89 protein-coding genes and 1 pseudogene (1 of these 90 cut by a window edge) are annotated in these 103,984 nt (G+C 46.1%); 62 read left to right on the top strand and 28 right to left on the bottom strand.

What is annotated here, in order from left to right; translation table 11 throughout:
* The first annotated feature begins 118 nt into the window (after window positions 1-118).
* Both NDI42_RS03850 and NDI42_RS03845 read left to right on the top strand, forming a co-directional pair.
* Window positions 119-301, top strand: a complete 183-nt coding sequence (locus tag NDI42_RS03850; RefSeq protein WP_190451452.1) for a hypothetical protein — start codon at window positions 119-121, stop codon at window positions 299-301.
* A 613-nt stretch (window positions 302-914) separates the two neighbouring features.
* Complete coding sequence (locus NDI42_RS03845) at window positions 915-4,097, top strand: DUF4347 domain-containing protein (RefSeq protein WP_190451450.1); 3,183 nt, start codon at window positions 915-917, stop codon at window positions 4,095-4,097.
* A 499-nt stretch (window positions 4,098-4,596) separates the two neighbouring features.
* Here NDI42_RS03845 and NDI42_RS03840 read toward each other — a convergent pair whose 3' ends face one another.
* From NDI42_RS03840 to NDI42_RS03830, 3 genes are all read right to left on the bottom strand, one after another.
* On the bottom strand, window positions 4,597-6,183 hold the full coding sequence (locus NDI42_RS03840) for a glucose-6-phosphate isomerase (RefSeq protein ID WP_190451448.1): 1,587 nt from the start codon (window positions 6,181-6,183) through the stop codon (window positions 4,597-4,599).
* Between the two features lie 265 nt (window positions 6,184-6,448).
* Window positions 6,449-6,706: a cytotoxic translational repressor of toxin-antitoxin stability system gene (locus tag NDI42_RS03835; protein ID WP_190426896.1), complete on the bottom strand. Its 258-nt coding sequence runs from the start codon at window positions 6,704-6,706 to the stop codon at window positions 6,449-6,451.
* Window positions 6,707-6,795: 89 nt separating this feature from the next.
* Window positions 6,796-7,014: a hypothetical protein gene (locus tag NDI42_RS03830; protein WP_190426899.1), complete on the bottom strand. Its 219-nt coding sequence runs from the start codon at window positions 7,012-7,014 to the stop codon at window positions 6,796-6,798.
* Between the two features lie 142 nt (window positions 7,015-7,156).
* Between NDI42_RS03830 and NDI42_RS03825 the strand changes: the two genes are divergently transcribed.
* From NDI42_RS03825 to NDI42_RS03805, 5 genes are all read left to right on the top strand, one after another.
* Window positions 7,157-8,074 carry a branched-chain amino acid ABC transporter permease gene (locus tag NDI42_RS03825; protein ID WP_190426902.1) on the top strand — a complete coding sequence of 306 codons (918 nt, stop codon included), beginning with the start codon at window positions 7,157-7,159 and terminating at the stop codon, window positions 8,072-8,074.
* A gap of 79 nt (window positions 8,075-8,153) precedes the next feature.
* On the top strand, window positions 8,154-8,939 hold the full coding sequence (locus NDI42_RS03820) for an ABC transporter ATP-binding protein (protein WP_313930670.1): 786 nt from the start codon (window positions 8,154-8,156) through the stop codon (window positions 8,937-8,939).
* 367 nt (window positions 8,940-9,306) lie between these two features.
* The gene (locus NDI42_RS03815; protein WP_199310959.1) at window positions 9,307-11,007 is read left to right on the top strand and encodes an iron uptake porin; all 1,701 of its coding nucleotides are present in this window, start codon (window positions 9,307-9,309) and stop codon (window positions 11,005-11,007) included.
* Between the two features lie 264 nt (window positions 11,008-11,271).
* The gene (locus NDI42_RS03810) at window positions 11,272-12,741 is read left to right on the top strand and encodes an ABC transporter substrate-binding protein/permease (RefSeq protein ID WP_190451444.1); all 1,470 of its coding nucleotides are present in this window, start codon (window positions 11,272-11,274) and stop codon (window positions 12,739-12,741) included.
* Entirely contained in the window at window positions 12,707-13,456 is a 750-nt protein-coding gene (locus NDI42_RS03805; protein ID WP_190451442.1) for an amino acid ABC transporter ATP-binding protein, read from the top strand. Before NDI42_RS03810 ends, NDI42_RS03805 begins: the two co-directional genes overlap by 35 nt.
* 235 nt (window positions 13,457-13,691) lie before the next feature.
* On the opposite strand, the gene NDI42_RS03800 is transcribed toward NDI42_RS03805, so the two are convergent.
* The 6 genes from NDI42_RS03800 to NDI42_RS03775 form a co-directional block, all read right to left on the bottom strand.
* A complete protein-coding gene (locus tag NDI42_RS03800) occupies window positions 13,692-14,210 on the bottom strand; it encodes a hypothetical protein (protein WP_190451439.1) in 519 nt (172 codons plus the stop codon).
* 172 nt (window positions 14,211-14,382) lie between these two features.
* Entirely contained in the window at window positions 14,383-17,382 is a 3,000-nt protein-coding gene (locus NDI42_RS03795) for a UPF0182 family protein (protein ID WP_199310958.1), read from the bottom strand.
* A gap of 38 nt (window positions 17,383-17,420) precedes the next feature.
* Window positions 17,421-18,707: a glutamyl-tRNA reductase gene (locus tag NDI42_RS03790; RefSeq protein ID WP_190451436.1), complete on the bottom strand. Its 1,287-nt coding sequence runs from the start codon at window positions 18,705-18,707 to the stop codon at window positions 17,421-17,423.
* A 99-nt stretch (window positions 18,708-18,806) separates the two neighbouring features.
* Window positions 18,807-19,844 (bottom strand): class II fructose-bisphosphatase, encoded by a 1,038-nt coding sequence (glpX, locus tag NDI42_RS03785; protein WP_190451434.1) that lies wholly within the window; start codon window positions 19,842-19,844, stop codon window positions 18,807-18,809.
* Between the two features lie 168 nt (window positions 19,845-20,012).
* Window positions 20,013-20,930 carry an NAD(+) kinase gene (locus NDI42_RS03780; protein WP_190451484.1) on the bottom strand — a complete coding sequence of 306 codons (918 nt, stop codon included), beginning with the start codon at window positions 20,928-20,930 and terminating at the stop codon, window positions 20,013-20,015.
* 147 nt (window positions 20,931-21,077) lie between these two features.
* Window positions 21,078-22,052, bottom strand: a complete 975-nt coding sequence (locus tag NDI42_RS03775; protein ID WP_190451432.1) for an SDR family oxidoreductase — start codon at window positions 22,050-22,052, stop codon at window positions 21,078-21,080.
* 38 nt (window positions 22,053-22,090) lie between these two features.
* On the opposite strand from NDI42_RS03775, the gene NDI42_RS03770 reads away from it, so the two are divergent.
* Window positions 22,091-22,258, top strand: a complete 168-nt coding sequence (locus NDI42_RS03770) for a hypothetical protein (protein WP_348231364.1) — start codon at window positions 22,091-22,093, stop codon at window positions 22,256-22,258.
* Between the two features lie 74 nt (window positions 22,259-22,332).
* Here the strand turns inward: NDI42_RS03770 and petM are convergent, their stop codons facing one another.
* Window positions 22,333-22,446, bottom strand: coding sequence for a cytochrome b6-f complex subunit PetM (gene petM / locus NDI42_RS03765; RefSeq protein ID WP_190426950.1), 114 nt, complete (start codon window positions 22,444-22,446; stop codon window positions 22,333-22,335).
* A gap of 58 nt (window positions 22,447-22,504) precedes the next feature.
* Between petM and pdxA the strand changes: the two genes are divergently transcribed.
* The 4 genes from pdxA to NDI42_RS03745 all read left to right on the top strand — a co-directional run bounded on the left by pdxA (window position 22,505) and on the right by NDI42_RS03745 (window position 26,186).
* Window positions 22,505-23,575 carry a 4-hydroxythreonine-4-phosphate dehydrogenase PdxA gene (gene pdxA / locus NDI42_RS03760; RefSeq protein ID WP_190451430.1) on the top strand — a complete coding sequence of 357 codons (1,071 nt, stop codon included), beginning with the start codon at window positions 22,505-22,507 and terminating at the stop codon, window positions 23,573-23,575.
* A gap of 51 nt (window positions 23,576-23,626) precedes the next feature.
* Window positions 23,627-24,220 carry a Uma2 family endonuclease gene (locus tag NDI42_RS03755; RefSeq protein WP_190451482.1) on the top strand — a complete coding sequence of 198 codons (594 nt, stop codon included), beginning with the start codon at window positions 23,627-23,629 and terminating at the stop codon, window positions 24,218-24,220.
* Window positions 24,221-24,554: 334 nt separating this feature from the next.
* Window positions 24,555-25,163, top strand: coding sequence for a DUF1517 domain-containing protein (locus NDI42_RS03750; protein WP_190451427.1), 609 nt, complete (start codon window positions 24,555-24,557; stop codon window positions 25,161-25,163).
* 144 nt (window positions 25,164-25,307) lie between these two features.
* Window positions 25,308-26,186 (top strand): hypothetical protein, encoded by an 879-nt coding sequence (locus NDI42_RS03745; RefSeq protein ID WP_190451425.1) that lies wholly within the window; start codon window positions 25,308-25,310, stop codon window positions 26,184-26,186.
* A 139-nt stretch (window positions 26,187-26,325) separates the two neighbouring features.
* Here NDI42_RS03745 and NDI42_RS03740 read toward each other — a convergent pair whose 3' ends face one another.
* Window positions 26,326-27,369 (bottom strand): adenosine deaminase, encoded by a 1,044-nt coding sequence (locus NDI42_RS03740; protein WP_190451422.1) that lies wholly within the window; start codon window positions 27,367-27,369, stop codon window positions 26,326-26,328.
* 222 nt (window positions 27,370-27,591) lie between these two features.
* On the opposite strand from NDI42_RS03740, the gene NDI42_RS03735 reads away from it, so the two are divergent.
* From NDI42_RS03735 to NDI42_RS03720, 4 genes are all read left to right on the top strand, one after another.
* Window positions 27,592-28,932 carry an adenylosuccinate synthase gene (locus tag NDI42_RS03735; protein WP_190426958.1) on the top strand — a complete coding sequence of 447 codons (1,341 nt, stop codon included), beginning with the start codon at window positions 27,592-27,594 and terminating at the stop codon, window positions 28,930-28,932.
* A gap of 109 nt (window positions 28,933-29,041) precedes the next feature.
* The gene (locus NDI42_RS03730; RefSeq protein ID WP_190451420.1) at window positions 29,042-29,644 is read left to right on the top strand and encodes a 50S ribosomal protein L25/general stress protein Ctc; all 603 of its coding nucleotides are present in this window, start codon (window positions 29,042-29,044) and stop codon (window positions 29,642-29,644) included.
* A 208-nt stretch (window positions 29,645-29,852) separates the two neighbouring features.
* Entirely contained in the window at window positions 29,853-31,415 is a 1,563-nt protein-coding gene (locus NDI42_RS03725) for a bifunctional aminoglycoside phosphotransferase/ATP-binding protein (protein ID WP_190451418.1), read from the top strand.
* 116 nt (window positions 31,416-31,531) lie between these two features.
* Complete coding sequence (locus NDI42_RS03720; RefSeq protein WP_190444017.1) at window positions 31,532-31,858, top strand: hypothetical protein; 327 nt, start codon at window positions 31,532-31,534, stop codon at window positions 31,856-31,858.
* 60 nt (window positions 31,859-31,918) lie between these two features.
* Here the strand turns inward: NDI42_RS03720 and NDI42_RS03715 are convergent, their stop codons facing one another.
* Window positions 31,919-32,440: a DUF937 domain-containing protein gene (locus tag NDI42_RS03715; protein ID WP_190444018.1), complete on the bottom strand. Its 522-nt coding sequence runs from the start codon at window positions 32,438-32,440 to the stop codon at window positions 31,919-31,921.
* 84 nt (window positions 32,441-32,524) lie between these two features.
* Window positions 32,525-34,261: a sensor histidine kinase gene (locus NDI42_RS03710; RefSeq protein WP_199310955.1), complete on the bottom strand. Its 1,737-nt coding sequence runs from the start codon at window positions 34,259-34,261 to the stop codon at window positions 32,525-32,527.
* Window positions 34,262-34,537: 276 nt separating this feature from the next.
* Here NDI42_RS03710 and NDI42_RS03705 point away from each other — a divergent pair, with 276 nt between their 5' ends.
* Window positions 34,538-36,088, top strand: coding sequence for a YcjF family protein (locus tag NDI42_RS03705; protein ID WP_190451416.1), 1,551 nt, complete (start codon window positions 34,538-34,540; stop codon window positions 36,086-36,088).
* Between the two features lie 197 nt (window positions 36,089-36,285).
* On the opposite strand, the gene NDI42_RS03700 is transcribed toward NDI42_RS03705, so the two are convergent.
* From NDI42_RS03700 to NDI42_RS03690, 3 genes are all read right to left on the bottom strand, one after another.
* On the bottom strand, window positions 36,286-36,855 hold the full coding sequence (locus NDI42_RS03700) for a prolyl hydroxylase family protein (RefSeq protein WP_190451414.1): 570 nt from the start codon (window positions 36,853-36,855) through the stop codon (window positions 36,286-36,288).
* Between the two features lie 82 nt (window positions 36,856-36,937).
* Entirely contained in the window at window positions 36,938-37,879 is a 942-nt protein-coding gene (locus NDI42_RS03695) for a putative 2-dehydropantoate 2-reductase (protein WP_190451412.1), read from the bottom strand.
* Window positions 37,872-38,087: a hypothetical protein gene (locus tag NDI42_RS03690; RefSeq protein ID WP_190451410.1), complete on the bottom strand. Its 216-nt coding sequence runs from the start codon at window positions 38,085-38,087 to the stop codon at window positions 37,872-37,874. Before NDI42_RS03690 ends, NDI42_RS03695 begins: the two co-directional genes overlap by 8 nt.
* A 116-nt stretch (window positions 38,088-38,203) precedes the next feature.
* Here NDI42_RS03690 and NDI42_RS03685 point away from each other — a divergent pair, with 116 nt between their 5' ends.
* The 3 genes and pseudogenes from NDI42_RS03685 to NDI42_RS03675 all read left to right on the top strand — a co-directional run.
* Window positions 38,204-39,184: an ABC transporter ATP-binding protein gene (locus NDI42_RS03685; RefSeq protein WP_190451479.1), complete on the top strand. Its 981-nt coding sequence runs from the start codon at window positions 38,204-38,206 to the stop codon at window positions 39,182-39,184.
* Window positions 39,185-39,486: 302 nt separating this feature from the next.
* Window positions 39,487-39,897, top strand: coding sequence for a fasciclin domain-containing protein (locus NDI42_RS03680; protein WP_190444023.1), 411 nt, complete (start codon window positions 39,487-39,489; stop codon window positions 39,895-39,897).
* Window positions 39,898-40,034: 137 nt separating this feature from the next.
* A pseudogene (locus tag NDI42_RS03675) lies at window positions 40,035-40,151 on the top strand (fasciclin domain-containing protein); the annotation flags it as partial.
* A 198-nt stretch (window positions 40,152-40,349) separates the two neighbouring features.
* On the opposite strand, the gene NDI42_RS03670 reads toward NDI42_RS03675, so the two are convergent.
* Both NDI42_RS03670 and NDI42_RS03665 read right to left on the bottom strand, forming a co-directional pair.
* A complete protein-coding gene (locus NDI42_RS03670) occupies window positions 40,350-41,231 on the bottom strand; it encodes a hypothetical protein (RefSeq protein ID WP_190451408.1) in 882 nt (293 codons plus the stop codon).
* Window positions 41,232-41,490: 259 nt separating this feature from the next.
* Window positions 41,491-41,985: a DUF4385 domain-containing protein gene (locus tag NDI42_RS03665; protein WP_190451406.1), complete on the bottom strand. Its 495-nt coding sequence runs from the start codon at window positions 41,983-41,985 to the stop codon at window positions 41,491-41,493.
* Between the two features lie 83 nt (window positions 41,986-42,068).
* Here NDI42_RS03665 and NDI42_RS03660 point away from each other — a divergent pair, with 83 nt between their 5' ends.
* The 15 genes from NDI42_RS03660 (at window position 42,069) to NDI42_RS03590 (ending at window position 60,848) form a co-directional block, all read left to right on the top strand.
* Window positions 42,069-42,530, top strand: a complete 462-nt coding sequence (locus tag NDI42_RS03660) for a VOC family protein (protein WP_190451405.1) — start codon at window positions 42,069-42,071, stop codon at window positions 42,528-42,530.
* A 51-nt stretch (window positions 42,531-42,581) separates the two neighbouring features.
* Window positions 42,582-42,878 (top strand): hypothetical protein, encoded by a 297-nt coding sequence (locus NDI42_RS03655; protein WP_190451403.1) that lies wholly within the window; start codon window positions 42,582-42,584, stop codon window positions 42,876-42,878.
* Between the two features lie 61 nt (window positions 42,879-42,939).
* Window positions 42,940-43,164 carry a hypothetical protein gene (locus NDI42_RS03650; protein ID WP_190451401.1) on the top strand — a complete coding sequence of 75 codons (225 nt, stop codon included), beginning with the start codon at window positions 42,940-42,942 and terminating at the stop codon, window positions 43,162-43,164.
* A gap of 37 nt (window positions 43,165-43,201) precedes the next feature.
* Window positions 43,202-43,471, top strand: coding sequence for a hypothetical protein (locus NDI42_RS03645; RefSeq protein ID WP_190444030.1), 270 nt, complete (start codon window positions 43,202-43,204; stop codon window positions 43,469-43,471).
* Between the two features lie 34 nt (window positions 43,472-43,505).
* Complete coding sequence (gene petJ / locus NDI42_RS03640) at window positions 43,506-43,847, top strand: cytochrome c6 PetJ (protein WP_190451399.1); 342 nt, start codon at window positions 43,506-43,508, stop codon at window positions 43,845-43,847.
* A 59-nt stretch (window positions 43,848-43,906) separates the two neighbouring features.
* A complete protein-coding gene (locus tag NDI42_RS03635) occupies window positions 43,907-45,808 on the top strand; it encodes a leucine-rich repeat domain-containing protein (RefSeq protein ID WP_190451397.1) in 1,902 nt (633 codons plus the stop codon).
* Window positions 45,809-46,183: 375 nt separating this feature from the next.
* Window positions 46,184-47,203 (top strand): aldo/keto reductase, encoded by a 1,020-nt coding sequence (locus NDI42_RS03630; RefSeq protein ID WP_190451395.1) that lies wholly within the window; start codon window positions 46,184-46,186, stop codon window positions 47,201-47,203.
* 417 nt (window positions 47,204-47,620) lie between these two features.
* A complete protein-coding gene (locus NDI42_RS03625) occupies window positions 47,621-49,750 on the top strand; it encodes a VgrG-related protein (RefSeq protein ID WP_190451393.1) in 2,130 nt (709 codons plus the stop codon).
* A gap of 121 nt (window positions 49,751-49,871) precedes the next feature.
* The gene (locus tag NDI42_RS03620) at window positions 49,872-50,168 is read left to right on the top strand and encodes a PAAR domain-containing protein (protein WP_190444035.1); all 297 of its coding nucleotides are present in this window, start codon (window positions 49,872-49,874) and stop codon (window positions 50,166-50,168) included.
* A gap of 207 nt (window positions 50,169-50,375) precedes the next feature.
* On the top strand, window positions 50,376-50,792 hold the full coding sequence (locus NDI42_RS03615) for a GPW/gp25 family protein (protein ID WP_190451391.1): 417 nt from the start codon (window positions 50,376-50,378) through the stop codon (window positions 50,790-50,792).
* A 91-nt stretch (window positions 50,793-50,883) separates the two neighbouring features.
* Window positions 50,884-53,115: a putative baseplate assembly protein gene (locus NDI42_RS03610; protein WP_190451390.1), complete on the top strand. Its 2,232-nt coding sequence runs from the start codon at window positions 50,884-50,886 to the stop codon at window positions 53,113-53,115.
* Window positions 53,116-53,286: 171 nt separating this feature from the next.
* On the top strand, window positions 53,287-54,327 hold the full coding sequence (locus NDI42_RS03605) for a phage tail protein (protein ID WP_190451389.1): 1,041 nt from the start codon (window positions 53,287-53,289) through the stop codon (window positions 54,325-54,327).
* 83 nt (window positions 54,328-54,410) lie between these two features.
* Window positions 54,411-55,655 (top strand): DUF4159 domain-containing protein, encoded by a 1,245-nt coding sequence (locus tag NDI42_RS03600; RefSeq protein ID WP_190451388.1) that lies wholly within the window; start codon window positions 54,411-54,413, stop codon window positions 55,653-55,655.
* Window positions 55,656-55,719: 64 nt separating this feature from the next.
* Entirely contained in the window at window positions 55,720-57,894 is a 2,175-nt protein-coding gene (locus tag NDI42_RS03595) for a WD40 repeat domain-containing protein (RefSeq protein ID WP_190451387.1), read from the top strand.
* Between the two features lie 89 nt (window positions 57,895-57,983).
* The gene (locus tag NDI42_RS03590) at window positions 57,984-60,848 is read left to right on the top strand and encodes a COG1470 family protein (protein ID WP_199310954.1); all 2,865 of its coding nucleotides are present in this window, start codon (window positions 57,984-57,986) and stop codon (window positions 60,846-60,848) included.
* A gap of 259 nt (window positions 60,849-61,107) precedes the next feature.
* Here the strand turns inward: NDI42_RS03590 and rbp are convergent, their stop codons facing one another.
* Window positions 61,108-61,413 (bottom strand): RNA-binding regulator, encoded by a 306-nt coding sequence (rbp, locus tag NDI42_RS03585; protein ID WP_190427022.1) that lies wholly within the window; start codon window positions 61,411-61,413, stop codon window positions 61,108-61,110.
* A gap of 459 nt (window positions 61,414-61,872) precedes the next feature.
* Between rbp and NDI42_RS03580 the strand changes: the two genes are divergently transcribed.
* Window positions 61,873-63,126, top strand: a complete 1,254-nt coding sequence (locus NDI42_RS03580) for an MFS transporter (RefSeq protein ID WP_190451386.1) — start codon at window positions 61,873-61,875, stop codon at window positions 63,124-63,126.
* Window positions 63,127-63,209: 83 nt separating this feature from the next.
* Here the strand turns inward: NDI42_RS03580 and NDI42_RS03575 are convergent, their stop codons facing one another.
* Window positions 63,210-65,966 carry a putative bifunctional diguanylate cyclase/phosphodiesterase gene (locus NDI42_RS03575; RefSeq protein WP_488656606.1) on the bottom strand — a complete coding sequence of 919 codons (2,757 nt, stop codon included), beginning with the start codon at window positions 65,964-65,966 and terminating at the stop codon, window positions 63,210-63,212.
* Between the two features lie 283 nt (window positions 65,967-66,249).
* Here NDI42_RS03575 and NDI42_RS03570 point away from each other — a divergent pair, with 283 nt between their 5' ends.
* The 6 genes from NDI42_RS03570 to coaBC all read left to right on the top strand — a co-directional run bounded on the left by NDI42_RS03570 (window position 66,250) and on the right by coaBC (window position 71,479).
* The gene (locus tag NDI42_RS03570) at window positions 66,250-66,396 is read left to right on the top strand and encodes a hypothetical protein (protein ID WP_190451381.1); all 147 of its coding nucleotides are present in this window, start codon (window positions 66,250-66,252) and stop codon (window positions 66,394-66,396) included.
* Between the two features lie 109 nt (window positions 66,397-66,505).
* On the top strand, window positions 66,506-68,350 hold the full coding sequence (gene ilvB / locus NDI42_RS03565; RefSeq protein ID WP_431191427.1) for a biosynthetic-type acetolactate synthase large subunit: 1,845 nt from the start codon (window positions 66,506-66,508) through the stop codon (window positions 68,348-68,350).
* A 140-nt stretch (window positions 68,351-68,490) separates the two neighbouring features.
* On the top strand, window positions 68,491-69,150 hold the full coding sequence (locus NDI42_RS03560) for a Crp/Fnr family transcriptional regulator (RefSeq protein ID WP_190427031.1): 660 nt from the start codon (window positions 68,491-68,493) through the stop codon (window positions 69,148-69,150).
* A 28-nt stretch (window positions 69,151-69,178) separates the two neighbouring features.
* Window positions 69,179-69,805, top strand: a complete 627-nt coding sequence (locus NDI42_RS03555) for a dienelactone hydrolase family protein (RefSeq protein WP_190451469.1) — start codon at window positions 69,179-69,181, stop codon at window positions 69,803-69,805.
* Window positions 69,806-69,914: 109 nt separating this feature from the next.
* Window positions 69,915-70,127 carry a protein IsiD gene (gene isiD / locus NDI42_RS03550; RefSeq protein WP_190444045.1) on the top strand — a complete coding sequence of 71 codons (213 nt, stop codon included), beginning with the start codon at window positions 69,915-69,917 and terminating at the stop codon, window positions 70,125-70,127.
* A gap of 80 nt (window positions 70,128-70,207) precedes the next feature.
* Window positions 70,208-71,479: a bifunctional phosphopantothenoylcysteine decarboxylase/phosphopantothenate--cysteine ligase CoaBC gene (gene coaBC / locus NDI42_RS03545; protein ID WP_190451379.1), complete on the top strand. Its 1,272-nt coding sequence runs from the start codon at window positions 70,208-70,210 to the stop codon at window positions 71,477-71,479.
* Between the two features lie 109 nt (window positions 71,480-71,588).
* Here the strand turns inward: coaBC and NDI42_RS03540 are convergent, their stop codons facing one another.
* Window positions 71,589-72,965: a serine/threonine-protein kinase gene (locus NDI42_RS03540; RefSeq protein WP_190451378.1), complete on the bottom strand. Its 1,377-nt coding sequence runs from the start codon at window positions 72,963-72,965 to the stop codon at window positions 71,589-71,591.
* Between the two features lie 149 nt (window positions 72,966-73,114).
* Here NDI42_RS03540 and NDI42_RS03535 point away from each other — a divergent pair, with 149 nt between their 5' ends.
* The 4 genes from NDI42_RS03535 (at window position 73,115) to NDI42_RS03520 (ending at window position 77,196) form a co-directional block, all read left to right on the top strand.
* Window positions 73,115-74,026: a putative selenate ABC transporter substrate-binding protein gene (locus tag NDI42_RS03535; protein WP_190451376.1), complete on the top strand. Its 912-nt coding sequence runs from the start codon at window positions 73,115-73,117 to the stop codon at window positions 74,024-74,026.
* A gap of 5 nt (window positions 74,027-74,031) precedes the next feature.
* Entirely contained in the window at window positions 74,032-74,487 is a 456-nt protein-coding gene (locus NDI42_RS03530) for a GNAT family N-acetyltransferase (protein WP_190451374.1), read from the top strand.
* An 8-nt stretch (window positions 74,488-74,495) separates the two neighbouring features.
* Entirely contained in the window at window positions 74,496-75,251 is a 756-nt protein-coding gene (locus NDI42_RS03525; protein ID WP_190451372.1) for a phosphonate ABC transporter ATP-binding protein, read from the top strand.
* 64 nt (window positions 75,252-75,315) lie between these two features.
* Window positions 75,316-77,196, top strand: coding sequence for a PhnE/PtxC family ABC transporter permease (locus NDI42_RS03520; protein ID WP_313930654.1), 1,881 nt, complete (start codon window positions 75,316-75,318; stop codon window positions 77,194-77,196).
* 8 nt (window positions 77,197-77,204) lie between these two features.
* On the opposite strand, the gene murD is transcribed toward NDI42_RS03520, so the two are convergent.
* The 3 genes from murD to NDI42_RS03505 all read right to left on the bottom strand — a co-directional run bounded on the left by murD (window position 77,205) and on the right by NDI42_RS03505 (window position 82,499).
* Complete coding sequence (murD, locus tag NDI42_RS03515; protein ID WP_190451370.1) at window positions 77,205-78,554, bottom strand: UDP-N-acetylmuramoyl-L-alanine--D-glutamate ligase; 1,350 nt, start codon at window positions 78,552-78,554, stop codon at window positions 77,205-77,207.
* Window positions 78,555-78,724: 170 nt separating this feature from the next.
* Window positions 78,725-80,902 carry a glycine--tRNA ligase subunit beta gene (glyS, locus tag NDI42_RS03510; protein ID WP_190451368.1) on the bottom strand — a complete coding sequence of 726 codons (2,178 nt, stop codon included), beginning with the start codon at window positions 80,900-80,902 and terminating at the stop codon, window positions 78,725-78,727.
* 247 nt (window positions 80,903-81,149) lie between these two features.
* Window positions 81,150-82,499: a P-loop NTPase fold protein gene (locus tag NDI42_RS03505; protein WP_190451366.1), complete on the bottom strand. Its 1,350-nt coding sequence runs from the start codon at window positions 82,497-82,499 to the stop codon at window positions 81,150-81,152.
* A 761-nt stretch (window positions 82,500-83,260) separates the two neighbouring features.
* Here NDI42_RS03505 and NDI42_RS03500 point away from each other — a divergent pair.
* The 5 genes from NDI42_RS03500 to NDI42_RS03480 all read left to right on the top strand — a co-directional run bounded on the left by NDI42_RS03500 (window position 83,261) and on the right by NDI42_RS03480 (window position 88,232).
* Window positions 83,261-84,124 carry a cell division protein FtsQ/DivIB gene (locus NDI42_RS03500; protein ID WP_190451364.1) on the top strand — a complete coding sequence of 288 codons (864 nt, stop codon included), beginning with the start codon at window positions 83,261-83,263 and terminating at the stop codon, window positions 84,122-84,124.
* A 234-nt stretch (window positions 84,125-84,358) separates the two neighbouring features.
* Window positions 84,359-85,636 (top strand): cell division protein FtsZ, encoded by a 1,278-nt coding sequence (gene ftsZ, locus NDI42_RS03495; RefSeq protein WP_190427064.1) that lies wholly within the window; start codon window positions 84,359-84,361, stop codon window positions 85,634-85,636.
* Between the two features lie 283 nt (window positions 85,637-85,919).
* The gene (gene thiD, locus NDI42_RS03490) at window positions 85,920-86,747 is read left to right on the top strand and encodes a bifunctional hydroxymethylpyrimidine kinase/phosphomethylpyrimidine kinase (RefSeq protein WP_190451362.1); all 828 of its coding nucleotides are present in this window, start codon (window positions 85,920-85,922) and stop codon (window positions 86,745-86,747) included.
* 147 nt (window positions 86,748-86,894) lie between these two features.
* The gene (locus tag NDI42_RS03485) at window positions 86,895-87,506 is read left to right on the top strand and encodes an FtsB/FtsL family cell division protein (protein WP_199310953.1); all 612 of its coding nucleotides are present in this window, start codon (window positions 86,895-86,897) and stop codon (window positions 87,504-87,506) included.
* 387 nt (window positions 87,507-87,893) lie between these two features.
* The gene (locus NDI42_RS03480) at window positions 87,894-88,232 is read left to right on the top strand and encodes a P-II family nitrogen regulator (RefSeq protein ID WP_190427070.1); all 339 of its coding nucleotides are present in this window, start codon (window positions 87,894-87,896) and stop codon (window positions 88,230-88,232) included.
* 170 nt (window positions 88,233-88,402) lie between these two features.
* Here the strand turns inward: NDI42_RS03480 and rdgB are convergent, their stop codons facing one another.
* The gene (gene rdgB, locus NDI42_RS03475; RefSeq protein WP_190451360.1) at window positions 88,403-88,978 is read right to left on the bottom strand and encodes an RdgB/HAM1 family non-canonical purine NTP pyrophosphatase; all 576 of its coding nucleotides are present in this window, start codon (window positions 88,976-88,978) and stop codon (window positions 88,403-88,405) included.
* Between the two features lie 166 nt (window positions 88,979-89,144).
* On the opposite strand from rdgB, the gene NDI42_RS03470 reads away from it, so the two are divergent.
* Together NDI42_RS03470 and NDI42_RS03465 are read left to right on the top strand one after the other, a co-directional pair.
* On the top strand, window positions 89,145-90,593 hold the full coding sequence (locus NDI42_RS03470) for a DUF8738 domain-containing protein (protein WP_190451358.1): 1,449 nt from the start codon (window positions 89,145-89,147) through the stop codon (window positions 90,591-90,593).
* Between the two features lie 366 nt (window positions 90,594-90,959).
* Window positions 90,960-91,538 (top strand): gamma-glutamylcyclotransferase family protein, encoded by a 579-nt coding sequence (locus NDI42_RS03465; protein ID WP_190451356.1) that lies wholly within the window; start codon window positions 90,960-90,962, stop codon window positions 91,536-91,538.
* A 39-nt stretch (window positions 91,539-91,577) separates the two neighbouring features.
* Here the strand turns inward: NDI42_RS03465 and NDI42_RS03460 are convergent, their stop codons facing one another.
* Together NDI42_RS03460 and NDI42_RS03455 are read right to left on the bottom strand one after the other, a co-directional pair.
* A complete protein-coding gene (locus NDI42_RS03460; protein WP_190451353.1) occupies window positions 91,578-91,991 on the bottom strand; it encodes a pentapeptide repeat-containing protein in 414 nt (137 codons plus the stop codon).
* A 207-nt stretch (window positions 91,992-92,198) separates the two neighbouring features.
* On the bottom strand, window positions 92,199-93,242 hold the full coding sequence (locus NDI42_RS03455; protein ID WP_190451352.1) for a M28 family peptidase: 1,044 nt from the start codon (window positions 93,240-93,242) through the stop codon (window positions 92,199-92,201).
* Window positions 93,243-93,380: 138 nt separating this feature from the next.
* Between NDI42_RS03455 and NDI42_RS03450 the strand changes: the two genes are divergently transcribed.
* Both NDI42_RS03450 and NDI42_RS03445 read left to right on the top strand, forming a co-directional pair.
* Complete coding sequence (locus NDI42_RS03450; protein ID WP_190451351.1) at window positions 93,381-94,610, top strand: urease accessory protein UreH domain-containing protein; 1,230 nt, start codon at window positions 93,381-93,383, stop codon at window positions 94,608-94,610.
* A complete protein-coding gene (locus NDI42_RS03445; protein WP_199310952.1) occupies window positions 94,585-95,322 on the top strand; it encodes a hypothetical protein in 738 nt (245 codons plus the stop codon). Before NDI42_RS03450 ends, NDI42_RS03445 begins: the two co-directional genes overlap by 26 nt.
* A 3-nt stretch (window positions 95,323-95,325) precedes the next feature.
* Here the strand turns inward: NDI42_RS03445 and NDI42_RS03440 are convergent, their stop codons facing one another.
* On the bottom strand, window positions 95,326-96,186 hold the full coding sequence (locus NDI42_RS03440) for a WYL domain-containing protein (RefSeq protein ID WP_190451350.1): 861 nt from the start codon (window positions 96,184-96,186) through the stop codon (window positions 95,326-95,328).
* A 96-nt stretch (window positions 96,187-96,282) separates the two neighbouring features.
* Between NDI42_RS03440 and cas3 the strand changes: the two genes are divergently transcribed.
* The 7 genes from cas3 to NDI42_RS03405 form a co-directional block, all read left to right on the top strand.
* A complete protein-coding gene (gene cas3 / locus NDI42_RS03435) occupies window positions 96,283-98,466 on the top strand; it encodes a type I-D CRISPR-associated helicase Cas3' (RefSeq protein WP_190451349.1) in 2,184 nt (727 codons plus the stop codon).
* Window positions 98,467-98,890: 424 nt separating this feature from the next.
* Window positions 98,891-99,082 (top strand): hypothetical protein, encoded by a 192-nt coding sequence (locus tag NDI42_RS03430; RefSeq protein ID WP_190451348.1) that lies wholly within the window; start codon window positions 98,891-98,893, stop codon window positions 99,080-99,082.
* Window positions 99,083-99,155: 73 nt separating this feature from the next.
* Entirely contained in the window at window positions 99,156-99,401 is a 246-nt protein-coding gene (locus tag NDI42_RS03425; RefSeq protein WP_190451347.1) for a DUF433 domain-containing protein, read from the top strand.
* 22 nt (window positions 99,402-99,423) lie between these two features.
* Window positions 99,424-99,999 carry a hypothetical protein gene (locus NDI42_RS03420; protein WP_199310951.1) on the top strand — a complete coding sequence of 192 codons (576 nt, stop codon included), beginning with the start codon at window positions 99,424-99,426 and terminating at the stop codon, window positions 99,997-99,999.
* Window positions 100,000-100,026: 27 nt separating this feature from the next.
* Entirely contained in the window at window positions 100,027-100,440 is a 414-nt protein-coding gene (locus NDI42_RS03415; protein ID WP_190451346.1) for a hypothetical protein, read from the top strand.
* A gap of 34 nt (window positions 100,441-100,474) precedes the next feature.
* A complete protein-coding gene (cas10d, locus tag NDI42_RS03410; RefSeq protein ID WP_242017473.1) occupies window positions 100,475-103,954 on the top strand; it encodes a type I-D CRISPR-associated protein Cas10d/Csc3 in 3,480 nt (1,159 codons plus the stop codon).
* 21 nt (window positions 103,955-103,975) lie between these two features.
* A protein-coding gene (locus NDI42_RS03405) for a hypothetical protein (protein ID WP_190451344.1) crosses the window boundary here: on the top strand, window positions 103,976-103,984 show its 5' end (the start). It continues 600 nt past the right edge of the window; the window shows 9 of its 609 coding nt (coding positions 1-9); its start codon is at window positions 103,976-103,978; its stop codon lies beyond the right edge, outside the window.

The following is a 103,984-nucleotide window of genomic DNA, read 5'->3' as shown; positions in this document are numbered from 1 at the left end:
GGGGGATGCACGGGTTTTGAGCGATTTTACCGGTTTTTCTGGCATTTGACCAGCTAAGCAGCGCTCACCAACCTAATTAGCGCCGCTTTTTTCTCGTTATTCAGCACGCCCTAAGTAGATGGCGATCGCTCAAAGGGATGTACTGATATCGGTTTTGCAACAGCACCATCACAAAACTCCTGAAGATTACGGTTGGCGGCTCAAACGCCGACTGAGAAGCCGATTGTCAGAGGAATTAGAGGATGTTCGGTGCGATCGCGATCGCGTCATTTTTTCCTATTGGTGGAATTTATCTGAATAGTTGCTACGTTTGAAGCGATCGCCCTTCTCACTTTACCACTGCCAACGACACTGGTAGATGGGGCAGAGTTTTAACCCCTCCATGATGCCATCTAGCCATTTCGCACAATTGTTCAACAGCCATCCTTGCAGCGCTAGTAAGGGCATTGCTGCAAAAATCCTAGCGATAGGATAGCGCCCAATGATTCCCCTTACCAGGTAATTAATACGCCTCCTCTTCTGCCTACCAACGCGCCGCCTTATCCCCTAACTACCTATATTTTCCATGTTGTTCCGTATGTTTACGGTTATTGCCAAAGCCAAAAGTGCTTTACCAATAACTTGAATTACTAATAACCCTAAGTATTTATAATTAAGCACTTATCAGTTTAGATAAAAATCTCAAATCTTCACCTAAACTTTACTAAATAATTCAGCTATTTCAGTAAAGCTTCGGTTTACGCCAAGGAAATGAGCCAGTTAATTTAGGCAAGGGATAAATATTATCAATTGCTCTAAAAGGGCGGATTTATTGAGTTTTTATTGGATTCAGGGCGTTGACAATTGATACTTTTGCAAGTGCAAAAGGATCCCTATTCTGATGTTTAAACAAGATATCTACCAGAAAATCAATCATGCGAAATCTCTGGAATAACTCTTATTCTCAAAATCAAGAACTAAATCCCACTTTTAAGGGTACCAAGAGTGGTGGCAACTCAAGAGAAGTGACTTCTCTCATCTCAGCTTCCCCAAGAAAAGAAATCGTCTTCATTGACTCTACAGTTGAGGACTACCAAAGTCTTGTTGCTGGTGTCAAACCAGAAACCGAGGTAATTATCCTCGGACCTTTGCAGAATGGAGTAGTGCAAATTACACAGGTGTTGGCAAACCGCACCGACATCAGTAGCGTTCATATTGTCTCCCACGGCAGCGAAGGCAATTTGCAACTGGGGTCAACCCTGGTCAATTCTGACAACTTGGAAGCGTACACCAGCTTTTGGGAGCAGTGGACAGGTGCCTTGACAGCTGATGCCGACATTCTCCTGTATGGTTGCGATGTGGCAGCGGGCCAGGTGGGGGAAGCCTTCGTGCAACAGTTGAGTCAGTTGACAAGAGCAGTTTTCGCTGCTTCTACCAACCGTACTGGTAGTGAGGCAAAAGGCGGTGACTGGGAACTAGAATTCACCACTGGAAACATCAAAGCCGATTTGGCATTTGGGCAGTTGGCGAGGGAGGCTTACGGTGCTGTTCTTCCCATCAACCGCCTCTCCGTTGCTAGTGACGGCACTCAAGGGAATGGCTTTTCAGAGTACGCCTCTATTTCCGGTGACGGACGGTACGTGGCGTTTCAGTCTACTGCCAGCAGCTTGGTGAGTGGCGACACTAACAACACTTCCGATATTTTCGTCTACGACCGAGAGACTAACACTACTAGCCGCGTCTCCGTTGCCAGTAATGGCACTCAGGGGAATGACTATTCCTACGACCCGTTTATCTCCGCGGACGGACGTTATGTAGCGTTTGAGTCTCAGGCTAGCACTTTAGTGAGTGGCGATACCTCTGGAAGTGTCGATATTTTCGTCTACGACCGAGAGACTAACACGACTAGCCGCGTTTCCGTTGCCAGTGGCGGCACTTATAAAGGAGGTAACTCTTACGACCCCTCTCTCTCCGGCGATGGGCGCTATGTAGCGTTTTTTTCCAATGCCAGCAACTTGGTGAATGGCGATACCAACAGTCAATCCGATATTTTCGTCCACGACCGAGAGACTAACACGACCAGCCGCGTCTCGATTGCCAGCGACGGCACTCAGGGGAATAACTACTGCTACGAACCCATCATCTCCGCCGATGGACGTTATGTGGCTTTTGCTTCTTTTGCTACCAACTTGGTGAGTGGCGATACTAACACCACTTCCGATGTTTTTGTCCACGACCGAGAAACTAACACGACCCGTCGGATCTCGGTTGCCAATGACGGCACTCAGGGGAACAACTCCTCCCGCAGCCCCTCTATCTCACCTGATGGACGCTATGTGGCGTTTTATTCTAGTGCCAGCAACTTGGTGAGTGGCGATACCAACGGTCAATCCGATATTTTCGTTTACGACCAACAGACCAACACTACCAGCCGTCTCTCAGTTGCCAGCGACGGTACTCAGGGGAATAACTATTCTCTCAATCCTTCCATTTCCGCTGATGGGCGCTACGTAGCATTTAATTCTCTTGCCAGCAACTTGGTGAGTGGCGATACCAATGGTCAAAGGGATATTTTTATCCACGACCGACAGACAGGTACCACCAGTCGCCTCTCCCTCTCTAATGACAGTACTCAGGGGAATACTCACTCAGACTCCCCTTCCCTATCAGCCGATGGACGCTATGTAGCGTTTCATTCTGATGCCAGCACTCTAGTGAGTGGTGATACCAACGGTCAAAAGGATATCTTTGTCGCGGCTAACAACAGCGCCCCCGTACTGGACAACACGGGGAATCCTACCCTAACAACCATCAGCCAAGGTGATGCCAGCAATACTGGCACCCTGGTTTCTGCCCTAATTGCCAGTGGCGCTAACGGCGACCCTATTACCGACTCAGACGCAGGTGCTGTTGAAGGAATTGCCGTCACCGCCGTCAATAATACCAATGGCACCTGGCAATACTCCATTGATGATGGGAATACCTGGAATAACTTTGTGGTGTCCGCCACGAATGCCACAGTTTTGACAGACACCGCAAGCGATCGCATCCGCTTTGTTCCCGGTGCTAAGTATAGCGGTACGGTTACAAACGGCATTACTTTCCGGGCCTGGGATGCTACAGACGGACTTGCTAGCGGCACAACGGGAGTGAATGCGAGTATCAGTGACGGGGCAACGCCTTTCAGCTTCGCTGCTGAGACAGCCAGTATTACTGTCAATCCCCCACCTACTCTCAGAATCATCGGTACCAACGTCATAGAAGGCGACAGCAACACCCCCAACGCCGTTTTCACAGTTCGCCTATCAGCCGCTAGCACCCAATCGGTGACAGTCAACTATGCCACTGTCACCGGGAGTGCTACAGCTGGCTCAGACTACACCGCCACCTCTGGACAACTCATGTTTGCGCCTGGAGAAACTACCGCTACTATCAGCGTCCCGATTCTCAACGACTCCCTAAGCGAAGCGCTGGAATCTTTCAGCGTTAATCTATCCAATCCCACCAACGCCACTATCGCCACTCCAACGGGTACAGCTATGCTCACCGACTTCCTCGTGACTTCGGTTAGCACTACTCTCAGCGCTGGCATTGAAAATCTCTCGCTTGAGGGTGACAGTGCTATTAGTGGGATCGGTAACAATTCTGGCAACCTGATGATTGGGAATGCAGCTAACAACTTCCTGCGAGGAAAAGTTGGGAATGATACTCTCATTGGTGGCGCTGGCAATGACACCCTTGTAGGCAATTACAATAACGATACGCTGTTTGGTGGTACGGGCAATGATTTGCTTAAAGGCGGTAAAGGTGCAGATATCTTTGTCTTTGCCAGCCCTAGCGAAGGGATGGATACCATCGCTGATTTTAATGTTGCTGAGGATACGATCCACGTTTTCAGTGATAACTTTGGTAGCGATTTAGTTACTGGAGCTGTAATTACCGCCCAACAGTTTTGGCTGGGTGCTAGTGCATCTGATAGCAGCGATCGCTTTATCTACAACCAGAGTACGGGTGGTTTGTTCTTTGATGTTGATGGTAAAGGTGGAGCTGGACAAATCCAAATAGCTCAGGTCTCAACTGGCTTAGCGATGACTAATAATGACCTTTTTGTTGTTTGATGCTGATGCCATTAAGGCATTGATTTAGGGCGCAAAAAATTTCGGGGTAATGCTTTTAGCATTACCCCGAAATTTTAGGGTGCAATATTCCTTCTCTAGCTACCTACTGAAGTTTAGAGTCAAGCTAGGTGACTCTTGAGAGCCGAGACTTAGAAATTTGAGTACCTTTTTAACCACAAAATATTTGATTCTATGTTAGCGAGACTGACTTTGTTTCCAACCGGGAGATTTTCCACACCAACCACAGTTCCCAGATGATGAAGGGCATTAAATCACTCCAGCGATCGCCTGTTTTTAGCCTAAACTCCAGGCTGGAACCTCCCCCACAAAAACACTACCACCTCTGAAAAACCTAATCACCCAGTTTTGCCTACGTTAGCGAAGCGGCACGAAGTGCGGGAAGGGGAGCCTGTTGCCCCTCCCCTTGCTCCCGGAGAGGTTGGAGAGAGGGCAAACGAGCTATTTTCCCACCTGAGTCTGGGAACGAGAAAACGAGAAATTAGGTGGCGGAAACCATCAAAGTCGCTGGTTTGGCAAAATTGCCTTCTAAGGCGACACCCCGGTGGTTGGCATGGAGATGCCGCAGGATTTTGTAAATCGCCTCAACTTGATCGGAAGCACCAGCTTTCTGTGCTAATTGGGTAAGAGAGAGGGCAGTGCCTTCTTCCTGTAGAACTTGCAAAACTTGTTTCTGCAAGTCGAGAATGGTGGCGGCAGCTTTTTTACCAGCTTCTACACCTGGTTGGTGATAAGCATTGATATTGACAAGGATTCCATAAAATCCAACAGCCCGCTCATACAATGCAATTAACGCTCCCACCATGCGGGGATTGACTTGCCCAATCGTCACGGTGATAGAATCTCGGTGATTTTCGTAAAGAGCTTGTCGCGTTCCCTGCAAGAAACCGGATAGATAGTCGCCTGATGTGACACTAGGCTCTATTTCTGGGGAGTTGCCAGAGCGATCGCGTAACACTTCAATAAAGGTTAAGAAGAAATTCGGAACCCCATCTCGCAACTGCTGAACATAGGCGTGTTGGTCGGTTGAGCCTTTGTTGCCATAGACGGCGATGCCTTGGTGAACGATATTACCGTCGAGGTCTCTTTCCTTGCCCAAAGATTCCATCACTAGCTGTTGCAGATAGCGGCTGAATAGCAGCAGGCTGTCTTTGTAAGGCAACACCACCATGTCTTTTTCGCCTTTGCCGTTGCCAGCGAAGTACCAGCTGAGGGCAAGCAGCGCCGCTGGGTTTTCTTTCAGCTTGGGGATGCGGGTAGCGGCATCCATTTCTTTTGCACCAGCAAGCATAGCGCGGATGTCGATGCCTTGCAAAGCGGCTGGAACCAACCCCACGGCTGACATTTCCGAAGTTCGTCCTCCCACCCAGTCTTCCATTGGGAAGGTGTCTAACCAGCCTTCTGACTTTGCCTGCTGGTCTAATTTGCTGCCGTCTCCTGTGATGGCGACGGCTTGAGGGGGAAAGTTCAAATTCTGAGCAGCAAAGGCTGTTTGCACCTCAATCATGCCGTTGCGCGGTTCTGGCGTTCCCCCAGATTTGGAGATGACTAAGACTAGGGTGCTGGCTAGTCGGCCTTTGAGTTTGTTGAGGATACTGTCGATACCAGCGGGATCGCTGTTGTCGATGAAGTGAATTGCCAGGGGTGGGAAATCTGGCGCTAGGGCTTCGGCGACAAACTCAGGGCCAAGTGCTGAACCGCCAATGCCAATGGAGATAATGTCGGTAAATTTGGGGGCGTTGGGGGGTTTAATTTCCCCGCTATGGACTTTTTGGGTAAAGGCTTCAATTTTTTCTAAAGTTTTGACAATCTGTTGTTTTATTTCCGGGGTGGGGGCTAAGTCGGGATCGCGCAGCCAGTAGTGTCCGACCATGCGGTTTTCGTCAGGGTTAGCGATCGCGCCTCCCTCCAATTCTGCCATCTCCTTAAACGCCTTCTCAAACCCCGGCTGCATTGATTGGACAAACTCATCATCAAACCGCATCCGGCTGATATCGAGGTAAAATTCTAACCCCTCGTGATAGTAGAGCCAATCCTGGTACCGTTGCCAAAGTGCCACTGCATCCATAAGCGAATCTCACCAAGCGTGTTAGTCAACACAAGTGTAAGGTAAGCGATCGCATTACTTCTGTGCTTACAGTCTAAAATTCGGTATTTGTGCCGAAACAACCCAGAAGTGAAATTCTGAATTTCTTTTCGTCTCTCTAAGAGAAGGGGCTGGGGGCTGGGGACTGACTAGGGACTAGGGACTAGGTAAGAGTCCTTCCAATTCCCAATTCCCAATTCCCAATTCCCAATTCACAATTCCCAATTCCCAATTCCCAGTCCCCAACTTACAAATCCGGTTTAGGCAGAACCCGCAGGAATTTAACAATATGCCCTGTCACCTCAATTGCAATCAGATAGTCATCTATACTGAAGCGGTAGAAAATGGTATCGGAACCGAGTCGCTGTAATTCCGGTAGGTCATAAATTTGATTGATCCGCATGAACTCTTCAAAAACGAATTCATAGATGCGTTCTCTAGCCGCGTACTCTAAATTTTTAAGGTCACGCAAAAAAGACCGGGCGTAGCGCACTTCTAGTTTCACTTTCCAGCTTTAGCTTATTTTAATCGGCACACCCAATTTATTTTGCACTCTTCATGCTGCCAAACACATTTCCCCGGTGATGGAAAAACTTAGGGGAATTGCAACATACGTATAGCCTCTTCGCGAGTTAGGCTTTCCCCTGGCTGTACGCTTTGCTTCGACTCTTGGATGGCTTTGAGCATATAGAGGTCATAATAAACCTGTTGTAGAACTTGCCAAGTGTCTTCCAAGTTATCATCAGTTAGTTTCTCGATTAACTTAGGCATCTTAGCAATTAAGCGTTGTAACCGGCCTCTGACAAAATTCATACTTAAATACCACTGAACAAATTAACGTCTTCTTTCTTCGGGTGCTGTTTTCATAAAACGGTTGCCCCTTGTTAGAGGACTCTAGATAGTCTAAAGTCTAAAGTCTCAAGTCCATTGTTTCATTACGTTTCACAAGCGTGACATGATTGGCTATCTAATTTTTTTGGTAACTTTTACTGCAACCTTTGCGCTGTTTAGCCTGGGGTTAAATTTACAGTGGGGCTTTACGGGGCTAATTAATTTTGGACACGTTGCCTTTATGACTGTTGGTGCATATACCACAGTATTGTTGAGTATGAAAGGCGTACCGCTGATTTTTGCGGTTTTGATTGGTGCAGCTGTGGCGGCGCTGTTGGGTCTGTTGATTGGTTTATCGACGCTGCGGTTGCGGGAGGATTATCTGGCCATTGTTACTATTGGGGTTGCTGAGTTGCTGCGTCTGGTGGCGCTGAATGAGGAGGAGTTGACTTTTGGCAGCTTTGGGGTGCAAGCTCGTACTTCAGTAGGGAGATCGGGGTATGCGCTGCCACTAGATTCTCTGCCACTGGATTTGAATATTGGGTTGATGGTGTTGTCCCTGTTGGTGTTAGGGCTGACGTTTTGGCTGCTGGAGAGGTTGGTGCGATCGCCTTGGGGTCGAGTGCTGAAAGCTATCCGCGAAGATGAGCAAATACCGAAAGCGTTAGGAAAAAATGTTTTTTGGTACAAGTTGCAAGCGTTTATGTTGGGGGGCGCGATCGCGGGTGTCGCTGGTTCGTTCTATGCTTGGTATCTGAAAACAGTTTACCCGACTAATTTTGAGCCTCTAATTACTTTCAACGCTTGGACAATCGTGGTTTTGGGCGGTGCTGGTAGCAATCTAGGTACTATACTAGGAGCAATTATTTTCTCGGCATATTTCGAGGCAACTCGCTTTATCCTTCCCGGACTTGTTAACCTCGATAGTGCGCGTTTGGGGGCGTTGCGAATTATGCTGATTGGTTTAATCCTAATGTTGCTGATGATTTGGCGGCCGCAAGGTATCTTGGGTAAAAAAGAGGAATTGACCCTTGGCAAATAATTCTCACATTCCGCCCAATTCGGTTTCTGATGATTCTTTAAACGGTAGCGCCCACCATGTCGAAAACAGTTCGGATGTGGTGGAAGAATACCAAAAACCCCAAACAGAAATATCTTTACTAGCCGCTACTGGATTGTACAAAAGCTTCGGCGGAGTCCGGGCGGTGAATAATGCCGAAATTAGTGTAGCTCAAGGTAGCATCACTGGGCTGATTGGCCCGAATGGTGCTGGCAAAACTACTCTTTTCAACCTTTTGTCTAATTTTATTCGCCCTGATAAAGGGCGAACCATTTTTGACGGCGAACCTATTGAACACTTACAGCCGTATCAAATCGCCCAGATGGGAATGGTTCGGACGTTTCAGGTGGCGCGGGTGCTGTCGCGGCTGACGGTGATGGAAAATATGCTCTTAGGGGCGCAGAAGCAAACTGGCGAGAACTTTTGGAATGTCTGGCTTCAGCCGCATCTGGTTGTTAAAGAAGAAAAGCAACTGCGGGAACGGGCGATGAGTATGTTGGAATCTGTGGGTTTGGCTGCGAAGGCGCAGGACTACGCAGGGGCGCTGTCTGGCGGACAACGTAAGCTGCTAGAAATGGCGCGGGCGCTGATGACTCAGCCGAAGTTGATTTTGTTGGATGAACCAGCGGCGGGGGTGAATCCGACGTTGATTAATCAAATCTGCGAGTACATTACCCAATGGAATCGCGAGGGGATGACGTTTTTGATTATTGAACACAATATGGACGTGATTATGTCACTATGCGATCGCGTTTGGGTTCTCGCCGAAGGTCGCAATCTTGCTGTAGGTACTCCGATAGAAATTCAGCGCAACTCAGAAGTTTTAGAAGCTTATTTGGGGCAGTAAGCCTTTTGGAAAGGCAAAAGAAAGAAGATTATTTACTAGGTTTCTATTGTTCTGTCTAATTCCTCTTTCTTTTGCCGTTTTTTACAATTTACATATTTATTTTTTGTTCATCTATCTTATGGCTGAAATTTAATTATTTTTAAAATTAATAAATATTTATTCAAGAATGTGCATATATATTGGAAAAAATATAATATGTAATATTTATGATAATTCTACTCAATTCGGTATAAATAATAACAATGTATGAACGTGCCTTAAATGTAGATTCATACTAATTTAGACTTACGGGTGAGAAATATTCTAAGCTTTTGCATTAAGGGTTTAATTTACCCATCAATGCACTACTTAGGTGTCAGGAGAGACTATGCGGAAACATTTTGGGAAGATACCTTTTGGTATAGCTGCCCTAGTCAACACGTTGCTAATTATCAATTTTACCCAAGCAAAAGCTACTGGACAAACCACAGATTCTTTAGAAATAGACACATCCCTAGAACAAATTAATCAGTACAGCAATGATAGTCCATCAGTTTCCCCGTCCGATACAGATACGGATACGATGGATCAAGTTACCAATGTGTCCCAGTTGCGGGATGTAACGCCGACAGATTGGGCTTATGAAGCATTGCGAAGTCTTGTGGAACGTTACGGCTGTATTGCAGGATATCCTGATGGCACTTTTCGCGGAAATCGCGCTTTGAGTCGCTATGAATTTGCCGCCGGGGTAAACGCTTGTTTGACGCAAATTGAGAAATTAATTGCCGCCAGTACCGCAGATTTTGTCACTAAAGAAGATTTAGCTACGCTACAAAGGCTGATTGATGAATTTAGCACAGAACTGGCAACACTACGCGGTCGAGTCGATGTGCTGGAAGCTAGAACCAACGAAATAGAAGCTAACCAATTTTCCACAACTACCAAACTAGGCGGTGAAGTAATAACCTATACTGGCGCTGCTTTTGGTGAGAATGCTGGCGACGTAAACAATGCTACCATCGGTCATCGAACTCGCATCGACTTTAATACAAGCTTCACTGGAAAAGACCGTTTAAGAACTCGTTTTCAAATAACTAATTTGAGACAGTTTGACACTGGGGCAACATTTGGCGGAGGGCCAGATCCAGGTTTAACAGGCGAAACTCGCTTTACTCCTAGTAGCGTATCTCAAAATAGTGATGCCAGAATCAGCCAGCTAGAGTATCGCTTTCCAGTGGGAGATAAAATAAGAATTTATCTGGAAGCTGGGACAATTGATCCGTCGTATGTTACGGATACAATTACTCCTTTTATCGATACGTCTACTGGTGCTATTTCTAACTTTGGTCAAGTCAATCCTGTGTATTTTCCACTGGGAAATCGAGCAGGTATTGCGGCAAACTATGCCCTTAGCAAAGCCCTCAGTTTAGACGTTGGTTACTTTGGTGAAGACGCGCCTAATGGGCCTAGTAACCCAGGCAGAGATTCAGGTATATTTAATGGTGGTTACAGTGCTTTTGCCCAATTGGTTTATAGTGGCGATCGCTTGAAAGTTGGGTTGCTTTACCTTAACTCTTTTTCTCAAGCTTTTGGTGTCGATACTCTTGCAGGTAGCAACGCCGCCAAAGTGATCGATCTCACCGATCCTGATGGTAATCCCGTGGTGGGTAATGGTTATGGCGCACAAGTTAATTACCGCTTCAGTCCCCGCTTTGAACTCGGCGGCTGGGTGGGTTATACTGCCGCCCGCGCTGTTGGTAATATCAAGGGGGATGCAGATGTCTGGAACTATGCAGTGACGTTGGCTTTCCCTGATTTGGGGAAAAAGGGAAATTTGGGCGGTATCGTGTTAGGGATGCAGCCTAAGTTAACTGGTACTAGCAATAGTGCTTTAGCGCAGGCTATTGGTTTACCTCCCGGACAAAGAAGCGATCGCGATACGGGATATCACATCGAAGCTTTCTACAGATATCAGTTAACAGAAAATATTTCGATTACTCCTGGTTTCTTTTGGCTAACAGCGCCTAACCATGACGATCGAAATCCTGATGCTGTGATTGGTGTAGTGAGAACAAGTTTCATTTTTTAGGATAAAGCAAATATCCCTGGCAAATAAAATTCGCGGCTACACAAACAAAGTCCGCCTATGCGGTTACGCGCACGCTATGCTAACGGGGACTTTTGAAATCCGCCTTCGCGGGTTTAGTCTGTGTAGATGGGAATTCTATTCGCCCTTTTTACTTATGTAATTGTAACTTTTCATTAATAAAATCTCATCCTTAAGATAGTAGAAATCATCCTATAGTTAAAGGGTTAAATGTTGATAATCAAAACTATTAAGGAATTCCTAGCCATGCCAAAAAGGAAATGGCTCTTCTTCATCCTATTTTCTGTCGCGCTGACGATAAGTTTGGTTTTTGGAGGTTGGAGAAGCGATCGCGTCTTAGGACAATCGCCCCAATATCAAGGTAAAAAATTTGTGATGGTCACTTCAGCGGACTATCCACCTTATGAATTTCGAGATACTGCTAGTGGTAGCGCTGATATTGTTGGTTTTGACGTAGATATTGCCAACTATATTGCCAAAGAGTTAGGGTTTCAACTTGAGATTAAAGATACAGATTTCAGCGGCATAATTCCTGCTGTGCAATCAGGTCGGGCTGACTTTGCGATGGCTGGAATGACACCGACAGCAGAACGGAGGCAAAATGTAGATTTTTCCGATATTTACTATGAAGCCAAAAACACAATTGTTGCCCAAAAAGGTAGCAACCTAACCACACCTGAAAGTTTAGCAGGGAAAAAAGTCGGCGTTCAATTGGGTTCAACTCAAGAAAAAGCTGCTAAAGAAATAAAAGGCGCAAATCTTGTCGCACTAAACAAGACTGGGGAGATCATCCAAGAAGTTAAATCAAATCGTATCGACGCTGCAATTATCGAAGATACAATCGCCAAAGGTTTTATCGCCAATAACCCAGATTTGGAATTTAATACTGTTCCCAATACTGGAGAAGCAGGGAGTGCGATCGCGTTTGCCAAAGGTTCGCCGCTAGTCAATGACTTCAACCGCGTTCTGGCAGAAATGAAACAGAACGGGGAAATAGACAGGTTGGTGACAAAGTGGTTTGAAAACAATGGTAAAGCTGAAACCCCAGCTAGTAGTTCCAGCTTAGCTTTTGCTAAAATAACGCCCCGGATTCCTTTCATTTTAAAAGGAATATTAATTACTCTTCAATTTACTGCCATCTCAGCAGTTTTAGGATTCATTTGGGGAACAATCCTATCGTTGTTTAAGATTTCTACCTTCAAGCCGTTGGTTTGGTTCGCCACAGCTTACACGTCTATCTTTCGCGGCACACCACTACTGCTGCAAATCGCTTTAGTTTATTACGCAACGCCTCAATTGATTGGCTACAATATCCCCGCCTTGTTAGCAGGTGTAATTACCTTTACTCTCAACTCAGGTGCTTACATTTCTGAGACAATTCGCGGCGGTATTCTGGCAGTTGACAAAGGACAACGGGAAGCAGCTTTATCGCTTGGCGTTCCCTACAAACCAATGATGCTGGATATTATCTTGCCACAGGCGATAAAAAACATTTTGCCAGCATTGGTAAATGAGAGTATTGCACTACTGAAAGACTCAGCATTAGTCTCTACAATTGGTGTAACTGACTTGTTACGCCGCGCCCAAATTGTGGGAGCAGAACAATATATCTACTTTGAACCTTTGCTATTTGCAGGTGCAATTTACTATTTAATGGTCATGAGTTTAACATGGGGGGGTTATGCACTTGAACGAAGATTACAACGCAGCAGTTAAGGTTGATAACTTGCATAAATCTTTTGGCAACCTCAAGGTTTTGCAAGGAATTTCTACTGAGATTGGACATGGGGAAGTTGTGGCAGTTATTGGGCCTTCGGGTTCTGGTAAATCCACTTTCTTGAGGTGCATGAATTTACTAGAAGTGCCAACTTCAGGTAAGATTTACATCCAAGGAGCAGACATCACCTCGCAAAAAACTGACATTATGAAAGTTCGTCAGAATGTCGGGATGGTATTTCAACATTTCCATTTATTCCCTCACAAAACTGTCCTTTCTAATGTGACGTATGCACCAAAAAAGGTGAAAAATATTTCGCCGGAGGAGGCGCGGCGAGAAGGAATGGAGTTGTTGAGTAAAGTTGGTTTGGCAGAAAAGGCTGATGTTTATCCTTCTAAGTTGTCAGGGGGACAGAAACAGCGGGTAGCGATCGCGCGTTCCTTGGCAATGAAGCCTGATATTATGTTGTTTGACGAACCCACCTCCGCACTCGACCCAGAAATGGTGAAAGAGGTGCTGGAAGTGATGAAAGACCTTACAAAAACTGGGATCACAATGGCAATTGTCACCCACGAAATGGGATTTGCGCGAGAAGTTGCCAATCGAATTTTGTTTTTGGATAAAGGGATGCTGGCGGAAGATTCACCGCCTAGCAAGTTCTTTACAAATCCAGAATGCGATCGCGCTAAGCAATTTCTTGAGAAGATGCTATAAAAAATACTGGATGAGCGTAGGCGCGCCTTTCCGAAAGGTAAAGGGCAGAAAAAAGTCTGCTGGCTCAGGCTTTTACAGCGCTTTTCGGGTGAGTACACAGATACGCGGCTTCTTCAAGAAGTCGGGGATCTCTCTACATAGCCTGTACTTCATCCGGCTGCAAGCCGCTGTTTATTACAATAAAGTATCCGTAGCCGGACAAGAGTTTGTGTAGCGCCATCCTTTAGGGTGAGCGCTAACTAACATTCTTGGCAGATTCATGAAGCTGACTTTTGAGCTTTCTACAGTGAGCCGTAACTTCATTAGCTTGTTGTCTAAGCCTGTTAGATCGAGCTTGAAGTTTATCACTTTGCTCTGCCAGCGATGTAAACTTAGCTCTAAGTTCACCTCCCCTGAGAGGGTCAGGTGCATTATTAGGGTGAGCGTTTGTCAGACAAGTAATAGAACTTGCTGTGTCTATTTGCTGCAACTCATCGGCTTTGACTGGAGTACCATAGATAGCACTGAGGAGTTCACACAGAGATTCGCCAGTAATATTCTGGCTTGCCAAAATGCTTTTAGCTAATTCCTTAGCCTCATCAAGAGTTAGCTGCTTCACTGCGAGTACAGCACATAGCTCCTGATTTGTAAAAATCAATTCTTGCTGTATCTGTTGCAGTTCTAACTCTTTGTAATCCAGCTCTTGCTTTAAGCTTTCTACTTGCTCTTGCAAAAGCTCTACGGTATCCTCAATTTCCGTTCTGTATGCGTACATCTACTTCAATAGCGACTTCTTTAACTTGTTTTAGTAGTAGCGATCGCGTATCAAGAGCAATAGACTTGTTGCACCTTTACGCCAGGCTTTTGTATTTAGTATATAGTTTTGAAAATCCTTGTTCTGTCCGATACCGTACTCTAGGTATAAATCGCTGCTGGTGCCTTTGGTGCTATAAAGCTGGCTCCTCCACTGGACGGATAATTGGAGGAGTTGACGGGTTTTCTGGTTGGAAGATAGCCTGGAGTGCTTGATCGAGAGTTTCTGCCATGATGATGCGGTTCTCATAGGCAACAATCACGCGCACTAAAGTCGGTAAACTGTTTCTTTCTGCTTCTAAATAAAGAGGTTCAACATAAAGCAGCGATTCTTCAATTGGAATTACCAATAAATTCCCTTGAATTGCTCTTGAACCTTGACGATTCCACAGAGAAATTTGTTGGGAAATAACCGGATCTTGGTTAATCAACGCTTCAATTTGCTCGGTTCCATAGATTAATTCCTGCTTAGGAAATTGGTAGAGTAACAGCTTACCGTAGTTATCACCATCGGAACGCGCCGCTAACCAAGCAATTAAGTTATTGCGTTGAATAGGGGTGAAGGGTAACAGCAGGATAAATTCTTCTTCCTGGGCTGTTGGCAGTCTCATAATTAGAAAGTAGGGTTCTACTGCTTGCTGTTCGGCGGCGTAAATTTCCATCGGAATGCGCCACTGATCTTCGCGGTTGTAGAACACCTGCTGGTCTGTCATGTGGTATGTTAGTAATCGTTCCGATTGGGTGGTGAAAAAGTCCATCGGATAACGAATATGACTGCGTAAGGTAGCTGGCATCTCGTTTAAGGGTTTGAATAGTCCCGGAAAGATAGCACTCCAGCTATTAATAATTGGGTCTGTAGGATCGGCAATGTAGAAGTTAGCAGAACCGTTGTAAGCATCGATAACAACTTTCACGGAATTCCGCATATAGTTAAAGTCATACTTGCCTGGATCTGAGTAGGGATAGCGATCGCTTGTTGTATAAGCATCCACAATCCAGTACAAGTAACTTTGAGTCTCGCTGTCGCCAGTATTAGCAGCTACCAAATAAGGTTCGCCATCGTATCGTAAAAAAGGCGCGATCGCTCGAATTCTCTGATTAATATTACGGCGAAACAACAACTTAGTTTCTGGCGTAAAGTCCCGCGTCAGCAGCATTTGCCAGTCTTTCAAATACTCGGCAAACAACAACCGCCGCCACCAAGAACCGATAGAAATACCGCCGCGACCATCATAAGTATTGTAAACATTATCGTCGCCACTCGGAAAATCTAACTCTCTAGCTCTTGTTGATGTCATTACATAGGTGTTGCTAATTTCACCGTAGTAAATCCGAGGCGTTTCAATAGGAATACTAGCTCGAACTGCTTCGCTAGATGTCTTTAAAGTGCCAGCTTCACCCGCCTCCGTGCCAATATCTTTTACAAAATAGTCTGGTAGTCCGCCTGGGCCTACTGTATTTACTGGAGAAAGGGTAAAACCATAACCGTGAGTGTAAACTAGGTGTTCGTTTACCCAAGTCTGCGCTTGTTGGGGAACGGCGGTATAGTCTAATTCTCGTGCAGCGATGAGTACCTGTTGTCTTGATGTTGGGGGCGTTTTTGGAGCAATAGCCTCACTTTTTAAAGTATATCTATCGATATCAGCATCGGGAAATTTGTAATAAAGTCTGATTTGCTGTAACTGGCGATTAGTTTGCAAAAGTGGTCGTGTATCCCAAAGGCGAATATTATCGATCGTTAGATTGTTATTCTGCAAATCAGCTGCGGTGAGTTGATCTGTGGGATTAAAGGTTTGTACTTCAATATCCTCTAGATCGAATGCTTGACGTGTGAAAGCGATGCTGCGTTTAATAAAAGGTGTTTCTCGGCGGAGTTCGTTAGGCTGAACAACTAAGCGTTGTACTACGAAGGGTAAGACAATGAAAAATGAAATATGAAGGCTTAAGAATGCAATTAAAAAGAATTTTAATTTTAAAATTTTTAGTTTAAATTGCCTTGTTCGCCAAAACAGGAAAAGCGCGATCGCTACCGCCAAAATGCTCAAACCTGTATTCAACGGCAACTTCACTGCGACATCAGTGTAACTGGCACCATAGCTAACGCCACTGGTGGAATACAACAATTGATAGCGCGACAGCCAATAATGCAGGGACAGCGCGCTAAATAAACATCCCCCCAGTCCGTACAAATGCCGCAGTTGCGCTTTAGAAAATCCCGGAAATATGCCTTGACTAATACTGTTCCCGGAGGTTAAGTATGTCAGAGTTACTGCTACTAAACCAAATAAAGATAGTCCGAAAAGCCCAAAATCCAATAACTCCCAAATTGGCAAACTAAATACGTAAAAGCTGATATCGCGTCCAAATAAGGGGTCAATGCTATTAAAACTTATGGGATGAAAAAACTGTAAAACTCTCGCTGAATGACTTGAGAGAACCAACCCAAAAAATAAACTTATGACAACAGCGATCGCTGTTACCAAAAACTGCGGAAAACTAAAAACTAGCGCCGCGGATATCAACACTACAACTATCTGCCAGCTGTTAGATAGTATCTTCCTAATCTGAACCAAAATCAACTCTGGCTTAATCCACACTGGCACGGGTGGAGATATATTAGGCAAGTTGAGATTTGGATGCCAATAGCTTACGGCTATTTGACCATAGTGCAGCAACATTAACCCAATCAGCAAACTGAGGGCGATGGTGATTACTAGAAGCGATCGCAATTTCAGTGCTGAGGATTGGGGATTGGAGGCTGGGGATTGGGGACTGGGGATTGGGGATTGGGGACTGGGTGAAAAAAAGGATTCTCCCCTATATTCGGTTAAGATTTGATCCCCCCTAGCTCCTCTTGAAAAGAGGGGAGAAAAGCCCCCCTTTTTTAGGAGGGTTGAAGGAATCTCGTTGGGATATTTGAGACGATGGGCGAGATATAAATTGCCCAGTAAAAAGCCTGCTGTAACGATAAATGCGATCGCCCCCAACAACAGCTGAGTTTTTATCCTCAGAAGAAACGCCGCTAAATACCCGACTTCCTGAAACCAAAAAACATCTGCTACTAGGTGTGCGACTAGATCGAAACCTAGCCAAACCCCCAGTAGCAGTACAATTAATCGGAAAATTCGATTCATTATGTTAATTGCTAATGGCTGTTCATAGCCATTGACCATTAGCTAAATTGTTCACCTACATCCAGGTTAAACAATACTTGCAGCGATTGCATCGCTTTGCGTCTGGCATCGATATCTTGCTGCGATCGCAACTGTACCATCGGATCGTGCAGAATCTTATTAACAATTCCGCGAGTTAGTGCTTCGATGACTTCTTGATGTCTTTCTGCAAACTCAGTCCCCAAGCGGGATAGAGCTTTTTCTAACTCTTGGGCGCGGATAGTTTCCATCTTGTCGCGCAGACAGCTAATAGTGGGAACAGTTTCCAGCGATCGCCACCAGACATCAAAGGCATCCACCTCCTCTTCTAGCAGCCCTTGCGCTTCCATTGCCATCTTGCGACGGCTTTCGTGATTTTGCGCCACTACCGCCTTCAAATCATCCACATTGAACGCCTGCACGTTCTGCATTTCCTTGACATCCCCGTCCACATTGCGCGGTACGGAAATATCAAATATCATCAAAGACCGATGCGCCTCTATGTGAATTTCCAGCTTTGAGCGGTTCAATAGGGGTTCAACAGAAGCGGTACTGGTAAACACCAAATCCGATTGGGCGATCGCGCTCATCATTTCTGACAGCGGATACAGTTGAAACTGCGCCTCTGGGAACTGACGCGCCAATTCTTGCGCCCGATCCACAGTTCGGTTAAGAATTGTGATGTGGACAGCTCCCTTTGCAACTAAATGCTGCACCAAAAGCCGTGACATTTTCCCAGCGCCAACAATTGCCACCCGACAAGCTGCTAAATTCTGCGCTTTAACTTGAGCTAATTCTACAGCCGCCGAGCTGATCGAGACTGCCCCAGTACCGATACTGGTTTCGGTGCGGACGCGCTTCCCAGCCGTGAGCGCACTTTTAAACAAACGATTCAGGACGCTGCCGATACCCTTGTATTGCTGCCCCAATTTGTGAGTATGTTTCACCTGAGCTAGGATTTGCCCTTCTCCTAGCACCAGACTATCTAACCCAGCTGCCACCCGCATCAAGTGCATTACAGCATCTTGGTGCAGCAACATAAACAAATGTTGCCGCAACTGGTGCATAGGTAACTTGCTGTATTCCGAGAGAAACTGGATAACTTCCCGGACTCCCTGTTCAGTTTCTTGAGCGACGATGTAGATTTCCAGACGATTACAGGTGCTAAGTATCGCTACCTCTTGAATATGAGGGTAGCTGGTAACGTGGGCGATCGCACCTTCATACGCTGCCTCTGGAATACTGAGTTTTTCCCGAATTTCAACTGGCGCTGTCTTATGGCTAAGACCTACGACTGCAATATTCATTTGCTAAATTGCTAATTACTAATTGCTAATTACTAATGACTAATTGCTAATGACTAATGGCTAATTGTAATTAACCATTAGCCATTAGTCATTAACGTATTACCTCAATTGCAGCTGCTTTGGCTCTTCAAACATATGGATAGTATCCACAAACCGAGCCGTGCGCGACTGACTGGAAATTACCAGGCTTTGAGTCCTTGCTCCTCCCTTGAAGAACCGGACACCTTCCATGAGTGTTCCAGGGGTAATGCCACAAGCTGCAAACAGAACCGTCTTGCCAGAGGCTAGTTCGTCAGCGTTGTAAACTTTGTCTGGGTCTGTGATACCCATCCCGTTGAGTCGCGCAATGTTGCTTTCTCTGCTCTCCCCAATCAAGCCTGTTTTCACCACATCTGGATCGTAGATCAATTGGCCCTGGAAGTGTCCACCTAGACAGCGCAGGGCGGCGGCTGAGATAACGCCTTCTGGTGCAGCACCAATTCCCATCAAAGCGTGGATATTAGTACCGGAGAAGGCGCAGGAGATGGCAGCAGAGACATCACCATCGGTGATCAGGCGCACTCTAGCACCAGCTTGCCGGATTTCCTGAATCAACTCTTTGTGACGGGGACGATCCATCACTACTACCACCAGTTCCTCAATCGAGCGGTTCAGACACTCGGAGAGAATTTTCAGGTTTTGGGTAGCGGACTTGTTAATATCTACATGACCCCGTGCCACTGGCGGCGCTGCCAGCTTTTTCATGTAAAAGTCAGGAGCTGCAAACAAACCGCCTTTTTCAGCGATCGCCAGCACTGCCATTGAACCATTTTGACCGTAGGCAACCAAGTTGGTGCCTTCGCAAGGGTCAACGGCAATGTCAATCTCCATCAATTCATCTGGGTTGCAGAAAGTTTTGGCATCTTCGCGGGTGCAAATGCCAACTTCTTCCCCGATATACAACATGGGAGCGTCGTCCCGTTCGCCTTCGCCGATGACAATGCGACCCCGCATATAAATTTTGTTCATCCGCTCCCGCATAGCTTCCACGGCTACTTGGTCAGCCGTGTTCTTTTCGCCTTTGCCCATCCATCGGGACGATGCGATCGCAGCTTGCTCAACTACCTCTATAATTTCTAATCCCAGCGTATTTTCCACGAAGACTGTCCTCCCAAGTGCTTGATTTGGCGACGTTTTATCTGGCGATTCCAGTTAGAAGTCTATCAGAGGGGGGATACCGAAAGCTGGAGATTTTCCGGCTTATTTATGTTAACTTTTGCTAAAGGCTAATAGCTAAAGGCTTTCTGAGCCTTTAGCTATTAGCTTTTATGGCAACTCAACCGATGTTGGTTTAGCAATGTGAGGCAAACCCCAGCCGAGTTTTTCCCGCAAAATCCGGAAAAACTCAGGTGGTTGCAGGCGAATGAAATGAGCCGAATAAGGCGATCGCTGCATCTGTACCCGATCTTCTGGCAACACATAACACCCTGCATTCCCATCGACCACCATCACCAGTGGATTAGAATTAGCTGGGAAAATTGTCACCGTTTCGCTATCAGCAAACACCAAAGCCCTAGATGCCAGCGAATGCGGACAAATCGGCACCAACTGTAGAGTCGGCACCCCTGGTGTCACCACTGGCCCTCCAGCACTCAACGAGTAAGCCGTCGAACCAGTCGGAGTAGAGATAATCAAACCATCTGCCGCAATATCCACAGGCGCATGACGACCTATCACCACCTCAAAATGGCACATACTCGTTAACGGTTCACGGTGAATCACCATTTCATTCAGACAAAGCGCTTCCCACAACAGGCAATCATCCCGAAACAGCTGCACCGACAGCATCGCCCGTTGTTCAATTTCAAATTCTCCAGTCTTCAACATTTCCAGGGCGGCCGGCAACTGGTTCACATAAGCTTCAGTTAAGAAACCCATGTGTCCCGTATTTACCGCCAGCAAGGGAATCCCGCAGGGTGCCACTTGGCGAAATGCCGCCAACACTGTGCCATCTCCCCCCAACACCACCGCAAAGGACATCTCGGCATCAAATCCAGGGGGAGCCAACGAATCAATCGGTGTATGACAAACTAGACCACCCGGGCGAGAGTAACCCAAAATCCCACCGGAACCCGTTGCCATGCAAACTTCCCAACCATCTGCCGCCAGCTTGTCTTTCAACTCCACTGCCGCACGACAAGCTACAGGTTTGATGTCATTGTAGATAATCCCTGCTTTAGGCACGCTTCGAGTCCGGTAATGGTTCATTATTTGCTATTTGTTTATCTTGGTTTTTAGTTATCTAATAACTAAAAATTAACAAGTAAGCAACTAACTTGGGATCGGTAATTAGTAGGGTGGACAATGCCACCCTACTGCTGTAAATTTAGCTCAGAATGTAAAAGGCATCTTTTTCTTCTGCTTTTTATTTTTGGATGTTTGGTAATCTATTTCCTTAAGCTTTTTCAAAATTCGACTAAAGTAGTCTTGCAGGTACGCTTCTAAGGTTGTGATTTCTTCTTTGTCTATCCCGAAGACAGGATAAACTTCATCCATCGAGGAACTTAGCGGCTTGCCACTGGCCAAAACTTCGGCAAAAGCTAGTCTATCAGCTAAATTCCAGCCCCATTCAAAAAAGCGGGCAGTGGAACGAACCCCACGTAGTAAACCCAGAGGCAACCGCGATACCTTTGCCTGCCGCCCCGAAAGTCGTTCGCACAAGCGGATGATTTCGTATGCACCCCAAGCACGAGATCCTACCACTGGAAAAGATTTCTTTTCTGTTTCCGAAAGCCGCAGAGCCGCAACTGCAAACTTAGCGATATCCTGAGTATCCATGTAGGCAATAGGAGAGGTGTCACCCGTCACCCACACCGCTTGCCCATCCAAAATCGGCACCGCATATTGACCAATTAGCCCTTGCATAAAGCCGCTTGGTCGCAAAATTGTGTAATTTAATCCTGATTGGGCTAAAAAAAGTTCTGTACACCGCTTGATTTCCATCAGCGGCACATTGGGGTACTTTTCGGCATCCAATATTGAGAAGAAGATAAAACGCTCAATACCCGCCGCCGCAGCTGCTTGAATCAGTGCAACTTTGCCATCCCAGTCTACCTGTCTCATACTCAGGGAGTCGGTGGGGCGAGAGGTTGCTGCATCAATCACAGCGGTTACTCCGCTGAGGGCAGCTTTGAGGGTTTCCGGTTCGCAGAGGTTGCCTGGTACAAGTTCAGCGCCCCATTCTTTTAAGAATGCGGCTTTTTTAGCACTTCGTACCATACAGCGTACTTGATAGCCCTCTTCTATTGCCCGACGAGCCACCTGTCTTCCTAAGGTGCCGGTGGCACCGACTATTAATACGGTCATCTAGATAAATTAGTAAGGAATCTTAATCTTTCTATAAGATGTTATCAGAAATCTCAGGTTTAACTCTAAGAAAGTTTACAAAAGCCGGGAAGCTGGGATCAATGGCAGGAAGGATGCGATCGCGTAACATAGGGGCTATCTGTGCTGTTCCCCACTGTCAAAACAGGAAATTTTCGCCTCATGGCAATGCCACAGGCGAGTTATAAAATTAAACAAGTATCGCAAAAGGCGACACGCAGCTTTAAGCGTGTCGCCTTTTGTGCGAATGAAGAATTTTCCCCTACAAGGACTCGTTTTCGCCGCCTTGGATTTTGAGTAACAAAAAGCCCATGCCCAGACCCACTAAAATCAAGGAAAAGGACAATATAGCTGCCTTGACAATCTCTTCGGTCATCGGTTGCAAACTCCAACGTTGGTGAATTTAAAGTTAGTCGTATTTTAAACTGAAAGCTGTGACAAGTTTCTTTACAAAAAGTTCAACCAATTTCACACAACAGCAAACTCGTCCCCGGTTGGCTGTTACATTAGGAGATCCAGCCGGGATTGGGCCAGAAGTGGTGCTAAAGGCGCTGGCAGATCCGGATGTCACTAAAGATTGCGATATTACAGTGGTTGGCACCTCTGCGCTGTTTCAAGCCGGACTGAAGTCGCGGCTATACGAACAAAGCCGGCCTTCGCAGACTAAAGAGTTATCTATTATCGATGTGCCGCTGGATTCGGAAATTACAATTGGTACTGGAACTGCTGCCAGTGGTGCCGCTAGTTTTGCTTATATGGAAACTGCGATCGCACGAACTCTTTCCGGCGAGTTCGATGCCATCGTCACTGCACCCATCGCCAAGTCTGCTTGGAAAGCTGCTGGACATCATTACCCCGGTCAAACGGAACTTTTAGCCATCCGCGCTGGTGTTGATAAATTTGGAATGCTGTTTGTAGCGCGATCGCCTCATACTGGCTGGACGCTCCGCACTTTACTTGCTACTACACATATTCCACTTTGTCAAGTTGCCCAAACATTATCACCGCAGTTGATGACAGCGAAACTAGATTTGCTGGAAAAGTGCTTGCGGGAAGATTTTGGGATAGAAAAGGGAAAGATTGCGATCGCGGGTTTAAATCCCCATAGCGGCGAACAAGGACAACTCGGACGAGAAGAAATAGACTGGTTAATTCCTTGGCTAGAACAAGAACGCCAAAAACGTCCGCACCTGCAACTCGACGGCCCGATTCCCCCAGATACCATGTGGGTCAAGCCTGGTCAAGCCTGGTTTGGTTCTAGCATTTCATCTGCTCATGATGGCTATCTTGCACTTTATCACGACCAAGGTTTAATCCCAGTAAAACTGATGGCTTTTGACCGTGCGGTTAATACTTCTATCGGTCTTCCCTTCATCCGCACCTCACCGGATCATGGTACAGCTTTTGATATTGCAGGGACTGGAATTGCTGATGCTACTTCCATGAAAGCAGCGATCCAATTAGCAACCGAGTTGGCGTATCAGCGACAAAATTGTTCAAGGTAAACTGGTCGTTGAATGCGATCGCAATCTCTCACTAATTGCCTTATGGCTACTATCACCACTGTTACTCCCAAACGTTTTACTTTAGAGGAATATCATCGCCTCATTGAATTGGGGTTCCTCACCGAAAATGACCGCCTAGAGTTAATCAAGGGAGAACTGATGCAAATGGTAGCTAAAGGAACCCCCCACACCGTTTGCAATACAAGTTTGCTTTGCGAAGTCACATTTTTGTTGCAAAGACAAGCAATAGTCCGAGGACAAGAACCAATAATCCTACCTCCCAATAGCGAACCTGAACCCGATTTAGTAATTGCACGTTATCGTCCAGATCGTTATTTATCGAATCATCCCAGTCCATCTGATATTTTACTCGTAGCTGAGGTTGCGGATTCTACGCTTAAGTATGACCAGGAAGTGAAATTATCTCTTTACGCTGAATCGGGAATTTCTGACTACTGGATATTCAATTTAGTAGCAAGTTGCCTAGAAGTTTATAGTCAACCTTATCAAGACTTGCAAGGCAACTTTGGTTATGCCAGTAAACGAATTTTTCTATCTAATACTATTGTTACTTTACCAGGGTTCCCCGATTTGTCTCTCGATTTATCCAGAGTGTTTCCCGATTTTGACACAATGAATAATTGACGCGATCGCTTCGGGTGCATCTCATTTTTGTAACTTGGCGATGTTCCTAATCGCAGCTACACTGGCGTTACCCGAATGGTGCGCGGGTTAAAATTTATTAGTTCGCGCAGGCGGACGAGAGTTTGTGTAGCCGCGAATTACATTCGCCAGGGGATTACCTGAATGGTGCGCGGGTTAAAATTTATTAGTCCGCGCAGGCGGACGAGAGTTTGTGTAGCCGCGAATTACATTCGCCAGGGTCTATTTGCTTCTCTTGGTAGAAGGCTATCGGCGACGCGCCCCCTAAAGTAGAAAATATACTCAGGTGAGTATTGTTTGCAGTTGGTGGCAAGTCATGACTTCTTCTTGGCGCGATCGCTTTAATCGAATCAGTGGCAAAACCCGCTTTGCGGTCTGTCGTATATTTATCCATCTAGCAGGTGCAGAGGTTGCGCCTCTCCTGGGAGTCCTCAATCGTGCCGCTAGGGAGGCAGTCGAAGCCGACGGCGATATTACAATCTTAGGGGAAGGATTGGTTGAAATTTGCCAGAATTTATTACAAAACGATATTTACTGGCAATCAGCAGCGAATGAAGGCGATGTTTTCTGGGATGAAGGTGAAGCCGGAGACTATGTGAATGAACTATTCACTGACTCTGCCGAACGCTATCTGAGCGAACCTGATTTCAGTCAAAATCCTAGCAGGGGAAATGAACCGTTATCATTGCCTGTAACCCGGAACTTGATTGTAATGCTTACAGTGGCTTACGAGGGTGAAGTACCGCAATTGGAAACTGACCTGGCAAATATTGATGCGCTCAAACAAGGTTTAAAAGCCTTGGTAAATGTCCACTATCAGGAAAAATTGCGGGCTATTCAAGTTCATTTTTCTCCTGCACAGTTGGGCGATGAATTGTCAAGCGATCAACTGTTGGAGTATTTTCCAGAACTGATTCCCCTCTAATCGATTTTGGATTTTAGATTGGGGTTGATGGGAAAAATTATAGATTGTTGAGTATAACAATTTACCCAAAATCCCAAATCTAAAAATAGAAATTTATAAATCCAAAATCCTTGCATCAAAAATCCCAAATCATTATCCCGGTTTATGTTGCGAAAATTTACCATCTTTTTAATGACCATGACGTTGTGTTTCACCACATTAGCTTGTGGTGCGCCAACACCTCCTCCTACCCAATCTCAAAATCGGGATTTCAACACAACGTCCGCTCAAACTCGATTAAGTGAGGGACAATATCCCGTACAACAGGCTACTTACAATGATGCCAATGGGGAATATAGTGTAATGTTGCTCAATACCCCTCCTGGCACACCGTCTGTTTATCGCAATACAGATTTGCAGATGGCTCGTCTGACCGACGAAGAAATTAAGTCTGGACAAAAAGGTTATCTGAAGATGGATAACGGTCAGGCATCTCTACACATACCAGAAGACTTCAAAATTGAATACATTCACAACGTTACCGAAACTCGAACCGACCCACAAACAGGTCAACCTCAAACCGTAGTCGTGCGTCAGCAACCTAGCTTCTGGACTCCTTTTGCAGGAGCATTGGCTGGTCAAGCTGTGGGCAGCTTGTTGTTTTCTCCGCGTTACTATGTGCCGCCAGTTTACCAACCAGGCGGAGTTCTCAGAGGCTATGGCGGATATGGCAGCACTTATGGGCAAGCGGTTCAGCAATACCAAACTCGCTACCAAGCGCCGCCACCAGCTGTAAGTAATCGTCAAGTTCTCCGGACTACTGGACGCTTGCGATCGCCTTCATACAATCAACCAACGGTGCGCCGAACACCTGCAACCGGAAGCGGTCGGGCTACAGGATCAGGTTACGGTACTAGCACTCTGCGCCGTTCTAATAGATCTACTCCCAGCCGTGCCGAGAGAAGCCCAAGTTTTGGCAGTGGTGGGCGATCGCGCGCTCCTAGCCGCAGTCGCGGTTTTGGTTCAAGCGGCAGAAGGCGGTAATTCTGTCTCTTCCTTTTTCCAATGATTACTTCTTCCCTACAAGGGTGTTAACCTCTCCCCAAACCCCTCTCCTAAAAGGAGAGGGGTTTTAATTTCCCCTTCGCTTGAAAGGGAAGGGGCTAGGGGTTAGGTCTTTTTCCTACCCACCAATTGCTAAAGTATCGCCGGATTCAGTTTGCAGCAACCCTGTCAAAATAGAGGCGGGACGCTGAGCGTAAGGCCAAGCGAAGGCATGGCGGAAAGCTGCTTCTTGACAAGCTTGCAACTGGTCAAAACCAATCACATCTAAAGTCAGCAGATTTTCATACTCAAAGGGCAAACGCACGTTGTGCAAGCCAGCATTATCGGTGCAGATGGCGATGTCTACCCCAGCGTCAAAACAGCGGTCGAAAACCAGTTTCAGTTGGCGCATATCTTCAAGCGTGCCTGTTTTCAGGTACGTGGTCGGGCAAACTTCCAAACACTGATTGCGTTGAGCCACTTCGGGCAGTAATTCAGGATACTTTAGGGGAATTTGGATGCCGTGACCAATTCGCATCAAATAGGGTAGCAGTTGGGGATAACAGCCAGATGAAGTTTCAAACAGGTGTCCGGTGGTTTTAATACCGAGACTCCGCGCATACTCAAACAATCCCACAAATTCATCCAAACGCTCGGCTAAGTGGGCATCTCCCCCGGCAATATCCACCGCACATACATACCCCTTAGCCTGGGAAGCCAAGTCAACAATCGCCCGGTTCACCTCATAAGGCAACCGCGAGTGCATACACAAGATTTGGCTGGTGACAATGGGATACTCAGGCACTCGGCTGGAAATGCCTACAATATCGACAATTTCCGCCATTTTCTCAATCCGTTCTGACTGACTCAAATGGTCTGGTGTTCGGAGATAAGGCGTATAGCGCAACTCCAAATATGCCAAATTTTCAAAAATGTAAGCACCCCGAATCAGCCGATAGATAAAGTAAGGCAGCGTTTGGGCTGTTTGGACACTTTCTACCAGCGTATGCAGTTCTAAATACTCATCAAGAGTATTGCGCGGGCGCGTATAAAATTCCTCAAACTCAGGATACTCAGGAAACCGTTGCGCCAGATCGCGATCGCTGCGATGGAAATATCGCCAGAGAACGCGAGGTACAACCGAACCGCCTAGATGGCGGTGTAGTTCAGCATATAAAGACATTTGATTCTCTTCTATTTACTAGTTTGCGGTTTAGTTGATATGAGCTTGACATTTTGCAACACAAGCAACAAGAATCGGGAGGCAGAGCCGCCAAGAGCTTCGTTAACAAGCATTTAATGAAGGCAGACGCTTGACTGCGAATTGTTAACTCTGTATTGACAGCGATATCACTATCTGTTAATAATTGTAATTTGTGAAAACTCTAGCACTTTTAATAAACCCTTGGCTAACGTAGTTGTGATTGGCGCCCAATGGGGCGATGAAGGCAAAGGTAAGATAACCGATTTACTGAGCAAGTCAGCAGATGTCGTAGTACGTTACCAAGGGGGTGTCAATGCTGGACACACCGTTGTGGTGCAGGGTCAGACATTTAAGCTGCACCTGATTCCGTCTGGAATTTTGTATCCTGACACCGAGTGCATTATTGGCTGTGGTACGGTCATCGATCCGCAGGTGCTGATAGAAGAACTCGATCAGCTGGAAGCTCTGAATATTTCCACCCGGAATCTGCTGATTTCCGAGACTGCCCATGTAACGATGCCTTATCATCGGATGATTGATCAGGCATCCGAGGAGCGTCGGGGTACTCATAAAATAGGCACGACCGGGCGCGGTATTGGCCCGACTTACGCCGATAAGTCGGAGAGAACGGGAATTAGAATTTTAGACTTGATGGACCCAAAAGGGTTGCAAAAGCAACTGCGCTGGACAATTGAGTACAAAAACGTCATTTTAGAAAAGCTTTACAATTTACCGCCGTTGGATGCAGAGACGGTGATTGCTCAGTACAGAGAGTACGCTGAGCGTTTGCGTCCCCATGTGGTAGACAGTTCCCTGAAAATTTACGATGCCATTCAGCGGCGGCGAAATATTCTGTTTGAGGGCGCTCAAGGAACGCTCTTAGACTTGGATCACGGGACTTATCCTTACGTTACGTCCTCGAACCCAGTTGCAGGTGGAGCTTGCGTGGGAACTGGCATAGGGCCGACAATGATTGACCGCGTGATTGGGGTGGCGAAAGCTTACACAACACGGGTGGGAGAAGGGCCATTTCCTACGGAACTGGATGGGGTAGTAGGGGAAATGTTATGCGATCGCGGTGCTGAATTCGGCACCACAACAGGACGCAAACGCCGCTGCGGTTGGTTTGATGCTGTGATTGGTCGCTATGCTGTCCGCATTAACGGTCTGGACTGTCTTGCCATCACTAAGCTGGACGTATTGGACGAACTAGAGGAAATCAAAGTTTGCGTCGCATATGAGATTGATGGCGAAACGACGAAAGATTTTCCTAGCAACGCCCGTCACTTTGCCAATTGTCAGCCGATTTACAAAACCCTCCCCGGTTGGCAAAAATCGACCGCTGAGTGCCGCACTCTGGAAGACTTACCCAAAGAGGCACTTTCTTACCTGAAGTTCCTAGCAGAGTTGATGGATGTCCCCATTGCGATCGTCTCTCTCGGCGCTAGCCGCGATCAAACGATTATAGTAGAAGATCCGATCCACGGTCCCAAGCGGGCGCTGTTACACGCCAACGGCACACCCGTGACATCACATAGGTAATAGTTAATGGCTAATAGCTAATGGCTAATCGGAAGACTTCACCAATTAGCAATTAGCTATGAGCGATTAGCAATTAGCTTTTTCCCTGAACACCTAACAAACGACGAAAATGCAAGTTACAGTTGAATGTCAAAAGCGACCCGAAGGCAGCAAGCCAAATGCGCTTCGTCGCAGTGGGTTAATCCCAGTAGTTTTATACGGTCACAAAGGAACTGAATCCCTTTCCCTGACCTTGCCTGTCAAAAAGGCTGAAGTCTTACTCAGAGAGTCGTCTGTTAACAACACTCTGATCGATCTCAACATTCCTGAAATCTCTTGGAGTGGTAAGACCCTGCTAAAAGAAGTCCAGAAGCATCCCTGGAAAAACTCTCTCTACCACCTCAGTTTTTTTGCGGTCGCCGCTCATGGCGACCTGGATATTGAGGTGCCATTGCATTTTGTGGGAGAGGCAGCTGGTGTCAAGCAAGAAGGCGGCTTATTAGACCCCGTGCTTACACAACTTCAAGTGCGATGTGCGCCTGAAAGTATCCCAGATTCAATTGAAATTGATGTCTCTAATATGCAGGTTGGTGATGCCTTGCATATCAATGAACTGGTTTTGCCTCCAGGCGTTACAGCTTCAGGCGAGCCAGATCAAGTAATTGTCAGCGTTCTCCCGCCGCAAATCAGCACTGAACAGACAGAGACTGAAGAGGCAACCCAATCCGAATAATTGAGGTTGGTTTTTCTGACATCTTGCACCATTCGCAACAGGGGGGAGGCACCTCCCAGCTTTCGTTCCCAGGCTCAGCCCTGGAATGAGAAGATTGAGGCACCTCGATTTGATGCTGGTGCAAAATCTCAGTTTTCGTTAATCTGTATAGCCAGGGGTTAACCCCTGGCTTTTTTTTAACCGCTAAGACGCTAAAAACGCAAAAAATATGACTGAGAATTCTTTTCCCCCTTTGATTCAGCAGATGTTGCAACCGGGTTTTTATCCGCACCCCGTGATAGAACCAATTGAACTGATTCAAACACACGTTTCTTATGTGCTGTTGACTGGCGATTATGTTTATAAAGTTAAAAAGCCAGTGAATTTTGGCTTTTTGGATTACTCGACTTTGGATAAAAGGCACCATTTCTGTAAGGAAGAAATTCGGCTGAATCAGCGCGGTGCAGCGGAAATTTATTTGGAAATTTTGCCGATTAGTCAGGCTGGGGAAAAATATCAGTTAGGCGGTACTGATGCAGTGGAATATGTGCTAAAAATGCAGCAGTTTCCGCAGGAAGGGCTATTTAGCAATATGTTTGAGCGGGGCGAACTGACAGAAAAATATATGGAAGATTTGGGGCGGATTGTCGCCCAATTCCATGAAAAAGCCCATACGGATGATTATATTCGCAAGTTTGGCGAAATTCCCCAGGTTCGCGATGCGATTGATGAGAATTATCGGCAAACTGCCAGTTATATTGGTGGGCCTCAAACTCAGGAACATTACGAGGAAACTCAGCAGTATACAGATAAATTTTTTGCCTCTGGTGAAGAAGTTTTTGCCAGTAGAATTAAAAATAATTGGATTCGGGAATGCCACGGGGATTTGCATCTAAGAAATATTTGTTTGTGGCAAGACAAAATTCTGTTGTTTGATTGCATTGAATTTAATGAACCTTTCCGCTTTGTGGATGTGATGTTTGACATTGCTTATGCGGTGATGGATATGGATGCGCGATCGCGTCCTGACCTGGGCAATGCCTATCTAAATACTTATGTGGAGCAGATTGGCGATTGGGAAGGATTGCAGGTTTTACCTTTGTACTTGAGCCGTCAAGCCTATGTCAGAGCTAAGGTGACTTCTTTCTTGTTGGACGATCCCTCTGTTCCCGCCGCCGAGAAGGAAGCTGCTGCGGTGACAGCGGCGAAATACTATCAGCTGGCTTGGGAATATACGCGATCGCCGTCTCCGGCGTATGCCGCTCAAAGCGGCTCCAGCCAAGGGAAACTAACTTTGATGTCAGGACTATCAGGTTCTGGTAAAAGTACCGTAGCGCGTCACCTAGCGCGGCACACGGGGGCGATTCACATTCGCTCGGATGCGGTGCGAAAACACCTTGCGGGCGTACCATTGGACGAGCCAGGTGGAGCAGACCTTTACTCAGCCGAAATGACCGAGAAGACTTACAGCCGCTTGTTGGAATTGGGAATTAAGCTGGCAAGTGTTGGCTGGTCGGTAATTCTTGATGCGAAGTACGATAAAAAGAAGTTGAGACAAGATGCGATCGCTCGGGCTAATTCCCACCAGCTGCCTCTTTCAATTCTCCACTGCACCGCACCGATGGAAGTTTGCCAAGGTCGCGTTTCCTCTCGCACGGGAGATGTCTCTGATGCTACCGCTGACCTACTGACTAAACAACAAGCCGCAGCTGAACCCTTCACCGAGTCGGAACAACCTTATGTAAAAACTTTAGACACAACCCAAGATTGGGAGTCACAATTAAATTGTTAGCACTCAATAGCTAATTGCTAATAGTAGCGCAGGCATCTTGCCTGCGACTTCCCGGATATAACTGTCAATTACCATTAGCAATTAGCTATTAGCCATTAGCCGTGAACTAATAACTAATGACTAATAAAAGCACTGCGCGAATTTCAGCGGGTTTTTCATCGGCATTGAAGTATTGGTTATTTTTCCTGGTTAGCTTTTCCTTGCTAGGCTACCCAGTACCTTTAAGTATCTTTATTGGGGCGATTGGTGGTTTAGCTGGAGGCTGGGTAGTTTCCTGGTCAAAAGCCAAAGATGATGTAGCACCGCAGATAAGCCCTGCAAAAACTCCTGAAGAAAAAGCCGAGGAGCAACCTAAGATTGGTTCACAAAAGCGACAACGGTATGGGAAACCAAGGGATGCTTACATCCGGCGTCCCAGTTCTGAGGAAAAGCCAGAAGAATAGAAGCAGTTAGCCTCCTGCGGGATTGACATTCCAGACAATCGCTACCTTACCATCGCCTGACTATCGCATGAAATGGCGAGCGGCTAAGCTCATGGCATCAGAGATATCGACATCCCCATCCCTGTCAGCATCCAAGAAGGCACTCAGCACAGGATTAGACCCGCGCCCACTTTGAGTATGGGAGCCAGTATGTAGGAAATTTAGCACCAAGGGAACCAAAATTGGCAGCATCTGCTGAATCATGCCAGCATTCAATCCTGTCCTTTGAGAAACTGCTTGGACGATTTGCTGCACCTGAGAAGCACCAAAAAGGGCGTTTACGGCTTGAGGGTTGGGAGAAGACCCGCTATATTGATTGACGAAGGCTTCCGCTTGCTCAGGGCCTTGGGTAGCTTGCTTTTGCTGTAAAGCAGAGCGAACATAGTTTCCGACAATCGACATGGCAGATTGAACGGATGAAGGATCGGCACCGTAGCTATTACTCACCTGCTGCACGGTATTGAAAATACCAGACATCTGTCCCGGACTGGCAGCTTGATTCGGATCGTCGATGGCATTCAAAATTTGGTCGAAAAGTCCCATAATCTTTCTTTGTACTCAGTTTTCACCTTTTCAAATGTCTCACTTTTCGGAGGCAATCGCCTCTAACTAATAGCAGATAATTGCTTAAGTTAGTGCTTTATTAGGTTCATGTTTGACGGGTAAAGCGATCGCAAACTCTGTGCCTTTCCCTAATTGGGAAAGGCAGCTCAACTTACCACCATGTTTTTCTACGACAATCTGATAGCTAATCGATAAACCCAAACCAGTGCCAACGCTTCTCGGTTTCGTTGTAAAGAAAGTATCAAATATTTTCGCCTGATTTTCTGGAGCAATGCCAGAACCATTATCAGAAATTTTTACTTTAACCCAGTCTTTGTCTATGAGTTCTGTGGAGATGACAATTTCCTTCGACCCTTTTACTTCTTCCAAGGCATCAATCGCATTACTCAGCAAATTCATAAATACCTGATATAGCAAACTTGTATAACCTTCAATTGCTGGGATGTCGCCGTAGTTTTTCTGTACCGCGATTTCATTCTTGATACGATGGTTTAGAATTAGCAGCGTACTATCGATACAGGCGTGCAAATCTACAAAGGTGGCTTTTGTCTGATCTAAGCGAGAGAAATCTTTCAAACTGAGAACAATTGACCTAGTGCGTTCTGCTCCAAATTTCATTGATTGCAATAGCTTAGGCAAGTCTTCTTTGAGAAATTCAATATCAATTTCATCGGCTTGCTGTTGAATAGTTCGGGAAGGATTAGAAATTTCGTTTTGATAGGTTTCCAGAAGTGCTATCAGTTCGTCAATGTATTCACTAGCATGGATGATGTTGCCATAAATAAAGTTAACGGGATTATTTATCTCGTGGGCAACTCCCGCCAGCATTCTTCCAAGGCTGGACATTTTTTCACTCTGAAGCAGCTGGGTTTGTGTGGCAGCTTTTTGTTCTTCTAAAAGGCACTTGACTTGTTGAATCAGTTGGTTGATAGAATTGGCTAAAACTCCAACTTCATCTGTTGTTGTAACTGGTGCTTGCAAGTCGAAATTTGCTTCTTTGGTGACGCGCTCAGCAACCGATGTTGCTGCTAGAATAGGATGTGCGATCGCGCGACTCGTAAAAACAGCACAAAGGGCAGCGAATACAACTGATAAAAATATACTTGCGGCAATGATCTGCACTCGAATCGTTTCCGCAGAACTTAGGGCAGTTTGTGCTTGCGCGTCCTCCTGATAAGCGGATTGAATTAGCTCTGTGAGATCATCTGAGAACCCATCAAATTTAAGTGCTACAGGGCTATTCGTAAACTTTAAAAGTATTTTTTGGGCGGCATCAATTTCCCCTGGCTTTAAATTAAGCGGATCGATTTGCTTTAAAAGTTGGTTTATCTGCTGAAAGTAAATTTCTGGTACATCTTCGTAGGTTTGCAGAAACTGTTCTATATCCTCAGTATTGGGATCGTCTTTAAGAGGGGTCTGCTCTTCAAAAGATTTGACTTCCAGAAATACTTTACTAATCTCAGCGGCATGGTGCAGAAAATGCGAGTATTCTTCTTGGAATTTTTCTGGTTCATCCATCAAAGGTATGAACTGTTGTTGATGCGTTCGTGCCTGTATTATGCCCGTTTGCAAGCGATGCAGAAGACGTATTTCTTGGTGAGCGTGTTCTTCTTGCTCTCTAGCCGTTCGTTCAAAGGAATCTCCAATGGTAAATCCGGCAGTTGTTCCTACAACGGCAATGCCAAGGGTAAGCGCATATCCATAACTGATTTTGTTACTAATACTTAGGCGACGACTCAACTGAGCGATCCACTTGCTTAAGGGTAGCTGAGTCTCTCTGGTGTCACGCTTAGAAGTCACGATTTTGCTCCTGTGAGCGATACGAAGGTATGTTTACCTGGTAAGTTGCTTAAGCAAGCGTCATGTTTTCACAAGTCATCCCCTATTCCACATCCATCACCACCGACTATTTGCCTAGGGAAATGCTTGATACTATAACCTGCTTTTTGAGTTTCAGGCTTATTATGGCAGTAGGGTGTGGCAAGAAGATCCGTGTAAATTCTGAATTTGCTTTCCTGACAGCTCTGATTGCGCCGCTGTTTTTCTAAAATTTAAAGTAAATTACTAAACTTCTTCATGCCTTTGTCGCGCTTATTAACGCTATTAGTTGGCCTCAGTTTAATCCTGGGGCTGATGCTGTGGCTGATAAACTCTCTATATCGGCTTTATATTCAAATCTCCTTCACAGCCCCCCTGCTGGCGAATCTGCTGTTATTGTTGGTGATTGTGTTGTTGGGGGCGATAATTGGCGCATTTATATATTATGTAAATTTGTTTGGGCAGCCAAAACGCTCATCACGCCGCAGACTTCCGAAAGTCCCGGAAGCGAAGACGGAAGCAGCTGAGGAAACTCTTAAAGCTGTGCGCCAGCAGGTAGCGCAAATTCAGGATGAGGTATCTAAGCAGGCTTTACTAGAGCGATCGCGCGAAATTGAGGCAAACTTGTCTCGTGGGGAACTGTTGGTAGTCGTCTTTGGTACGGGTTCCGCTGGTAAAACTTCTCTGGTAAATGCCTTAATTGGGCGCATGGTGGGCAGAGTAGACGCGCCAATGGGTACAACAGAGGTAGGGGAAACTTACGTTCTCAAGTTGAAAGGATTAAATCGGGAAATTCTGGTCACGGATACGCCAGGAATTTTAGAAGCGGGTGTGGCGGGAACGCAACGAGAACAACTGGCGCGACAATTGGCAACAGAAGCCGATTTATTGCTGTTTGTGGTAGATAATGACTTGCGACAATCGGAATATCAACCGCTGCGAACTTTAGCGGAAATTGGCAAGCGATCGCTTCTTATCCTCAACAAAACCGATCTTTACACAGAAACCGACAAAGAAACCATACTCGCCCGTCTCCGAGAAAGAGTACGCGGATTTATCTCCACATCTGATGTCGTTGCAATTTCTGCCAATCCTCAACCAGCAAAATTGGAAACCGGAGAAACCTTTCAACCCGAACCCGATGTCATGCCCTTAATCCGCCGCATGGCAATCGTTCTCCGCGCCGAAGGTGAAGACTTGGTAGCAGACAACATATTACTGCAATCTCAGCGACTGGGAGAAGAAGCGCGACGACTACTTGATACCCAGCGCCGCCGACAAGCCGACAAAATAGTAGAACGTTATCAGTGGATTGGTGCAGGTGTCATCGCCGTTACTCCCTTGCCAGTGGTAGATTTGTTGGCAACTGCTGCCGTAAATGCCCAAATGGTAGTAGAAATTGGCAAAATTTACGGTTGCGAACTGAATATGGATCGGGGGCGCGAATTAGCGCTTTCTCTAGGGAAAACTTTGGCAAGTTTGGGAATAGTTCAAGGAGCGATAGAATTGCTCTCCAGGGTACTGCAACTGAGTGTCGCCGCCTATCCGATTGGGAAAGCAGTTCAAGGCGTTACCGCAGCTTACCTCACCCGCATTGCTGGTAAAAGTTTCATTGAATACTTCCGCCACGATCAAGATTGGGGTGACGGCGGCATTACCGAAGTTGTCCAGCGACAGTTTCAACTCAATCGCAAAGATGAGTTTGTGAAGGCGTTTGTACAAGAAGCGATCGCCCGCGTCGTCAAACCTTTGACAGAAGCCTCACCGAAAAACGCACCCCAACAAGAATTTGACGAGCAGGGTCATTGATAATAAAGGGACATCCATAAACAACTTTATCTTTTATATTAGACTTCTTGCAGAAATCCTAAACTAGGATATCTAACCACAGATGAACATAGATGAATCCGGATAATTATCGACTCCGTACAAGAGGTTTATAGTCTCCCCTTCCTCGTCTAGTAGAAGCGGCGAGGGGGTGAAGTTCTTAGTATATTGTGCTTTTGTTACACAGCTTGAAGATTATCGTAATACGTATACATCACGTCCGATCGCAGTACATACTTCCGACCCTGAATGACGGGTGCGCCTTCGTGTTTTAGTTCATGGATGAAGAACAACACCATACCCATTTTTGGAACTATAGAAACGTAGGGTGAGAAAAACCGAGTTTCGCCTCCCTCAAAGTCTTCGTTCAGGTAAATCATAAAAGTCAATCGGCTATGATCGCCGTTTGTTCGCCAATAACCACCATCGTGATGCGGTGCGAAGCGCTGACCCGGATCGTATCGGTAGAATCGCAAGCGCTCATTAAGCCCAATTGCACACCAGTTATCAATTCTGGGAACATAAGTTTCCACACGACGCCACAAATTTTCTGCAAGCTCTTCATTATCCAAAATCACCCGATCGTTATTTCGGACTGATGGAGCCATTAGGTATTCATCCTGTCCTACAGTGAGACCAGCAGGAGTATAGCCAATGTTCTCGCTCAGGGCGATATACTCGGCACACTCTGCTTTTGACAGAACGCTTTCGACAGTAAAAATTGGATTTTCCAAAGGCTGTTTTTTCATGATTAAATATTATTTGATGCTTGTTTTATTTGTAATATCATGTATGGTTAGATAATGGGAATCTATATGCTCAAGAAAATCTCTAATTGTGGCAATTTTTAGCATCCAAAAACTTTAGCTGCTGGTAAAGCATAGCGATTTGCTGCAAATTAACACCCGCAGCTTTAGCAATTCTCAGCGGGTTGCCAAACATCGTTTCTACTTCCATCTGTCGCTTTTCGTCGTAGTCTATTTTCATGCTGGTGCGGTACGGCTTCATCTTCAGCGTGTAATCGAGCATCTTTTGCACAAAGCTATTTGGGATAATGCGATCGCACGCTTTAGCACCCGCCACGACTTCATCCATCAACTGCTTAACTAAAGTGCAGGTGTGACTATCCGCCATCAACTCGTCTGTGGTAGCATCGAGAACCACAGAAAGACCGTTGTACGGAATATTCCACACCAGTTTCTGCCAACGCGCCAGCAGCAAATCTTCAGCGAGTTGGATAGAGATACCAGCATTCTCAAAGTCATTGGCAATCTGACGCATTCGCCCAGTTATCCCGCCGGGACTATAATCGGGCGTATATTCACCAAGCTTAATCTCGCCATAGTCAAGGTGGTGGATATGTCCTGCGCCTACCTTATTAGAGCAGAGAAAGCACAATCCGCCGATAACACGTTGCGAACCGACAATTTCGGCAACTTCCGCCTCAACACCCAGACCATTTTGCAAAACCAAGACAACGCCATCATCTTTGACAACAGAGTGTAGCATCTGAGGTAAAAGATGATTTTGGGTAGTTTTGAGAGCGATCGCTACCACATCACAAGGTGGCATCTTAGCAGCATCTTGGTAAGCATTTACATGAGGCAGGGTGAAATCGCCGTCTGGAGACTCCACAACTAAACCATGCTGACAAACGTGTTCATAATCGCTGTGCAGCAAAAAATGCACATCCAGCCCCGCACGTTGCAGTTTAGCACCGTAGTACCCGCCCAACGCACCCGTTCCTAGGATGCCATAGCTGCGATTAGACATTACCTTTCGGTTGTAGAGACGGTGTAGACGAGATTTCTACACCCAAATCGACTGGTATTTGGGCAAGCACTGCTTGCGGCAGTATACTGACAGGTGCAGGTATCATCTCCCGCCGGAAGTCTAGCAACTGTACCAGCAGCAGGTAGGCAAGAGCTAGAGTTATAGAAATCGCCCCAGCGACAATTGCAACTATTTTTGAACGATCCATAAGTTACCTCGAAATATTATTAACTTCATACACTATTCTTAACTGATATGAAACCAGGCAAAATAGGGAATTAATCTACTTAGTTGCCACAGCTACGATATGTCATTGATATAGATATGGATACTGTTGTCGATAAACCAGGGGAACTCGTTACTGTCAACCGCGAACCAGTGGTGCAAACTTCTCAACTGCGAAAAGTCTATCGCACTGGCTTCTGGATGAATCAAAAAATCGAATCCTTAAAAAGCTGCACTCTGACAGTGTATCAGGGAGAAACTTTTGGCTTGCTAGGGCCAAATGGTGCTGGAAAAACTACCCTGTTGAAGACGCTGCTGGGCATTGTGCGCCCGACTTCTGGGCGGGGATTCTTGCTGGGAAAACCTGTAGGCGATCGCATCGTTAAGCAACGCATCGGGTATCTCCCAGAAAACGCCTATTTTTACGATTTTCTCACAGGTTGGGAGTTTTTGCAGTTTGCCGCCGGGTTATTTCAAATCCCCGCCTCAGTGCAACGTCAGCGCATCCCCCAACTGCTAGACTTAGTTGGATTAGCCCAAGCCTCCGCCCGGAAAAAGCAGATGCGTCAGTATTCTAAAGGGATGCTACAACGAGTTGGCATGGCTCAGGCGTTAATCAACGACCCAGAACTGGTATTTTTAGATGAGCCGATGTCTGGACTTGACCCAATGGGGCGTTACCAGATGCGAGAGATTATTCTATCTCTCAAAGAGCAAGGCAAGACAATTTTCTTCAATAGTCACATTTTGGCGGAAGTCGAGCAAATATGCGATCGCGTCGCCATCCTTGCCCAAGGTGAATTAATTTGCGGCGGTTCCCTCAACGACCTCCTCGGTACAGCCGAAGCCTACCACGTCAAAGGCAAAGGCGGCAACCTGGATATACTCAAACGCTGGGTACCCGATCTAGAATTTGACCATGACGGTTGGTACGGTCATTTAAAAGGCGAACCCCAAGAGTTTCTCGCTAGCCTCCGCATCATGAACGCCCAGCTAATTGCCATGAACCTCTCTCGTCCCTCCCTGGAAGACTTCTTTATTCAGCAACTCCAGCAACGCGGTATTCGTTCCAGTAGTTGAGTTATTGCGCCGACAACTAAAGCAATTCTCCATCAGGTGCGATACATCTATAGGGACATGGCATTGCCATGTCCCTACCAACGTGGCGAAAACAAAACAACCGCGATATATTTCACCCAACTGAAAAACGGTATAAAATCGCGGCCAAACAAACAAAATTTACGCGGTTCCACCCTTCTAGGATGCGGTTGTAGTTGCAATCGTTACCAATTTAATCTCACTTGCAACTCCAGAAAGATGCGCTCTTGCTCTTCTAACCTGTATCCCTAAACAGGACACATACTTAGAAATCATCAAAACACATGGCTGACCTTCTAGAAACTGCCGCCAACGCCGAATCTTTTACAACCCTGCTGAGTGCTGTTGAAGCTGCTGGTTTATTAGATATTCTCAAAAGTCCTGGCCCCTTCACCATCTTCGCACCCACCGATGAAGCTTTTGCCAAGATTCCCTCTGACACCATCACTTCTTGGATGGAAGACATCCCCAAACTCAAGAAAATTCTGACTTATCACGTTCTGTTTGGCGATGTCAGAACCGACAACTTGGTTGAACTAGATTCCGCTGAAACAGTTGAGGGCGGCATTGTCGGAATTGATAAAATCGACGGTGGCTTCAAAGTCAATGACGCTAAGGTTCTCCAAGCAGATATCCTCGCCGACAACGGCGTTATCCACGTCATTGATAGCATACTTATGCCAGCGCTAGTGTAATAAAAGTAACAATTGTTAGTTATTGTCTTCTCTCTAAAGACATACTTCTTTGCCTCAAAACCTTATCCTGTGGAGGGGGAGCGAGTTTTGGTTCAATGTAATTTGGACGACATCATTAAAACTTAAAAGTCCTTTACATTGATGCTTCTAGCGGAGTCAAGGTAAATGCTGCGATGGTTGTGACACCGGATATCGAAGCTGACAATGGCGTTATTTATGTCGTTGACACGGTTTTGTTACCGCCTCAAGGATAAGCGATCGCTCCTGACCAGATTAAGTAAATAAAAAGGAGGCTACCTGTGCTGCGGTACCTCCTTTTTATTTATCAAAAAATAAAAGTTTAGGTGGGGTTGAAGCAACAAAACCTACCATTGCTTAAAATGGTAGGGTTTTGTTGTAATCAACCTACAGCGATCGCATTCTCAATCGCTTACTTTTACAAGTAACCTTGATTAGCGGTTAATACAGTTGGTGGGTGCGCCTTTTGCTGATTGGCTATAGCGATAAAAACCATCTAATTTGAGTACAGCATCGCGATAGCGAATTTTTCTACTCCCGGTAGTAGCATTCCTACCAATTTGAGTGGCTCTCGCAACTTTCAAATAACCTTGGCTATCCCAATTAACCAGCCTATTTCCTCGTGAATTTGGCGGGATATTGCGGTTCCCAATATCTCCTACCAATTCTATAGCTTCGCCGCGAACAGTTTTATTGTTGAGCGTACCACTAACACAGGCGCTTACTTCGCCCAAAGACCTGGAATCGTAAAAGTCTCCGACTAGGCGATTTCCTCTTTTATTGAATACATAACAATAGCCTGTATCTCCGTTACCTGTGTCCGCTGAAGGCGATTTGCTACAAAATCTGTAGTCACCATTTGGTAAGCTTTGGATAGACTGAGTTGGCGTTGGGGTTGGGGTGCTGGATGCGATCGCTGTAATTTTAAACGGTGTACCCACCAAACGTTCATTAGGATAGATTTCTTTTATTTCACCGCTGAATACGATTGCTTTTCCCTCTGTTTTGAAAGCATCGGGAAGATTGCAAGTAACGAATCTTGTTCCATTAACGCCTTCGGTAACAATTACATAATTGTTAGCAACCAGAGTCACCTTTCCCTTTTGACTTTTCACAGTTTGCACTGTTTTTCTAGTGTCGTAGACACACTTAGAGGGAAGCTGCGTTGATTGGGCTAGGATTTTCTGTGATGTTGTGACTGTTTGGCTTGACGCGGAAGATTGGGATAAAGCTATGACGTGATTAGCAGAAGTAATTGTTCCCAAGGTTGTCAGAGATAAGCTGACAAATAGTATTGCTTGACGATGAATACGCATTTTGATTGTTGTTGCTAAACTAATTGTGTACTACACCAATGTAGAAAAGGTTTCCGAAAAAGTTCAGTTGATTGTGTGTCAATATTTGAACTGACATAAAGGATAAAGTTTTACCTTGGGGAAACTAGAATTGCCCTGTAAGAAAAAAAACCTGCATACACAGGTGTTAAATCTATTTGTAGAGACACGAGTCTCTATCCGCGCAGGCGGACTTGGTTGGTGCGGTTGCGAATTCTATTCGCTGGGATTTATTTCGATTTCATCCTTGCTCGTACATCTGTTTATGCTTGGCTAAAAGCTGTAAATACTTCTCATTTGTCTTGGCTTGCATCCATTTTTCTTTGAATATTGCCGCCGATTCAGCTTTCACCGGGTCTACTTCATTTGGTAAAATATCTTTTCTGGCTTCAAGCTGAGCTTCTTTAGAATCTTCTTTTTGAGGATTTGACTTATATTTTCTGCCACTTTTATGATTGGCGTAGCGACGCGATCGCGTATAACCCATTTGTAAAAACTTCCGCGCCATATCCGCCCCAATAAAATCATCCTGCTCCAGATAATCCAGAAACATTTGGTAGATTTTTTCGCTAGACTCCCTAGCGATATCCGGAGTTTTAAACCGCCAATAGGGAAGGATTTCGGCTTTGTATGGCTCCACCAAAAGCACTCCCTGTTCGCCCTTGCCAACTCGATAAAGTTCAGGGTGGGAGCGAAAATTGATATTTTTAAAATCTAGAGAATAATCAAACTGCATAATTAATTTTTAATTTAAAATAATAAAATTAAAGATAAAAGTCTAGCTTCTATCTTAAGTAATGAAAGGTTGCGATTACTACCATGCTTTCTAGCCCTCAATCTCAGAATATTGCTCTTACCCCAGGTAATCTGCGTCGAGTACACCACATAGCCTTGAACGTTCAAGATATGCAAGCTTCCCGTCACTTCTACGGAACTATACTTGGTTTACACGAACTGACAGGCGAAGAAGTTCCCGCAACATTGCGATCGCTTGTGACAGATGGAAAAGTGACCAACTTCGTCACCCCAGATGGCACCGTCATCGATCTGTTTTGGGAACCGGAACTGTCACCGCCAGACGAAAACCCCCATCGCGCCTTTACCCGCGCCTATCACCTTGCCTTTGACATCGATCCGCAATTGTTCGACCGCGCAGTCGAGGTGCTAAAGCAAAATCAAGTGCAGATCGATCATGGCCCGGTTAGTCGCCCTACCGGACGAGGCATTTACTTCTACGATCCAGATGGGTTTCTCGTCGAGATCCGCTGCGATCCAGAATAAATTTAAGCTTGAAAGTCTTACCTTTGTCGCTGATGATAAGAAAAGTGCCTGATGGGAGTTAAACCAGTGCAGCAGCTATTTAAGGTAATCGAGGAAATATTTACCAAGCCTCCGATAAAATTTGAGGCAGAAAAACACTCGCTAAAAGCGTGGGCAATGTATTGTCTTAGAGACAAAGGCTTTAAAGTAGTCTACGCTGAAAAAGCCGACTTTGCGGTTGAACCTAAGAACGGAGAAAAAATATATTTTAAGGTCACAAATAGTTTAGATGATTTAGACAATAAGTTGGCTTGGATAGTCTGGGATAACTCAACTAACAGTGCCAAAGTAATTGCACCCCAGCAGTAAAATACCCTTCCACATCTACAGGGTGTACTGCAATCAGAACAATATTAATGGAGATTAAATTATGTGGCTGCTAACCGTCACCTGTTCAGGCGATGACTGGAAAAGACATGGAAATGAATTTAAAGCGATCGCAGACAAGTATCAAAATAATTGTATTTCTTCCAAAAAAATGCCCGATGGTAAGCGTTTCATGGAATACCACGTTGAAGATGTGGGGGACGCGGAAGCCTTCCAAGACGAGAGTTTAACCCTGGAAGGATTTTCGGCTTCCTTTGAGTCACTTTGAGAAATGACAAACTAAGAAAGCCCAGCAGCACAAAGTTATGTTTAGAGTAATAACGCCGGGATTCTCCCAAGAGTTTGAAAGATGGACAGACGCATTGAATACCGCTAAGTCTCTTCAACCAAAATGCAAAAGTTTGTTTCAAGATATCCGAATTCTTGACGGTGAAGATGTGGTATGGGTATATAGCCGTTCTCACACTTATCCGCAGTTTATTGGTGCTGGCACCTACAACAGATTGGCTATGCTGTTTCTTCAGGAAGCAATGCAAGATAGTGAATCATCTGATGGAGAAAGCACGGATAATTAAAAGTAGTTTAATTTAGCTAAAGATTAGGGGAATAATGTTGAATAAGTTAGTGAAAATCGCGATATTGATGGTACTAATGCTGACCATTGCATTTATTCCAAATGCTTTAGCGGCAGATACAGCTAATGGTGCCAAAATTTTCAGCGTCGAATGTGCTGGTTGTCATATCAATGGCAGCAATATTATTAGACGGGGGAAAAATCTGCAACTAAAAGCTTTAAAAAAAAATGGATATGATTCAACGGATGCGATCGCGTCCATTGTCGCCAACGGCAAAAACAATATGTCCGCCTACAAAGACCGCTTAAGCCAACAGCAGATAGAAGATGTCTCCGCTTATGTGTTAGAACAAGCTGAAAAAGGCTGGCGTTCTTAACAAGTTGCTGGTTACTGACACATAACTAAGAAACACAAATCTCAGTTAAGAGGTGATGAATGTCTGAACCACAGCCAAACCAAACCCCAAATTTTAACAGCTTTGCTGACTGGTGTTTGCACAAAGATAGCCTCTCAGAAGCAGCAAGAAATACAGTTGATGTGCTGTTAGAGGAAGCTGGCACTTCTGACTGCAATGAAGCGGCTCTGATACTTTTATACTGCACTGAGCTGGATCTTAGCAGTAATGAAATTACCGACTTGAATCTGCTTTCTGGGTTAACCAACCTCACCCAACTGGATCTAAATTACAATGAAATTACCGATTTGAGTGGGCTTTCTAGGTTAATCAACCTCACCCAACTGAATCTCTATAATAATCAAATTACCGACTTGAGTGGGCTTTCTAGGTTAACCAACCTCACCCAACTGCATCTCGGTGGCAATCAAATTACCGATTTGAGTCCGCTTTCTGAGTTAACCAACCTCACCCAACTGGATCTCGGTAGTAATCAAATTACCGATTTGAGTCCGCTTTCTGGGTTAATCAATCTCACCCAACTGGATCTCGGTAGTAATCAAATTACCGATTTGAGTCCGCTTTCTGGGTTAACCAACCTCACCCAACTGAATCTCTATTACAATCAAATTACCGATTTGAGTCCACTTTCTGGGTTAACCAACCTCACCCAACTGGATCTCGGTAGTAATCAAATTACCGATTTGAGTCCGCTTTCTGGGTTAATCAATCTCACTCAACTGAATCTCTATTACAATAAAATTACCGATTTGAGTCCGCTTTCTAGGTTAACCAACCTCACCCAACTGAGTCTCTATAACAATCCAATTTTTAATCTAAGTTTGTTGCCATCGCTTCTAGGCAAGCGGCGCGCTCTCTTCACGAAGCCGATCGATTTTCAAGAAGCCAAAAATGCTATCAAATCTGCCTATGCAACGATTGGTAAAGAAGAACCAGAAGTTCTTTTTTACCGTAGTCCACACGCGGGGTGTACTCAACTATTCAACTTGCTCAAACTAGACAATACACCAGAAGAACAAACATTTGGGAAGCAGAAATCTCTTATCGTGTGGGGAGAGACACTATCAGAGTCGCTCCAGAGGATTTTGGAAGCACTTTCGTGTCAAGCGCTGTGGAAGTGTATCCGGAGCGAAATAGCACCAGAGCAGACAGCAGGAGACAAAGAAGCATGGTGGGAGTTGGCTGAATTAATTGATAACTCTCCAGAACTCATCGGAGCTGATTTCAGGTATTTTTTTATATATGATATCGAGCCACTAACCCCCACAGAGATTTTTAAGCAAATCTACGCAACTGAATTTTATGTTTCTTCGTTAGGTGTCACTCTTGACCAAAAGACACAGGAAGCATTTGACTGTCTGAACCAGCTTTTCGAGCATTGTGGTTTGATTTTCCCGTTTGAGAAGGTTTGTGTAGTATGCGATCGCCCTACTAAAATCTCCCTGGACAGCCAAAACCTCCTCCACGCCGAAGGAGAACCCGCGATTCAGTTTGCCGATGGATGGCATACGGGATATTATTATCACGGTGTGAAATTGCCTGAAAAATATGGCAAACTGCATCCCCATCAATGGCAGGCGCAATGGCTTTTAGAAGAAGACAACGCGGAACTGCGTCGAGTATTAATTCAGGGCATTGGCTATGCACGAATCTGTCAAGAATTACAAGCAACTGAATTAGATTCCTGGCAAGAATATACTTTGCTAAAACTTGATGCTGATATTGATGGTTTCGAGCCTGACGATTTTGATGATGATGATGATGCTCCTCAAAAAGAGCCAATTCACTTGCTGAAAATGACCTGTCCAAGCACAAGTTTTATTCATGCTATGCGAGTACCGCCGGATATTACATCGGCTCGTGCAGCGATTCGCTGGATCAATTGGGACATCGATCCAGAAGAATTTTCCGTGCAAACCTGAAGGGTTCAAATTTATTGTTTTATTGCGTTTCCTTTTTGGGTGAAATATATTGCGGTTCTAACGTTCCATAGGGACATGGCATTGCCATACCTCTAGAAAGGTATCGCACCCAACCATTGAATTGTCATAAATTAAGTTAATTAAATGAACAATTATGTAAATAATGTTTCTTATGTCAATCTACCTATTAAAAATTTTTCTTCTGCCCACAGACCGCCAGGGCTTTAAACCCCTAGCTCATAGTTTAAGTCGGTTAAAACCGACTAAAAAACTAAATCAGAGTCGGTTTTAACCGACTTTAGCTATTAGCGCGGACATTAATTTCCGGGCGTTACAATAATCTTGGCAGTATCATACAACTAACAAAGTGTCAAAATGAATCTACCTGAATCAAGCAGACTGCAATTTACCCCAGATTTGAATATCTGCCGCGTACTAAATGGTATGTGGCAAGTATCAGGCGCTCACGGACGAATTAACTCAAAAGCCGCCATCCAAAGTATGTTTGAGTACATGGATGCAGGCTTTACAACTTGGGATTTGGCAGACCATTACGGCCCCGCAGAAGACTTTATTGGCGAGTTCCGGCGGCAATTGGTAGAAACCCGTGGTAACGAGGCGCTGTCTAACTTACAAGCTTTCACAAAATGGGTGCCAAGACCAACTAAAATGACGCGCAAGTTGGTAGAAGATAACATTAATATTTCCCTGCGAAGAATGGGAGTTGATTCCTTAGACTTGATGCAGTTTCACTGGTGGGATTACCGGGATGAAAACTACTTGGAAGCGCTCAAGTACATGACCCAGCTTCAAGAGGAAGGTAAAATTAAGCACCTGGCTTTAACAAACTTTGATACGGAACACGTAAAAATTATTACTCATGCAGGAATCAAAATCGTTTCCAATCAAGTGCAGTTTTCTCTAATTGACCGCCGTCCTTTAGTAAATATGGTGCAGTTTGGTCAAGAAAACAATATCAAACTATTTGCTTATGGTACGCTCTGCGGCGGCTTGTTGTCAGAAAAATATGTGGGGAAACCGGAACCGCGAGGGGGAGAACTGAACACAGCTAGTTTGAGAAAATATAAAAACATGGTAGATGCGTGGGGTGGTTGGAGCTTATTTCAAGAACTACTTTCAACTCTCCAGCAAATTGCCCAAAAACACGCAGTGAGTATTGCTAATGTAGCGGTTCGTTACATTCTAGATCAGCCAGCGATCGCAGGTGTAATTGTCGGCGCACGGTTAAGCGTGTCGCAACATTTAGAAGACAACGCCAGAGTATTTAATTTGATGTTAGATAACTCAGATTATCAGCAGATTGATGCTGTCCTGGGACAGTCGCGGGATTTGTATCAGGCGATCGGTGACTGCGGAGATGAGTATCGAAGATAACAGTCCTGTAGTAAAAATGTCCGACGACTAAAGTCGCGGCTAAACAAACTCTCGCCAGCCAACGCAACGGCTTGATAGTATTAGCCGTTGCGTTGGTAGGCTTTGTTCTTTGAGTATCGAGGCTTCTAGCCTGTGAGCTTACATTTGCTAGCATGAAGCGATCGCTTCATCCGGAACCACAAGAAAAAAGCTTTGGATTCGACCTTTGGAGGATTGGCGAGGACGTAGAGACTCTTTTAAGCTGGCTCTCAGCTCCTTTTTTGAATTTGAGATTTTAGATTGATGTCTGTGCGGGTTAATTCACAATAGTTCATATCGCCCCGAAGGTTCAAATACCAAAATAAAAAAGATTCCCCTTCAGCCTTAAATCCAAAATCAAAAATTTAAAATCAAAAATTATTTACACTTTGTATACAAATGCCACAAAATACCATCCGTTACATATCTCGTCCCCTAATCAAAATTGACGGACAGGATGCTCCGGCGGGATTGGCAGAGGATATTCTTCAAATCTCCGTCGAAGAAAGCCTCCATCTCCCGGCAATGTTTACTTTAGTCGTCCGCAATGACTACTTTCCAGGTCGCGACTCCGAGCAGCTTTGGAAGTACGACAATCTCTTTACAATTGGTAAATCTGTCCAGCTCGGTTTAGCCTCCAGCACCACAGAAGATTTAGACTTTGATGAGGCACAGCGAGGAGATATTCTCAAAGGGGAAATCACTGGGATCGAAACTCACTTTTCTAGTCAATCCCAGGCACCCGTTATCATTCGCGGTTACGACGTATCTCACCGCCTGCACCGGGGACGCTATAACCGTTCTTTCCAAAACATGAGTGATACTGACATTGTGCGGCAGATTATCGGTGAAGTGGGGATGACCGCTGGCACAATTGATGAGAGCGGCGGCCCTTATGGTTTTGGAGATCCGGTTGGCTATGTTTTCCAAGAAAATCAAACCAACATGGAATTTCTGCGGGAAAGGGCGGCGCGGCATGGCTTTGAATTATTTGTACAAGATAGCAAGCTGCATTTCCGCAAACCTGTAGCAGGCGATACTTTAACCCTTAAGTGGTTGCAAGAAATACATAGTTTTCAGGTACGAGTCACCAGCGCTGAACAGGTAAGTGCTGTAGAAGTGAGGGGTTGGGATTACCAAAACAAAACAGCAATTACATCCAGTAAAAATAGTCAATCAGATGTAGTAATTACTGATACCGAACACGGCAAAGGTAAAAGCACTAGCACTAAATTCGGGCTAGAGAATCAGGCACCGAAAATGATTGTGGTAGATCAAGCAGTCTACAGCCAAAAGGAAGCTGATAAAATAGCTCAAGCCCTGTATAACGAGCTAAGCGGAGAATTTGTCTATGCTGATGCAAAAGCTGAGGGAGATCCGCGAATTCGACCGGGACGGGTAGTAGAACTATCAGGTATGGGAAAGTATAGCGGCAAATATTACGTCACCGAAACTCGTCAAAACTATCAAGACCGCTATTACAGTACCGAGTTTAGTGTCAGAGGTTTGCGGGGAGGAGATTTGCTGACAACTCTATCTCCGCAAACTCGCCTGCGACCGGGACAAACTATGTTAGTGGGGATTGTTACCAATAACAAAGACCCGAAAAAATGGGGGCGAGTTAGGGTAAAGTTTCCTACCCTAACTCCAGAAGATAATGCCAGCGCCCACGAAAGCAACTGGGCGAGAGTAGTGGGGGTGGGAGCAGGAACCACTCGCGGCTTCGACTGTCTGCCGGAGATTAACGACGAGGTGCTGGTAGCCTTTGAACACGGCGACATTCATCGCCCCTATGTTATTGGTGGGGTTTGGAACGGTAAGGATGCGCCGCCGGAAACAGTCGATAACAGTATCTCAGGTGAAGGCAAGGTACGCTTACGGACTATTAAAACCCGTGTTGGGCATAAAATGCAGTTTGTGGAAGAGGATAAAGACAGCAGCAAAGCTGGTGTCTATGTCGAGACTATAGGCGGTCATAAATTACACATGAATGACAGTGACAAATTTGTGGAAATTAAAACCACTGACGGTCATTATGTGCGCCTAGACGATCAGAATAAGAAGATCGAAATTAAGACTAAGGGGGGTCATAAGATACTCATAGACGATCAAGGTAAGAAGTTAGACATCACAACCAGCGGCGGTCAGAAGGTGCTGATGAATGACATGACCAATAGTATCAAAATGGAGGCGGTGCAAAAAATTAGTATTTCCGCACCAATGGAGATTTTGCTGCAATCAGGCCCTAGCGCTATAAAACTGGCTCCTACTGGCATAGAATTGCAAACCGCAGCCAAGTTAAGCGTTCAAGCAGGCGGCATCTTAGACTTGAAGTCTGGGGGTGCTGCCACTATGAAATCTGGTGCGGCTTTGTCTCTGCAATCTGGCGGTGCTTTGTCGGCGCAGTCTGGTGCGGCTGTGAGTGTGCAGTCTGCGGCGGCGCTGAGTCTGCAAGCGGGTGCGGCGGTGGCGATTATGGCAGCTGCCACAGCTAGCATGACAGCGCCTTTGATTCGACTTAACTGTTGATATGGTGTGATATAGTGCGCGATCGCTACTAATCGCTACTAATGGCTAATGGCTAATCATAAAAAATTGCCCCACAATCAACCAAATAGCAATTAGCCCCATTAGCAGAAGGAAGATTGCCATGTTACCAGTAGCAGTAATCGGTGATGTCGCTGGCGGTAGTCCCATTATTGGCCCAGGCGCACCAACCGTGCTAGTTATGGGACGGCCTATAGCTTGTATGGGAGATGCCGTCGCAGGCCCGACAATAGCCACTGGCGTTCTAGCTATGCCTTGTTCTGTCACCGTCCTGGCTTGCGGTCGTCCAGTAGCTCATATGGGTACTATGGCTGTGGGAGTCACTCCCCCCGCCCCCGTGCCAGTTCCCATTTCTTTACCTGTTATCGCCACGGGAGCCACCGTATTAGTTATCCCTTAATCGCTAATTGCGATTTATTCTCTTCCAAGTATTGACTTCCCCTTTTAAGGAACGAAACCCAGCACTGTGTTCGGTTTCGTTCCTGTGACCCAACCTACAACTTAGTAATTCTAAAGCGTTGTTAAGAGTAACTCGACTTTTGGCGAATACTCTTGGAAAGAGCAGCTAGAGTAAAGTGACTGCGATGCTAGGCAAAAAGTCACTTGTATGCCAGAAGGAACTGATAGGCAGCACAGCCACCTGGGTACGGGCTGGTCTTTCCCACTACGGGTGAACGTACAGGGAGGGCTTCAACTCAGTTCGGCAGAGCGCAACATCGAAGAGTCGATTCGGATTATCCTGCAAACTCAGATAGGTGAAAGGGTATACCGACCTAATTTTGGATCGCGTCTGTCGGAAATGGTCTTTGCGCCCATGAACACCCAAACCCTACTGCTATTACGTCTTCACGTACAGGAAGCTCTGGAAATGTGGGAGCCTCGCATAGTTCTGGATGTGGTGCGTACTGAACCCGATCCGATTCGCGGCCGTGTGGATATCATTATTGAGTACCACGCTAAGGGCAGTTACGATCGTGGGAGCTTGGTTTATCCTTTCTACCTGAACGGGGGAAATGATAGTTAAAAGATGAGCAGTTTTGAATTAATAACTCTTAAGTGTTAATTCTTCGCCTCTTAACTTTTAGCAATTACCTATTACCTATTAACTATTAATAATGGATTTTGATTTTTTACCGAAGTTACCGAAGTCCGATTTAGACGATCGGACATTCAAAGATTTAGTAGATGAGTGCATTCTGCGGATTCCTCGCTACTGTCCGGAGTGGACGAATTACAACCCCAGCGACCCTGGAATCACGCTGATTGAGCTATTTGCCTGGCTGACTGACCAAATGTTGCTGCGGTTTAATCAGGTTCCCCGTCGCAACTATGTTGCTTTTCTAGAGTTATTAGGGGTTCGCCTGCAAGCTCCGGTTCCGGCTCAGACAGACTTGACTTTTTATCTAAGTGCTGCACTGCCCGAACCGTACACTATTCCATCTGGGGTGGAGTTGGCAACATTGCGGACAGAAACTGATCCGGCGATTGTTTTCAGCACCGATCGTCCGTTGGTGATTGGTAAGCCTAACATCCGCCACTTTCTGACGGCGCAGAGTGTGGAAGATACACCCCAGATGTTGCGCGATCGCTTCACGAATCTCTGGACATTCCGTCCTAATGGCGAATGGGCGGGTACAAATCTCTCCATCTTTGACGACCAACCCGATCCGGGAAATTGCTTTTATCTGGTGTTCAATCCAGAGGACGAGTGCGAAGGTAATGTTCTAGCACTCAAATTCAAAGGCGAAGCAGCTACCTCTACTGGCATTAACCCGGAGGCTCCTCCCCGTCGCTGGGAAGCTTGGAATGGTGCTTATTGGCAGCAGGTTCTGTTGCAGGAATCAGATGATAGCACCAAAGGATTCAGTTTTAGCGAAATCGATCGCACTGGCAGCAATCCCATCCAAAGCGCAGATGTAGTCCTGCATATGCCCCAGCGCTGGCCCGTGTCCCACTTCCTCACCTATCAGGGGCGGTGGCTGCGTTGCGTATACAGTCATATAGACACCACGCAACCAGGTTACAGTAATTCCCCCCGGATTGTGGGTTTGTCTGCCAGAGCAATTGGCGGCAGCGTGGGTGCTTCTCAAAGTGAGATAATTAGAAATGAACTTCTGGGAGAAAGTGACGGTTCGCCCGGTCAAACTTTCCAATTGCAGGGGGTTCCCATCTTGACTCGCCGGGAAGATGAATACATTTTGGTGAGTCCGCCGGGAGCATTACCTCAAGCTTGGACAGAGGTAAGTGATTTTGCCGAATCTGGTTCCCAGGATCTGCACTACACCATCGATTCGCGTACCGGGTTGGTTCAGTTTGGCCCCTTGATTCGAGAGCCAGCCCACCTTCAGCAGCAGACGCAGTTGCGTGCTAGAACGCAGACGGCTGGAGACTGGGGACGGGCTGCGATCAATTCCCAATCCCCAATGCTGAATGCCCAAACCCCAATCCCCGCAGACGTGCGATCGCTAGAACGTCAATATGGCGCAGTACCTCCCAAAGGTTCCGTGATTCGCATGGTTGCATACCGCACAGGCGGCGGTCGTAAAGGAAATGTCCAACGGGGGACAATTACCGTACCCAAGTCAGCGCTTCCCTACGTTGCCAGAGTAATAAATCATACACCAGCCCGCAATGGAGCCGATGCCGAATCTTTGGAAGATGCGGTAATCAGAGTGCCTGCAATGCTCCGGACTCGCGATCGCGCCGTCACCCCAGAAGACTTCGAGGTACTGACGCTACAAGCTGGTGGTGGTGCCGTTGCCCGCACCCTGTGCTTGCCACCAAGTACCAGCGAACAAGCCGGGACAGTACGGATGCTGCTGGTGCCGCAAGCAAATACAGATGCGATCGCGCAAGGCGTTGGCATTCACCCGGATTTACTTTCCCTGACTCCCCAACTCAAAGAACAAATTCACGCTTACCTGGACGAACGCCGACTACTGGGAGTTCACGTACAACTGCAAGCACCCGAATATGTCGGAGTCGCAGTTCAAACCGAAGTCGCACTAGAGCCAGAATACAAAAATCCCCGCGCCCAAGAAGACATTCTCTTAAAATTGCGCGTCGCTTTGTACCGCTTTTTAAATCCACTTACCGGAGGCATGGATGGCACAGGCTGGCCTTTCGGTCGTCCCGTCTATCCTTCAGATATTGTCACCTTATTCCAGCAAATCCCCGGTGTGCGTTATTTAGGTGTTGTCCAGCTGTTTGAGTTGCGTAAGCAGGAACAAACTTGGGTGCGAACATTGCCCCAAAACCCCGTCATCGATCCGGGCCCCCTCGGTTTAGTCTGTTCTTGGCGGAATAATCAACTGCGTTCCGGTCACGTCGTGAATATTATCCAGTAAATACCTCAACTTATAGTGCAAGGAGGATTAATGTATCACAAATGAGGCATGAGTATGAACAAGGAAAGTTAAAAGCAACACAGGAAAAAGTAGAAAAATTGAAATTCATACTTCTTCCTAACTCTTTTACTGTTTCACTTAGTCCTCACTGCTCCTTACTCAGTTCTGACCATGACTCAAAGCACTTCCCACAGTAAAATTCTCCGCCTGCAACTCACCCCCATGCAGATCACTCAAGCGATCGCGCCCGTGGGAAATGCTTTTGATAGTCCGCAGTTGATGAGTGGCGGCGTAAATAGCAGGCAAGTTACCAGTTGCGATCTGGTTGTGCATCCCAAAGAACCAAGTGAAATGGTTGTACAGCTAGAAAACTTGGGAAGGCGTAACTTACAAGTGAACCTGCAAATTGAGGGCTTCCCGCCACAGTGGTGTCGTATCGGTATGGAAGGACACGAAATTGCTCCCGGTCAGCAGATGGATGCAGTTTTATACTTCCAAGTTCCAGCAAACTTCTTTGAAAATAATGAATCTTTGGCGACGGATGAAACCCTAGTAGTTGATTATCAGAGCCGTCTTTATGTTTACTACGTAGAAGAAGGTAGTGGCAGGCAACAAATTGAATCCGCCGTTTTTAACCTCTATATACGTCCTCGCAGTCTCTACCTGAATTTTTTGCCAGCACTCTATCAAGAAGTAGACTTTATTGGTCGCTTCTTGAAAATTTTTGAGGAGACTTTTGAACCCGCAGTGCAGTCTATGGATGCTTTGTGGGCTTACCTAGACCCCTTGACTGCGCCTGCGGCGATGCTACCCTTTCTCGCTCATTGGGTAGCTTGGCCCATGAACCCCCGCTGGAGCCTGACTCGGCAGCGTTATCTAATTCGACAAGCTGTGGAACTTTACCGCTGGCGCGGGACAAGACGGGGTTTGCGCCACTATTTGCATCTCTACACAGATTTACCTTTAGACGACCACATACCCCAAGAAGCTGAGAAACATATTTGTATCGAAGAAATCTTTGGGAGAGGTTTTGTATTAGGAGAAACACACCTTAGCGAAGATTCTATGCTTGGTGGCGGACGACCCTATCACTTTGTTGTACGTCTGCGTCCTGACCGACCAGAACAAATTGACGAAGGATTAGTGCGCCACATTATTGAACAAGAAAAACCAGCTTTCTGTACTTACGAACTTACTATCGAAACAGGTTAATCGCTAATTTCTAATGGCTAATGGTAATAAAAAAGCAATTAGCAATTAGCAATTAGCAACTAGCAACTAGCAATTTAGCAACTATGTTTCCCCCACCATCCACCAACCCCTTAGAGCGCTTAAACGTCACTGACGGTCTACTAATGAACGCCGACCGCTGGCGGCGATCGCATGAGTACCATCGACAGCGCCAAAATATTCATTATCAGTCCTTGAATCAGCCAGGAATTGTCTCTGGTTTAGGCGTACATTTGATTTCACCACCAGCAGATGTAGCACCGCAATTCCGGGATGGACGTTGGCTGCAAATTCAGCCGGGAATTGCCATAGATTTAATGGGAAATCCGATTGTAGTTCCCGAACCAATTGAATTTCGGGTGTCGGGTGAGATGGCACAAAATCCCCAAATGGTTTATTTGGTGGTTAGTTATGTAGATCCAGAGAAATTGCGTCGAAAAGAGTCGCGTGAATTTGAAAGGGAAACTTTTAGAATTGACGAGAAAATGGCTCCGCCTAGTGATTTGGAAGTGGAATTGTGTCGAATTCTCCTGCAACCAGAGGCGGAACAATTAGAGAGTCCCAAGGATGTATTTTTTCCGACAGTTAATAGTTTAGATTTGCGCTACCGAACAGTTGCGCGATCGCGTCCAGCAGCAGTTATCCGAGTTGCCCATATAATGCGATCGCAACCCGCCGACGAACGCAGTTTTACTAATCTTTCCTATTTGCTAGATTCTGTTGCTGCTCTTTACCCCAGTTTACAGGGAGAAGATACAATTGGACGAGTAACTTTAGCAGACTCTAAAATTTCAGATTATGACTTACTTTACCTAACTGGTAAGCGATCTCTTTATCTGAACCAACAAGAATTTGAAGCTTTGAGGAATTATTTAGATACAGGCGGTATTCTGCTAGTAGATGCTCCCACAGATGCCATAAACCTGATAGAAAGTGTCATGGCTATCACCCAACAACTAGGAACACCTCTAGAAGATATCAAACGCCTGAGTCGAAATCACCCCTTACGCACCAAGCCTTTCTTATTTGCAGCGCTACCTACATTGAATAATCAGCAAATTCAAATAGGTTATGGGGGAGGAATCATTTTAGTAATTGGCGAACTGTCAGCAGCTTGGGGATTAGATGACAAGCTTCTCCTATCGCGAGAAACCATCCGTACCGCCCAAGAACTAGGAATTAACCTTCTACATTTTGCCCAAGCTCGAAGACAAATGACGCAGTTAATAAAAGCAGGAAGTGTAGTAGCGATCGCTCCAGAAACGCCTGGTTTTAAAATGAAAGATATTTTTGACAAGCTCCAATTGTAAATTAATCGTAATTAACTCAGGTAATTTCCCTGTGTTATTAGTCATTTATTACTAACAAAAAACTATGGCGAAGAGTCTTATTAGTGCAAGTATCTCCACACAGGTACTTAGATTAAAACCAGGAGGAAACACAGCTTCCTTTGAAGTAAGTGTTACTAATGAAAGCGATCAATTTGCTACTTTTCAAGTAGAGCTTCTAGCCGCTGGTACCGATGGTAACTTAGGTTCTCGCTGGTACAACCTTTCACCAGGAATAAGCGCTAAAAAACCGCCAGGAGATAGTACAAAGTTTTATGTAACTATTACCGATACACCTGTTCCAGGGTTTGTCGGCAAAATGAACATCACAGTACGCATTTTCTCCCTGGAACTGCGGGAGGAAGAAAGACAACTTTTGCGTCTGGCAGTTGAGCAGGGAATCGGCTCTATACCGATGCAGATGGAACTGCCAGTTCGAGAATTTAAAACTCATCCGACAGACCTGATAGAAATACCAGTCCGCGTTTATAATCCCAGTCAATCGCCCGCGAATGTTGTACTGCATTTTTTAGGTCTAGAACGCAGCTGGTTGATAGAGGGAACCGACCGAAAATTGCTAGTTCCTGCTGGCAGCAAAACAGAGACAATTTTCTTATGCCAATTACCCAGCGCCGGCCTCGCTCCTAGTGGAACATACCCTTTCACCATCGAATGCCAACAGGTAAACGGCCCCCCATCTAGTATCCAAGGGACGGTAATAGTTTGTCCTGGGGGGTTTATTGACTTCCTGTGTACCCCAGCTTTACATCAGATACCCGAATCCCCCAATTGGCGGCTTCTTAAAAACTGGAAATCGAACGCTGCAACTTATAAAATTCAATTCGACAATGCCAGCAATTTAACTCAGCAGGTGAGTGTTGAAGTCCACGCAGAAGAGCCGCGTGCCTTTAAGTTAGAGGTGATTCCTGAAAGTTCGCAAGTAGCTCCGGGTGAGACAACCGAGTTGTTGCTGGTGGCTAATAAGAAGCGGCGGCGCTGGTTGGGGATATTGCCGCAAAGATTTTTGTTTGAAGTCAAGGCTGTGGTGTCGGACGATAGATTGGATGTACGCAACGACACTCAAATCCTAAAATTGCGTGTTTTACCTGTTGTACCGATTTGGATGCAGTTAGTAGGCGGGTTTTTATTATTATTCCTGCTTTGGTGGCTCTCGTGGCTCAACCCTAGGAACCCATTTTGGGGTCACAAGGAAGCTGTTACTTCTGTGCAATTCAATGGAGTAGGCGAACAAATTGTCAGCGGTTCTAATGACCAAACTACGATTAAATGGCAAAGTGCAGGCTTTTTCAATCCATTAATCAACCAACAGCTGGGAGTCATTGGGAGAAACGAAAAGGGGGTGCGAACTGTTCGTTATAAACCTGTAGACAACGATCTGATGGCGGCAGGATTGGAAAATGGGGAAATAAAACTGTGGGATGTGTTGGGTAATGGGAGAAACCCGATAAGTTCTTTCTCCTACCAAAAAGATGACCGAGTTTTGGCTTTAGAGTTCTCGAAAGACTCGCGCTATCTGTTCAGTGGTCACGGTAGCGGCTTGGTGCTGGTGTGGGATGTGGAACGCAATAACATTAGCACGCCTAACAATCAACCTCTGCGGGGCAAGAAATTTGACTTTGCGGTGAATTCTTTAGCGCTGGTGGGGAAAGCAGGTAAAAACCTGATGATTGGCGGACGGTATAACCAATTGGTAGTGTGGAACTTAGAAAAAGACAAATGGGGGCGGGTGTCCTATCCCCGCAAAGGCGGTCAGGAAGATTACATTGTCAGCTTGGATAGTGCTGAATATAACCCTAATCTTTTGGTAACTGCTGATAACCAAGGCTACATTACCTTGTGGAATATGCAACAATGCCTTGCCGATAAGGGGCTTTGTGAGGTTTTAGATGAATGGTCTGATGGTCACGGTGGCAAACCAGTTCGTTCGGTGGCTCTGAGCGCTAATGGTTGCTACTTGGCAAGTGGCGGGGATGATGGAAAAGTGATGCTTTGGTATCTGACGGCTGAAGGTAAGCGCGATCCGCAATTCTCGAAAGGAAAAAAAATCGATCAGTCTTTGAAGGAGTCTGAAAAGATCAATAGTGTTGATATTAAGCAGACAGGGAAATATATTTTAGTGGCTAGTGGAAGCGATGATACAGAGGTGAAATTAGATCGTGTGGAGCGACAACGTAACGCGCAGTGTGGGAACCAGGAATAGGGATTGGGGGATTGAGGGATTGGGAATTGGGAATTGGGAATGCCTAGTCCCCTTCTCCCCAATCACTACTTTTTTGTAGAGGGGGTAACATGACGAGGCAGCACTTGAACCCTTCTGGGGCAGAGACGGGGAGACAAGAGCCAGAAGGCTCCGGCGGTCTAAATATGGTGGATATACTGACGCTGCCTGACGAGCAGCGGCAGGTTGTCCAATGGATGATGCGAAAAAAATCAGATGTCAGCTTGGCTGAGGTAGCAGAGCGCATTGACTCAAATCAGTCGGATGCGATCGCTATTATGGACGAGTTGGTAGATCAAGGCTTCGTGCAAGAAATGCAAATTGCAGGCGAGGCACGCTACCGGATTCGTCTTGCTGCCAAACGAAGAACCCAGCAGCAGACTATCCAACAGGCTTTGGCTCCTGGTAATCCTCTCTCTGTCATCCTCAATCCCAGTGGAGATTATGCCCTCGTAGCTGGGAGTAACTTCGATCTGTGCGTCACCGTAAGTAACAAGGGCAATCAGAGCGCCTTAATTGATATTTTTATCGATGAAGTATCCTATCCCCGCAACTGGTGTATTAATCCCCATGAGCGGCTGGCTTTGGGTGCCAACTCCACCAGCGAGGTTATATTTCAGTTTCAGGTGCCACTGGAGGCTAAACCCAGCACCTACAACTACCAGTTAGTGGTTGATGCGCCACTGCACTACCCAGAAGATACTCCGATTCGACACAACAGCCGACTTCAGGTTCTGCCGCCAGTTGAGGCTGCTATCCGAGTCAGCGACCCTACTTTCAGTCTTTCGCCACCTACTAGCTCTGCTGCACCTGCCCTTCTGCAACCCGGAGCGCTGTTGCAAGTCGCGGTGAGCATACATAACCGCTCTGACCGAGTAGACCGTTTTCGGCTGACGTGTCCAGAGCTGAATGAAAAATGGTATACCGTGCGCTATCCAGAGGGTTTAAATTCACCTGGATTAGTAACATCTGCCACTGCATTAGACCTTAACCCCGGAGAGAAGGGCGACATCCTGCTGTTTTTGAACCCGCCAATGGACGCTGTGGCGGGAACTTACTTTCCCACCGTGCGGCTATATTCTGCGAACAATCCAGACTTGGTGTTGCTGGATGTGGTGTACTTACAAATTCTCCCGACTTACCTGCTGACTGTAGAATTTCGCAGCTTGGTGGGCAAGGTGCGACGTTTAGCCGGACTGTATGAGGTTAGGTTGAACAATTCGGGTAACATCTCGCGGGAAGTAATTGTACGAGCTAAAAGTTTAGATGAGGAGGATGTGTGTAGTTACACAGTGTTGCCGACTATGCTGCGGATAGCGCCTTTTTCCTTAGCTACGGCGGAAATTAAGGTAAAACCGCTCAAGTGGTGGCGTCGCCCAATCTATGGAGGCGGACGGCTGATCAACTTCGGCGTTGAAATTGAAGATACGCAGCAGTTGCCTTTAATTAATGATGCGCCTCAGGGGACTTTGTATTGGGAGCCGCGTCCTTGGTGGCAGTTTTTGCTGGTGTTGCTCACTGTGTTGGGAACTGTCGCTGCGATCGCATTCCTCGTTTGGTTGCTATTCTTTAAGCCAAAGCCATCACCAAAAGTTATTGAATTCGGCTCTCAAGACAATTTCTATCAAGCCGCTGAAGGTGATTTTATCCGCCTCTCTTGGCAAATTCGCAACCCGCAACAACTAAACTCGCTAACCATCACTGGTCAATCACCTGATGGTACAGCTGCCCTTGAACCAATATCTTATGATTTCAGTCGAGGAGTCCCAGATCAGCTCAAGTCCTTCTGCGCTATTCGGCAGATACTAATCTGCAAAAATGTGCGTACAGATGCCCGCAAACCTGGTGACTATGTTTTTGAACTAAAAACATTTCCCAAAAATAATAAAGACATAGCATCTAATATTTTAAAAACTAACGTAATTAAAATCGAGCCGATAGCTCCTCCAAAAATTGTTGAGTTTTCCTCTAGCCTACCTGTCTACCAAGAAAGATTAGCAGTTCCACCAAATAACACCCCCAACGATAAAATTCTCCTCAACTGGAGAATTATCAACAGAGATCAAATTAAAGAATTGCAGCTAATCGGGCGATCGCCTGAAGGTGAAGTCACAAGTGTTTTGAAGCGTTATAACTTCAGCGAAGGCATTGCTGTAGGTTTGAAGAAATATTGTACTATCGAAGTTGGACTCTTATGCAAAAATGTACCTACAGATGCCCGTAAACCTGGAGACTACATTTTTGAACTCGCAGTAATTCCCAACAACGGACAAGAGGAACCATCAGATACAAAAAAAACTGATGCTATTAAAATTCAAGCTCAGCCCTCCAAAATTGTAGAATTTAAAATCAATAATCAAGAGGCTCTGGCGAAATATCTTGTTCCAATCAATAAGAACAGACCTGGGGGAATCTTTAGAATTTCTTGGAAAGTAGAAGGCGGCAAAGATATAAAAGTGCAACTGCTTCCCTCACCTGGAAACGTCCCGACTTCTGGTAGTCTCCCCTACACCATCAGCCAAAAACCCGGTAGCGAAACTCTTACCTTGCAAGTGACAAATGCTGCTGGCGAACAAATTAGTCGCTCAGTTACTATTGAAACCTTTGAGCCGCCGCCTCCTCCTCCAGCTCCTCCACCTTTAATTCCGGCTCCAGGCGCTAAAGGTTCAACCGCACCAACGTTAGTCCCAGCTCCACCCATTCCACCACCGCTACCGATTGCTCCACCCCCTGCTGCGAGTGCGCCAGCATCTGGGGATGCTAGTGCAGGATCTCCCCCTCCTCCTGCCCCTGGTGCCGCCGTCTCACCTGCCGCTCCGAATACCGCCGCATCACCCCCTGCTCCAGGTGCCGCCGCCTCACCTGCCCCTGGTTCCCCCTCACTAAGCGATCCTGATTCGCTTTCACCCTCTGAACTACCACCGCGTTCTGACTAATATTAAAATCCGGTGCAAGACACGAAGCCTCACACCGGATTTGATATTAATTAAAAAAAAGAAACCAAATCGAAAACTAACTAAGGTTGATAGTTACTTCTCCAATTTAGAGATAATAATCTGGTCGTTAAGGTTAATAGTGTGTCAAGAAAAAATCCACTGCCAAAATATTTATCCTGAGAAGATCCAAGGAGAGAGTTTAGCAGTGGAAGCGCCAATCTGCGGGAGACTAGCCGAGTTAAATTCTTAATTTCAAGATTTAGTAACGGCGAGAGAAGCCACCACTAGGCCTGCGGTTGCCACCGCCTGAGGGACCTCTGTCTTCACGAGGCTTGGCTTTGTTGACTTTTAAATCACGGCCCATCCACTCAGCTCCATCGAGAGCTTCAATGGCGGCAGTTTCTTCAGCGTCAGTTTCCATTTCTACGAAACCAAAGCCGCGTGGACGACCAGTTTCTCGGTCGGTAGGTAGTTGAACACGCTTAACAGTTCCATATTCAGCAAAAACTTGGCTGAGGTCTTCTTGCGTGACATCGTAGGATAGGTTGCCTACATAAATTGACATGGAGTATCTCACTTCATCAGATGGTGTAGAGACTTCGATTCGGAGAGATGCCTGTCAATGTAAGACAACAAACTCGCTCAGCCGAATTAAATTCCCAGTGACTAACTTAACATAGGATCGGGCTTCAGGTATTTATTGAAAAGTTAAAACAGCATGAAATTTGTCAAGGGCAGGATTGCGTAATTTAGGAAGTGACAAATATTGGTAAATTAATAAGAATTTATACATAAAGCAACAACGTCAGTTATATCCGGTTCCAACTGTTATAGATGCAATGCTTCCCAATGAGCTGTGCCAGCCGTGAAGGTGTCACGCACCATGTAGCATATGAACTTAGGCAAATGCTTGGCGAGTCTGTGAAATTTTTTAAATTAACCAAAAAGTGTCTACTAGAGTGGCACAATTTACCTTCTAGAGCGCAAACTAGGGTTGTAGATAAGAAGCTCCTGAACAATTGCTATGTTTCCATCTGACCCCCCTCCATCTGGGAGCGGATTTCACGCTCTGTTGAAGAACCGACCCTTTATGGTGCTGTGGGTTGGGCAGATATTGTCCCAAATAGCAGATAAGGTATTCTTCGTTTTGCTGATTGCTTTGCTGAGCGAATATGACTTCGCTCCTGAAATGGAAAATTCCATGCGATCAGCTCTGATGGTGGCTTTTACGCTACCCGCGATTCTGTTTGGCTCAGCTGCTGGCGTGTTTGTGGATCGCTTTCCTAAGAAGAAAGTTATGGTTGCTTCCGATCTGCTACGCTTTGGCTTGACAATATTAATTCCCTTGTTGCCACAGAAGTTTAGCATCTTGTTGGTAATTACGTTTTTGAGTTCTGCGGTAACGCAATTTTTTGCCCCAGCAGAACAGGCGGCTATTCCGTTAATGGTGCGGCGCGAAAATTTGATGACGGCTAATGCGCTGTTCACCACGACGATGATGGGTTCTTTGATTGTGGGGTTCGCTGTCGGGGAACCTATATTGAGTTTGGCTAGAAGTTTGGGTGGAGAAGCTAGTCAAGAATTTTTGGTTGGGGGATTCTACTTGTTGGCGGCGATTATTAGTATGTTCGTTCAGATCAAAGATACTACGCTTATCGATCGACAGGCAGCAATTAATCCGATAAGCGACTTGAAAGCGGGGTTGCGTTATCTGTGGCAAAACCGCCTGGTTAGGAATGCAATGTTCCAGCTGGTGATTTTGTATTCGGTGTTTGCGGCTTTAACGGTGCTGGCGATCGATCTTTCCGAGAAGCTGGGGCTGAAATCGGAACAGTTTGGCTTTCTGTTAGCATCTGCGGGAGTGGGGATGGTGTTAGGTGCGGGGATATTGGGACACTGGGGCGATCGCTTCCACCAAAAACCGTTACCGTTGTTTGGTTTTCTCAGTATGGCGTTTGTTTTGGGTGTGTTTAGCTTTACACACCGACTTTGGCTCGGTTTAGGACTGAGTGCTTTTTTGGGTTTGGGGGCATCTTTAATCGGCGTACCGATGCAAACTTTGATTCACCAGCAAACATCGGAATCGATGCGGGGCAAAGTTTTTGGGTTTCAGAATAATGTGGTTAATATTGCTCTAAGTTTGCCGTTAGCGATCGCAGGCCCTCTGACGGATAAATTTGGTCTGCGAGGCGTTCTCCTGGCAATGAGTATCGTTGTTAGTGTAGTGGGCATTTGGGCGTGGCAAAATACCCGCAATGTTTTGAAAGATGCGATTTAGGGATTGGGGATTGGGGATTGGGAGGACTCTTACCCAGCCCCTTGTTCCTAGTCCCTAGTCCCTAGTGCCTAGTCCCCAACCCCTCATCTAAAATCAATGAACTTTTCTGCTGCTGCGGCATTGAGTGGCTTAGAGAAAAGATATCCTTGCCCATGTTCGCAGCCAAGAAGTCGCAATGGCTCTAACTCAAGAGGCGTTTCTATTCCCTCGGCGACTACATCCATTCCTAAATTATGGGCAAGGGTTACAATTGTTTGAACAATCTGTAGAGGCAGTCTTGCCTGTCTGCTATTGCCGGATGTCCTCAGTCTACTGACGAAAGAGCGGTCAATTTTCAAGGTATTGATGGGAAAACGGTGCAGATAGCTCAAGGAAGAGTATCCAGTACCGAAGTCATCCAAGGATAGTTCAATCTGACGCGATCGCAGTTGCTCTAAACTAACAGTTGCAGCTTCCGCGTTTTCGATCAGAACGCTTTCAGTAATTTCCAGCTTCAAACAGCTTGCTTGCAAACCTGTTTCCTTGAGAATTTGGTCAATTTGCTCAACTAACTCTGGTTGCAGAAACTGTTTACCGGAAAGATTAACGCTGATAGTTAGGGATTTGCAACTATTGCCATTTGCCTGCTGCCATGTCCGCATCTGATGACAGGCTTCGCGCAGTATCCACCAGCCAAGCGGTACAATTAGACCAGTTTCTTCGGCAATGGGGATGAACTCGACTGGAGAAATTATGCCTTGTGTCGGGTGAATCCAGCGCACCAAAGCCTCGAAACCAGCGAGCTTACCCGTAGAGAGCAATATAATTGGCTGGTAGTGAAGCTGGAATTGGCAGTTGGTAGGATACGCATCTGGTCTGTCACTCAGTTGTTGATCGAGTGCTAATTGCTCAACTGCCCGTCGCAGATCCGTCTCCAGCTGCAAGCGAGCGATCGCTCTCTCATGCATTGTTGAGTCAAACACAACGTGGCACGCTTTACCTTCTCCCTTAGCGCGGTACATGGCGATATCAGCATCCCGAAGAAAGTCTTCTGGCTGATTGTATTCACTTCTAAGCAGAGGAGTGCTGAGTAATGTAGACACTTCGCCTTCCCAGAGGGTGGGCTGAGGGCTGAGTGAAGAGGAACTAGAGGAATGTTTAAGTATTGCGCCGCTATTTTCTAACTGGGTCTGTGCTTCGTATCCCTGCGCTACCACTCCTGAAGTTCTCAAGCCTCCTTGCATCGTCAGTTTTTTTACCCTAGCTCTATTTATGGCAATGCCAATGCTGGCGGAGGTGAATACTTCATGTCCATCCAGGTAAAATGGTGATGCTAGCGCCGAGTGAATTTGCTCAGCAAGATGGACGGCTTCACTGACATCTTGGATGTTGTCTTGGAGAATTGCAAACTCATCCCCGCCAAAACGTGCCACTGTATCAATCGGGCGCAGACACTCTTGCAGCCGTTGAGCAACCGCTTTTAGCAGTTGATCTCCCAGGAAGTGTCCCAAACAATCGTTCACAAGTTTGAAGCGATCCAAATCCAGAAATAGTACAGCGAATCGATAGTCCGGACGCTCCTTTGCAGTCTCAATTAAATCTTTCAGACGAGACATCAACAAAGCTCGATTAGGCAGGTTTGTGAGGCTGTCATAAAAGACATTCCGTCGCAGTTGTGCTTCTGCCCACTTTTGCTCAGTGATATCAGTGAAGGCTCCAATAAAGCTTTGCAATTGACCAGTTGCTGAGAACAGGGGCGCACAAGAGAAGGCGGTTGTGCGCTGGCAACCATTTTTCCCAATGATGTCCACTTCGTAGCTGGAGGGTTGTCCTTGCAGGCTTTTGCTGTGTTTGTTCGCCATTTTCTCTAGGCTTTCAGGGGTGAAGAAGTCGTGGAAGGTTTTGCCTACCAGTTCTCCCGCTTCCTCTATCTCCAGCAAGGAACACATTGTGGGATTGATGTAAATTGTGTAGCCATCTTCGCTAAGATGCCAGACTCCCACAGTGTTGTTTTCGGCAAGTGTCCGGTAGCGTTGTTCGCTTTCGCGCAATGCCTCTTCTGCCTGTACACGGTAGGTGATGTCTGTGGAAATGCCAATAATTCCAATCAATTCGCCTTTATCGTTATAAATTGGCGAGTCTGTCACCATTGCCGGGAAGGTACTACCGTCTCGGCGCTGCATCAAAAATTCTCCAGACCAACTTTCGCCAGTGCGGAGGCTGGATCTAATCTCAAGTGCTTGCGATCGCACACAGGGCGGTGCGATAATTTCCGCGATTTTACTACCTATTACCTCTGCTTCTGACCAGCCATAAAGCGTTTGTGCAAAACGGTTCCAATAAGTAATTGTTCCATCTAAATCGGTAGCAATTACTGCCTGCTGCACTGCATTCAACAGTCGCGCCTGAAAGCGGATTTTTGACTCTGCCTGCTGCCGCTCATTGATTTCCCTTTGTAGTTTGTGGTTTGCTACCTCTAGTTGTGCGGGACTAGGGAGAGCCAGCGCTTGCGGAATTAACGGTACTAGCTCCATCGCTGTATAAACGGAAACTCCTGCTGTTATCGCTTTCACAAATCCCGAAACCCAGTAATCCGGGTGCCATAACGTCCACACTTCTATCAAATGTCCGGTGCCGCAGGCAACAATAAAGGCACCGAACAGCAGGAATATCCAGTTAAATGGTATATCCCGACGCTGTTTAACGAAATATACTAGCATCAGGGGTATTGAATAATACGCTATCGCTATCAGTAAGTCGGAGGCTATATGCAGCGATACCAACCCAGGCTTCCAGAGATAGCAATGGCCGTGGGGGATAAATTGGATTAAAAATAAAGGTTTTGTGATATATTCCAGCATTGAGCTTATTTTCTGGTGTCATTCATTGCTGTTTCTAGAGCTGATAGCAATTCTCTTTGTCAAGGATGGTTTATCTGCTCTGTACATTTTGTAACATAACTTAGTATTTAGGGATTGTTCTTTTGTATACTGGGCAACTTAATATTTGTTGCTTCTACAAAAATTCAGCCGATTCGTGCAGATTATTCTAAGCAGAGACCTCATGTCTTCAGCTGAAATACTGACTTATTGGTTGTTTATGCAAGGTAGGAAGTAATGAAGTTAGGGAATTACCGATTACCTAATGTCTTCAGCTGAAATACTGAGTTTTTGGTTGTTTATGCAAGGTGGGAATTGGGAATTGGGGATTGGGAAAAAGTCTTACCCAGTCCCCAGCCCCCAACCCCCAACTTTGGGCGATCGCTCGACAGGAACTGATAGAAGGAATTAGACTTAAGAATTAACCCCCAAGTTTTCATCATTCATTAAATACAAAAGATACAAGAGTTAAGAAAAACCAGTTAGTTATAGTGAGAGGTCTACAAGTGCGATCGCAAAGCATCTCGGAAAAAGAAGCAACACGTCAAATGACCAACAACCGCCAAACAGGTGCATATGCCTTGATTGATAGCTTGATGCGTCACGGTGTAAAGCATATTTTTGGCTATCCAGGTGGTGCAATTCTGCCGATTTACGACGAGTTGTATCGGGCAGAAGCTAGAGGTGGTATTCAGCACATCTTGGTAAGACACGAGCAAGGTGCGTCACACGCCGCCGATGGCTATGCTCGTGCTACGGGGCAGGTGGGTGTCTGTTTTGCAACATCTGGCCCAGGGGCAACCAACTTGGTGACAGGTATTGCCACCGCTCACATGGACTCGATTCCAATGGTGGTGGTCACGGGTCAGGTGGCTCTAGCATCAATTGGCACCGATGCGTTTCAGGAAACAGATATCTACGGAATTACGCTGCCAATTGTAAAACACTCTTATGTAGTGCGCGATCAAAAAGATATGGCGCGGATTGTGGCAGAAGCGTTCCACATCGCCACAACGGGACGACCGGGGCCAGTTTTGATTGATGTGCCGAAAGATGTTGCATTAGGGCAATTCGACTATTATCCAGTAGAACCGAATTCAGTGAAGTTGCCGGGCTACCGTCCCACGGTGAAGGGAAATCCTCGTCAAATCAATGCGGCAGTAAATTTGATTCGGGAAGCACAACGTCCCTTATTGTATGTGGGAGGAGGCGCGATCTCAGCTGGCGCTCATCCAGAAATTCAACAACTAGCACAAAGTTTCCAAATCCCCGTCACCACAACCCTGATGGGCAAAGGTTCATTTGACGAAAACCATCCCCTAGCATTGGGAATGCTGGGGATGCACGGCACCGCCTACGCTAACTTTGCGGTGAGCGAGTGCGACTTGTTGATAGCAGTGGGAGCCAGGTTTGATGACCGCGTGACAGGCAAATTGGATGAGTTTGCCTCCCGCGCAAAAGTTATCCATATTGATATTGACCCCGCTGAAGTCGGGAAAAACCGCGCTCCGGAAGTGCCAATTGTGGGCGATGTGCGGAATGTCTTGATTGACTTGCTGCGCCGATGTCAGGAAACAGATACCGGGATGCCAATCCAGACGCAAGCATGGCTAGAACGGATTAATCGCTGGCGGGAAGACTATCCCCTAATTGTTCCCCAATATCCCGATAGTCTGGCACCGCAAGAAGTGATTGTGGAACTAACTCGTCAGGCTCCAGATGCCTACTACACCACAGACGTTGGACAACACCAAATGTGGTCGGCGCAATTCTTGAAGAATGGCCCGCGTAAGTGGATTTCTAGCGCTGGTTTAGGCACGATGGGTTTCGGGATGCCTGCGGCGATGGGTGTCAAGGTAGCTCTGCCAAATGATGAAGTCATCTGTATCAGCGGCGATGCCAGTTTCCAGATGAATTTACAGGAACTGGGAACGCTTGCACAACATCACATAAATGTCAAGACAGTAATTATCAATAATGGCTGGCAGGGGATGGTGCGCCAGTGGCAGGAAGCTTTCTATGGAGAGCGTTACTCGTCCTCGAATATGCAAGTGGGGATGCCAGATTTTGTGCTGCTGGCACAGGCTTTCGGGATTAAGGGGATGGTTGTTCGTAGTCGAGATGAATTGAAAGATGCGATCGCCGAAATGCTCGCCCACAACGGCCCAGTTCTCTTGGATGTCCAAGTCAAAAAGGACGAAAACTGTTACCCAATGGTAGCTCCCGGCAAGAGCAATGCTCAGATGATTGGCTTGCCAGAACTCCGTAAATTGGAAAAAGCTACAGAATTAATTTACTGTAGCGGCTGCGGTGCCAAAAACATCGCCAGCAACAAATTCTGTCCTGATTGCGGCACCAAAATTTAATAGCCAATAGCTAATGGCTAATTGTTTAAGAGCAATTAGCCATTAACTTAATCTCGTGATTACTTAATCTTTACCTTCAGGAGTTAGAGTGGGGCTGGCTATAATACGCCAGTTTTTCATAGCTGGAGATTCTTGCAGCCATGCCCCCATTTTCTTCTTCAGTTCTAGAAATAGACCAATACGACCCGAACGAAACCCGTCGGTTGCATTTTTACTCAAAAAATGAAGAAATTCCCCTAGTGCCGCAGGGTGTCTGGCAAGTAGATCGGGGATTGGTACAGATGAGTACAATTTGTGCTAACGGTGACGAAGTGCTGCTGGGTTGGGCAGCACCTTCCATGTTCTTTGGTCAGTGGGTATTTCAATCCCTGAAAGGAATTCATCCCTTAGCTCAACCAAACGCTGCAATAATATACCACGCCCTATCCGATGTTTACCTGAAGTGGTTTTCTATTCTAGAGATAGAAGCTTCTGGGCGTTTGGCTCAGATAATTTTGCCGCAAATGGTACGACGGATGCAACAGACAGAGGCGCTTTTAGCCATAGTAGGACATCGGCGTGTAGAGGATCGCTTGCATCGGCTACTACTGTTATTGAAACAGGAAGTCGGGCAACCTGTAGCTGGCGGAACTCGTCTATCTGTCCGCCTGACACATCAAAATATTGCCAGTGCTATCGGTACTACTAGAGTCACGATTACGCGACTGCTTAGCAAACTCCAGGGCCAAGGATGGATTAGCCTAGATTGCGATCGCCACATTATCCTAAAAGAAGAGAGCTTCGCTGGCATCTCGGATTGATCGGTCGCATTTTTTTAGGAGTAAGATTCTGTCTCTATCAGTAATTTCCGTTCCCCCATCTCAGGGACAGCAACCAGCTGGGTTAATTGTCGTTTTGCATGGCTTCGGTGGTAATGCCCAAGAGTTGGCATCTTTAACCCCGTTGTTGAATTTACCTTCTTATCAGTTTTTGGTTCCCGATGCTCCCTCTACTCATCCCCAAATGTCATCGGGGAGAGCTTGGTACTACTTCCAAGAGCAGCAGAACGGCTTAGAGCAAAGTAAGACGCAGCTGACTGACTGGCTGAAATCTCTTGAGAGTACCACTGGGGTTCCCCTGTCGCGCACAATTTTGATGGGTTTTTCTCAGGGTGGCGCAATGACGCTGGATGTGGGACTCAATTTGCCTTTGGCTGGTTTGGTGGTTCTAAGTGGGTATTTACATCCCATTTCTCAACCATCTAAACAAGGTTATCCACCAGTATTAATTGTGCATGGTACAAAAGATACCGTGGTGCCTCTGAGTGCTGCCCAGAAAGCGCGGGATGCTTTAACAGCACTGGGCGTATCCGTACAATATCATGAATTTAACATGGGACACGTAATTCTGCCGGAAGTATTAGGGGTTGTCCGAAATTTTGTGACAGCAAATACCCAATCGTCCTTGGTTTCTTAAACTTGAAGTTTTGTTGCCTCTGTCAATAATACGTAAGAGCGTTAAGATAAAATGGGATGTTTCATCTGTACAATGCAAATACAGGTGTAAGTTGAGGGAGGCGCGGTCAATGGCAACTGTTAGCATTTCCGAACGGGAAATTTCGGCTCTGACGATGACAGACGTGGAACAACTGGCTGTACGTTTGGAGCGAGATGATTACAACAATCCTTTTGAAGGGTTGGATGATTGGCATTTGCTGCGAGCGATCGCATTTCAGCGTCCAGAGTTAATTGAACCATACATCTACCTCTTGGATTTACAACCCTACGATGAAGCCTAACAATTTTAGATTTTAGATTGGGGTTGGATGGTCATCACAAAGATAATCGCCGTTAACGTCGTAGCTTTGTCTAATCCGAAATGGAATCACCCGACAATCCCAAATCTGATCCCCTGCTACCCCCCCTTGATAAGGGGAGTATCCAAAATCCAAAATTGTCAGATAGACGGGTTCTAATTGGTATAGGCGGCGGTATCGCCGCCTATAAAGTTTGTGAGGTTATTTCAACGCTTGCTAAGTCCGGGGTGGAAGTTCGAGCAATTCTCACTGATGCTGCTTGTCAATTTATCACGCCCTTGACGGTGGCAACCCTGTCTCGTCATCCTGCTTATACAGATGAGGACTTTTGGCAACCACACAAACGCCCCTTGCATATTGAGTTGGGGGAATGGGCAGAGGTTTTTGTTATTGCTCCCCTGACAGCTAATACTTTGGGTAAGTTGGCTTATGGGTTAGCTGACAACTTGCTCACCAATACCGTGTTAGCTTCCAGTTGTCCCGTGCTGTTGGCACCTGCAATGAATACGGATATGTGGGAACAGCTTTCGGTACAACGCAATTGGCAACAGTTGTTGACAGATAAACGTTACCACAGTGTGGGGCCTGGTGCCGGACTTTTGGCTTGCGATCGCGTTGGTGCTGGGCGGATGGCAGAACCGGCGGAAATTTTGCCGAATATAACATCATTATTGCACGCAAAAGGCAAGCGAGATTTAGCCGGGAAGCGAGTTTTAATTAGTGCTGGGGGAACACGAGAACATTTAGATCCGGTGCGCTTTATCGGAAATCCCTCTACTGGCAAAATGGGATTAGCATTGGCACAAGCTGCACTGCATCGAGGCGCAGGGGTGACGGTAGTTCGCGCACCCGCCGCTTGGGATGTACCATTGGGGGTGCAAGCGATTTCTGTCACCAGTGCAAAAGAGATGGAACAGGAAATGCGATCGCATTTTTCCAATGCCGATGTAATAATAATGTCGGCAGCTGTGGCGGATGTGAAACCAGCCGAGTATAGTGCAGAAAAATTGCCGAAGCGTTTACTTCCAACAAACTTACCCCTCGAACCTGTACCGGATATCGTCGCAGAATTGGCAACTCTTAAAAAGCCTCATCAAAAGTTAATTGGGTTTGCGGCTCAAACTGGAGATATCGTAACGCCAGCTTTGGAAAAGTTGCACAGGAAAAAATTAGATGCCATTGTTGCCAATCCTATCGATAAACCGGATAGTGGTTTTGGCAGCGACAACAATCAAGCTATATTTCTAGACAACCAAGGACACAAAGTAGAGATTGAGCCTTGTAGTAAATTACAAATGGCTCACTATTTGTTTGATTTTATTATTAGTTATTAGTCATCAAACCTTGTCAGGTTTCAACTTTTTAACCTAACAACAAAGACAGGACAACCTTCCTTTTTCATCCCCCATCAACAGCAAAATAGAGTGGGAGTCGGACAATTGACTAAGAACTAAGACGATAAAAAAGATTTAGCAAACCCACCCACCAACCAACCTCACAAAAAACATAGCCACTGGGGAGGTGTCCCAAAGGAGCTACGCAATCAAACATAAATTGCTCATAGTCAACCCAACAAGAGTTTATCCGCCATTGCAAGCGATCGCCTAAGTTACACATAATTTCATAATTGGCATTTTTCGTCCCGCCTATACTTTCCCAAATATGCTTTTGTACGCTAAAACCAAAGCGTCCCTTACTGTGCTTTATCCAAAGAGTGTCAATTAAACGAAGGTCTTTTGAGGGAAACATTTTAATATCTTCAACTCTCAGCCAGCCTTCCTTTTCTCTACCGGCTATTTTTAGCATGAGTGCCGCAGTTTCCTCATCCGCTTCTTTCCACTTTCCTAGCGCTAAATGAGCTTGTAAATTACGGTAATCTATCCCGAAAGATAAACTTTGCCTGTGAGTTAAAATATTCTGGTTAGTAGGAGTGTAACTTGCTTTAGATTGCCTTAAAGTTGGGCTAATATTTGATAATTCTTGCCCAGAAGTAGGAGTATTTAAAGTCAGCAACTCTATCCACTCCTGCACCGATTGAGGACGATTTTCTGGCTGAAACTCCAAACCTTGAAGAATCGCCCGATTAACTATATTACAAATATTGGGATTTATTTGCTGCGGTGCATCCAAGGGAATGCCAGCAGCCCTAGCGGGAGCAGGTAGCGGCACTTCTTGGGTAAGCAGATAGTAAAGCGTTCCCGCCAGTGCATAAACATCCGAATACTCTCCGCGTCTCGCTTGCAGTGCATACTGTTCGATAGGTGCAAAACCGGGAGTAAAAGTTTGCGTCTGAGTCTGCGTCAAATTTGGAATAAATTCTCGTGCAATGCCAAAATCAATTAGCACCGCTTCTAGTTTTCCAGTACGCACCATAATATTAGACGGCTTCACATCCCGATGTAAAAAGCCTCTATCGTGAATGAAAATTAGCGCTTCACCAATTTGTCGAATATATTTTAATGCTTCGGTTTCCGACAGTACGCCTTGCTGACTAACGCGCTGCCATAAATCTTCTCCCTCAACATACTCCATTGCTATGCAAGGTAGTTGCCCCTCAGAAAAGGCATTTTCAATCCTTACAATGTGCGGGTGTCTGCACACGGCTAGGCGTAGCGCTTCTTTCTCAAAATCTCGATTGAACTTGTCTCGATACGTCGTAAATTCGCGTTTATTCAATACTCTATCGTTCAGCGTCTTGATGACGACAGCATTCCCTTTTTTATCCCTAGCCAAATAGGTGATGCCACAGCCACCTTCTCCCAGCACCCGTTTGATAATATATCGCCCGCCATGCAACAGCTGCCCATCTGCCCAAACCATTGCTTAAATCTGTGACACTTGGGTTAATTTTGGCATACTGCCTGCCCTAATAAAACAATAAAGTATGGGAAAACTTGCGTTAATGTTGGCATAAAGCTACCAGCATCGTTTACACTATCTTCTGGCAAAGAGTGAAGTTCAAATCAGATATGAAAAAAGTCTTGTTGTCAGGTTTGTTGTTGCTGTCTCTAGGGGCTTGTTCGCCTTCCCCATCTGGATCAGTGGCGACTGGGTCAAATCAGGCAAAACAAGCTCTAGAAATTGGGGCAATTCCAGATCAAGATCCGCAAAAGTTGCAGCGTCAATATGACAAGTTAGCCACCTATTTAGAGAAAGAATTGGGTGTGCCAGTAGAATATAAGCCTGTCACAGACTACACCGCAGCTGTCACCGCATTTAAAGTGGGGGATTTAGATTTAGTTTGGTTTGGTGGATTGACTGGGGTGCAAGCACGCTTGCAAGTACCAGGTGCGGAAGCGATCGCGCAACGCGATATTGACGAGAAATTCCATAGTCTCTTCATCGCTAACAAAAAAACCGGGTTGAAGCCATTTAAAGATATTGCTGATTTAAAACAACTCAAAGGTCGTACTTTCACCTTCGGCAGCGAATCCTCCACATCGGGACGTTTGATGCCGCAATATTTCCTGCAACAAGCAGGTTTGAAACTAGAAGATTTTAAAGGCGAAGTCGGCTTTTCTGGCGACCACGATAAGACAATCAAATTAGTGGAAGTAGGTAGTTTTGATGCTGGTGCTGTCAACGAAAGCGTCTGGAAAAAGCGAGTTGATGCGAAAGAAGTAGATTTGAACAAAGTAGAAGTCCTATGGGAGACACCCTCCTACTACGACTATCACTGGGTAATTCACCCCGATGTTAAACAGCGCTATGGCGAGGATTTTGTTAAAAAAGTGCAAAACGCCTTTTTAAAACTAGACCCCAACGTACCAGAGCAAAAAGAAATTCTCGGCCTTTTACAAGCAACTAAATTTATTCCAACCCAAAATTCCAACTATGCTCAAATTGAGGATATTGGTCGGAAGATTGGCAAAATAAAGTGATGTAAATGACAGAAACAAACTTTAAAATTGCAGAAAAATCGGATACTGAAACTCTCCTACAGTTTATACGAGAGTTCTACGAGTTTGAACACCTAAAATTTGATAAATCCATTGTTCGCACAGCGCTGGCGAATATTTTGCATGATGATTCTCTAGGACGAGTGTGGCTGATCCAGCATGGCGACGAAGCGATTGGCTACGTTGTCCTTACCTTTGGCTACAGTTTGGAATTTCGAGGGCGTGATGGATTTATTGATGAACTCTATATCCGAGAAAGTTATCGCGGGCAAGGGGTAGGCATGAGCGTAATTCAGTTTATAGAAACTGTTTGCCCTTCTCTGGGAATTCAAGCACTCCATTTAGAAGTCGAGCAGAAAAATACAGCAGCACAAAACTTATATCGGAAGGTTGGTTTTAAAGATCACGATCGCTATCTCATGACTAAATGGATAGCAAACTAAGCAGAGAAATGAACTCATCTGCGCCAGTATTTGAACTGAAAAACGTTTCTAAGCAATTTGGACGCTTTGAATCTCTCGCTGATATTAACTTGCAGATTTGGGCAGGCGATCGCGTCGCCCTGGTTGGTTCCAGCGGCGCGGGGAAAAGTACCCTGATTAGCTTGCTGAACGGCACGCTACTACCCAGCGACGGGGAAGTAAGGGTACTTGGTCGCAACCTCGCCCAGCTTCGCCCGAAGTTGCTGCGCCAAGTCCAGCGACAAATTGGTACGATTTACCAGCAATTTCATCTAGTAGAGAATCTGCGGGTAATTCACAACGTCAATGCTGGACATCTAGGGCGCTGGTCGTTTCTAAAAGCTGCGGCTTCGCTGATTTATCCAATGGAAGTCGAGACAGCAGCAAAAGCTTTGGCGCAAGTCGGGATTCCGGAAAAGCTTTATGAACGCACAGATCAACTTTCTGGCGGTCAACAGCAACGGGTAGCGATCGCGCGCGTCCTCGTGCAAAATCCTACCGCTATTCTTGCCGACGAACCAATTTCCAGCCTCGACCCCGAACGCAGCCGCGAGATTATGGACTTATTGCGCCAGTTGAGTGTAGAAACGGGGAAAACTTTAGTTACCAGTGTCCACGCGATAGAATTTGCCCGGAGTCATTACCAGCGAATTATCGGTTTGCGACAGGGACGTATTTTATTTGATACACAAGCAGCAGCACTGTCCGACGCAATGATTGAGGAATTGTACAAAACCAACAACTAATGCTATATCCATTCGTAAAAATTCCTCTGCGTTCTCAGCGCCTCTGCGGTTCAAAATCTTAACCGTGTCCCAGACAAGCAAAAGCAAACCAACTAGCCTCCCCAAGCGCCCTTCCATTTTTAACTGGCGTACTTTCTGGGGATTGCTGTTTTTGGCATCCTTCGTTTGGTCGTTGCACTCAGCTGGCGTATTTGAAGCGGATTTAATTAACGAAGGAGGCTGGAACCTGGTTTGGCGCTTTCTGGTTGCTGCTATCCATCCCGACTTCAGCCGGGAATTTCTCCAGCTTACTTTAGATGCCACTTTTAAAACACTAGCTTACGCGGTTTGCGGCACCTTCTTCAGCGTACTGATCGGTTTGGCGGCTGGTATTCTTTCTTCTGAAGTTTGGTGGGAATCGGTACTCAAAACTCAAAAAAGGAAGCTAATAACTCAATCGCCTTGGCTGGTGGTAAGAGGAGTTTTGGCGATTCCAAGAGCAATTCACGAGTTAATTTGGGGATTGTTTTTCGTGAATATTTTTGGACTAGATCCCCTGGTGGCGGTGCTGGCGATCGCTATTCCTTTTGGTGCTATAACTGCCAAAGTATTCTCAGAAATTTTAGACGAAACGCCCCGTCAGCCACTAATGGCACTCCTCAATAGCGGCGTTCCACCTCTGAATGCTTTCATTTATAGCCTGATTCCCCAAGCTTTTCTAAATTTGCTTTCCTACGCTTTCTACAGGTTCGAGTGTTCGATTCGTTCCGCCGCCGTACTGGGAATTATCGGTGCTGGTGGATTGGGGTATCAAATTTTTCTCAGCCTCCAGTCTCTGCGCTACGAACAGATGTGGACGTTTTTAATTGCCTTAATTTTATTAACTGGTGCTACCGATTTCTGGAGTGCGATGCTGCGTCGCCGCTTGGGTGCGCCTTCTCGCCTAGATTTGAACGTCTTAAATCTTTCTGGGCGCAAAAAGCCTCTCTACCAAAATGACCCAGTGGTAAAGGTGTCATTTCTGGGTACTGTGGTTTTACTAATATTCTCCTTCTGGTACGTCCAAGCTGATTATTCTAAACTTTATTCGCCGCGAACCTTTCAACTTTTGGCAGGAGTGTTTCAGGATGCTTTTCCACCCGATTTCAGCCAGCTGAGTCAGCTATTCGAGCTTTCTGCTAAAACGCTGGCTATGTCTATTCTGGCAATGGCTGGGGCTGGATTAGGAGGAATTTTGCTTTCCTTCCCAGCAGCAAATAATTTCCTGTTGTCGGGGGGAGTTGGGGAAAAAAGATCCCCCCAACCCCCCTTGATAAGGGGGGCGGGAGAAAAAAATCTGTTGTCGGGAGGAGTTGGGGAAAAAAGATCCCCCCAACCCCCCTTGATAAGGGGGGCGGGAGAAAATCTAAAAACCTCCTTTTTAAGGGGGGCGGTAGAGAATCTAAAACCCCCCTTAAAAAGGGGGGCTAGGGGGGATCTCCGGGGAAATGTTGTGCTGTTTGTTACCCGGTTCCTGCTGTTAGTTGCTCGTGCTGTCCCCGAACCCATTTGGGCATTAATCTTTCTATTTGTATTATTTCCGGGGATTTTGCCCGGAGCGATCGCGCTTTCCCTGCACAACCTGGGTATACTAGGTCGTCTAATGGCGGAAGTGGTAGAAAATTTAGAACAGCGTCCAATAACCTCGCTTAAAGCATTGGGCGCTACTGATTCCCAAGTCTTCCTCTATGGCATCTTACCCCGCACCCTGCCCCGATTTGTTGCCTACATCCTCTACCGTTGGGAAGTCTGCATCCGTTCTACCGTCATTGTCGGGTTAGTAGGCGCTGGGGGATTAGGGCGTTTGCTGGCGGAACAACTGAGTAGCTTTGACTACAAAGGTCTTTTCACCACTTTAATTGTCTTTCTCGTCCTCACTTTTTCGGTAGATTTAATCAGCGCCTCAGTGCGACGGTCTTTAAGGTAAGAACCTAACTAAGCTAGCTGCTGACAAAGTTGTCGGAAATGGTCGCCTCTTTCCTCAAAGTTTTGATATTGGTCGAAACTAGCACAAGCAGGAGAAAGTAAAACAACTTTAGCACCATGCTGCTCGGCTAATTCCGCACCTCTGACTACAGCCCTCTCCATAGTTTCTACAATTTCGTAGCTGGAATAGTCAACTCTAGCCAACGCTTTTGCAAACGTATCTGCGGCGCTACCAATCAGTAACACAGCGGCGGCTTTAGCTTGAATTGTCTCTATCCAACTGGTATCATCTCCAGCTTTGGGTTCACCACCAGCAATCAGGATGGCGGGATAGTTGACAGAAGCTAACCCGACTTGTGCAGCATCGTAGTTGGTAGCTTTGCTGTCGTTGATAAAGTCAACTCCCGCCAGAGTGCGAATGTGTTCTAGACGATGAGAAACACCGGGGAAATTAGCGATCGCGATCGCAATCGCCTCTTTCTCAATTCCCGCCAATCTTGCTGCTGCTACCGCCATCAACAGATTTTGCAGATTGTGTTCTCCCACCATTCTTAAAGCTGATGTCATCACAATTTGTTCGTCACCAGCCACCACCCAACCATCCTCGATGTAAACTCCCCCATCGCGATCGCCAATTAGTTTAGCTTTGCCTTTTACACTCGTCCAGCAAGCATTGGGAAAGCTATCGGGTGCATTCTTTCGCAAATAAGCATCGTCACCGTTGATTACTTGCTGGCGCGCCTGACGCAACAGACGCGCTTTAATGTCGTAGTAATTCTCTAAAGTTTTATGGCGGCTGAGGTGATCTGGTGTAAAAGTTGTCCAAACGCCAATTCTAGGAGCAATAGAATTAGAAGACTCAATTTGATAACTGCTAACTTCAGCAATTACCCAGTCGGGAGGAGTTTCGGATAACGCTAGTTCGCAGGCAGCATAGCCGATGTTACCGCAAGCCGGAGCATGAAAACCAGCGGCTTGAAAAATCGCCGCAATCAAAGCCGTTGTCGTAGTTTTGCCATTAGTACCAGTAATTCCCACCCAAGGACAAGACTGGAGATATCGCCACGCCAGTTCCATTTCTCCAATTGTCTCGATCCCCAACTCTCTAGCCTGGACTAATAAAGGTGCATCCCAAGGTACGCCAGGACTGACGACAATCAGCTGGGGTAATGTACCAACCAGTTCCAGGGAATAGCCAAGCTTAACAGTAATTCCCTCATCCTCAAGCTGTTGTTGCTGTTCGTGCAGGCTTTCGGCGGTATTGCGATCGCTTACCGTCACCGAGTAACCTTCCCGTTTTAACAATCGTGCAGCAGCAATTCCCGACTTTCCCAAACCGATAATATGAGCGATGGGCATAGCTAACTTGGCCGTACAAATTCCCTAGTTTCGCAACCCCTCATCATACCGCAATAACGGTATTTAAAAACCTCTTTCACTCTAATAACTTCCTTCTTTTTCTTAACTTCGCGCTCTTAGCCTCTAAGCGCAAAACGCAGGCTACGCCAAGGCGGTTCTTTTCTCCTCTACTAACTCTTCACAATTGCGCCAAAATCTGCCAAAACCCGCGCATGATTCCGCAGTAACCCCAACAAATTTAAACGATTCTTGCGGATTTCCAAATCCGCATCCATCACCAAAACACTTTCAGCACCATCAAAGAAAGTGCTAACAGTAGGAGCTATCTTACTTAAAGCATCTACTAGCTGCTGATAATTTCGCTGCTCTTGAGATGCTTTAGTTTCGGGAACTAGCTGCACAATTGCATCGTAGAAAGCTTGCTCCGATGATTTTTGAAATAATTCTGGACGCACCACAGCCGATGGTGACAACTCAACTTTATCTAAATCGCCTTGGGAAGCCAGACGAGTAGAACGGTTGACAGTTTCGTAGATTTCATCTAGCTTGCCATTATTGCGGATACTTTGGAGAAATAAAGCGCGATCGCGTACATCCAATAAATCCTTTAACGCCCGTTCTGTATACTCCGGATCGTTTTCTCCCAGTACCGCATTCACCAAGTCATAGTCAATATTTCGCTCATCTTGTAGCAAGTTACGGATGCGCTGTAAGAAGAATTCCTGCAAATTACGTAACAACTTCTCACCTTGATTTTTCGGATGTTTCACCACAAAATCTGCCACAGCTCCTTGCAGCAATTGATGCAAATTAATAGCTAAATCTGCCGCCCAAGTAATGTTAGCTAAATCTGCCGCCCAAGTAATGTTAAGAACAGCATTTGCCGCCCGACGCAGAGCAAACGGATCTGAAGAACCTGTTGGTAACATTCCCAGCCCAAAGATACTCACTAAAGTATCCAATCTGTCTGCCAGCCCCACAACTTGACTTGTTAGATTTTGAGGAAGTTTATCCCCGGCTCCTCGTGGCAAATAATGCTCAAAAATTGCTGCTGCTACCGCTTCTGATTCGCCACTAGCCAAAGCATATTTTTGACCCATTACACCTTGCAATTCTGGAAATTCTCCCACCATCTGAGTCACAAGGTCAGCTTTACAAAGTAAGGCGGCGCGTTGGATATTCTGCCGCTCATCCGCTGATAATTGCAGTTGTTCGCTAATACTGCTAGCAATTTTTCCCAGCCGTTCCACCTTTTCCCGTACCGAACCCAAATCTTCTTGAAAAGTGACTTTTTCCAGTTTGGGCAAATAACTTTCTAAAGGCTGAGATAAATCAGTTTTGTAGAAATACTGACCATCAGCTAAACGGGCGCGAATCACTCGACCATTGCCTTCAGCAATAATGTCTGATTTGGCTGGATCACCATTAGAGATTGTGATAAAATAGGGGATTAACTCGGTTTTGTTCTCATCTTTAAATACTGGAAAATAACGCTGATGAGTCACCATGACAGTAGTAATTACTTCTGGCGGTAAACTCAAGAATTCCGGGTCAAAGTTACCAATAACTGCTGTAGGCAATTCAGCTAAATTAGTGACTTCTTGGAGCAAATCTGGGTATATTTCAGAGTAGCCATTGAGCTTTTTAGCAGCAGCCTGTACTTGTTCTTGAATTTTGGTTTTCCGCGCCTGGGGGTCAACTTCCACAAAGGCAGAACGTAGACCATTGACATAATCTGAAGCTTGGGAAATTGTCACGAGTTCGGGGTGCAAGACGCGATGAGCGCGGGTTGTGCGATCGCTCTTAATCGTCTCGGAACCATTTACAATCTCAATTGGCAGCACCTGGTCATCCCACAAAGCCACCAACCAGCCAATCGGACGGGGAAACTTCAGATCCCCATCTCCCCAGCGCATAAACCGCTTCCCTTCTAATCCGAAAATCCATTGCCAAACCAGCTGTGTGAGAATTTCAACCGTTGGTCGTCCGGGGATGGTTTGGCGAACAAAGACAAAATCCCCTTTATCGGTGGGGCGAATTTCCAACTGATCGAGTTCCACCCCCAGCTTACGAGCGAACCCTTCTGCGGCCTTGGTAGGTTTGCCATCTTTAAACGCCGCCTGTGCTGGTGGCCCTTTAACTTCTTCTTCCCGATCCGGTTGCTGAGTCGGCAAACCTTCAATTAGCACGGCTAAACGCCGGGGGGTGGCGTAAACTTCAATTTTCTCGCTAGTGAGGCTATTTTCAGTAAGACTTGTAGGAATGCGCGATCGCCACTGCGCGATCGCTGCATCCACAAAATTTGCAGGTAATTCTTCTGTACCAACTTCCAATAAAAACGTACTCATAGCGGTATCTCTTTAACTATCAGGGGCTTCTGGGTTACAAGCCAGTTTAAACAGTTTACCGCGCTCCGAATCCAGATACTGTTATCCTCGTATTCTTCCAGCCTCCGACTAAGAACGGATGCAGCATGGCTACGCCTCCCCTCTTGCAGCCAAAAAAAACTGACGCCTAATGTGTTAGCTTCGCTTAACACATTAGGCATTCCCCGCCGGAGACTGGAAGGAGAGAAGAAATTCTTTTTTTGCCTTTTTATTTTTGGAACTGTAACTCATTCATAGCCGCGAAAGACATGAATTTGGGCGTTTCTGTCAAAGCCGGATTCAGCCCAAACCAGCGCCCCTGCTCGTCGCGATATTCAAAGACAAACATACTTCTAAGCAGACTCTGGTATTCTTTCTCACCCTTAAGAGTTTGCAATTGCACCACTTGAAACAACAAATCCCACTCCTCTTCATCAATGGCCAGCACCAAGTCATCGCGATACTCTTTAATCACGTTCTCTAAACAGCTGCGCGAAAATGGCGGATCTTCCTGCTGAAGACAACTGTAGAGTAATCCCAAGAGGTTTCGCACATGACCGCCGCTGACGCGACACAATCGGGCAAGGGTTTCCGGAGAATCGAAAATCTCTGTTATTAGCAAATGATGCTGCTCTGGCGCTACCTCTGGAAAAGCACGCGCCATCACCATTTTTCGCAGCAAAGTCATTCCCGGTTCGCAGTCACTACCATCTCGGTTTCGCACTGGTACCATTGGCAATACTTTGGGAGCAACCCCACCCCCCAAACGATTTTTCAGGGTTTCGTAATCGTTTGAGAAAATCAATGCCAGGGGTATTGTGTAAACTACATGGCAATTCAGGCGGCGTAACTGTCCGCCTCGGTCGATAAACAGGTACTCTGGCAAAAGTTTCTGCGAACCTGCTAAGGGGCGAGTATTATCCAGGCGATCCAGGTTATCGATAATCACCACCAACCCTTTTTTACCACGTCGCTTCAGTTCCTCGTTCGCCCGTTTTAGCAATTCTTCGTTGATAGCTTTCAAAAAGCCTTCGGTTCGAGGTTCCAGATACTGGCGTAATTGATCCCGGAGTTTGGGACTGTCTTTGGTTTTGGCGGTAATTCTGCCAATACCGATGGATAACTCGGCTTCAGCTGAAACGTCGATGGGAGTTTGCAGGATATCTTTAATTTCAGTGAACAGATTGGCAAAGTAACTGGGTTTTAGCCGAATCTGAATTTCTTCGAGGCTTTCGCTGACTTGACGCGCGATCGCCAGTAAAATATCGCTGATATCTACATCCGCCATGTCTAGTTCTTGACCAGACTCGAAATAAACTACATGAAATTTCTGTGCCTCCAAGTCGGCTTTCAGGCGAAACAGTTCTGTAGATTTCCCACAGCCGATATGCCCTGTAAACATCTGACTGGTAGGATCGTCGGGCGAAATTCGGGTAATAGTTCGCCCAATTGCCTCAATGATTTTTCCACCCCGTACAGAGGAAAAATCGATATAGTACGAACGATCCTCCGGCTTCGAGAAGATTAGGGTCTTGGCTGGGTTACAGGCTTTATAAAATCTAATTAAGTCCAGTTTCATTTAGACCTCAGTTATGTTAAGGGCATCCCTCTGGGTACCTCCCTTCTACTTCTACCGGATAGCTTCCCTTAAATTTCCCCTCTATGGGTTGGAGGGTAGCACCCCCCTGCACATAAATGTATTCGTTTTGGTATTCTTTTTGCGTATAAAATGTATGATATATGCCCTTTCTATGAGAGCGGATTACTTATTAGAGATAGGAATGGCGGGGCGAAGTTTAAACGCGATCGCTTTTATCCTCCAGCCGGAAAGACACAGTTTGTCTTTTTTTGCTACTCACTCTTTGGGCATCCGCAAGAGGCTGGTGTGAGAGGACAATCGGGTGAATTTCCATACCTACCCCAGTTCCTAGTTCCCCTCTGGTGCCGCAAGCAAAAGAAGAAAAAAGGATTTTGTCTGGGGATCAATCGAAAATTTTCTTGATAATCTTCCTAAAGTGATTCCATGATGGCTCTGACACGTTAATATCTAGACGTTGTAATATTCCGCTACACTTCCTGACGACCCGTGTTGAAAAGCGAAAAAGATTTCACATCACCTAGATGTAAGCTGGGATTACATGGGTTTTGTGATCGTTATTTTTTGCCAACGGTCAGATACTTTTGCCGCGATATTTCCCTCTCAGGTGGGAATGGGATCGACTCCCGATATCTCGGTTAAAGTTACGTAGGGTTATCAAGCTTGATAACTCCCCAAACAGAACTTTTTTTTGTTGAGTGCAGTACGTCTGGCGCACCAAAAACTCCGATTGAGAAGTTAGGATGACAAGCATCGCATCAGTATCTCAGACAGAATTGACCCAAAGACGGCAAAAGTTACGTCGCCAACGACGGATGAAATCTTTTCAGGCGGTTTGGCGAAGTCTATTCATCGCTGGATTGGCTGGCGGTTTAGTTTGGGTAACGACTTTACCAGCCTGGGTGATCCTAAAACCAGATCAAATTGAGATTGAAGGCAATAAAATTCTCTCAAAACAAGCGATTCAGTCGCTACTGTCGCTTTCCTACCCGCAGTATTTGCTGCGCCTGCAACCGGAAATTATTGCCGAAAAGTTGGAATTGCAGCCAGCCATAGAACAAGCCACCGTTACCCGGCAACTGTTTCCCCCCAGTTTGACTGTACAAGTTAAAGAGAGACATCCGGTAGCGATCGCTCTTTTAGCCCGCACTTCTTCCCCAACCAAAACAACACCTCGTGCGGGATCACCGCCCCAGCCCTTATCAGCTGGTTTGTTGGACGAAGATGGTGTCTGGATGCCCTTAGAAAGCTACGCCGGACTAAAGCCAACTATTCCCTTACCCACCTTAAAAATCATTGGCTATAGAGATGAATATCGCCCCTATTGGTCAGCACTTTACCATGCAGTAAGCCGCTCCCCAGTCAAGGTTTTTGAGATAAATTGGCAACAACCAGCCAATTTAATTCTTCGTACTGAGCAAGGAATGGTACATTTTGGTTCTTATAGTTCCCGATTTGCCTATCAGCTGGCTGTCCTCGATCGAATGCGCGATTTGCCAGCCCATCTTTCCACTAGCCAAATTGCCTATATCGACCTGAAAAACCCAGATTCTCCAGCCATTCAAATGAAAAAAGTCACCGCCCCCGTGACAACCAACAACCCTTAAAATCATAGGTGCAACTAACTCATGCTTAAGCCAGAAGTCGTCCCCCGAAATTAATTAATTCTTTATACTGCATTTTAAGAACAGCATCATCCTTCAGACAGTTGCCGCCAGACCTCTTTAGGAACGTCAATGCACCTATGACACTCGTTGGTTTTAAGGGTCAACTTACCCTATAGTTGACTCATATCGCTTCCCTAAACTGAAAAAGCTGTTTATTGACCCTTCCTATTTGCAATGACGCTCAATAGTAAACCAGGGCTTGACAATCAAAGCTCACATACCACAGGAAACGCTCTTCGTCCACTCTCCGTGGACAACGCCAACCCGTTTAACAACGCTGGGTTACATTTAGGTCAACACGATGCCAGCAAGACACCCAAGGAAGAAACCAGGAGTGACAACATCGTGCCAGGTAGCGTCGCCAAAATTAAAGTGATTGGTGTTGGTGGGGGTGGAGGCAATGCGGTTAATCGCATGATCGCCAGTGATGTAAGTGGCGTTGAGTTTTGGTCAATCAATACAGATGCCCAGTCACTATCGCACTCGTTAGCCCCCAGACGCTTGCAAATGGGACAAAAATTGACACGAGGTTTGGGTGCTGGCGGCAATCCTGCCATCGGGCAAAAGGCAGCAGAAGAATCGCGGGACGAAATCGCTCATGCCCTAGAAAACACCGATTTGGTGTTCATCACCGCTGGTATGGGCGGCGGTACGGGTACTGGCGCTGCCCCCGTTGTCGCGGAAGTGGCTAAAGAAATGGGAGCATTGACGGTGGGTGTTGTCACTCGTCCTTTCACCTTCGAGGGACGCCGCCGCACTTCTCAGGCAGATGAAGGCATTGCCGCTTTGCAAAGTCGGGTGGACACCCTAATCGTGATCCCCAACAATAAGTTGTTGTCGGTAATTCAAGAACAAACGCCAGTACAAGAAGCCTTCCTAATGGCAGATGACATTCTGCGCCAGGGTGTGCAGGGGATATCTGATATTATTACTATCCCCGGCCTGGTAAATGTTGACTTTGCCGATGTGCGCGCAGTGATGGCAGATGCGGGATCGGCGATGATGGGAATCGGTGTTGGCTCTGGGAAATCAAGAGCCAGAGAAGCCGCAGTTGCCGCAATTTCTTCCCCCTTGCTAGAGTCCTCGATTGAAGGAGCTAGAGGTGTAGTATTTAACATTACAGGCGGCAGCGACTTGACGCTACACGAGGTGAACGCCGCAGCGGAAACAATCTATGAGGTTGTCGATCCCAACGCTAACATCATCTTTGGAGCTGTGATTGATGACAGGCTGCAAGGCGAGGTGAGAATTACCGTTATTGCTACGGGATTTAGTGGAGAAGTTCAGTCCACACCAGCAGCGAGAGAAACGCGCACTCCCAGACAACCGCAGCGCCCAGTGGCACCAACACCAGTTCCTCCACCCACGCCTACTTATGAGCCTAGGCCAGAAGCTGGCTCTGGATTGGATATTCCAGACTTTCTCCGCAGACGCCGTCCACCACAACGTTAGAAGAATTAAAAATTAAAAATAAAGCATTAAAAATCAAAAATTTTTAATCTTTAATTTTTAATTTTTAATAATTGGTGGGAAATTTATTAGCAGGATGCGACATTCTTGGACACTGCCAAGAGCGCTGTAGGTTTAGCTATTTGTACAATCTATATTTTTAAGGCGGAATCGGGTCAATTTAATCGCAATATGAGGTAACAAGTAATAGGTAACAGGTAATGAATACTACTTACGATGTACTTGATTCCCCCAATTACCTTTTTACCAATTACCAATTTCTAATATGAGTGTTACAGACAAATCAAGCGTTCCTGTTGCTCTTACCATCGCTGGTTCCGATAGTGGCGGCGGTGCGGGTATTCAAGCTGATTTACGAACGTTTGCCTTTCACTGCGTTCATGGCACCAGTGCTATAACTTGCGTGACGGCTCAGAATACGGTCTTGGTGACGCGGGTTGATGCTCTACCTGTAGATGCGGTTGTCGCTCAGATTGAGGCGGTGGTGACGGATATCGGCGTGCAAGCAGTGAAAACGGGAATGTTGCTCACAGCGGAAATTATCGCGGCTGTGGCGCAGCAGGTGGAAGTTATGAAACTTAATAATTTAGTGGTAGATCCGGTAATGGTATCGCGCACGGGCGCTGTGTTGATTAACGATGAGGCTGTGGCAACTTTACAGAATGTCTTGATCCCCAAGGCAACGATTGTGACACCGAACCGCTACGAAGCTCAACTATTGAGCGGTTTACAGCTTCATACTCTAGATGATATGCGGGCTGCTGCCCAACGCATCCATCAGCTGGGAGCAAAGGCTGTATTGGTCAAGGGAGGAGGAATGCAGGGAAATTTACGCGGCGTTGATGTCTGGTTTGATGGTCACAAATTGGAAACTTTGAAAACGGCGGTGGTGGATACCAGCAATACTCATGGGACGGGTTGCACTCTGGCAGCTGCGATCGCTGCTAATCTAGCTCTAGGGTGCGATCGCTTATCTGCGGTACAAAAAGCCAAAGATTACGTCACCACTGCATTAAGATACTCTTTAGCCATTGGTCAAGGTCAGGGCCCCGTAGGACACTTTTTTCCCCTCCTGCAAGGAAATACACCCTGAGTCTAGACACTTTCGGGTTGACAATCTAAAATTTCTAAATTTACAGGCTTGTGTGGTTGTAACTAGAGCAAATTTGTTAAAAAATGGCTGTCAGAGTCGCGCAATTTTACACTATTGTTGCCTTACAGAACTTAGGCTAAACCAATAATGTCCAATCCTACTACCAGATCGCCCATGCAAACTGCTCATTTCCCAGAGCAGTCCTCCCATCCATCCACAGCCTATCGCCCGTCTGTGCCAATTTCAGTTTACAAGGAACTCTCTGCTGAGTTGCAAGCAGCACAAGCGATGCTAGACTCGCTGAATACCCAAAATCAGCAGTTAGCCCAAGAGAATCAACAACTGCGACAAGAAATAGAAAAAGTTGCCCAAGTTTCTTTGCACGCCCAACAGGTAGTAGATTCCCTTTCTACCGGGAACCGAGTTGATTTCATTCCGCCTCTAGTCGAACCGGAAGTTCGGACTAGAGACGAAAAATCACCTAAGCGGCGTTCGCAACCGCGTCCTCCTCGTCCTGCTGGGGTGGAGAGATCCGTGGAAGTCTTACCTCCTCCCAAACCTGAACCAATCTCATCCGCCTTTCCTGAAAACTTGGTTATAGAACACGAAGAAGGTAGGTATCGTCGCCCAACCCCACCAGAACGTTCCCCAGATGTTAGTGGGTGGTGGTTATTGCTGGTCATCTTTCTCATCGTGGCGACGGCGTTTGGTACGGGCTTTTTGATTGTGCGCCCGCTTCTAAATAATAATAGTCGTTAAGCTTGCATCGCCAATTCACCCTTTAGCTTGTAATGGACAGACATTGAGAAGGATCTACCTGTTTTGATAAAGTGTGCATTGAGGCTAAAGGAACATTGCTCTTTTTAACCCGATATATTAGCTCCTGAGTCATGGGGGTTGGGGATTAACAGGTTAAAAAAGCGCTGTGCCGAAATACTACTACAGTCAGAGCGATCGCTTCGCGGCAAAGCAGCCGTTACAGCACGATTGTTTCTCAGAACAATCGCTCCCAAACATATGTATCATAGAATACAAAATCTTTGTTTGAGCAGTGATAAAAAATAGCCGCCGCACACTGATACTTTTGGTTGTACAAATTGGTTGTACAGATACACGAAAATCACAACAAACTGAGGAGTAAAGAGCTTGAAAAAAGTAGAAGCGATTATCCGGCCATTCAAACTCGACGAAGTTAAAATCTCGCTGGTCAATGCAGGGATTGTGGGAATGACGGTTTCTGAAGTCCGAGGATTTGGACGGCAGAAAGGAATGACTGAACGCTATCGCGGTTCTGAGTACACGGTTGAGTTTCTGCAAAAACTCAAAGTTGAGATCGTTGTTGAGGATTCCCAGGTTGATATGGTAATTGAAAAAATCATCGCCGCCGCCCGAACCGGTGAAATTGGCGATGGTAAGATTTTTGTCAGCCCGGTTGAACAAGTGATCCGGATTCGCACGGGAGAAAAGAATCTGGAAGCAGTTTAACGATTTTGGATTTTAGATTTTGAAGCGATTTTTGGGGAGATTGATGAGGGAGTTGAACCATTACTGGTTCTTCCCCAACCTCCCGTTCTTCCCAAAATATCGCGTGATTTTAGATTGTTCTTGAATTTAAAATCATCGGAGGCGGGGAAACTGCTTCGCCTCCGCAAAATCTAAAATTTAATATCTTGAAGCTGGGGTAACAAAATTTTAAAGGCTTGTCCCCGATGACTCCACTGACGCTTCAAATCTGGGGACATTTCTGCAAAGGTCATTTGCTCTTGTGGGACGAAGAAAATCGGATCGTAGCCGAAACCACCAGTACCGCGAGGGGAGTGGAGGATTTCGCCCCGACAAACCCCCTCGGTAGAGATCGCTATCGCACCATCAGGACGAGCAATGGCGATCGCGCACGCAAATTGAGCTTCCCGATTCAGTTCATTACCTAACTCGTTGAGCAAGCGTTCAATTCGCTCTGGGTCAGTTTTTCCGTAACGAGCCGAATAGATACCCGGTGCGCCATCTAAGGCATCCACTTCCAAACCAGAATCATCTGCGATCGCCCATACCCCAGTGGCGAGTGCCACCTGGGAAGCCTTCAGGCAAGCATTAGCCATGAAGGTATCACCTGTCTCCTCAATCTCTAATTCATCCGGCTTCAGCGTCAATTCCCAGTCCAATCCAGCTAGATATGTCTGCATCTCCCGCAGCTTGCCTGGATTTCCCGTAGCGACTACTAGCAAAGTCATATTTCTTAATTCTCCATAAGCAAGCTATTACTGCCAAGCCTGGAACCAACTAGCAGGATAGTAGCGTCTAGCCTATTGTCTGCTACACGCAACAAATAACCCTTGGAGTGCCGCTCGTTTCAATTAGTGCGCTCTCCAATGGAATTAGAAAATTTTTGAGGTTCTGATGAAACGCATTTTCCAAAATCACTCCATACCAGTAACCAGAAGTCAAACACTTGCCGTGGTGCTAACTGGCATTTTGTCCTTGGGTGCTAGTATGACGCTGTTGCAAGCAGCTTTTGCTGCTCCAGCAGCACTTTCTGAGTCTAGCGCTAAACTCGTCAAAGTGAAAGATGTTAGGGTCGCCCAAAGCTTATCTGGCGGGGAAGCTTTTCTCAAGCAGCAACAAAGCGATCGCTTACCCCCCCGCGTCGCCAATGCTGTCCTTTTAGATTTGTCGCGTCAAACTGGCATTAATGTTCAAAAATTCAGCATTAAAGAGTCTAGTCGCCAGAAGTGGACAGATGGCTGTTTGGGACTTGGCACTGCCGCTGAATTATGTGCCGCAGTTATAGTCCCAGGTTGGCGCGTTGTTGTGACTGACGGTAGTAAAACTTGGGTTTATCGCACCGATAACACCGGAACAACTGTTCGCCAAGAAAACTCCAATCCTGTCACAAACTTACCTGGAAATTTACCCCAATCCGTTGTTACCCCTGTAAAACAGGACGCAGCCAAGCGGTTAAATTTGACAACCGATCAAGTCCGTATCATCCAGGCTGACAAGAAAACATGGTCTGATGGCTGTCTAGGTCTATATGAGCCTAACATTCTCTGTTCTCAAGCAACTGTAGAAGGTTGGCAAGTGATTGTAGAAGCCAATCAACAACGCTGGGTTTATCGTACTAATTCCACTGGTTCTATCGTCAAGCTAGATCAGACAGCTAGTTTGCCAAACCCGGTTAAAGATGCTGTGTTGCAGAGGGCTTCCCGACAAACCAGGTTGACAGTTTCCCAACTGCGCGTCCTCAAGGCTGAACAAAAGAATTGGGATGGTTGTCTAGGTTTGGGCGATCGCAATGTAGCTTGTCCTAGAATCCTAATACGCGGTTGGCAGGTAACTGTAGAAGCAGGTCAACAAATCTTGGTTTATCACGCTAATGAAAATGCTACTACCGTCCGGTTGAATAGAGCTGCTAGTCAGATAGGCAATGCTAACACCATCAATCCAACAAAGATTCCTACAAGCGAACTACCACCGTCTTTGGGGAAAGATGTACTCTTTCGCACCATCTCTAGTGGCGGCATAACTGGTCGCACCTATCAAACTATTCTGTTTAATGATGGGCGGATGATTCGCCAACAGGTTAGCTCCAATGGCGCTACCTCTGCGGAACAAAAATACCAAATTTCTCGCCGCGAACTGCAACAGTTTCAACAGATACTCAACCAGGCGCAATTAGCGAAGTTCAACCAACTCAGTTACCCTGCTTCCCAAGGTGCTGCTGACTATATCACCGTCACCATCTCCAGCAAGCAAGGTACAACCCGCTATGTGGATATGGTACAAGACCGTCTCCCTGAACCTTTACAGGAAGTCATCCAAGGTTGGAACCAAATCATCAGAGCTTAGGGATTGGGGATTGGGGATTGGGGATTGGGGATTGGGGATTGGGAAAGAATCCAAACCTGAGACAAGTCATATCAAATTCGGTAATTACCCACAATTAAGACTCAGCTCACCCCAGCCCTTCCCCGAAAAGCCTGGAGGGGAGCCACAGCCTGCGGCTGTGGCTCCCTTAGGGTTCTTTAGATTATGGGCAATCAACCGGATTTGATATCAACTACCATCACCGCCTCCCTCTTCCCCAATCCCCAGTCCCCAGCCCCCAATCCTCACCTTAATCTACGGTTTTCCTATCGGGATATGTTGTATTTCATGAGTAACTTTGCTAGAATGCCTAGTCAATAGACAACAAGTAGCATTTGAAGGCAATTCATGAGCGTTCAGCCTGAACACTTACAAGATTTACCGACACAAGCTTCTCTGGAAATTGCTAGAAGCAAAGCCGAGCCTGAGTTTTACTACTTTGCCTATGGCTCTTGTATGTGTCCAGTGGATTTGAAGCGGACGCTGGGCGAGAATACCCATGTTTATGTGGTTGGTAATGCAACACTCAAGGGGTATAGACTAGGCTTTTATCGTCGTTCAGCTCTTCGAGACTGTGGCGTACTCGATATGGTGAAAGATTCATCAGCCTCAGTGGAAGGGGTATTGTATAGATTACCCTGGAGATTAAGCGATCGCTTAGATGAACGAGAAGAAGTACCCCAAGGCGGCTACCGTCAGGAAATGGTAAATGTTTCTTGTCGGGGGAAGATTTACACAAGTGTCCGTACTTACGTCGTCGTCAACAAATTAACAGAAGAACTCGCGCCCAACGACTGGTACTTCAACGTCGTTCTGCGCGGTGCCTTAACCTGCGGACTCCCAGAACAATATTGCTGGCAGCTGTTTAACCATATGTACCAGTTACAACAGCGCCATTGGCTTTCCCAATCTCTGCGCTCAGCTTAGACTCGGAAATACAGCCGGAAAATAATCACCTCGTCATAGCTAACTAGCGGGGGAGAACGTTACAAGCCTCCTATCAGGCATTTGCACCCCAGTTAAATTTGCACCATTCAGGTCTACACGGCTGAGAGTTGCTCCACGCAAGTCGGCTCCAGTCAAGTTGGCTCGGCTCAGATTTGTAGCCCTCAAGTGTGCATCGCACAGGTTTGCGTGATTCAGGTGCGCCCGACTCATATCTGTCAAAGTCAGGTTTGCTTGACTTAGGTTTGCCTCGCTCAAATCAGCTCCAGCCAAGTTTGCCGCAATTAGGTTGGCTCCACTTAAATCTACTCCACGCAGGTTTAAGCCTCTCAAGTCTACCCCAACCAACTTTGCGCGATGAAAATTTCTTTGTCCGGCTGCATATAGTCTGACAAGTTCATCAACACCCATATTTTCCACGCTCAACTGACTCATAAGTTCTACCCGGCTAAGCTTTTATGGAGGTTTGTGGTTTTCTTCAACCTTTAGATAGATGATTATAGGTTAGTTTATGTACTGAATCTTTGGATTAGCTGGTTTTGGATATAAGAATATAAATTTCGCAAAATTTATATTCTTATAGAGGCACAGTCCTTAATAGAGTCGGCATCAGGAAATGCCAATTGCTGCTTTCTTCACTAACTATGGAGTGGTTGATGGAGGTGACTTTAAAAGTTCTCGGCTTTCCAGCAGCGCTGTGGTCGTATTTATCACAATCTGGGCGGCTCCTTGGAAAAACGAGCGATCGAGATTTTCTGGGGTATCGCTGGGTTGGTGGTAGTGGGGTGTACGCAGATTTGCCGTATCGGTGACGAGTACCGCGCCTACTCCCTGATACCAGAATGGCGCATGATCGCTGCGTAAAACGTCAGGTGTCAGCATTCCTTTCAGGGGAATTGGCAACGTCACAACGGTTGGCAAACCAGGTTTACCCGGTTTTTGAAAGACATTTAATAATGGCAAGTGTTCTATATCGCCAACTACCGCCAGGAAGTCGCCTTTGTCGGTCGGCGGGGTGACAGGTAATCCAGGCGGGTATTTTTGACAACCTGCGGTGTAGCAAGCGTAACCTACCATGTCCATGACGATGACACCGTGCAGGTTTTGCAAATTTGCTTTATTTGTGGTAAAGGCAATACTTCCCCGGAGTCCTGCCTCCTCCTGGTCAAAGAAGACTAGCTGCAAGGTGCGGGGCGTGGGACGGGAGGCGAAAAGACGCGCCAGTTCCAGAACTACGGCAACTCCGCTGGCGTTGTCATCGGCACCAGGAGAGGCGGGAACGCTATCGTAGTGGGCGGCTACGATAATTGTTCCGGCTTGTTTATCGGTGCCTTGGCGAGTTGCAAGGATGTTGACACCGCCCTCGAATTGTTGTAGATTTGGCGACCATCCCAGTTTTTGCAGGGATTGGGTGAGGTAATTTTTGGCGCGATCGCGTTCTTGTTGTGTATACCGCTTATAGTTCAACGCCTGAACGTGCGCCATTAGTCGCTTTGAGTCTACATCAGGAGCGTTGACTGGTTCTTCAGATGCTACCGCCACGTTGAAACGAGTCGGCGGTTCGGTAATGTTCTCCACGGAGCTTTTAGTTACTGGCTCCGGACGCGGCTGGAAAAATTTGCTGCTACTTAATACTACTGCGATCGCTAACAGCGCCAAAACCACCGAAAATATCCATTTCCTCATTTTTTGTACCTTAAATTACCATTCCTTTATCACCGTCCCCTTTCCAGTCCTACAATAACGACTGAGGGAGACTGACTGCTGAGAATTGGGAATTCACAGGTGTCCCGCCCGTTCGGACTAAGGACTAATAATTAAAAAATGCTGGATTTGTTGCTAATCATGGCTTTGGGATTCCTTGGGAGTTTTGGTCACTGCGCGGGAATGTGTGGCCCTCTTACCGTGGCGTTTTCCCTTGGACATCAGCAACAGACTCCTGCTGACTGGCGACAACAATTTTATTTTCACATCTTGCTGAACTTGGGACGAATTGCAAGTTATGCCTTGACAGGTGCGTTGCTAGGCGGTATGGGTTCGATGCTAATTGCTGGGGGACAGCTGGCGGGAATTGGGAGTGACTTGCGAAGAGCGATCGCTATTTTCACCGGAATCATGCTGATTTGGTTTGGCTTAGTGCAAATAAAACCAGATTTCCTGCCACGTCTGCCAGTGTTACACCCGCTCAAAGAAGGCGGCTTGCACAATCGACTCAGTGCGGCGATGATGAAGCTGTCGCTGAAATCCAACTTTTTGACACCAGCTTTATTAGGACTGGTCTGGGGTTTAATTCCCTGCGGTTTCCTCTATGCTGCCCAAATCAAGGCAGCTGAAACCGGAAATCTTGTTCAAGGTGCGACAACCATGTTGGCGTTTGGACTGGGAACGCTGCCAATAATGCTCGGTGTTGGCGTTTTTGCCAACCGAGTCAGTGCTGATAAACGCAGTCAGTTGTTTCGGTTGGGCGGTTGGGTGACACTGACCATTGGAGCGATCGCGCTGCTGCGAACTGGCGACACAATGGTAGATTACACTGGACACGCGGCTTTGCTGTGTTTAATCTTAGCGCTGATTGCGCGCCCCATCAGCCGCTTCTTTAGCGCCCCATTACGTTATCGTCGTGTCTTGGGAGTAGGCGCATACGTGCTGGCTTTGACTCATACGGCACATATGCTAGAGCATACTCTGAACTGGAATTTTCAGGCAATACCTTTTATGTTGCCGACCCATCAACTGGGAATGAGTGCAGGAGCAGTAGCTTTAGTATTGATGACTCCGGCTGCACTCACCAGTTTTGACCGGATGCAGAAGCTTTTAGGGAAACGCTGGCGACAAATTCATCTGTTAAGCCTTCCAGCTTTTCTCCTGTGTGCAGTTCATGCAGTGCTAATTGGTTCTCATTACCTTGGCGGAATGGAACAAATTTGGAGCAACAAACTACTGACAGTGCTACTGGGAGTTGTGACGCTCTTGGTTTTGCTGCTGCGCTACCGTGGGATTTGGTTACTTTTATCTCTAGAAAAATTATATGTCCCCCCTAGCCAATCCCGATAAAAGTCTCGCTTCCTCGTTCCCCGTCCCAGACTGGGAACGAATTCTGGAGGCACCTACAATAGCTAACAAAGCCCACGAATTGAGGCAACTCACAGTAGGCATTCCCAGCGGAAATCAAAGGTTGTTGCCAACAATTGCGGAAACACTAATACTCCTAACCTTGCTGATTACACCCGCATCTGCCCATAAAGTACAGATAGCAGAAGATGTGGGCGGTACTCTCCACATCGAACCCAACGACAACCCCAAAGCTGGCGAACCATCTCTAGCTTGGGTGGCGCTTACCCGCAAAGGCGGTCAAGTCATCCCTTTGCAAGAGTGTAATTGCAAATTGTCCGTATACTCGCAACCCCGCACCCAACAGACAACGCCGTTACTTTCACCACCACTAAAAGCCATTTCAGCTGAGGGTTATCAAGGGATTCCTGGTGCTTCTGTTGTCTTCCCATCGCCAGGGGCTTATCAGTTGCAACTGAGTGGAACACCAGCATCTGGGGCAGATTTTAAACCGTTTGAGCTGAAGTTTACCGTCACCGTGGCAGCTGGGGCAGGGGTGCCAAAAATTAGTCAACAGACAACGCAGCAGGTTGCCCAGAATAGCTTGCCATATAAAGAAGGCGGGAGTAGCGCTGACCTGCATACACCAATCGCGATCGCTTTGTTGACGCTTGTCGTAGCGATCGCGATTGGTGTGTGGCGGCGGTTAAAGTGAAAGTTATATTTGCATATCGTACTGTTCCAAGAGCGATCGCAGCTTCTGCTTCACTTGTTCGCGCACGGACTCCGGCGACACCACCACACAGTCTGGCGCATACTGCATGACTTCTCGGATAAACCAGAAGCTACTAGATACTTTCCTAACTACTCGCCGCACTCGCTGTCTATCGGCTAACCAGTCATTAGCAATATCTTCAGGTTTAGCTTTATAGGCAAAAGCTAAGCCACCTGATAGGTGCATTTCCACCTCTACCCGATCCAAATCAGGTAGCCACTTACCCGCAACAGGCATCACCGCAGCTTCTTGGATGCGGTCTAAACGCAGACTCCAGTTGTGAACCAATTCTGGTATATCTAGGTTTCCCTCCGTCTCCTCACACCAGCAATCAAGATATTGTCGTTTTTCGTGAGGGGTAACTTTAGCATGGCGGACAGTAAAGTTCCATAAGCGTCCAGCTGCATCTTGATAGGACAGTTGAAACGGCGAGTTCCGGCGGATATAGCGGTCAATCTCCAACCGCCAAGGTGGAGGCAGATTCTCTAAGAAACGTTCTATTTCTCGTCGCAAAGGCAATGATAGTTCGCTACGTTCGAGAAGTAAGTTAGCAATAATTTGGGCTTGTTCAATCTGTCCAATGTCGGTCAAAGCACTGACAGCTCGTTCTAGCGCTCTGATGCGAGTTTCTGACCATTCATTGTTATGACCGATGAGGAGTTGGCGACGGGCGATCGCTTCTACCAGCTTAGAAATGTTTGGGCGATCGCCCCACATCATGCCCAGTTCTAGGGCGATCGCTTCTAACTCGGCTTTGTCGCGTTCTGAAATTGACAGGGTTATAGACTGACCTTTTCGACTCATTTTATACGGACACTTTTACACAGACATGTCTTGTCAACCTCTATTTTGAATGCCAATATAAGAAATAACAACAAGTTACGGACACAAAGTAAGTATATGTCCGATTATAGAATTACTCTCAAGCCTGTTTATTCTTGCCCCGCGTTAAAAACACCGAAGGGCGTAAAGCTACCGGATGGTTGGTCGCTTTCCTGGCATCAAGCTGCTACTTTGGAGGCAATACGTGACCCGAATATTGACGTTATCTTTAACACGGCAATGACGGGGGACGGAAAAAGCTTGGCAGCTTATCTAGAGACACTGCTAACAGACTTTTTGGCAATCGGTCTATATCCAACTAATGAACTTGCCCGCGATCAGGAAACGCAAATTCAGGACTATATTGAAAAATTTCAGCTTAAAATTAAGCCGCGCGTAGTTAGACTCAGCGGGCAAGAATTAGAGATTTATGCAGAAAATGAAGGACTAAAGAAAGCAGCTGCAATTACTACTCGTACAGGTCAAGCAGAAATTCTGCTGGCGAACCCAGATATCCTCCACTACTTGCATCGAGGTGCATACTTAACTCGTGATGATAGTCCTGACAAGCTGTGGAACCGGATTGACAAGGATTTTGATTTATTTATCTTTGATGAATTTCATGTTTTTCAGGCTCCGCAAATTGCCAGCGTGATTAACACAATGCTGTTAATCAAGAATACCAATCGCTACAAAAAGTTTCTATTCCTCTCAGCGACTCCAAATAAACAACTGATAGAGCGACTAAAGTTAGCTGGATTCCGGTGCAAGGAGATTAACCCAATTGAGGAGAATAAATATCAGTTTCCAGATACAGAGGCTCAGTGTCACCAGTTACAAGAAGAAGGATGGCGACAGGTATCACGAGAAATTTCTTTTCAGTTTATCTGTTTGGAATCCAGCAATAAGGCTTCTGAAACTTGGTTGAAAGATAACAGTAATCTCATTCTGGCTCACTTTCAGCAGCATCCAGGTAGCAAAGGGGCAATCATTCTCAACTCAATTGCTGCGGTGAAGCGTCTTACATCGTTCTTTCGGGAACTGTTGCAGCCTTATGGTTTGGTAGTTGGGGAGAATACGGGTTTATCTGGGAAGGAGGAAAAAGAGCGATCGCTACAAGCTGACTTGGTTCTCGGCACTAGCACGATTGATGTCGGCGTTGATTTCAAGATTAATTTTCTAATCTTTGAATCAGCTGATGCAGGTAGCTTCATTCAGCGCTTAGGAAGATTAGGACGGCATGATGGTTATGAACGGAATGGACAAAAGATTACTTTTGGAACTTTCACAGCATACGCACTCGTACCCAATTTTATAGTGGAAAAACTGTTTATAGGTGACTCTCCACCTTTAGAAGCAACTGGCATTTATGACCGTTCCTTCTTCCACAATCAAATTCGTGAGAACTATCGAATAATCAACGATTTTGAAGGATATTACTCTCGCTGGGGTGCAGTTCAGTCAATGCGGCTTTGCCAACAGCTAAGACATAAGACGATTAAGCAGCAGTATGAAAGTAGTCAGAAGGCTTTTCAGGCAGCTTGCGAAGAAGTGTTTAATACTAGCTTGAAAAAGGTATTTGGTCGTAGTGAGGCATGGAAAAGAGAGTGGCAGGAACTTTCAGGTAACAGTAAGGGGAATCCAATTGCTGAGGATGCTGCTAGTTTCAGAGGCTTTAGTCCTCTCCAGTGTGGTATTTACGATCTAACAGAACCCAATGAGATAGATAGGTTTAAAACCTACGATTTACCAGGGATTTTGGGCAATCTGGAAATTGAGGTGATGACAGAAGCAGAGTTTATGCGATCGCTTCTTCAAACCGCTGAACGCCTGGGACAACCTATTCCCAAAGGTCGATTTGCACACTGTCTCGCCTTTATGAAGTTAAAGGCTTATCGGGAGGAACGGCTGAACTGGCGATTTACCTATTCAGGCAAGTTGGACGCGATCGCAGATGCTTGGAAGGTTCAGGTTTTGACAGGTATCGGAGTTTGGCAACCTAAGAACTCTTGGATCTATAAAATCGACGAGCGGCTGAAGAAGGAAGCGTTAGTTTGTTATGTGCTGCGTCGTCCGGTGGCGGAGGTGCGATCAAGGCTTAGACTCCCCATGCACTTTGCAATTTACCCAATTAGCGACCAGTATAGTTTACACGATACAACTGCACCCTATTCTATTGCCTTCAGCCAGTCAGCTTTATTGCTGGATACCCTTGCTTACTGGTTCAAAAGCAAAGGAGATGAGATATGGATTGCTGGATAGTTTCAATCCCTGATAGGGATTTAGGTCACTGTAGTTCAGTGGGAGGGCGTAAGCCTACAAGTTCAGTGGGCGAAATTTCAATCCCTGATAGGGATTACAGGTCGCTCGAAAATCTGAAAACGACATTTTTACCCTCCAGTTTTAATTATACAGAGGAAGAGACTCAAAAATTACTCTTGTCTTCACATACTGAACTTAATAAACCTGTGCTAACGTCTAGATGGTGGCGTCAGCCTTCAAGTACAGAGACCGAGCTTCGTTGTTCCGATGCCTACACTTGTCCAACGTTCATAGGATTGAGAGTAGGATTTATTTCCTACTTCCACCCTACTGTTGCGACTAACACTAGCATCCGTCTAACGCTAACACGCCTCTTTGAGGACAAAAGTCACCATTCACAAAATCTGAATGGAGGTTCAGCTATATGGGAAACCATAAGCAGCTAGAACTCTTCGATCTGCGTGCTTACACATCTGAGCAGCCTGCGGCGATTGATCGTGAGGAAGAGCAGTTCGAGGCAGTTCGGCAATGCGTCCAGTACAAACAACTGGAACTCGATCTGTTTCCAGAGCAATCTTACAAAACGCCTAAAGAGCGGATGAGGTTGGCAGCATAACTCTTAATGGGGGCTGAGAATCAATCAGTTCAAAAGCCTCCTTCTTCACACTTCAACATTTTGGAGGTCAAAAATGAACCAGCAAAAACTATTACAGAGGATTACAGTTAACCCCAAAATCTTTGGAGGTAAGCCGATTATTCGGGGTCGTCGGCTGGCGGTTGAGCATATTTTAGGAATGCTGGCGGCGGGTGATACCGTCGAGACTCTGCTAGAGGGTTATCCCTGGTTAGAACGGGAAGATGTAGAAGCTTGTTTGGTCTATGCGCGTCGCGTCGTCGGTCACGAGCGAATTGAATTCTTACCAGTGGAGTCGTAAGGGTGAAACTACTTCATTAAAAATGCCCAACGAATCGGAAGGTCAGGAAGCGATACGCCAAATTCACGAAATTTATGGAGCATTTTTAGAAAAGCCCGAAAATGCAGATTTGGCAAACCGATTGAGTGCGATCGCAGAAAAGTATAGGCAGGTCGCTGAGATGGCAGCTAATGCCGAAGCAAACCCTCTCGTCGGCTTAGATCGCGAAAACCTGCTGATGGAAGCCGAGACTGAACTTGAGGAACTCTCCAGCCAAATAAAGGAAGCCTATGAACTGAATTTGTCACCATCCGAACGACGACTGTTTGAGGGAAGAACGCAAGAAGAAATTGATGAAATGCAAGAACTCATGAAACAGTGGAGTCCAGCAACCTATGCAGATGTTGCAGCAAGCATTCTCGATCACTCTTTTAGAAAAAATTACGACTCCCTAGACTATTTGCGGAACGCATCGACATTTGACAAATCTAAAGCAGTCCGAATTCCACGTATAGGTTCTAGCGAGGTGGGTACAGTGAGATGGGAAATTAGAAGCAGTGGAGAATATCTCATTGAAACACCAGAAGGGAAGATTATTACCTACGGCTTTAATAGTTAAAAAAGTTCTAACTAGAGGAATATTAATATGGAGCAACGCGAAGCTGAACTTTTTGAACGTAATCGGCTTTTTGAGCTTAAAAGTCGCTTATTTGCTTATGAAAAATCGATTAAAGACGAACGGCGTAAACTGTGGGAAGCAGAGAAAGACTCGGAACAAGAATACACAGTTTGGAGCCAACTAGAACTTCTTTCAACTTATATTTCTGGGTACGTTAGTCAGATTACTGAATACGGCTACATCCGTCAGAAATCTCAAGAAGCAATTAACCACTTACACCAGTTGAGTATCTTCGATGTTGATTGCATTGTGAGCTGGTATCGCAACTCAGGAGATGAGTATCCCAAAATCAAGCAGTTCTTCGAGCTTCTGGATTACATCCGCCTACTTACTCTAGAGTATATCGAGCGATACCGATTACTTGAGCCTACAGAAAAGTAAGTGTCAAAGAAGAAGATTTTATTAGAGGGAGAAGATGGCTAAGAAACGTAAAAGCTCTGAGCAGGAAGAAAAACAGTTATCGCTATTTGATCATCAAGATGAATCAGACCTAACCCCCCCAGTCCCCCTTCCCTACAAGGGAATGGGGGAGCGGGACTCCCCTCTCCTTGCAGGAGAGGGGTTGGGGGAGAGGTTAACCGAAGAGTATGACGATGATGATTGGTTACACGATGAGGATTCAGAAGTTAACTTTGAACCTAGCGATCGCACTGTTGAACCTCAAGCGCGTGAGTTACTGACGCTCAAGCTACTGCGAGAGGCGATTCAGACTCAGAATCCTGGCGATCGCGTGATGAGTGACTTTGCTGAGTATGTATTACCTAATCTGCTGCGAGTAGCAATTGGCGTTACTGCCAAAGGTGGTAAGTTTTTTGATGAAATTGACCGACAGAGAGAAGCTGAAGGAAAACGGAGAGTCAGACGAGACAATGCAGGCGATCAATCACTCAATACCCATTTACTCAATGGACTATTTCCAACGAATTTAATTGAGCAACGGTTGGAAAAACTTAATACCACCGTGCAGCGAGTGGTTCGGGAACGAGAACGGCGGATGCTAATTGCTGGGTTTATTTTGCATGACTTTGAGAAATTCCCGGATGCTCCTGCTGATTGTCGCAAGCTACCGCTAGAACAACATCGTCAAATTATTGATGAAAAAGTCCGTCAGCTAGGTTTAGATCGCTTCATCAATCCTGATGAGCCAGAAGCTTATCGAGAGTACCTAGATGATTTGCTCTGTATCGCTTATAACGCTCAACGGCGTTGGGATACGAACTGGAACTTTTCGGAATTTGGGCTAAATCCAGTATTACGCGATCGCACTCTTCGCAGTCTTTCAGATTTAACCTGTTTAGCTGATTCCCTAGCTTCAATTATCAAACATCCCCAAGATGCTGAAAATACAAGGCTAAATGAGTTAATCCATAGCCTAAGTGATGGACAACTAAAATTTACTTACCACAGCATTGCAGAGAACCGAGGCGTACTCACAAATGTAGTGAATAACGCTTTGATGGAAGCGCACATTAGCCTTAATACGGAGGATTGCACCTACTATGAACCACTGCTATATTTGCCAACTGGTGTAATCTATTTAGCTCGGCGGGATGCGCCCCCTGTTCCAGTTGAGGATTTACCAAAACGGGTGGTAACGAAGATTAAAGAACTGTGTGCAAGTCAGCTACGGAGCCGGCAAACAGGTTTTAGCAGAGATGGCAAAGGAATGAAGTATGCAGAATATTACAACTTGTTTTTTGACGATACAGGTTTAATGCAAGTCGCCCTGAGTGCCACACTGAGGATTCTAAATCCCATTAAAAGTTCTGTTGCCAAAAGCCGCAGTGATAATCTCATCAAATTTCAGCAGCAGAATGTTTTGTCGGCTGATTATAGTTTTAATTTTGATGACGACATTCGGATTGACCAAATTGCTGAATTTGGAGATTTAATCAGTCGCAAAATTTGGGAAGAACGGGTTAATGTAATTGAAGTTGAGCGGAAGAAAGATAAAAAACTCCCAGAATTACCTCATCTAGATATTGTCGAGGAAATTGCTAAGTTTTGGAACCTCTCAGAGTATTTACCTTCAATCCGCGAAATTCAGCGAATTAATGAGAGCCTGAAAGAACACAAGCTAAAGGGCAATACTGGCGGCGTTCCTTATGAATGGTACTACTTAGCAGCAAAGTATTTAAAGACTAATCCTGGTTTAAATCCAGAGGATGTTCGTCATATTTGTGAGGAAGCGATCGCTCACATTTCCCAACTCATTAAACCCATTGTTTCACAGTACCAGTTACCTGATGGTTGGGATGATTTGCGGCTTTGGGTGACGCGAGTTGTCATGCTACCCGGAAAATCCACATCTACCAAAGGATCTGCTGAAGTATTCCTACAGGAATTGTCAGGCTATCAGTTAGCTAAAAAACAGGGGAGAGGACGACAGCTAATCTGCTCTATTTCTCATTCTCCCTATACTGTAACTGAGCAGATGGAGTCAGCGGTTTTATTTACACCCCAGGTTTATACCAATAAACAAATGTTGGGTGGTTCTAACGCTAAACGCAATATTTCTAGTATTGCAGGTTTAGAGATGATGCTGAGGCAAATTCTGATGAACCAGACGCAGGCGGTGGGTAAGCGATTTGAGGATGGTAAATATCGCTATCTTTATTTCTACCCCACTTATTACTTCACCCCAGAGACGAACAAGTTTCTACAAAAGGCATATAGTGGCATTGCACAAACTCGCTTTGATACCAGCATTCGCAATCACTTTATCAGTAAGGATTTGCAAGCGAATTTAGAACGCGATCGCTACCAAAGTGTAGATGCTTTCCTAATAAATGAAAATATCGAACCAGGGAAAGACCGAACCTTCAAACTTTCTTACCCAGAAGACCAGCCACTAACATTCTACTTCATGGCGCTACCTCCGGGACGAGACGGAACTGACACCGAATCTTGGGTAATGCCTAGCTGGTTAGCTTTTGCCTTCCCGATGATTCTGGATGTCAAAACGGTAGTTTCAGAGTCGCCAATTCCACCTTTTAATGATGGTGCGGAGTTTGAAGAAAGCGTATTTCTCGACAGTGCGCCACAAGCTTTTAGAGTGCTGATGAAACGCGATCGCTTCCGTCTTGACTACATTCTTGAAGGTTGGACGGAAGACGGGAAGGAATATTCCGCACCCCTTAATGTTCTAACAGCCGCCTATGCTATTCACCTTGATGTTAATGCTAGACAAGGAAAATCTGGTTATGACTCCAACTGGGGACGTTTTACAGAACTGGCAAAAGATTTTGAAACCAGCCCACTCTATGTATTTAGCTACTTAAATCGTTGGGTGCGTAACCAAAATGTTGAAACAGCACGAATTGAGAAAGTCAAGCTTTATGCCTATCACTTTTATCCCTGCTTTGACCCTTACGCCAAATATAATCCTAATTCGGAGGAATTGACTGTGGGAGAAGAATCAAGTTTAAATCATCCGAAAAAGCTGACGGAATTATATCGCAAATTTTATAGAGCCAATAAGCGATATAATCCCAAGGCAAATGCAGTATTAAAACCTATTGACATTGCTGCAAAAACTATTCTTGAAGCTGATTTAAGTTTTCAAGGTTCCGTGAGAGTTGATATGGTGGCGGCTGAAGTTTCTAAGTTGATGGATCGTGTTCATGCTTCTACAGCAGAGGGGCGCTGGATATTTAAGAAGAGGGAAGAAGAACGAGAGGCAATTTTGGATTTTGCTCGATACTTTGTTGAGGAGGTATTTGAGAAATCTTTTGCAGGCGATCGCGCACGTTTAGCCGGACGACAAATTAACCTAATTCGAGATACTTGTGAGTTTCTATATCGCCTAGAAGATGACAAAGAAAATCGCATCGCTGCTGCACAGATTGAAGACAGCAATGATAGTGATGCAGATGAAGATGAATCGAGAACCTAGAAAGCAAGGAATGTCAGTAATATGCGCGTT

Source organism: Funiculus sociatus GB2-C1, from assembly GCF_039962115.1.
Classification (GTDB): Bacteria; Cyanobacteriota; Cyanobacteriia; order Cyanobacteriales; family FACHB-T130; genus Funiculus; species Funiculus sociatus.
Note: the sequence above shows the minus strand (reverse complement) of the source record. Positions and strands in the feature narration are given on the sequence as shown.

Coding starts and splice junctions, on each gene's coding strand:
- NDI42_RS03790 (WP_190451436.1), bottom strand. CDS start 18,707: ATGAATATTGCAGTCGTAGGTCTTAGCCATAAGACAGCGCCAGTTGAA.
- NDI42_RS03630 (WP_190451395.1), top strand. CDS start 46,184: ATGAATCTACCTGAATCAAGCAGACTGCAATTTACCCCAGATTTGAAT.
- NDI42_RS03645 (WP_190444030.1), top strand. CDS start 43,202: ATGTTTAGAGTAATAACGCCGGGATTCTCCCAAGAGTTTGAAAGATGG.
- NDI42_RS03570 (WP_190451381.1), top strand. CDS start 66,250: ATGTCTTCAGCTGAAATACTGAGTTTTTGGTTGTTTATGCAAGGTGGG.
- NDI42_RS03660 (WP_190451405.1), top strand. CDS start 42,069: ATGCTTTCTAGCCCTCAATCTCAGAATATTGCTCTTACCCCAGGTAAT.
- thiD (WP_190451362.1), top strand. CDS start 85,920: ATGAGTGTTACAGACAAATCAAGCGTTCCTGTTGCTCTTACCATCGCT.
- NDI42_RS03810 (WP_190451444.1), top strand. CDS start 11,272: ATGCCAAAAAGGAAATGGCTCTTCTTCATCCTATTTTCTGTCGCGCTG.
- NDI42_RS03730 (WP_190451420.1), top strand. CDS start 29,042: ATGCAAGTTACAGTTGAATGTCAAAAGCGACCCGAAGGCAGCAAGCCA.
- NDI42_RS03590 (WP_199310954.1), top strand. CDS start 57,984: ATGACGAGGCAGCACTTGAACCCTTCTGGGGCAGAGACGGGGAGACAA.
- NDI42_RS03485 (WP_199310953.1), top strand. CDS start 86,895: ATGTCCAATCCTACTACCAGATCGCCCATGCAAACTGCTCATTTCCCA.
- NDI42_RS03525 (WP_190451372.1), top strand. CDS start 74,496: ATGAACTCATCTGCGCCAGTATTTGAACTGAAAAACGTTTCTAAGCAA.
- cas10d (WP_242017473.1), top strand. CDS start 100,475: ATGGCTAAGAAACGTAAAAGCTCTGAGCAGGAAGAAAAACAGTTATCG.
- NDI42_RS03850 (WP_190451452.1), top strand. CDS start 119: ATGGCGATCGCTCAAAGGGATGTACTGATATCGGTTTTGCAACAGCAC.
- NDI42_RS03685 (WP_190451479.1), top strand. CDS start 38,204: ATGGATACTGTTGTCGATAAACCAGGGGAACTCGTTACTGTCAACCGC.
- NDI42_RS03795 (WP_199310958.1), bottom strand. CDS start 17,382: ATGAATCGAATTTTCCGATTAATTGTACTGCTACTGGGGGTTTGGCTA.
- coaBC (WP_190451379.1), top strand. CDS start 70,208: ATGGAATCACCCGACAATCCCAAATCTGATCCCCTGCTACCCCCCCTT.
- NDI42_RS03450 (WP_190451351.1), top strand. CDS start 93,381: ATGCTGGATTTGTTGCTAATCATGGCTTTGGGATTCCTTGGGAGTTTT.
- NDI42_RS03740 (WP_190451422.1), bottom strand. CDS start 27,369: ATGTCTTTATATGCTGAACTACACCGCCATCTAGGCGGTTCGGTTGTA.
- cas3 (WP_190451349.1), top strand. CDS start 96,283: ATGTCCGATTATAGAATTACTCTCAAGCCTGTTTATTCTTGCCCCGCG.
- isiD (WP_190444045.1), top strand. CDS start 69,915: ATGGCAACTGTTAGCATTTCCGAACGGGAAATTTCGGCTCTGACGATG.
- NDI42_RS03470 (WP_190451358.1), top strand. CDS start 89,145: ATGAAACGCATTTTCCAAAATCACTCCATACCAGTAACCAGAAGTCAA.
- NDI42_RS03690 (WP_190451410.1), bottom strand. CDS start 38,087: ATGGATCGTTCAAAAATAGTTGCAATTGTCGCTGGGGCGATTTCTATA.
- glyS (WP_190451368.1), bottom strand. CDS start 80,902: ATGAGTACGTTTTTATTGGAAGTTGGTACAGAAGAATTACCTGCAAAT.
- NDI42_RS03445 (WP_199310952.1), top strand. CDS start 94,585: ATGTCCCCCCTAGCCAATCCCGATAAAAGTCTCGCTTCCTCGTTCCCC.
- NDI42_RS03720 (WP_190444017.1), top strand. CDS start 31,532: ATGACTAATAAAAGCACTGCGCGAATTTCAGCGGGTTTTTCATCGGCA.
- NDI42_RS03440 (WP_190451350.1), bottom strand. CDS start 96,186: ATGAGTCGAAAAGGTCAGTCTATAACCCTGTCAATTTCAGAACGCGAC.
- NDI42_RS03605 (WP_190451389.1), top strand. CDS start 53,287: ATGACTCAAAGCACTTCCCACAGTAAAATTCTCCGCCTGCAACTCACC.
- NDI42_RS03600 (WP_190451388.1), top strand. CDS start 54,411: ATGTTTCCCCCACCATCCACCAACCCCTTAGAGCGCTTAAACGTCACT.
- NDI42_RS03800 (WP_190451439.1), bottom strand. CDS start 14,210: ATGTACGCATACAGAACGGAAATTGAGGATACCGTAGAGCTTTTGCAA.
- NDI42_RS03715 (WP_190444018.1), bottom strand. CDS start 32,440: ATGGGACTTTTCGACCAAATTTTGAATGCCATCGACGATCCGAATCAA.
- murD (WP_190451370.1), bottom strand. CDS start 78,554: ATGCCCATCGCTCATATTATCGGTTTGGGAAAGTCGGGAATTGCTGCT.
- NDI42_RS03775 (WP_190451432.1), bottom strand. CDS start 22,052: ATGACCGTATTAATAGTCGGTGCCACCGGCACCTTAGGAAGACAGGTG.
- NDI42_RS03465 (WP_190451356.1), top strand. CDS start 90,960: ATGAGCGTTCAGCCTGAACACTTACAAGATTTACCGACACAAGCTTCT.
- NDI42_RS03620 (WP_190444035.1), top strand. CDS start 49,872: ATGTTACCAGTAGCAGTAATCGGTGATGTCGCTGGCGGTAGTCCCATT.
- NDI42_RS03535 (WP_190451376.1), top strand. CDS start 73,115: ATGAAAAAAGTCTTGTTGTCAGGTTTGTTGTTGCTGTCTCTAGGGGCT.
- NDI42_RS03460 (WP_190451353.1), bottom strand. CDS start 91,991: ATGAGTCAGTTGAGCGTGGAAAATATGGGTGTTGATGAACTTGTCAGA.
- NDI42_RS03560 (WP_190427031.1), top strand. CDS start 68,491: ATGCCCCCATTTTCTTCTTCAGTTCTAGAAATAGACCAATACGACCCG.
- NDI42_RS03695 (WP_190451412.1), bottom strand. CDS start 37,879: ATGTCTAATCGCAGCTATGGCATCCTAGGAACGGGTGCGTTGGGCGGG.
- NDI42_RS03505 (WP_190451366.1), bottom strand. CDS start 82,499: ATGAAACTGGACTTAATTAGATTTTATAAAGCCTGTAACCCAGCCAAG.
- NDI42_RS03615 (WP_190451391.1), top strand. CDS start 50,376: ATGCCAGAAGGAACTGATAGGCAGCACAGCCACCTGGGTACGGGCTGG.
- NDI42_RS03750 (WP_190451427.1), top strand. CDS start 24,555: ATGACTTCTTCTTGGCGCGATCGCTTTAATCGAATCAGTGGCAAAACC.
- NDI42_RS03635 (WP_190451397.1), top strand. CDS start 43,907: ATGTCTGAACCACAGCCAAACCAAACCCCAAATTTTAACAGCTTTGCT.
- NDI42_RS03825 (WP_190426902.1), top strand. CDS start 7,157: ATGATTGGCTATCTAATTTTTTTGGTAACTTTTACTGCAACCTTTGCG.
- NDI42_RS03840 (WP_190451448.1), bottom strand. CDS start 6,183: ATGGATGCAGTGGCACTTTGGCAACGGTACCAGGATTGGCTCTACTAT.
- NDI42_RS03455 (WP_190451352.1), bottom strand. CDS start 93,242: ATGAGGAAATGGATATTTTCGGTGGTTTTGGCGCTGTTAGCGATCGCA.
- NDI42_RS03700 (WP_190451414.1), bottom strand. CDS start 36,855: ATGAAAAAACAGCCTTTGGAAAATCCAATTTTTACTGTCGAAAGCGTT.
- NDI42_RS03705 (WP_190451416.1), top strand. CDS start 34,538: ATGCCTTTGTCGCGCTTATTAACGCTATTAGTTGGCCTCAGTTTAATC.
- petM (WP_190426950.1), bottom strand. CDS start 22,446: ATGACCGAAGAGATTGTCAAGGCAGCTATATTGTCCTTTTCCTTGATT.
- NDI42_RS03430 (WP_190451348.1), top strand. CDS start 98,891: ATGGGAAACCATAAGCAGCTAGAACTCTTCGATCTGCGTGCTTACACA.
- NDI42_RS03830 (WP_190426899.1), bottom strand. CDS start 7,014: ATGAATTTTGTCAGAGGCCGGTTACAACGCTTAATTGCTAAGATGCCT.
- NDI42_RS03580 (WP_190451386.1), top strand. CDS start 61,873: ATGTTTCCATCTGACCCCCCTCCATCTGGGAGCGGATTTCACGCTCTG.
- NDI42_RS03625 (WP_190451393.1), top strand. CDS start 47,621: ATGCCACAAAATACCATCCGTTACATATCTCGTCCCCTAATCAAAATT.
- NDI42_RS03805 (WP_190451442.1), top strand. CDS start 12,707: ATGCACTTGAACGAAGATTACAACGCAGCAGTTAAGGTTGATAACTTG.
- NDI42_RS03420 (WP_199310951.1), top strand. CDS start 99,424: ATGCCCAACGAATCGGAAGGTCAGGAAGCGATACGCCAAATTCACGAA.
- petJ (WP_190451399.1), top strand. CDS start 43,506: ATGTTGAATAAGTTAGTGAAAATCGCGATATTGATGGTACTAATGCTG.
- NDI42_RS03770 (WP_348231364.1), top strand. CDS start 22,091: ATGTTATCAGAAATCTCAGGTTTAACTCTAAGAAAGTTTACAAAAGCC.
- NDI42_RS03680 (WP_190444023.1), top strand. CDS start 39,487: ATGGCTGACCTTCTAGAAACTGCCGCCAACGCCGAATCTTTTACAACC.
- NDI42_RS03415 (WP_190451346.1), top strand. CDS start 100,027: ATGGAGCAACGCGAAGCTGAACTTTTTGAACGTAATCGGCTTTTTGAG.
- rbp (WP_190427022.1), bottom strand. CDS start 61,413: ATGTCAATTTATGTAGGCAACCTATCCTACGATGTCACGCAAGAAGAC.
- NDI42_RS03725 (WP_190451418.1), top strand. CDS start 29,853: ATGACTGAGAATTCTTTTCCCCCTTTGATTCAGCAGATGTTGCAACCG.
- NDI42_RS03815 (WP_199310959.1), top strand. CDS start 9,307: ATGCGGAAACATTTTGGGAAGATACCTTTTGGTATAGCTGCCCTAGTC.
- NDI42_RS03745 (WP_190451425.1), top strand. CDS start 25,308: ATGTTGCGAAAATTTACCATCTTTTTAATGACCATGACGTTGTGTTTC.
- NDI42_RS03575 (WP_488656606.1), bottom strand. CDS start 65,966: ATGCTGGAATATATCACAAAACCTTTATTTTTAATCCAATTTATCCCC.
- ftsZ (WP_190427064.1), top strand. CDS start 84,359: ATGACGCTCAATAGTAAACCAGGGCTTGACAATCAAAGCTCACATACC.
- rdgB (WP_190451360.1), bottom strand. CDS start 88,978: ATGACTTTGCTAGTAGTCGCTACGGGAAATCCAGGCAAGCTGCGGGAG.
- NDI42_RS03540 (WP_190451378.1), bottom strand. CDS start 72,965: ATGGTTTGGGCAGATGGGCAGCTGTTGCATGGCGGGCGATATATTATC.
- NDI42_RS03500 (WP_190451364.1), top strand. CDS start 83,261: ATGACAAGCATCGCATCAGTATCTCAGACAGAATTGACCCAAAGACGG.
- NDI42_RS03650 (WP_190451401.1), top strand. CDS start 42,940: ATGTGGCTGCTAACCGTCACCTGTTCAGGCGATGACTGGAAAAGACAT.
- NDI42_RS03595 (WP_190451387.1), top strand. CDS start 55,720: ATGGCGAAGAGTCTTATTAGTGCAAGTATCTCCACACAGGTACTTAGA.
- NDI42_RS03610 (WP_190451390.1), top strand. CDS start 50,884: ATGGATTTTGATTTTTTACCGAAGTTACCGAAGTCCGATTTAGACGAT.
- NDI42_RS03655 (WP_190451403.1), top strand. CDS start 42,582: ATGGGAGTTAAACCAGTGCAGCAGCTATTTAAGGTAATCGAGGAAATA.
- NDI42_RS03845 (WP_190451450.1), top strand. CDS start 915: ATGCGAAATCTCTGGAATAACTCTTATTCTCAAAATCAAGAACTAAAT.
- NDI42_RS03670 (WP_190451408.1), bottom strand. CDS start 41,231: ATGCGTATTCATCGTCAAGCAATACTATTTGTCAGCTTATCTCTGACA.
- NDI42_RS03665 (WP_190451406.1), bottom strand. CDS start 41,985: ATGCAGTTTGATTATTCTCTAGATTTTAAAAATATCAATTTTCGCTCC.
- NDI42_RS03425 (WP_190451347.1), top strand. CDS start 99,156: ATGAACCAGCAAAAACTATTACAGAGGATTACAGTTAACCCCAAAATC.
- NDI42_RS03530 (WP_190451374.1), top strand. CDS start 74,032: ATGACAGAAACAAACTTTAAAATTGCAGAAAAATCGGATACTGAAACT.